This window comes from Enterococcus sp. 7F3_DIV0205, assembly GCF_002141365.2.
Lineage (GTDB): Bacteria > Bacillota > Bacilli > Lactobacillales > Enterococcaceae > Enterococcus_L > Enterococcus_L palustris.
Genome location: NZ_CP147244.1, coordinates 1,614,802 through 1,730,144, shown reverse-complemented (window position 1 = coordinate 1,730,144; position 115,343 = coordinate 1,614,802). Strand labels below are relative to the sequence as shown.

Below are 115,343 nucleotides of genomic sequence, written 5' to 3'. Positions count from 1 at the left end.
AGAAGAACTTCCTATCAAAGTGGTTGCTAATTTGCCTTACTATATTACAACGCCTATTATGATGCACTTTTTAGAATCGGATTTAGCGGTAGAGGAAATGATCGTTATGATGCAAAAAGAAGTTGCAGACCGAATCTCGGCAAAACCTGGAACCAAAGCTTACGGCTCGTTATCGATTGCTGTTCAGTATTTTATGGAAGCAAGCATTGCGTTTATTGTGCCGAAAACTGTGTTTATTCCGCAGCCAAATGTTGATTCAGCAATCATCAAATTAACAAAACGTGATAAACCAGCAGTTGAAGTAACGAATGAAAAAGAATTCTTCAAACTAACAAAAGCATCCTTCCAGTTGCGCCGTAAGACATTGTGGAACAACTTGATTCATTTTTACGGTAAAGATGAGGAAACCAAAGCTTGGTTGACTAAAAGTTTGACAGAAGCTGAGATTGAACCTTCACGTCGTGGAGAAACGTTGTCATTAATCGAGTTTGGGCGTTTAAGCAATACGTTAGAAAAAAATCGTTAAAAAAGTGGATTGAGAAAAATTGTTTAATTTTTTTCAATCTCCTTTTTTTATCAAGCATTCATAAAGAGAAGAAAAAATCATTTTCTTTTGACTTTATGTAAAATAATTGGATAGAGATATTGACTTTTTTCAAATATCAAGCATAATTATAAATAGAAAGCGCTTTCTTTCGTAAGGAGTGAGACAGTGGAAAATAAAAAAACAAGAAATGTTACGTGGATGCTTGTCGCTATATTTTTGGGATACACCTGTATTTATGTAGACAAGACGACAATTGGGATGTCACTGGTGACGATTGCAAATGATTTAGGTTTTGATCCACAGCAAAAAGGCTTGATACTCAGTGCTTTTTTTCTAGGTTATACGATTTTTCAAATTCCATTTGGTTATTTATCTAGTAAGATTGGAACAAGAAAAATGATGATCACGTCTGTTTTTCTAGTAGGAATTTTTCTGTTTTTATTTGGCTTCGGCTTTTCTTTGTTGTATTTGATTTTAATTCGATTCATGACAGGAGCCGTGGCCCATTCTGGTTATCCATCTTCTGTAAGTACCTTTATTTCACAAGAATTGCCAATAGAGAAACGAGGACCAGCACAATCGACAATGATTGCTTCTTCAGGTTTTGCAGCAATAGTAGGACCGTTATTGATTGCGCCTCTTTTACTACAGATCGGTTGGCATAAGACCTATTATTTTTTAGGGGCAGCAGTCCTTTTGGTCGCCGTTTTAATGTATTTTGTGATCCCTAAAGAATTTGGTGGAGTGAAAGAGCATTTAAAAAATAAAAAAGTTATCTCATTTAGAGAAGTACTAAAAGATCGAAATGTTTGGATTTTGATATTTGCGGCATTTTTTATAAACGCTGCGATATACGGTTTAAATGGTTGGATGGCGACTTATTTAGTTGAAGCTCATGGTCTTGCCTTAACTCAAACGGCATATGTAGCAGCAATTATTGGCTTTTTCACGATGATCGCAGCTATGTTGGGTGGCATTGTAGTGAATAAATACTTCGTTGGTAAAGAAAAAAATGTGATTTTCATAGCCACTATAGGTGGAGGAATCTTTGCTATTTTAGTCTCTGTTGTCGGAACATTTATCATGAGTATGGTGGCATTAACTTGTGCTGTGGCGTTTGCGAGCTTAGCTTTTGCTACATTGATGAGTATTCCATTAAAAATATTTCCAACAGATGAAGTGTCAGCAAAATATGCAACGATCAACGCAATCGGTGTCTCAGGTGGATTTGTTGCACCGACGATTATTGGTGCGCTGATTCAACTGTCTAATGGTGCTTTCTTTAGTTCATTCTTATTTATAGGGATTTCATTTATTGTTGCTGGAGGAATTACTTTACTAGTGAAAAAAAGTAAATGATCGTAGTTCAGAATTTTGAAAAAATGAGAAGGGTGTGAGAAAATGTGTACAGGAATTACAATTAAATCAATCAAGGGGAATAGTTACTGGGGAAGAACACAGGAATTTAATTTGTTGTTAGAGTATGATGCTGCAATTATTCCAAGAAATTATGATCTAACTGTTTCGTTAGATCACTTTTTAACACGTTATGCTGCGATGGGGGTCTCAATTTCCGGTCAGCCATTATTAGTAGACGGTGTTAACGAAAAAGGATTGATGGGCGGCTCTTTTTACTTTGGTCATTATAATCGGTATATCGAATCAGAAAAAATTCGCGCAATGGGGAAATTACCTTTAGCAGGCGCTGAATTTGTGACCTATGCGCTAACAAACTATGCTTCGGTCAAGGAATTGAAAGAGCGGGTAAATCAAGATACTGCAATAGCAATTGTTGATAATCCAGCGGGGATTCCTCAACATTATGTATTTCAAGATGAGTCTGGTGCCTCCGTTGTAGTTGAACCTTCCATCGATGGTGGCTATGAAATTTATGATAATCCTGTCGGTGTTTTTACGAACAGCCCTAAATTTGATTGGCATTTGACCAACCTTCAAAATTATGTTGGACTTAGTGATGCGATAGCACCCGATATTCAGATGGATGACCTTCATGTGATTTCAAATGGTAAAGGTTCTGGGCTAAGAGGAATTCCAGGTGATTTTACACCGCAATCTCGATTTATCCGTGCAGCGTACCTAAAGCACTTTTCAGAGCCAGTAGACGATGAACAAGCAGTGGAACAGATTTTTCATATTTTAGATAGTTTTGATATTCCCAAAGGTGTTGTGAAAGTCAGTTCAGATACAGATGTACAGTATACCCAATATACAAGTGCTTATGACAGTAAAGAAAAACAAATGTACATTCACTTGTATGAAAATCGTATGATTCAAACATTGGCTTTGACCGCCGGTAAATTAGATAATCCAGTACCTCAGTATTTTGAATTAAAGACTGAACAACAGTATTATTCAATGCCTAAAAAATGAACTATAGGCACAAAATAAAGTAGATGGAAGAGAATTACGGGAGAGACTAGTCATAGCACCGAAGGAATAAATAATCAATGGCGCAAACCATTGATCATGAAGATCTCAGGTAAAAGGACCGTAATTGGACATCACTCTGGAAAGCGGAAGCACCGAAGGAGCAACTCTTCAAGAAGAAGACGAATCTCTCAGGTTTTGTACAGAGGAACAGGCATTTTTTTAACATGCCTGTTCCTCTGTTTTTATATAGTTTATACAGCTTGGAGGTGTCATAGGTTAAGCACTAAAAATACAAAGAAGCAAAGGAGTAGAAAAGATGGATTTAAAAACACCTTTATATGACGTACATCTTGAAGCAGGCGGAAAAATGGTTTCATTTGCTGGTTACACGTTGCCTGTTCAATATAAAGATAGCGGTGTGATCAAAGAACATTTAGCTGTTCGAAATCAAGTAGGATTATTCGATGTTTCCCATATGGGTGAAGTCGTTTATGAAGGAAAAGATGCTTTAGCGAATTTGCAGTATGTATTAACAAATGATTTTAGTAATTTAGAAGTAGGTCGTGTTAGATATACCTTGATGTGTAATGAAAACGGCGGTGTGATCGATGATCTACTTGTTTATAAATGTAGTGATGAAAAATATTTATTAGTCGTCAATGCAGCGAATCGAGCAAAAGATGTTGCATGGATGAAAAAGCACTTATTTGGTGAAGTCGAATTCTCGGACCAATCGGATCAATTTGTTCAAATCGCATTGCAAGGCGCATTTGCGAAAGAAATTATTGGGAAATTAACGAAAGAAGAAGAGATACCTAAAAAATATTATAGCTTTACTGAACACGCCGATGTTGGTGGTGTGACGTGTCTTTTATCTCGAACAGGTTATACAGGAGAATTTGGTTACGAGCTATACTGCAAACCAGAAGACGGGATCAAATTATGGAATTTATTACTGGAGACGGGTCAAGAATATGGGATTATTCCTTGTGGGTTAGGCGCTCGTGATACGTTACGGTTAGAAGCAGGAATGCCGCTTTACGGTCATGAAATGACAGACGAGATCACGCCTTTTGAAACAGATTTAAGCTTTGCAGTAAAGATGAACAAAGAAGATTTCATCGGTAAAAAAGCTCTTATTGACAAAGGCGAACCTAAAATCACTCGAATCGGTCTGCAGTTAACGGATCGAGGAATCGTTCGTGAAGGAGCAGATGTGTATTTTAATGACAAGAAAATTGGTCAAACAACCTCAGGTACAATGTGTCCGTTTATTAATAAAGCATGTGCAATGGCGTTAGTGGAGAAAAATAGTGTAGAAATCAGTTCTCCTATAGAAGTTGAAGTTAGAGGGAAAAGAATTAAAGCGGAAGTTGTAACTATACCGTTTATAAAAAAATAATTGGAAAAGAAGGAGTCGTTTATTATGACAAAAGCTACGGAATTGAAATTTTCAAAATCACATGAGTGGGTACTTTTCGATGGAGATAAAGTGAAAATTGGTCTTTCTGATTATGCACAAGATCAGCTAGGCGATATCGTTTTTATTGATTTACCAGATGAAGGTGATGATGTTACGAAAGGTGAATCATTTGCAGATATCGAATCTGTTAAGGCTGTTTCAGAAGCCTATTCTCCAATCACAGCCACAGTTACGGCAGTTAACGAAGAGTTGCTAGACAGTCCTGAGCTGATCAATTCAGCGCCTTTAGAATCATGGCTGATCGAAGTGGAAGGAGTAGAAGAAATCGAAGACTTGCTAAGTGCTGAGGAATATAAAAAATTCTGCGAAGAATCTGAGGAGGCATAATGAATGGGTAACTATCTTGGCTCAACGGAACAACAACAACAAGAAATGCTGAAAACAATTGGTTTAAAAAACATGAGTGACCTCTATCAAGATATTCCTAAAGAAATGATTGTAGAAAACTTGGATATCCCCACGGGAAAATCGGAGTTTGAAGTACGGCATATCTTAGAAAATATGGGAAAGAAAAACAAAGTCTTCTCAAGTATTTTTCGTGGTGCTGGTGCTTACAATCATTATATTCCTGCTATTGTGAAGCAAATTTCAGCGAAAGAAGAATTCATGACGTCTTATACACCTTATCAACCTGAGATCAGTCAAGGGTTGTTACAGTCGATTTTTGAATATCAAACAATGATCTGTGAAATTACGGGAATGGATGCGACAAATGCTTCTGTTTACGATGGTGCAACGGCTGCTGCTGAAGCGATCAATATGTGCTTAGAAAAAAAACGTTTAACAGTCTTGATCTCAGAAACGACCAACCCAATGACGATCCAAACAGCTCTGACTTATTTTAGTTCTAGAGACATTGAATTTATCATGATTCCTGAAAAAGATGGTGTAACAGATTTATCTGTTTTAAAAGAAAAGCTAGATGATACGAGTGCTTGTTTCATTGTCCAACAGCCAAATTATTATGGCGGAATTGAGCCTGTAGAAGCAATTGCTGAAATGGTTCACGAAGCAAAAGCTAAATTTATTATGAGTGTCAATCCTGTGGCGAGTACAGTACTGAAAACAGCTGGTGAAGTCAACGCAGATATTGCTGTTGGTGATTCACAACCATTTGGGATACCGCTAGCTTTTGGCGGACCCTATATTGGGTTCATTGCCACAAAAGAAAAAATGATTCGTAAATTACCTGGGCGCATTGCAGGAGAAACAGTGGATGAAGCAGGTGATCGAGCGTTTGTTTTAACGCTGCAAGCTCGTGAACAACATATTCGCAGAGAAAAAGCAGCTTCTAATATCTGTTCAAATCAAGCACTTTGCGCGTTAACGAATGCTGTTTATATGAGTACGATGGGTGCGCGCGGCATTCAGGAAGTAGCTGAACAATGTTACAGTAAAGCTCATTATCTCTGTGACCAATTAACGCAAATCAAAGAGGTCAAAAGGAATAATGATAGTCCGTTTTTCCATGAGTTTGTGACGACTTTTCCAGTATCGAATGAAGTCGTGCTAGCTAAATTAGAAGAACACGACATTTTGGGCGGCTATCCTACAGAGCAAGGTTTATTATGGTGTGTGACAGAAATGAATACCAAAGAGCAAATAGATGAAGTAGTCGCATTGGTGAAGGAGGCGTGTGAATCATGAAATTAATTTTTGAGCGTAGCGTAGAAGGGTATTATAACGAAATGATTTCCCCGTGTGATGTCCCAACGACAAAGCTTCCAGAAGAAATGAAACGTCAAAAAGAACTCCATTTACCATCACTGCCTCAACCAGAAATCAGTCGGCATTATACAGAATTAGCCGATGCAACATTCGGCATCAATAATGGTTTTTATCCTTTAGGTTCATGCACGATGAAATACAATCCTAAAATTAATGATGAAATGGCAGCTTATCCAGCTTTTGCTAATATTCATCCTTTACAACCAGAGCATACGGTTCAGGGATCGTTAGAAGTCTTTACTACGGCAGAAATGTTGCTGAAAGAAATTACTGGAATGAATGCCATAACGTTTCAACCAGCAGCAGGAGCACATGGCGAATTTACCAGTTTACTGATGATCAAAGCGTATCACGAAAAAAATGGTCAGCCACAAAGGAACAAAATTATTGTGCCTGATTCTGCCCATGGAACAAATCCTGCCAGTGTGGCGATGACTGGGATGATCACGGTCAATATTCCATCGGATAAATATGGCTGTGTGGATATTGAAGCATTGAGGGATGCAGTTGGTGAAGATACAGCAGGTTTGATGTTGACCAACCCGAATACAGCAGGGATATTTGATAAAAATATCTTAGAAATAACAAAAATCGTTCATGATGCTGGTGGATTGAACTATTATGATGGTGCCAATTTAAATGCCATTATGGGGGTGGCCCGTCCAGGAGACATGGGCTTTGATATTATTCATTTAAACCTACACAAAACTTTTTCAACGCCCCATGGTGGTGGTGGACCAGGTTCTGGTGCAGTAGGGTGTAAATCATTATTAAAACCGTTTTTACCTAATTATTATCCAGTTAAACAAGGATCAGAAATAAGCTTTACGAAGCCTGAGTATTCGATTGGATTAGTAAAAGGGTTTTATGGTCAATTTTCAGTATTCTTGCGTGCTTTGACCTACATTTTATTTTTAGGATCAGAAGGGATTTCGTCTGCGTCTAAGAGCGCGGTATTGAATGCGAATTATATGTTGCATGAATTAAAAGATATCTTTGAAGTGCCATATGGGGACTCCTGTATGCATGAATTTGTGATTAGCTTAGACAAATTGAAGAAAGACACAGGCGTTACAGCGCTAGATATAGCCAAAGGGATTTTAGACCATAAGATGTATCCACCGACCATGTATTTCCCATTAACTGTACCAGAAGCATTAATGGTCGAACCACCTGAAACAGAGTCGAAAGAACGGATGGATGATGCGATCGCAGTTTACCGTAAGCTTTATGAAGACGCTCATAAAAATCCAGAAGCCTTTCATGAGTATCCGCTACATGCCCAAATCCATCGTGTGGATGAAGTAAGAGCTGCAAGGCACCCAATTGTTCGTTATGATTTTGAATAATCTAGGGTGTAAAGAAACGAAACGTTGTTATTTATATGTTGTCTAGCTATGCGGGCTAGTTTCTCGGAAAAAAGATAAAAATGAAATGTGATAAAGAGCATTGCGTTCATTTTACCTATTTTTCTATTGAGACTATAGGAGCCCGCTACGCTTTTAGGAAAAGGAGGAAAAGTATGCGTTATGATCTAATCATAATCGGGGCGGGGCCTGGTGGGTATGTTGCAGCAATCAAAGCTGCTCAATTGGGTATGAAAGTAGCACTTGTTGAAAGTAATCGTGTTGGTGGCACTTGTTTGAATCGAGGCTGTATTCCAACTAAAGCATTGTTACATTCAGCTGAGCTTGTTCATGAAATGAAAAATGCTGGAGAAAATGGTATTCATATTCGTGATATTCAGATTAATATGGAAGAAATCTACGCAAAGAAAACGAAAGTTGTTGATACGCTAGTTCAAGGAGTCGAAGGACTAGTTAAAGCGAATAAAATTGAGCTGCTCTTTGGAACCGCTCAAATTATCAAAGCAGGCGTAATTGAAGTAGATGGAACAACATATGAAACTGAAAAAATCATCATTGCAACTGGTTCAAAACCAGCAATTCCACCGATTCCAGGTAATGATTTGCCTGGTGTATTAACAAGTAATGAGCTTTTAGAACAATCAAATAATTATGAAAAACTGACCATTATTGGCGGTGGTGTAATCGGTGTAGAGTTTGCGATGATTTTTAATGAGCTAGGTTGTGACGTAACGATTGTTGAAACGGCGGCGACACTGTTACCTAATTTTGATCGTGAAATTTCGAAAAAGCTAGCAATGATTTTAAAAAAACAAGGAATCAAAGTCGCAACAAAATCAATCGTGACCAGCATTTCCAAAGAGCAACAATTAAAATGTACCTATACTACTAAAGGAAAAGAACATTCTGTTACAAGTGATGCCGTTTTAATTGCGACTGGACGAAAAGCAAATTTTGAAGGTTTGTTTCCACCGGATTTAAATATAAAGATAGACAATCAAAGTATTTGGGTAGATGACTCTTTTGAAACATCTATTAAAGGCATTTATGCTATCGGAGATGTAGCCAACCGAGGTACACAGCTAGCGCATGTTGCTTCCGCTCAAGGAGTAAATGCTGTTTTGGCGATGAATCAAAAAGCAATGGAATATGATTTAGAGATTATTCCTTCTTGTGTCTACACGTCACCTGAAATCGCTGCTGTGGGGATAACGGAGGAAGATGCACAAAATCAAGGAATCTCTGTGAAGGTCGGCAAATACAATATGGCTGGGAATGGAAAAACGATAATTGCGGGGAACACATTAGGCTTTATCAAAGTCATTGCAGATGAAAAGAGCGAAAAAATCATTGGAGCTCAGCTAATGTGTGATCGAGCTACAGACATGGTCAGTGAATTTACCACAGCAATCGTTAGTGGTTTGACTATCGATGAAGTGATGGCAATTGTTCATCCCCATCCAACCTATAATGAAGGAGTAGGCGAGGCATACGAAAATCTTCAAGGCTTAGGAATCCACACAATTCCTAAAAAATAACAGAAAATTGGCAAATAAACTAAAATATTTGGTACTATAATAAGAGAAGTATATTGTCCGTTTGCTTTGAAGGTATTCGTGTTTTTAACAACGCCAACAAAAGTCACTTCGCTTTAAAAAGAAAAGGAGAAAAAATAATGCTGACAGAAAAACAAACAAGGTTTGCTGATAGTTTAGAAGAAGAGTTGATTAAAATTAGAAGACATCTTCATCAGAATCCAGAGATCGGGATGGACTTACCGAATACAGTTGCTTTTGTAAAACAGAAACTTACAGAATATGGTTATGAACCTCAATCTTGTGGAGAATCAGGTATCACAGTAGTTGCTGGTAAAAAGGTTGGAAAAACATTTCTACTACGAGGAGATATGGATGCATTGCCGATTCGGGAACTGACCGATTTGCCATTTAAATCCGAAAATGGCTATATGCACGCGTGCGGTCATGATATGCACACAACCATGTTATTGGGAGCGGCTAAAGTATTAAAAGAATTTGAAGATGAATTAGACGGTCAAGTAAAATTACTCTTCCAACCAGGTGAAGAAATTCTTTCAGGTTCGAAAGTTTGTATCGAAAATCATGTATTAGAAAACCCTAAAGTCGATGCTGGTATGATGATCCATGTTTTCCCTTTTAAAGGACTTAAAGCAGGACAAATCATGCCCACACCAGCAGGAACATTTATGGCCAGTGCAGATTGGTTTGAAATCAATATCAAAGGTCGAGGTGGACATGGCTCACAACCTGAGACTTCGATCGATCCGATTAATGTAGCGGTTCATATTTATACAGCATTACAAGAGCTTTCTGCAAGAGAGATTGGTTCAGAAGAACGCTTTGTCCTGACAATCGGGGAATTCACTGGCGGTACACCAGGCGCTTCCAATATTATCCCAGAAACAACGGTGATGAAAGGAACACTACGAACATTAAAAGAAGATGTCCGCACTCAGGTCAAAGAACGAATGATAGCGATGGCTGAAAATATTGCCAAAGCATTTCGTGCTGAAGCAGAAGTAGTTTTCACGAATGGCTGCACAACGAATGTGAATGATCCCGAGTTGACTGCATTTACGAAAGAATCGTTGACAGAAACATTTGGCGCTGATCGAATCGTGTCTATTCCAACATCTACTCCACTTATGGGTAGTGAAGATTTTGGTGAAATCAGTCAGTTGATTCCAACAACGACTGTTTTATTGGTTGCATCAGAGGAAAATATCAATCTTCATAATCCAGCTATCGTGTTTGATGAATCAGTTTTAGTCGAAGGCTCGAAAGTTTACGCAGATACAGCAATATCTTGGTTAAGCCAAGCATAAAAGTAGGATAAAATGGAGGGAATAGAATGGTTAAATCGGATATCGAAATCGCTCAAGAAGCAACCATGTTGCCAATCTCAAAAATTGCAGAAAAAATTGGTTTAGAGGAAGAGCAAGTTGATTTATATGGAAAATATAAAGCAAAAATCGAAGTGGATAAAATAAAGACAAACAAAGAGGGCAAAGTCATTCTAGTTACGGCAATCACCCCAACACCTGCAGGGGAAGGGAAAACAACGACCGTTGTAGGACTAGGTGATGGTTTAAACAAAATCGGGAAAAATGCAATCATTGCTTTAAGGGAACCTTCTCTAGGTCCAGTTTTTGGTATTAAAGGAGGGGCTGCGGGCGGCGGTTATGCGCAAGTGGTTCCTATGGAAGATATTAACCTCCATTTTACTGGTGATTTCCATGCGATCGGTGCAGCAAATAATTTACTAGCGGCCATTATTGACAATCATATTTTCCAAGGGAATGAGTTAGGTATCGACAATCGCCGAATCACTTGGAAAAGAGCAGTGGATATGAATGATCGACAATTAAGACACGTCGTTGATGGTTTAGGTGCTAGAGTGAATGGTGTTCCAAGAGAAGATGGCTTTGAAATTACCGTAGCTTCAGAAATCATGGCTGTGTTGTGTTTATCCAATGATATTGAAGATTTAAAAGAGAATCTAGGCAATATTATTATTGGCTATACCTATGATAATCTGCCAGTTACTGCTAGAGAGTTAAATGCCCAAGGCGCAATGACAGCGTTATTAAAAGAGGCAATCAAGCCCAATTTAGTTCAAACGCTAGAAAATAATCCTGCTTTGATCCATGGTGGGCCGTTTGCCAATATTGCTCATGGCTGTAACAGTGTGATCGCGACGAATACCGCTAGAAAATTAGCCGATTACGTTGTAACCGAAGGGGGCTTTGGTGCTGACTTAGGAGCAGAAAAATTCATCGATATCAAATGTCGAAAATCTGGTATTCGTCCGTCAGCTGTCGTTGTTGTAGCAACTGTTCGTGCATTAAAAATGCATGGTGGTGTACCTAAAGATCAGCTTGGTACTGAAAATATTTCTGCTTTAACACAAGGGTTACCAAATCTTTTAAAACATATCGAAAATACAACGACTGTGTTTGGCTTACCAACGGTTGTGGCAATCAATAAATTTCCTACAGATACAGATGCGGAGCTTGAACTTGTGAAAAAAGAATGTCAAAAACGCAATGTAAATGTGGTTCTTTCAGATGTCTGGGCTCATGGTGGTGCTGGTGGTGAAGAGTTGGCCAGAGAAGTTGTTCGTCTAGCTGATCAGGAAAATCATTTTGAATTTGCTTATCCAGACGAACTGCCAATCAAAGAAAAAATCAGCGCAATCGTTGAGAAAGTCTATGGTGGAAATGCTGTTCGTTATGAACCGATTGCTGAAAGAGAAATTGCTAAATTAGAAAAACTTGGGTTTGGCAATTTACCGATTTGTATGGCTAAAACACAGTACTCATTTTCAGATGATCAGACAAAACTGGGTAGACCAACTGATTTTGCGATAACAATCAGTAATATCAAGATATCGGCTGGAGCAGGATTTATTGTTGCTTACACAGGAACTGTGATGACCATGCCTGGACTACCGAAGAAAGCAGCCTATGAAAAAATCGACGTTGATTCTGAAGGGAAAATTGTTGGTTTGTTCTAGGTCGAAGACAAATGTGAAATCATGGGAAGCCTTATCAGAACAACGTGATGTTTAAAAGCTACTGTTTCTCGTTGTTTATTCGGAATTAGAGAGTGAAACAAAACGATTAGTTCGTGTTGTTTCACTCTCTTTTTTGGGATAAAGGTAAATTTGGCTATTGATTTACTTTATCATTCAAATTTTTTCTCGTGTTTAAGAACCAGAGGATTGGTTAATTTATAGGTTAGAAGTAGGTGTAATAAGCAAATAGATTTCTTATTTTCCTTTTTTTTGAGCAAAAAAAGAAATAAATATTATTTATATACGTTGTATAATATATTTAAATACATTTCTTGTTTTTTCACAAAACAGGAAATGTATTTTATTTGGATTTTAAATAAATGTGTTAACAACATAATTAATTCTATTAGAGTTATTGAGAAAAATCAAGTAGATAAAGCAATAAATATCTCGTTATTATTTTCAATTTTTTTAGTAAATATTTAAATAAATGAGAAAAACAAATAGTTTTGTTGTTTTTAATAAAATAGGAAACGATGAGGCAGCGACCTCTTATTTTATAATATAGTCGATTTAATTGCTATTCGGCTAAGAGATTTAGAGGGAAGCATGAAATTGGTGGGATATTTTTTTCCGCCGTCAATTTCGCCGTCAATACATAGGAAGGATTTGATATATTTTGGCCAAAGGTGAAAATATTTATAAACGAAAAGATGGTCGTTGGGAAGGGCGCTATCCTAAGGCTAGAAAAAACGATGGTTCTATCCATTATGGTTATATCTACGGACGTTCCTATCGTGCAGTGAAAGAAAAAATGCTTGAGAAAAAAGCACAAGTAACAGCTTTTTATACAAACAGCACAAAAGAATTTCAAGGAACATTTGGCAATTGGGCTGATCTTTGGTTGACAGAAATTATGGCACATAAAATTAAAGAGAGTACTTATGCCAGTTATAGTAATAAGTTACAAATACATATTTTGCCCTATTTAGAAAAGTATCCATTGAAAAAAATTACAACACAGATGATAGATCAACTGGTCAAAAAATTGACGCAATCATTGGCGACAAGTTCAGTTCATATTATTTTTCGTATTGTTAAAAGCTGCTTTGAAGCAGCAAAAAAACGTGGATATATCTATTTAAACCCATGTGAGTACACGACTTTACCAAAGAGTACAAAACAGAAAGTATTGGCACTTACACGTGCGCAACAAAAAGCTGTAGAAGCAGAATGTGTAAAAGATGAAAAAGGGCTGCCTATCTTGTTAGCCTTAGAAACAGGCATGCGAATTGGTGAAATATGCGGGTTGAAATGGAGTGATATCAATTTTGAATCTTCTTTGCTGAGCGTTGAACGGACAAAGCAAAGAGTTTATTTGCCGAACCTTGTCGGACAACGATCAAAGCTTGTAGAAACAGTACCTAAAACAGTGAATTCTACTCGAATTATTCCATTAACAGAAAAACTTAAGAAAACATTACTCTATTGGAAAGATCAAACCTTATCTGAATATGTTGTATCAAGTGAGAATCGTTCTATTGAACCTCGAACAGTAAGTTATCGCTTTGAAAAGATCAAGAGAAAACTTGGATTGGTTCATGTTCCTTTTCACGCTTTGCGTCATACTTTTGCTACACGTTGTGTGGAATTAGGGGTCAATATTGCTGCCCTAAGTTCTTTACTGGGGCACTCATCAATCAAATTGACACTAGATACTTATACAAATTCATTTTTAGAGGAACAGCGTGCAGCAATTGCAAAATTGGCGTTAATTTAATTTTTTTAGTTTTCATTTTATGAATTTTTATATAAAAAATAAAAAACAATCGTTATTTTAATAGTGGGTTATATAGAATTAAAGCTAGCTTTACTCAGATGAGTAAGACTAGCTTTTTATTTTATCCGCCGTCAAATTAATCGTCAATTAAGAAGTTTGAATAGCAGTTTTTCAATGTTTGTTTAGGTATTTCCTGTTTTGTGAAAAAACAAGAAATGAAAAAAAACTAACTTAGTACATGTTACCTAATCTAAAAATCATGATTAAGCTTGTATCCATTTTTTAATTCCTGTTTTTTACTCTAATTATTGTCAATTTATGAGAACTGATTAGCTTAATAATACTATAAACCAGAAAAATAAAAAAATATTTCGAATACAACTATTCTTTGTTTTCAATTTTTATACCAACCATCGTTTAAAAGAAGCTAAAACATATAAGGAAGTAACTCTTGTATGGTCGGCAAGGTTTCCTTTAAATGTAGGCTGCTATAAAAAATGAAATATATACTATTATTTACTATGAAAGGAGGAGAAATGTGAAAAAAAATAAAAATACTCAAAAAATCACTTTCTCTATGATTGCGCTTATGGCTATAGTGGGAATATTCTTCTTAGGAAAAAATGTGTTAGCGCATGAAACAAGTGATGGGGAAAATGACTCAGCACAATTAACAAATAAAATTATGGATTCATTGAGCAACGATAAACTAGCGTTGTCTCCTGGAACAAGGGCCAATCTACCAGACTTTAATTGGCGATTGTTAGATACAGACAATATAGATTTGTCAACGTTTCAAAAAGTAGATGTGAATACCCCTGTTAAATTAACGGGTGGAGCTTTCTCTATTAAGCAGAGAGATTATTACATGTATTTCGGTCATCCTTCTAAAGGAGAGGTATTCAACCATGATACTGGTAAATTCGAAGGGAAAAATATCTATGCGAAAATAGATATGACAACTGATCGAACTTTAGCATTAACAGGTCCAGCTATGATTGGTGTGAAAAAAGGAACAAGTGGGAAGCAACAAGTATTTGGCTATGATTATAGTTATAATCAGGGAGGATTTGGGGCTTCTAATAGCAGCTTTGATATTGGTGTGTTAGATGATTTAACAGGAAAAATATCTGCATCAGGGCGAATGGTTGCGCCAGCAGTATCTTCCGCTGCACGTGAGTACATTACTGAGCAATATGTGAAAGAGAATGAAATTGTTTCATATGGCTATTTTCTGCAAGATATTAGAGGAAGTTATCCGCCGAAATTTGCATATTTACCAGTAAGAGTTCATGGCTATGTAGCTAATTTTAAAAAGGGTAGAATTCGTTATGATGTTAGTTTTTATAATCAACGTGGCCAACAGACAAGCTTTGCAGTGAACCACTCTTCCCATATGGATGTTGGTGGGAACCATACGTCTTCTAGGTTATTTTCATATGGGACAGGAGGGTTATATTTCAATGAACCCGATAAGACAATCGCAGATGGGATTCCAGCTCGTATTTATTTTTATACAAATATTGGTTATCCAGAAGGTAGTAATATGCCGACAGAATATCTATGGGGGAATCTAGGTACCAGCGACGCCAAAGTAGGCTACTTTAATTATATGATAGGAACTAAATTTGTTGAAAAGGCTGGAAGTCAGGATGAACCGTATCTTCCTTGGTCCAATAACTACCTACCGATGCATGAGGAATACATTTTAAAACACCCTGTTTTTATAATGAGGTGGCCAAAGATAACCGTTCCAAACGATAGCGTCGGAACCGCAACTTTAGATATGTCAATCGAAGAACCAGAACTCTTGAAACCTACTGCAGAGAAGTCATACGAAAACACGACATCACTCAATGGAGAGAACATGGTTGGAGATATTCTTGATTTTGAAGTTATAGCTTCAAATGATGGAGACATGAACCCTTGGCAACAAGTGACTTTAGAAGATAAATTACCACCAGAATTAGAACTAGATACTCGTTCACTTGTAATGGTTGATGTAAATGGAATAGAGACATCGTTACCTGCCTCTATTTATGATCCGGGCACACACACTTTTGCAATTGGCAAATATGATATTGAAGCGAAAAAATCAATGGCTATTAAGTATAAAGCAAAAATCGTGGGTGGTTCGCAAACAACGATCATCAATCGTTTTAAAGCATACAATGACAAAAACGATGAAGATGAAGCGGAACTTAGTATTCCAGTGAAAGGAGAACCCGCCAAACCAGAAGCGGCTAAAACATACACCAATAACACGTCAACGGACGGAAAAGATCGAATGGATGACAGTCTTACTTTCGAATTAAGTGCATCAAATGCAGGAGAAGCCCCTTGGCAAGAAGTGGGTTGGAAAGATGAGTATCCAGCAGAATTAGAATTAGATAAAGAGTCCTTCGTCTTAGTAGATGACAAAGGCGTAGAAAAGAAAGTTACACCTATTTTTCATGCACCACTTCCTTCATTTACAGTAAGTGATACACCACTAGAGGTACAAGCAGGGAAAAAGATAACCCTAAGATATAAAGCAAAAATCATCTCTGGTGAAGGAACGACGATTACCAATAAAGTTACAGCTTATACAGTGAGTGATTCGACCAAAAAAGCAGAGGCTCAAGTGGCGATTCCAGTATTTCCCAAAAAACCTTTGACCAAAGACCTCACTATCCACTTTGTAAATAAGGCTGGTGAAAAAATTGCGGAGCCGATTATCCGAAGTGAAACGATTGGTTCGATTGTCAAGTTGAAAGAAGAGGCAGAGACTGTCGGTTCAGCTCTTTACAATGCGATCAAAGCGGTCGAAGCGAACCAATTTAAACTCGTTGAGCGCCCCGCGAATGAAGCCTCTGTTGAAATTATTGACGGAGTCAATGAAGTGACCTATGTATTTGATGGAAAACTTCTGCTTTATTCTGCACCCAATAGAATTAATTTCAGTACCCACAAATATGATGGGAAAACCGCAAGGGTGAACGCCCCGGCATACGACCAAGATTTGGTGGTCAAAGATGGCCGTTCCGTCAAAGATAAATGGACCTTAACGGCGAAGCTAACAGCTGAAATGACCCATATAGATCCTGCTCATAAAGACAGTGTCTTAAAAAATGCGATTCGTTATGTATATGAAGGGAAAGAAATCATCTTAGACAAGGGTGCTCAGCCGATCATGGTTCATACAAATGAGGCAGAGAAAGAACTCTATAACATTAGTACCACATGGAATGGCACCAAAGCAGGCGACGGCTTCAAGTTAGAAGTTGACCCAGGCGATGTTAAAAAATTAGGCAGCTACCAAGGAGAAATTCTATGGGAACTCGCAGCGACGCCGGATCCGTAAGAGAAGGAGGAGAGATATGAAAAAAAGCTATAAACGACTATTTTTCGCTCTGTTACTTCTTGTAGGAATTGGAGCGGCGAATACCCAAAAGGCCTTGGCCGAGGGTGGCCAAGTCACGACCAACGGTGTAGTTGGTTTCTATGAAGAATCAAGTACTGAACCGACACAGTCTAGTACCAGTGAACCGTCAACGGCAACCAGTTCTTCTAAAGAGTTGCCCATTACAAAACCGAAAGGCCGCTTGCCGAGTACCGGTGAGCTCATTCAAAGTCCGTATACATGGGTGGGCGTGTTGTTGGCTATCGGAGCCTTGATCTTGTTTCGACGAGCGAAGAAAAATCGGTCAGCGAAGGAGGGGAATCAATGAGTGATTTAAAAACAATTATTCCTCTTTCCTGCTTGGCTCTCTTAGCGCTAGGCTTACCCCTTACTAGTTATGCCGAAAGCAGTGATGTAATAGGGACTGGAAACATCGAAATGACAGGGGGCATCCCGAAACAGCCGATCGATCCAGAAAACCCAGAAATCCCCGTTGATCCGGGGCCAAGCCCGTCAACAGACGGTCCATTACGCATCGATTTTGTGTCATCATTCCACTTTGGACATAATAAAATCGAGGAAAAAAACCGACAGTTTTACGCGAATGCCCAATTGTTTCACGACGGGACAACGCCCAGAGGGAGTTATATCCAAATTACGGATGAGCGTTCGGATAAAAAAGGGTGGACCTTACAAGTACGCCAAGAATATCAATTTAGAAATACGATCATTCAAGAAAAAGAAGCCCAAGAATTAAAAGGAGCGACCTTGTCTTTAGACCACGGTTGGGCCAATAGTGTCTATACGTGGGAAACCCCGCCGATCGTGACGAAAGATACCATTGAAATTTCAGAACTGGCCATGACGCAAAACATTGCGATTGCCGAAATAGGCAGTGGGAAAGGTCAATGGACGATTGAATTTGGCGCATCGGAAACGAATAAAAACCAACAAAAAAATACTCTATTTCCAAAAACAACCCCATCTGGTGATGCCATCGTAGACCCAGAATTTGAGAATCAACCAGTTTATGGAAATACCGCTATTTTCTTATCTGTTCCAGAGAGAACAGAAATCAAACCAGTGCAATATGAAACAGAATTGACCTGGATCTTGGCAGCCTTGCCAACTTAATTGGAGTTCACTTGTGCAAGCAAGTAACTATATATATAACACACATATATCTTTAGGAGGAAAACACAATGAAAACAAGAACACTATGTACCGTTGCTTTAGCAGCCATCGTTTCAGCATCACTAGCAGGAAGCGCAACAGCTTTTGCGGATGAGCACTCATTAAAAGGAAAAGGAATCATTGAAATCATTGAAGACAATGGGGACAATGAAGACATCGATCCAGAGAAACCAGGGACGATCAAGCCAGAAGATCCAAACACTGTAGATAAAAACCCAGTCTTTGGTCCAATTACGATTGACCGTGTAGCGGTGTTGAATTTTGGGCAACAAAAAGTATCGACAAAAACAGAAACATACACAGCCGCAGAAATTCCAGTAACGGAAGTGGCTCCAGATGGGACAGAAACAGCAGGAAAAGTACGTGGACCCTACGTACAATGGACAGACAAACGTGCTGGAGATGACCACACGTATTCTATCAAAGCTGAAATGACAAAACAATTTACACACACAACAAAAACAACGAAATCACTAGATAAAGCAACGATTGCTTACACAAATGGCTTATTAAATTCAACACAAGAAAATATTAACTATTGGCCAGCAGGAGAACCAACAAACTTCACATTAGGAAATGGTACAACCAATCCAGGTGCCGGCAAACAGTTGGTCTTTGATAACGCAGCGTCTACAGGAGCTGTTGGTTTAGGCACGTATTCTGCGGAATTCGGACAATCCGCTGACTTTACTGCAGCGAATATCTTACGTCCAGGTGCTTCTACTGCAGGTGTTGGTAAATCTGCTAGTTCAGTTTCCTTAAACGTACCAGCTCAAACCATTGAATTAGGCACTTACGAAGCAGATATCACATGGTCAATTGAATACACACCAGCACCTTAATTCGTGATACGAAACGAGGTGAACTACTCAGTTTAGTACTGAGGCGTACAAGCGGTTGGCAGTTTCTAACTGTCAGCCCTTGTTTATCTTATAAGTAAAGGATGAAGGTCGAATGAAATTAAAACGAACATACATGTTATTTTTGATGATGGCAATGATAAGCATCATCAGTACCAATCACTATACATATGCCAAAGAACCCTCCGCACAAGATGCACAAGGGGCAACAGGTTTTTATTATGAACTCAATTATCCAGAGAATCAGAAAGAAGAAAATGGGTACTTTGATTTGAAGATGACACCAGGACAAAAACAAGAAGTCAGCCTCTTGATGAAAAATTTAGGGGAGAAAGAGCTAACGATCGGTATCAGCTTAAACGGCACAAGAACGAACTCTAGTGGTGTGATTGAATATGGCCCTAGCCAAATTGAAAAAGATGCGTCGTTAAAATTTGATTTTGTGGATTTAGTGAACGCCCCTGAAACAGTCACCTTAGCGCCTAAAGAAGAGAAAACGGTCCCGATTACGATTACAATGCCGGAAACGTCATATGATGGGATTATTGTTGGCGGAATTCAATTAAAAACGATTGAAGGGGAGAACCAAGAAGAAAAACCCGCAAAAGAAGGGGCGAATATCGCCAATAAATATGCCTATGTCATTGCGATGGTGCTGCAAGAAACAGACAAAGAAGTCAAACCAGAACTAGCCTTGAACAAAGTAGAAGTAGGCCAATTCAATTATCGTAATACGATTTTTGTGGATGTCTCCAATACTCAGGCAGCATTTTTACGAAAATTATCAATGGAAGTCCAAATAACGCCAAAAGGCAAAGCGGAAGTGCTATACGAAACCAAGAAATCAAGCATTAATATCGCCCCCAACACCTTTTTGCATTTCCCCGTTACGATGAATGGGGAAAAGATGGTGCCAGGAACCTATACAGCGAATATCCTTGCGAAAGCTGGGGATCAAAAATGGACATGGCAGGAAGACTTCACCATTACAGACGAACAAGCAGATAAATTTAACCAAGATGATGTCGATTTAGTGCGGGAAAAAGGCGTGAATTGGCCCTTGATCATAGGGGTAGCGGTAGGAATATTTGTGCTCGTCATTGGTCTTATTGGCGGAATCCGTTTCGTGAATACCAAAAAGAAGAAAACAGAAAGAAAAAACAGAAAGAAATAGACAGAAGTAAGGTAGGGTAAAGAAATGACTGTATTGGAAATAACCATACTCGTCCTTCTAACGTTGACGATACTGAGCGGATTGCTTTTCCTTCTGTGCGTATTGATTTCTGTCAAACTAACCAAAGAAGCCAAACAACTGGCAAAAAAACGAGGAAAAGGGGCCAAACGAAAACGACAACTTGCTCGAAAACGGAAACACTTACAAGGACAAAAGAAGAAAAACAAGCGTCGAACACTCCTTTTTTTGGTCGTCACGTTTCTATTTTTTGGTGGAAGTCAATTGGTAGCCTATTATCAATCAATGAGCCTAAGTCATGAAGATGAAGAGTCCGTTGTAAAAAGTTACTTTTTATTGAATGATTTTGATGAGCAGTTGGAAAAAGCGAAAACAGAAAGTGAACGTAAGGAAAAACTAGATGGAAATATCCGCTACTTAGCGAGCGCTATTACGAGTTATGGTGCGAATCGAGCGAGTGATTTGAACACAGAAGAAGGTCAGTTGATCTTGAATCGTTACTATAAGGCGATGTTGGATCTTGGCACGAATGCGATGCGCATGACGGATGGTTTTTATGGGAATGAAGAAGTGATCGCAGGGTATCAAGAAGATATCAACCGAATACGTGGGTACCAAAAGAAAGTCTTTGAATTGTACAAAGTCGATGAAGCAGCCCTAAAAAAAGCCAAAAGCAATTCTTGAGTAGGATCGGATCATGAGCGCAAAAAAACAAACAGGTAAACCGAAGAACAAACGAGCTAGAAATAGTCAATCCATTCAGCGAACGAAGAAGAACAAGCAGGCACTAAACAAACTAGTTCGTCGTAAAAAGCGGAATAGACTGTTTATAGAAGTAATCTGTGGTATGGGCCTCCTTATTTTATTGATATATGCACAATCCTATTTCTTCTTCAGTTTAGCGAAAGTCGACAGCTACGCAATGAGTCCCACCTTGAAACTGGGGGAGTATGTCTTGATTGAAAAACAAGCCCCCATTCAGCGTCAAGCGATCGTGTTGATTAAACGCAAAAGCGCACAGAAATCAGAGTTAAGACGTGTTATTGGGTTGCCCACAGAAAAAATAGCCTATCAAAATGACCAACTGTTCATAAATGAAGAAGAACGAGCAGAACCGTTTATCGCTTTGGAAAAAAAAGCAGCGTTTGAGAATGGCTTTGTCTACACGAAAGATTTTAGTTTATATGAAGTAACTGGAGTTGAAACCATCCCAAAAGATACCTATTTTGTGATGGGAGATAACCGCTTGTATTCAACGGATAGTCGAGAGTACAGTGTGATAAAAAAAGAAGAGATTATTGGTGTGGTGAATACAAGTCGGTAATAAGAGAGGTGGAGAGGAGAATAAGATGTACAGAGTAGGAATAGTGACGTTTGGAGAAGAGAACCTGAATGACGTACAATGGCCAAACGAGTGGCAAGTGGGAGTCATTGACACACAAGAACCGTTAGAAAAAAATACGTATGATTTACTTCTTTTTTATGAACAATCGATGGAACAGATTGCGAAGATTTGCGAATATATACTGCATACAAGAAAAGTGACCAATGCCTTATTATGGGTTTGGACAACGTTAGAAAGCGAAAGTACCCGAAAAGTTTACCGAAGTTTGGGAGTCGATGGAGTAGTGACGGATCAATTGACGGTAGAAGAGTGGTTACTGACATTGACGAATCATTTAAACCGTTTTAAGACGAAAGGAACGCCCCGAGAGGAAGAGCCTTTTGTGAAAGCACCAGCAGGAGAGATCTTGCTTAACGGAAGAAATAGCACAGTAAAGATTGGGGATCAAAAAGCGATACGGTTAACCCGATTAGAATACCAAGTATTGGACTTATTATATCGAAATGCGGGACAAGTCGTAACGTACGAGGAAATCTGGGAAGAGATATGGCAACAAGACGGAGAAGAGTCTAATCTATATCGAGTCAGTAATATCATTTTTCACTTACGAAGTAAAATCGAACAAGATATCAAACAACCCAAAGTGATTAAAACAGTTCGTTCTAGAGGTTATTGGTTGGATAAAGTTTAAAAGTATAATTCTAGAAAAGTGAAAATAGTTGCTCTATAACGTTGTATGTTACATAGTAGCTATTTTTTAGAATAAAAAACCACGAAAGTGTCTTGACACATTCGTGGTTTTTCCGTAGAATGAATAGTGTCATATATGTCAAGACACATCGGAGGGCAACATGAAAAGAAATTCAGTTAGACATTTAACAATTGCAGCGTTATTGGTTGCTATGGGGATTATTATTCCTATGGTCATGCCAAGAATTACGATAGGACCTGCTTCTTTTACATTAGCGAGTCATGTTCCACTATTTTTAGCGATGTTTTTTTCGCCAGGAGTAGCGATTGCCGTTAGTTTAGGTACAGGTTTTGGTTTCTTTCTATCTGCGACACCGATTATTGCATTAAGAGCACTTTCTCATTTACTTTTTGCAGTTATAGGTGCATTTTATTTACAGAAGCATCCCACGATTGTTTTATCTAAAAATAAGTTTGCTTTGTTCAATGGTCGCTTCCAATTATTTAATTTTATGATAGGCTTAATACATTCTGCTGCTGAATTAGCTGTAGTAAGTGTTTTTTATACAATGGGAAATATGCCAGAAACGTATTATACACAAGGATATATGTACTCGATCTTTTTGTTGATGGGAATTGGCGGATTGATCCATAGTTTGATTGATTACAACATTGCTTATTTTGTAGCAAATGCATTAAGCAAACAATTTAATATTCCAATATTTAGTCAGGCTAAAAAATTGGAACAAGCAAAAGTAGACAGTCTTCCCCAAGAGGCTGAAACGCTGATATAAAAAAGATGAGTAGCGAATTTTTACGCTACTCATCTTTTTTGTGAATAGGAATTACGGTAACTTAATCACTTGCTCAGTTTCTGGATCAAAGAAGTGAGCTTTATTGATATTAAATGCTAAATCAACCATTTCTTCTGGTTTGTGGAAATCACGAGCGTCTACTTTTGAGATGAATTCTGTATCGCCTAATTTGGTATAAAGCATTGTTTCAGCTCCTAATAGTTCAGATACAACAACTTCAGAACGGACAACAGCGTCATTCATTGTATCCAAGGCAACTTGTTCACTGTGGATATCTTCTGGTCTGATCCCAAAAATAACTGATTTACCTTCATAACCTTTTTCAACTAATAATTTATTTTTCCCTTCTGGAATCATCAATTCTAATCCATGGCCGTCACGAATGACACCATTGTTCAATGTGACGTTAAAGAAGTTCATAGCTGGCGAGCCAATAAAGCCTGCGACAAATATATTGTTAGGAGTATTATATACTTCTTTAGGTGAACCGATTTGTTGGATAAACCCATCTTTCATGATAACGATTCGATCGGCCATGGTCATAGCTTCTGTTTGATCATGAGTAACATAAACCGTTGTAGTTTCTAAACGACGGTGCAATTTTGCGATTTCTGCACGCATGGCTACACGTAATTTTGCATCTAGATTAGATAGAGGTTCATCCATCAAGAATACTTTTGCATCTCGAACAATCGCTCTACCTAACGCAACACGTTGGCGCTGTCCACCAGATAAGGCTGCTGGTTTACGATGTAAATAGTCAGTTAAACCTAAGATTTCACCTGCATTTTCAACACGTTTTTTGATTTCCGCTTTATCGTATTTGCGTAATTTCAACCCAAAGGCCATATTATCAAAAACAGTCATATGAGGATATAATGCATAGTTTTGGAAAACCATTGCGATATCACGATCTTTTGGTGCCACATCATTCATTACTTTATCACCAATAGTAAGTTCACCGTCTGTAATATCTTCTAGACCTGCGATCATTCTTAGCGTTGTCGATTTACCACAACCAGAAGGGCCAACAAAAACAATAAACTCTCGGTCTGCAATCTCTAGGTTAAAATCTGTTACAGAATAATTCTCTGCATTATCATATTTTTTATAGACATGTTTTAACGCCATTTCTACCATTGTCGTCACTCTTTTCTTTATTTTGTATCTTTAGTATAAATGAAAGCGCTATACATCCTCAACGGAAGGTTGCACAAGAAAAAATCTATTTATTCGTCAAAGTGACAAACAAGCAATCATTCCTTTAACTTTATAAGGGAAGACTTTGTTATAATGAGGAAAAGAACTGAATTGAGGGATCGACGATGAAAATTGCATTGATAGCACATGATCGAAAAAAAGAATTAATGGTTAAATTAACATTGGCTTATCAACCTATACTGAAAGAACACGAATTATTTGCAACAGGAACCACTGGACTAAAGGTTTCAGAAGCAACTGGGTTACCTGTTCATCGATTTAAGTCTGGACCTTTAGGTGGGGATCAGCAAATCGGGGCAATGATTTCAGAGGATAAGTTGGATATGGTGATATTTTTACGAGATCCATTGGCGGCACAACCACACGAACCGGATGTTACGGCGTTGATTCGTTTAAGTGATGTTTATGAGATCCCTTTGGCAACCAATATTGGGACGGCAGAAATTTTATTGAGAGGATTGCAGGCTGGTTTTGCGGATTTCAGAAATGTAGTTCATGAGCTAGATAATAAGCCCTTGTCGTTTTAACTCTTTTTATTTAAACTTAGTTGCAGCAATGTGGGGAATATGCTATATTGCCTTTAGGCTTAGGCCTAAATAAAACAGAGTAGGAAATAAAGCGTTAAGTGCTGGAAGGATGGGATGTTGCCTTTCGGACGAAGAATATAGGAGAACAGTGATCTAGCTGTACGAACTAGCTTCTCAGAAAAAAGATAAAATATGATTGTGACCGAAAGCATCACATTCCTATTTCCTATTTTTCAGTCGAAGCTGAACCAGTTCGTTACACTTTTCTATGATCTAGCTACACGAACCATCTCTTTAGGAAAATAGATAAAGTATCAGTGAAACAAAAAGCGTTTCAATGCTACTTTCCTAATTTTCAAAAGAGATAACCAGTTCGTTCCGCTTTTCTATATTCGCGGTTTTGTTTTCGCATTCGCTGCATATTTTGTGTAGCAGCTCTTAGAGGAGATGCTAGAAATGAAGAAAAGAAAAATTGATACCAGAACTATTACGCTGATGAGTTTGTTGATTGCGTTAATGGTAGTTTTTACACGATTTATTTCGTTTGAGACCCAGTTTTTACGAATTAGTTTGACCTTTATTCCAGAATCACTGATGGCCATTCTTTTTGGTCCGTTCTGGACAGGGATTGGCAGTGCAGTAGCTGACACAGTCGGTATGCTGTTATTTCCTAAAGGACCTTATTTTCCTGGTTTTACATTAAATGCCTTTATTTCTGGTGCGATTTATGGGTTCTTTTATTACAAGAAGGAGTTAACATGGAAACGAGTAATCATGGCGACATTGTCCGTTACGTTGATTATTCATATGTTCTTGACGCCTTTGTGGTTAGGATTAATGTATGGTGTGAATATCTCCAATCTCGCTTGGTGGGCACCTAGAATTGTGAAGAATATCATCTTTTTCCCGATCCAAGTAGTTGCCACATATTATTTAGGAATTAAAGTTCCGTATAAACAATTTTTGAAGAAATCATTGACTAATTTAAAATAAAAAAGAGCCCTCAACTTTCCAACATCCCAAGGAAGTGTGAGGGCTTTTTGGTATTCTTTGATTTAATGAGTCACAATTGATTTTTAAATTGTGCTTCATATAATGCATGGTAAAACCCATCTTTTTTATTAATCAACTCATCATGACTGCCGATCTCGACAACAGAACCTTGTTCCATCACTAGAATTTTATCCGCATTTTTAATTGTTGAAAGTCGATGAGCAATTACGAAACTAGTACGACCGTCCATCATTTGTAAGAAGGCATCTTGAATCTTTTTTTCGGTCAGAGTATCAACTGAACTAGTTGCTTCATCTAAAATCAACATAGGCGGATCACTAATCATTGTTCTAGCTATCGTCATCAATTGTCTTTGGCCTTCGGAGATTTTGATTCCACTGGCACCAATCAAAGTATCTAACCCTTCAGGCAAACGAGTAACAAAATCAAAGATATACGCTTTTTTCATAGCAGTTTCAATTTGTTCATCTGTTGCACTAGGATTACCATAAGTCAAATTATCCCGAATCGTACTATCGAATAGCCAAGTATCTTGTAAAACCATACCAAAGCTTTTTCGTAAACTGTCTCGAGTGACTTGAGTGATTTTATGACCATCAATTGAAATTTGACCTTTATCTACCTCATAAAAACGCATCAGTAAATTGACTAGAGTTGATTTTCCAGCTCCGGTTTGTCCGACAATGGCAATTGTTTCACCAGGTAAGGCAGTTAGATTAAAGTTTTGGATCAATGGTTTTGACGGAGTATACGAGAAATCCACTTGTTCGAATGTTACTTTTCCAATAACGTCGTTTAAAACGAATGCATGCTTGCCATCAGGTTTTTCTTCAGGTTGGTTGATGATTTCAAATGTCCGATCTAATCCTGCTAAAGCGGTTTGAATTTGGGTCGTGATTCCAGATAATTCGATAAAGGGCTTAGAAAATTGACTGGAATAAATTGTGAAACTAGAAATCACCCCGATCGTGATTGCTTGATTCCCGCTTAATAACAATAAGCCACCGACAAGACCGATTGACAAGTACGCTAAATGATCGATAAAGCGAGACAGTGGATTTGTAAGTGAAGAGGAGAACTGAGCTTTTTGTCCGCGTACATACAATTCTTGATTCAAAGATTCAAAGCGTTGCTGAGAAACATTTTCTTGTTGGAACGCTTTGACTATTTTTTGATTACCAACCATTTCAGAAACAAAACCGGATATTTCGCCTACGATTTTTTGTTGAGCAGAAAAATTTTTCTGAGATGATTTTGCGACTGCCCAGTTGACTAGAAAAATGATCGGAGTGGCTATCAAAACCACTGCTGTAAGAATTGGGCTAAGTTTTAACATAAAGAAAAAGGCAATAATCACAACAGATAGTCCTGAAAATAATTGGTTAAAAACAGCAGAGCAAGCTACTGAAATATTATCCATATCGTTTGTAAAGCGGCTGACAATATTCCCGTGAGAATTTTGATCATAATAATTTAATGGCAGCCGATTTAAATGAGCGAATGCATCTTTTCGTAATTCTGCAACAGAAAGATAGGAAACCCGGTTACCTAAACGTTGAATCAACCATTGGCTGATAACTGTAATAATTAAAATTCCTGCTAAAGTACTAAGTAATCGTAATAGCATTATGAAATCAACATTTCCTTCTGCAATCATTGTATCAACGGATTTCCCCATATAATAAGTCATCAAAACCGTGGTCAGTCCACTAAGAATACCAAGAACAATTGCCGCAATCATTTCCTTAGGATATCGGAGCAAATAAGGCATGAAACGATTAAATGAATTGGTAGATATTTTTTTCGTTGTCATGAGTTACTTTCCTCCTCTTGTGAAGCCACAATTTCTCGATAGGCTTCAGAATGGCGTAATAATTCTTCATGGGTTCCTAACCCGACTTGCTTGCCACTAGCCAAAACTAAAATTTGATCGGCTTGTTGTATTGAACTGATTCGTTGAGAGATTAGAATCAATGTAGTTTCTTTTAGATCTTGACGCAAGGCAGTTCGTAAATTTAAATCTGTTTGGTAATCTAAGGCGCTCAAAGAATCATCTAAGATCAAAACATCAGGCTTATGGATCAAGGCACGCGCAATCGTCAAACGTTGTTTTTGACCGCCAGAAAAATTTTTCCCACCTTCATAGACTTGTGTATCTAAGCCCGCGCTTAACGTTTCAACAAACTCTTTGCATTGAGCGGTTTCTAATGCTTGCCAACATTCTTCATCCGTAGCGTTTTCTTTGCCCCATTGAAGATTTTCTCGAATTGTTCCTGTAAATAAAATTGCAGTTTGAGGTGTGACTGCGATTTTTTTGCGTAGTTTATCTATAGGCCAGTCACGAACATTGATTCCATCAACAAATAAGTTTCCTTCACTTGTGTCATAAAAACGGGGAATCAACTGAGTTAAAGTGCTTTTCCCACCACCAGTTGGACCCGTGATACCTAGGACAGAATTTGCTGGAATCTTCAAAGAAATATCCGTTAAAGCTAACCCCGCAGAAGGTTGATAACGAAAGGAGACGTGATCGAATAAGATTCCCTTTGTTTGCTCCTTAACAGTGATTTCTGAATTTTTTGATTGAATACTCGGAACAACAGATAGGACTTCACTAACTCTTGAAGCGGATGCTGAGGCTCGAGTAAAAATGATAACCAGATTGGACACAACGATTAAAGCTAATAGCATTTGGTTCATATAATTGATCAAAGCCAACACTTCACCTTGTTGTAATCCCCCAATCTCTACTTTGATACCGCCAAGGTAAAGCAAGGCCAGAATACCAAGATTCATCACTAAGGTAGTGGCAGGTGTAAGCAAAGCTGAAATGTTAGAAACACGAATATAAATAGAAGAAAGGTCATCCGTTACGTCATTGACATGCTTTTCTTCTGTTTTTTTTCTAGCAAAGGCTCTAATGACTCTAACACCACTCAAATTTTGACTGATTTGTCGGTTTAACAAATCCAGTTTTTCTTGAACTTTTTTATATAAAGGCACTGTCGTTTTTATAATGAAATAAAGAATAAGACAAAAAATCGGTAACATAAGAAGAAAAATCAGCCCCATTTGCACATTGATATAAAAAGCCATAATAACAGAACCAATACTTAAAAATGGTGCACGGATTACGAGGCGAATCAGCATTGCCAAAGCCAATTGCAATTGATTAATGTCATTTGTCATGCGTGTAATCAAGGTATCTGTTCCAAAACTGTTTAATTCAGCATGGGAAAGCTGATTGATTTTTTTCATCAATTGATTTCTTAATTCTGTTCCAAATCCTTGTGAAGCAATAGATGAATAATATTGACAGATCATTACACAAATCAACCCGATGATTGACATCAAAAGCATCCAACCTGCCATTTGAAGCACGTAAGACCGGTCGTTATTTCTAATTCCCTGATCAACTAAACGAGCCATAAATAAGGGTAAAACTAATTCAAAACAAGCTTCCAAAAACTTGAAAAATGGACCGAGAATAATTTGTTTGCGGTATTTCTTTGCATATGTGAGTAAACTAAACATGGGTTTCCTCCTAAATTTAAAAGCTGAGCAGGATTATTCAACGAGGCATCGTTCCCCTGATTCAGCAGCGCTCTTTTTTCTGAGAGATGATCTTATAAGATTTCCCTTCTATTGTATATCAATCTCATCTGAGAATAAAGTTGCTCGCATTAAACCACATTTATTTGATACAATAACTAGTAAATGCTATTTCTAAGGAGAAAAAATATGAATGAATTTATCAAAATTGTCTTATTATTTTTCATCTACTCATTTATTGGTTGGCTTTGGGAGACTGTTTATTGCTCAATAAAGGCAGGAAAATTTGTATATCGCGGTTTTTTGATCGGTCCTTATTGTCCGATTTATGGTTTTGGCATTTTAAGTGTTCTTTATTTCTTAGAGCCGTTAAAGCAAGATATTGTGGTTTTATACTTACTTTCAACAATTCTGGTAACTATTTTGGAGTATATTACGAGTTACGGCTTGGAAAAGCTATTTCACGCTTCCTGGTGGGACTATAAAGATGTACCATTAAATATCAATGGTCGTGTGGCATTACCTGTTTCACTTTTTTGGGGAATCGGTTGTGTCTTGATTGTACGTGTCATCCATCCAAAAGTAATGGTATTAGAAGAATTTTTATCTGAAAAATTTGGTATTGTTTTGCCAATTATTTTATTGCTTCTTATTATAAGCGATTTAATCTATACGCTCATCAATATGCAATCATTCAAAAAAGTCACAGCGCAAATCAGTATGGCAGTAGAAGAGCGTAAACATGAATTAGCGGCTACATTGAATGAAAAGCGTGATGAACTTTCAGCTAATTTTACGGAGCTAAAGCAATCTGTATCAGAAGAACTCAATGATAGAAAGCAGCTAAAAACAGCCGAGCATCTATCTTGGTTAGAAGACTTCAAAGATAGTCCAGCAATCAAAAAATTATTGACCCATATGGACTTCAATCAGAAACGTTGGGTGCGAAATTATCCTAATTTGAAGTTGAAAAAGGTGAAAAACTCTTCCGAAGTTCAAGAAATCATCAATAAAAACAAAAATAAAGCTGACTAATTACTGTTTAGTATAACAGTATGTTTTTGTGTGCTATAACGGATGTAAACGTTGATATGATTGGTTTTATTCGTAGGTTTTGGAAATGGAAAGTGATAGATGAAAGGTAGGAATGTTACAGAAAAAAGGGTGTTTTCGCTAAAACGTAACAAATTGTAACACTATTGAAATAAAATAAGCTCTATAGATTAGTATAATAGGTGGAGTTGGATTTAGTTAGGAAAGGTGTTGGATTCAGTGAAAGTAAAAAAATTGATACCATTTTTAGCTGCTATCATGCTAGTAAATGTCGCTCTTCCAATTGGTGCCGCAGCAGAGTCATTAGATGAGCTGAAGGACAAAGAAGCACAGACTGCTCAAGCGGGAGAATCACTTAGCGAAGATATCAATACAGCTTTGAATGATGTTAATGAAAAATACGCTGAAATTGAAAAACTCAAAGTAGATATTTCAAAAGCTGAAGAAACAATCAAGAACTCTGAAGCTGAAATTACAGTGACAGAACAAAGCATTGCACGCCGTAAAGAAGTTGTTGGAAATCGAATGAAAGATGTCCAACTAAGTGGGGAACAACGTACATGGCAAGTATTATTAGATGCTGAAAGTGTATCAGATTTCTTTAATAAAGCGTATGCGATGACTATTTTACAAAATGCAGAAAAAGAAAAAATAGATCGACTTTCTAAAGATAAAGAAAAATTGTCTGAACTTCAAGAAACTGTAAAGAATAAACAAGAAGAATTACAAACCAACGAATCAAAATTACAGGATGAAGCATCAGCGATGGATGAACAAGTTGTAGCTTTAAAACAGCAATTATCTGATAATCAAGCAGCATTGCAACAAATTGCTAGCCAAAAACAAACAGAAGAAAAACGCATCAGTGATGAGAAGAAAGCCGCTGCAGCTCGTAAAAAACAAGCTATTGCGGAAGAAGCTCAAAGAAAAGCTGACGCTACTGCTTCTTCAAGTTCAAGTAGCAATTCATCATCAAGTAGTGAGTCAAGTAGCAGCTCTTCAAGTTCTAGCAGTGAAGAACAACCTGTTGTTACACCACCATCACAACCAGACGAAACACCAAATCCTGGTGGAGATACTGGTAATGGAGGCGCTAATGGCCGGGTACTTTACATGCAGTCAACGGCGTATTCATGGAGAGAAGCTGGTTCTGGTTTCATCACAGCAACTGGAATTGATCTTCGTTCACAAAGTAATGTGATCGCAGTTGATCCGAGTGTGATCCCGCTAGGATCATTTGTTGAAGTAGAAGGATACGGATTTGCGGTTGCTGGAGATACTGGTGGCGCAATCAATGGCAACATCATTGATGTACATTTCCCGACAGTTGACCAATGTTTGACTTGGGGACGCAGAAATAATGTTAAAGTTACAATCCAATAAAAACGAAGACACTCATTGAGTGTCTTTTTTTGTGCTTATGGAAGCGGGAGAAAAAATCATACTATTTTCTATTTATTAAAACAAATTAAAAAAAAAGTGAATGTAATGCATTAGAATAAAATAAATGTTACACTTCAATAAAGAAAGTGAGGAATAACAATGATTCGTTTTGCAACAAAAGAAGACGGAGAGGCTATTGCTCCGTTAATTTTAGTTATTTTAAAAGATATGGAATTACCATTATTAGAAATTATTCCAGAAGAAACACTTTTGGCGGTTTTAGCCGAAGCTGTGGCAGATCCAACTTATCGTTATGGCTATAAACGAGGATTGGTTTATGAAGAAGATGGAGAAGTAGCAGGAATTGCATTTGGCTACCCAAATGAAGATGAGCCTATTATTGATGAGCCGCTAAAAAAAGTTTTACGTAAATACAATTTGGATGAAGAAATCAGAATATTCATTGATCCTGAAACCTTGCCAAATGAATGGTATTTAGATTCGATTTCTGTTAATGAAAAGCATCGTGGATCAGGGATTGGTTCTAAATTATTAGATGCTTTGCCAAAAATGGCTAAAAGAGATGGTAAAGAGATTATTGGGTTGAGTGTGGATAAAGGAAATCCTAATGCTAAAAAATTGTATAGTCGCAAAGGTTTTAAAGATGTTGCTGAGATGATGATCAGTGGTCATCTTTACGATCATATGCAGAAAAAAATCAGCGAATAATATTCGCTGATTTTTTTTAGCAAGTTCCCCAACCTATGATCGGTTTATGATGTTGATTTTTCTTCCGATTATATAACCAATAATCCAACACAGCAGCAACACAAATGCATAATGGAGCATCTTCATCGTTTGTAACCACCAAACTAAAATAATCACCAGAAAAAAGAGTGGCTTTACTCATTTCCATAATTTTATGGTTGACCTGGTAGATAGAGTAGCGATGATTTTTTATATCACCTAAAACAGTCCAATGCATATGCTGGATATAATAAAAATCAGCATTTAAATTTAGGATTTTTCTTAAAACGCCAACTTTTTCAAATCCTTTGTATAATTCAAATCGTGATCCAAAGGCAAAAGATGTTTGTCTGATACTTGCAACTAACTCACCATTCATCGTGTATAAAGAAAGTGCATCGCCACGCGTCCCCCAACGTCCAACAAGTAAGAAAATGGACTTGCCGTCTTCGTCTTTGACAAGGGTTCTAGTGACTTTACTCAATTGTTGTTCTTGTATAAAAAACTCAGACACCATATCTCACCTCTTTTCCTTATTGTTTACTAGCTTAGGTAATTATAGGTTTTCTCGAATTGCTCGTAAGATGGCTTCGCCTACTCCATTTTCCAGATTTGTCGACGTAATGTATTTGGCATGATCTTTGACCTCTAACTCAGCATTTCCCATTGCAAAACTGACATCAGCCCACTGGAGCATACTCACATCATTAAAATTATCGCCGATAGTCATGACTTCCTTTTCAGAAATCCCACGATCTTTAGCAACATGAGCGACTGCGATTCCTTTTTGGGCATTTTTATGGTTGACTTCAATATTGTTTTGAGCGGATGAAGTAACAACTAAATCTGCTAGTTCTCTGATTTTAACACTTGCTGGAGCCAATACTTTTGGTCCTTCCATGCTGAAACCAATAATTTTTAAAACTTCGATGTCATCTTGTTGAATCAATGAGCGCATATCCTCAATATAAGTGATATCTAGTAGAGATAAATGAGCTGCAGCCATTGCAATTGCTACTTTGTATGTTAAATGGGGCATTGTTGTTGCAATATGTGAAGCAAAGTTTTCGATTCTTTTTTCTTGTTTTTCAGAATAGATCCCTTTATTGGTAGACACTTCAAAATAAATGTCGTTGGCCTCTAAAATATCTAAGATGTCATTTGCAGTTTCTTTTTCAATACCAGCAGTGAAAAGAGAATTACCTGCTTTATCAAATACTTTAGCACCGTTCAAAGTAATCATGGCACACTCGATTCCAGCTTCTTCTAACGCAGGTTTAGCCTCTGCATATGCTCTTCCTGTAGCAACCATAAATTCGATACCTAGACGTTCGGCTTCTTTAATAGCAGAAACATTGTCTTTTGAAATACCCATCTTTGAATCCAGTAGTGTTCCATCCATGTCTGAAGCAATCAGTTTAATCATAAAATTTTCTACACCTCGTTTATTTATCTTATCTATAGTTTACCATGTTTTTTCCATTTCAGTGCAGAAAAAATTCTCTTGTCACTTCTTAATAAATCCGCTATGCTAAAAGTGTAAAAGAAAGTTTTCAGAATAGAAGTTTTAATTATTAATAGTTCGTAAAATATTGAATTAAGCAAATCAAAGGAGGGCGACTAATGAAGGAAATCATTCATAATAGTTGGCAGGAAGTGTTAGAAGAAGAATTTACAAAGGAGTATTATTTAAATCTAAGAAAATTTTTAAAACAGGAATATAGCGATCAAACGATATATCCAGATATGTACCATATTTATTCTGCTTTAGAGTTAACACCGTACGAAGATGTAAAAGTTGTGATATTGGGTCAAGACCCGTATCATGGGCCCAACCAAGCTCATGGATTAAGTTTTTCTGTCCAACCAGGGGTTAGAACACCACCTTCGTTAATGAACATCTATAAAGAGCTTCAAGCGGATTTAGGTTATCCGCCTGTTTCACATGGATTTTTAGAAAGTTGGGCTAAACAAGGCGTTCTCTTATTAAATACTGTTTTAACTGTTCGCAATGGTCAAGCCTATTCTCATCGGGGACAAGGCTGGGAGAATTTGACGGATGCCATCATTAAAAAGTTGAATGAACGTGATCAGCCTATTGTCTTTATTTTATGGGGCAAACCGGCCCAAGAAAAAATCAAAATGATCGATACAAACAAACATATCATTATCAAGTCTCCACATCCAAGTCCTTTAGCAGCACATCGCGGTTTTTTTGGATCAAAACCATTCTCAAAAACCAATCAAGCTTTAGAGCAATTAGGCGAAACACCAATCAACTGGCAGTTGCCTGATACAGTGTCTTAAAACAGCGAACTCTGTTATAGTGCAGAAGGGCAAGTTTGTGAATATAATATCAGAATCAACATTTTTTACACTAATACAGCTATAAATAACTGTTATTTTCTTGCGGAATGGTGTATGATTAGATTGTATAAATAATCATTGGAGGGTATATCGTGGAATTATTCGATAGCTTAAAATTTAAAGTCATTCGCCGTAACATTAAAATTGTTTTCCCAGAAGCAACAGATCCTCGTATTTTAGGAGCTGCTGCTCGCTTGAAAGCAGAAGAGTTGATGGAACCGATCTTGATCGGTAAACAAGAAGCAATTGTGGAAGCAGCACATGCTCGCGGAATTAAAGCTTCTAACTTTACGATCATCGATCCAGATAATTATGATGGATGGGAAGATATGGTTCAAGCATTTGTTGAACGCCGTAATGGAAAAGTTACAGATGAAGATGCACGTAAGATTTTAAAAGATGTAAACTACTTTGGGACAATGCTAACTTACATGGGACTAGCTGATGGTATGGTCAGTGGAGCGATCCATTCAACTGGAGATACTGTTCGTCCAGCACTACAAATCATCAAAACAAAACCAGGTGTTAGCCGTACAAGTGGTGCGATGATCATGGTTCGTGGTCGCGACCAAGAAAAATATATCTTTGCAGATTGCGCGATCAATGTAAATCCAACAGCACAAGAGTTAGCTGAGATTGCAGTCGATAGTGCAAAAACAGCGGAATTATTCGATATCGAGCCAAAAGTTGCAATGATGAGTTTTTCAACAAAAGGTTCTGCTAAAGCACCTGAAGTCGATAAAGTTGTCGAAGCAACTAAAATTGCTAAAAGTTTAGCACCTGAACTTGAAATCGACGGTGAATTACAATTTGACGCATCATATGTTGCATCAGTTGCACAATTAAAAGCACCTAATTCACCTGTAGCTGGACAAGCAACAGTCTTTGTTTTCCCTGAATTACAGTCAGGAAATATTGGCTACAAGATCGCTCAACGTTTAGGTAACTTTGAAGCAATCGGTCCAATTTTACAAGGGTTGAACAAACCAGTTTCAGATTTATCACGTGGAGCAAACGAAGAAGATATCTACAAATTATCAATCATCACTGCTGCACAAACATTAATGAGCTAATTACATTTACTGGAGAACTCGAATCAAACGTTCAGCGTTTTGTTCTAGTTCTCTAGTTTTTTTTGTCATAATTCGGTATACTACACTACATAGAAACATGAATAGTTTAGATAGGCAGGTGAAAAAATGGATATACTAATTAGTAATTCAGGTGAGACAGAAGCGATAGCTAAAATCATTGGTTCTACCGCAGAGCCTGGTGACACGATCATTCTTTCTGGTGATTTAGGTGCAGGGAAAACAACGATGACTAAAGGGATTGCTTTAGGTTTAGGAATCGACCAAATGATCAAAAGCCCTACCTATACAATTATTCGAGAGTATCAGCAAGGGCGTCTACCGTTGTATCATATGGATGTGTATCGTATTGAAGGTGCCACCGATGATTTGGGCTTAGATGAATATTTTGAAGGGGACGGCTTATCTGTTGTTGAGTGGGGAAAATTATTGGGTGAATTTTTACCGACAGACTATTTAGATATAATGATCGAAAAAGATCTAGAAAATCTGGAAAAAAGAACAATATCATTTCAAGCGATTGGATCGCAAGCACAAATGTTTTTAGAGCGTATTCAGAAAAAAATGGAGGAACATGCATGACAGAGGTTGAATTTACAATTCGGGAAGCTATTCCAGATGATGCAGCAGAGATTTTACATGCATTAAAAGTTATTGGCAGTGAGACGCCTTATCTCGTGATGGATGAAAAAGGAATGGAGATGACTCCCGTTGAGATGAGTGAGAACTTAGCAAATCTTTATGAATCATCGAACAACGTGTTGATGGTTGCCTTAGCAGATGGCAAAGTCATTGGTACGGCTTCTGTCAAAGCGTCATCAAAAAAACGTATGGAACACATTGGTGAGATCGGGATCAGTATCTTAAAAGACTTTTGGGGCTTTGGTTTAGGAAGTTTGATGATGGATGAGCTGATTTTATGGGCGAAGGAAAGCGAAGTGATTCGTCGTTTAGAATTAACGGTGCAGCATCGAAATCAGCGTGCGGTCCATGTTTATGAAAAAATGGGATTTAAAACAGAAGCGATCATGCCGCGAGGGGCGAAAACGGACAATGGTGAATTTTTAGATGTTCATTTAATGAGTATGATGATCGATTGAGATAAATAAAGTGTTGGACAGAAAAAGAATTTTGTTCAATGCTTTTTTAGTTACACTACGTTACCTAGATGTCACAAGTTACCTCTTCTTTCATCGTGTAACTACTTTTGTTTTTTCTATATATTGTTTTCTTCGTAAGCGCTATACTGAGGTCAGATAAATCGCTTAAGGAGCTGAACGAAATGTCAAAAGGAATTAAAATCGTTACGATCGGTGGAGGATCAAGTTACACACCAGAATTAGTAGAAGGATTTATTAAACGTTATGACGAATTACCTGTGCGTGAATTATGGCTAGTTGATATTGAAGCAGGAAAAGAAAAACTAGAAATCGTTGGGGCTATGGCAAAACGTATGGTCAAAGCAGCTGGTGTAGATTGTGAGGTTCATTTAACGCTAGATCGTCGTGAAGCATTGAAAGATGCTGATTTTGTTACAACGCAATTACGTGTAGGATTATTAGATGCTCGTATTTTAGATGAACGAATTCCTTTAAGCCATGGGTTGATCGGACAAGAAACGAATGGGGCCGGTGGAATTTTCAAAGCGTTAAGAACTGTTCCAGTGATTTTAGATATCGTAGAAGACATGAAAGAATTATGTCCAAATGCTTGGTTGATCAACTTTACAAATCCAGCAGGAATGGTAACAGAAGCTGTTTTACGTTATGGAAATTGGGATAAGGTTGTGGGCTTATGTAATATTCCAGTTAATGCAGTATTTGAAGAAGCAGAGTTATTAGGTGAAAATAACCGCGACTTATTCTTCCAATTTGCTGGGATCAATCACTTACATTGGCACACAATTACAGATAAAAACGGGAATGATCGTACAGATGAACTGATCAAAGTGATGTACGGTCAAGATGATGCAAAGTCAATCGTAGCCAATATCAAAGACAATAACTTGATTTGGGAACAAGTTGAAAACTTACACATGGTTCCTTGTCCATACCACAACTATTATTACTATACAGATAAAATGTTAGCTGAAGAATTAGAAGACTTTAAAAACAATGGAACACGTGCCGAAAAAGTGAAAGAAATCGAACATGAATTGTTTGAACTATATAAAGATCCAAATCTAGATTACAAACCAAAACAATTAGCAGAACGTGGCGGCGCTCGTTATAGTGATGCAGCGTGTGAAATCATCAACTCTATCCATAATGATAAACGCACAACGATGACCGTTAGCACTAGAAACAATGGGACGATCACAGATTTACCAGCTGAAAGTGCCGTAGAAGTGACGTGTACGATTACAGGAAAAGGACCAGTCCCTTACAATTTCGGTAGCTTCAAACCTCAAGAACGAGGTTTGTTGCAAGTGATGAAATCAATGGAAGAATTAACAATTGAAGCAGCAGTTACCGGTGATTACGGTACGTTGTTACAAGCATTTACAATGAATCCATTGATCACAAGTGGCGATGTAGCAAAAGAGGTAATGGATGAATTATTAGAAGCGCATAAACAATATTTACCTACATTCTTTAAAGAAAGTAACTAAACTAAAAAAGCAAGACTGCTCAATTTTATGAGTGGTCTTGCTTTTGTTTTTGCACTTCTTTTGCTAAATACTCAACGGTATAAAGTGCTGGAACTTGAGAGGTAATATCACTATCACCAATTCTTTCTGTTGAAATGTAATAAGGAATATTTACATCAGAAAGAGCCGCAATCGGTGACTTTTCACTATTTGTAATCGAAATGATCGAGCTATCATTTGTAATAAAATGATTCAGATAATTAATAATCGCTTCATTTTCACCACTGACAGAAAGAGCGATCACACAAACATTTTTCGCCATGCTTTTATTAAAAAAGTTGACTGGATGATTGATTGGATCTTCAATATGAAAGGCCATACTGAAAATAGATGAAAAGTACAACGCACCATATTCAGCAATAATATTTGATGATCCTGTCCCGATAAACAAAACAAGATCTTTCTCGGACAACAATTTCGCCGCTGCTTGAATTCGTTCTTGATAAAAAGTTTCGGTCGATCGTTGGATAAAATTAGTAAAAGATGTTTCATCTACAGCATGGGTGGTTACAGGTTCAGCCAATGATTTTCGATATAAATTCAATTTAATTTTAAATTCAGAAAATCCTTCGCAGCCAAATTTTCGGCAAAAACGCAAAATACTAGCTGTACTGCTATGGGTTTCTTTGGCCAATTCGCGAATTCTCATGTACACGACTTCATCGATATGAGAGGCAATATATTTATAAATTTCTAAATCGATGGGGCTAAGGTCAGGACTATGATCTAAAAATAACAAGTTACTCACTACTTTCCTTACTTATTTAAATCAATACTATAAACGAAGTGACGAACTGGTAGACCAGAATAATCTTTATCAAATTGTTTTACAATCGTCATGTTATTTTTTTCAGCAACTTTTTGAGAAGGACTATTGGTATCTCGGATAATCGAACAAATTTTTTCTGCATTTAATACATTTTTGGCATAAGTGATACATAATTTGCTAGCAGAGGTTGCATAACCTTGATTCCAATAACGTTTGTTGACTAAGTAACCAATTTCTAATAAGGAATCATTTTCAACTTCAGAATAAACAATACCACATTGTCCAATAAAATTATTCCTTTTTTTGTCGATGATCGCCCACAAACCAAAACCATTTTCTTGGTAGCTTTTTAAGTTCCAATTTAACCAATCTTTTACCTTTTCATCTGTGAATACTGATTCATATGCATACATTGTTTCTTCGTCTTGTAAAATCAAGCATAAATCCTCAAAATCATTGAGCGTGAATTCTCTTAAATAGAGCTGTTCATTTTCGATTATTTTTTTAGTCATTATACGTTTCTTCCTTTTTATCAAACTTCTAACTTCATATTCATGACGAATAGCAGTCCAAATTCTCCTTGGATAATTTTCTCTAAACGCTCAAAACCTGTTTTTTCATAGAGTGTTTGGGCAGCAATGTTCTTTTTGTTTACTGCAAGAATGATTTCATTAATATCTGGGAAATTTGATCGAATGTAATCGGGTAGCGCTTTTAGCACTGCTTTTGCGTAGCCATGTCCTTGATATCGCCTATCTGTAGAGAAGGTTCTGAGTAAAATAGCTTGTTCATTTGTTGTATATAAAGCAACATCTTTTTTTTCATCTAAAACAAAAAAATTTGTTAATTGTTTGTTTTCTATCCCTAAAATTGGATGGATAAAAGGGTTTGTCTGAGAAATTTGGATGGGTATTTCAGGAGTTCCTGTATAGAGTAATTGCTCATCATTTAATTGATAGTGCTGGATCATTACTGAAAAATCAGCTGTGTACCGTTGTAAGAGCATGTTTTACACATCCTTTCATACATACTATTCCCGTATCAAAATAGGAAGAACTTCTATTATTTTACCACAGTAACTGGCTAAGACTGCAAAAAATAAGGTTGAAGTGCCCAAATAGTGACAGGAAAATAAAAGGAAGTCGGGATAATACCAACAGAAATCTGGGAGTTTGCACTCATTAATTCCACGTATACTAAGTTCATCAAGTAATAATTGCTGTATAACTTCGATAATCATAGTCGCCCGAGACTTTAAATGAGAGGAGATGTCAAAGCGAAATTGAACGATGTTTTTTTGAATACTAAAACGGATGTATCGTTTGAGCAGCAAGATAAGGCAATCAAAAAACAGTTAAAAATTATCCGAAAGCTGCAAAAGCGGGTAAAAGAAGAACAACGAAGAAAAAATCAACTTGCATCTCAATTAAAGCGATCGCTTCAATTATTAGAAGAATTAAAACAGTAGCAACAGACTAAAGGAGGAAATGAACATATGACAGCATTAAGCGGAGTAGATGTAGTTTGGCGTTTTCGTTTAGCCGAAGACGAAGGAAATGAAAGTGCGTGGGGACTAGCCTACAGTACAGAAAATGGTTATTCAAAATCGAAAGAAAGTGAATCGACAGTAACGAAAGACGGTAGTGTTGTAACACCAGGAGCAACTGAAACAACAGTAACTGCTACAACGTTATACAAAATCGGTTCAACTCAAATCGATAAATTAGAAACAGCGATGGATGAAAATAAACGTGTTCAAATCTGGCGTATTAATACCAAAGAAATTGGCACGGGTAATAATGAAGGAAAGTATAAGGCAAAATATTTTGAAGGCTATTTTACTTCCTTTGAAGAAACGGATACAGCTGAAAATAAAGTGGAATATTCTTTAGAATGGGCAATCGAAGGCGCTGGAAAGAACGGTTTTGCAGCATTAGAGCTAGATACTTCCGAAGGCGGCGATTATGAGTTTAAAGACACTGTAAAAGTAGAAAAAGCGCCCTAATATTTTAAACACAAGCATATAAATTAAGAGGTTGGTTTAACTAACCTCTTTCAAACTCAGGAGGAATAAAGATGGAACTAACAATGGACGAAAAAACATTTAGCTGCAAATTCGGCTACGGTTTTTTAAAAGAAACCAACAAACGTTATTCAGTAGAACGCGGTGGAATGCAGTTGAAGTTAGGCGTTGGAGCAATTGTTTCAAATCTTCTTTTATCAGATGTCGACACGCTTTTTGAAGTACTATTGATTGCCAATATGACAGAAAAGCCTAGAATGACCGTTAAATTTTTAGAAGATTATGTTGAACAAAATGGAACAAAAAATCTGTTTGAAGAAGTGATCGATGAGTTAAAAAAGTCGGAATATACCGGGATGATGACCAGCAAAATGTTGGAAGAAGCACAAGCGTAAAAAATATAGATTTTGATGAAGTGTATGAACAGGTTCGTTTAAACTGTTTACGTTTCTTAAAAATCGAAGATTTTAATGAAATAGATCGTTTGACGATTCCAGATTATGAGGTACGTATGAAGGCCTATCAGTTAAAGCAGTTAGATCGTCAATATGAGATTCATATGCAGGCTTGGGCTACAGTTATGGCAGGACAAACACGAAAAGGTAAACCAGTTTTTAGAACTTTCGATAAATTTTTTGATTATCGCAAAGCAGAAGAGAAACTATTGGGCCGACAAAAAGGAACTTCTCCTGATAAAGAAAAACTTCGAAATTGGATTGCCAATTTTAATTCATAGGAAAGGAGGGAGAAAATGGCAGAAGAAATATTACCAACGACAAATAAACAATTTGTTAGATCTATAAAAAAATCAATGAAGGTTACCAAGGTTTTAGATCAACAAATAGTTAAGGCCACTAAGCATTTGAACAAATTTGTAAACCCGCTATCGAAAACTTCTGAACTATCAAAACCATTTCTTGTTATGAAAAAGCAGATCGAATCCCTAAATAAAGCGATTTCAGCGAACGATTTATCTGATTTTCAAACAACCCTTACAAACATCGGGGTGGCTTTTTCGGATGTAATAACTCAAAGTGCTCAGATGATTCGTTCGATGAATCAAGCAAGTAAAAGTTATAACATACTGAGTAATGCTTTTCAAGGAGAACTAAGTATTGATGACACTAGTCTAATTTCTCTGGATAGCCAAACAAAAAATTTGCTTCAAAGTTTCATCAGCTTTCAAACTCTTTTATCTAGTTTGAAAAATAAGCTAGCTTTAGATGGTTCAAATATCAAGGAATTAGTTGATATCGGAAGAAAAATAACAACAGAATTTTTTAGTATGAGCCAAAGTATAAATACTTTCAGTACAACATTTGCAAGCAGTCTACCAGTTGTTGGAAACTTCAGCCGTGCATTGAACGATACAATCGCGTCAATTGATGCATCTTTTTCAATGTTGATAGCAACGAGTGAAACATTAAATAGCGCTTTGACAAATGCTATAAAAGAACCTGAAAAACAAATAAAAAGTACAGAAAATAGTTTTCAAAAATTAAAAACAGGTCTAACAGACCTTTTTAAGCCATTAGAAAATACTTCCAGTATGGGGAATGCATTTGATGAGATAAAAGCTCGGATAAGTAATTTGGATGAAAACTTAGGAAACATAGAGCTACCAGATTTTCAAAGTTCTGTTACAGGTATAGGAAAAGCTTTTCAGACCGTTACTTCACAAAGTGGTTCGATGTTTCAAAATATGAATCGATCGATGGATCAAACAAGTCAGAATTACTCTTTGTTAAAAAAAGTATTTAAAGGGAAATTAGAAATTGATGACTCCAATTTCAACAGAATGGATGAAAGTACACAAAATTTAGTTCGACGTTTTTCAGACGCAAAAAATGGTCTGAAAGTATTTAAAGGAGAATTGAAAATTGGTGATGATGCATTTAAGGAGCTTGATAAAGCTTCACAAATATCTGTAAAAAGATTTACTGAGCTGGAGAAAAAAATAAGTGGTGTTAAGGAAATGATGAGTAACACAGGTTTTTCGATGTTAGCGAAGATTGCTCCGCCAAAATTAACAGATCCATATGCTAGCGGTGAATTAGATCCAACTGCAGCACTCAGATCTACGTTAGATTTTGGATTAGAAGATATAAAACAGAAACTTTCAAAATTCAGTATAGTAGGAACTGGGCTGTCAAAAGCAATACAAGGACCGATGAAGATTGGAACATCTGCTTTAGGTGGTATGGTGCAAGGATTAGTGTCAGTCATGGGGATTGCCATGAAAGCTATCGCACCCACTGCAATTTTAGGGGTTGCATTAGCTGGCTTGGCTTTATTAGACGGCCAAATGGGTGGCCAGATTAGTAGTATGATTGAAACTGCTACAACTAAAGGTCCTGAAATCATTAAAGGATTTGTAGATGGAATTATTACTAAATTACCAGATTTGATTAGTTCCGGTGCTCAAATAGTTGCAGGTTTAGCAGAAGCAATTTCCGTAAATCTACCTGTAATCATGCAAAGTGCAGTTGATTTGATTGGTGCTTTAGTTAATGGGGTAATTGAAAGTTTACCAACATTGATACCAGCGGCTTTAATGTTGATTGAATCCTTAGCCACAAGCTTATTAGCTGCAGCACCCCAGTTGTTATTAACGGGATTAGATTTATTAATTGCTTTAGTTGACGGAATTTTAACTAATAAGGATCAGATTATTACTACTGTAACAAATATTATTGAAGCGTTCACTACCAATATTACGAATAAATTGCCTGAAATTATTAAAAAAGGTGTTGAAGTGTTAACAAAACTTGCAGAAGGTATCGCCTCTGTATTACCAACCTTGATACCAGTTGCTTTAGAAGCAATTGCAACTTTAGTAGGAACACTCTTAGAGCAGTTGCCTACATTAATTGATGCCGCAATTAAAATTGTCGCCGCATTGTGTAAAGGGTTATGGGATAACTTACCCGATATTTTATTAGCTGCTGGCAAGTTACTATGGACATTTATTGAAGGAATCATAGGGATGTTACCAGATATTGCTACTGCGGGATTTAAAATGGCTAATGAGATAATCAAAGAAATTACAGGTGTAGATTTATTTGAAATTGGTGGAAATATAATACAAGGGCTGATAGATGGTATTGAAGCAGGTGTTAAATGGCTTTCGAAAACTTTGAGTAATATTGGCGATAGCATTCAAAATTTCTTTACTGGCAAGTTCAAAATCCACTCACCATCCCGTTGGATGCGAGATGAAATCGGAGCAATGTTGCCAGCAGGTTTAGCAATCGGTATCGAAAGAAATGCTCATGTCATCGATCAACCAATGGATAAACTAGCTTCTCAAATTATGCTTCCGAGCTTAGACAGCTTAGATCAACATTTAGAAACGGTCCAAGATATATCAGTTCAATCAAGTAGTAAACAAACGATGATCCAAACCAAACAACCAGCAACTTTCAACATCAAACTCGGCAATCAACAATTCAAAGCTTTTGTTTCAGACATTTCAGAAGCAATGGGACAAGATTCTGCTATCAATTTAGCATTTTAGAAGGAGGGAAAAAATGTATTATTTTGAAGACACAACGAAAAAAGTCCACAAAGATGATTTGATCCTTCCTTCGTCAGCTATGCTGTATGACGGCCTTTATCTTGAAAAAATGATCACAGGCTACCGTACACTAGCTGTAACTGGTAGGGAAATGTTATCTCTCAATATAGAAACGCAAGAAACACAAGTCGGTAGTATCAAACTAAATCAAAAGCTACCTGCTCGAACAATCAAAGTAAGCTATCAATTAATTGGAAAAGACGCAAAAGATGTGCAAAAAAAATACCATCAGTTGATGCGTTTACTTTATAAAGAGTCAGATGTTGAGATTCGGTTTAAAGATGAGCTGGATTACCATTATTATGGACAATATATGACCACGGATGATGTACGTGGAGATACAAACAGCATTATTGCAAGTTTTGAAATTCTTTGTGCGGATCCTAAAAAATATTCTGTATTATTAAAAACAGATGGCGCAATCACTACCTATTTGCCTTATCCAACAACTCCTGAAAAAATTGAAGTCATTATTGCAAAATTTGGTTCATTAATGATTTCAAATGGAGATAAAACGATTAAAATTACCAGCTACAATTTAAGTGCTGGTGATCGAGTCATTTTTGATTTCCTAAAAGGAAAAGTTTTTGTAAATAAGCTGGATCAAACTTTTCTACTTGATTTAGAAAGTGATTTTGAAAATTTTACGATCCAAGAAGGTCAAACTATTGGTTGTAGCAATGGATCGATGATTATTTCTTATCGGGAGGTACAGCTATGAACAAAAGTGTTTATTTTTTTGATGAGCGACAGCACTTGCTTCGGATCGTGAAAGAAAACGAGCTGATAGAAGTCATTCAGGAAAAAGAAATTACTTCAAATAAAGAAGAATTGATGAATGATACTCTAAATGTCTCCACTGTTTACGATGAAGAATTAAAACAAGCAGCGTATATGGCTGTAAAAGAGGAAGCTTCTTATTATAGCTTATACAGAATTATTTTAGACACTGAATCTGAGAACATTTTATCTTTTGTAGGAATTAGCTTTGCACCTGATGAACTTGATTCTTATGTAGTAAAAAATGTTGAAGCTAAAAACGATTCAATCAAAAATACAGTACAAAAACTTTTAACAGAAACAGAGTGGCGTTTAGGGAAAATCGATGCAAACTTACCTGTCATAACAGAAGATTTTAGTTTCCTCTCTGTGCGTGATGCATTAAAAAATATTCAAACAAAAGGCTGCGAAATTCTATTTAAATACAAAATAGATGGTATCGGTATCACAGATAAATGGCTAGAGATATATCGTGAAATTGGTGAACAAAGTAACCAGCGTTTTACTTACGGTGATAAAGCATTAAGTATCATAAAAGAACAAGATCGCAATCAAGTATATACAAGCCTGATTGGACGGGGCCGTGGTGAAGATGTCGGTGATGGAAAAGGCAAGCGTATTGAGTTTACAAATATAGAGTGGAAAAAAGCAAATGGCAAACCTTTAAATAAACCAAAGGGACAAAATTGGCTAGAATTTCCTGAAATGACAACACAATACGGCATCCCGCTAAAAAATGGCGGCATGAGAAAACGGGAAAAAGTCATCACGTTTGATGAAGAAGAAAGTCCAGAAAAATTACTTCAAAAAACATATGATTCACTCATTGAATATTCACGTCCACTCGTTCAATTTAAAACTGAAATTTTAGGTGGAGATACGATTGGAAATACTGTGACTATCCATAGGCATGACCGAAACTATCACTACGAAACTCGCATTTTCAAAGTAAAAAACGATCGTTTGACGGGCAAAGTCGAAGCAGGGTTAGGAGATAATATTTCAAAAAGCATTTCAAAAGCTACTTCGGATTTAAAAGGGAACGTCGATTCTTTGGAAGAAAAGAAAATGACTTTTTATGATTCAGAAGAAATTTCAAAGTGGCAAGATGATATTATTCGTGGAGCCAAAGGCGGTTCTATAAAGCTTATGAACGGAATCGAAACGGGAAAATCAACTAGTCGTGAACCGTATCAAATGGTATGGATGAACAAGGATTCACTTGAGACCAGTGACCATTTTCTAGTTGCCAATAGTGAAGGTATCGGTTTTATTGATGGAGATTTTAATAAAGGAAAATATAAAACTGCTTGGACGATTGACGGAAAATTTAATGCTGATTTTATTCAAGCTGGGACAATTAGAGGTCGAACAATTGAAGGTTGCGAGTTCAAGACGCTAGATGACGCATTTCAAATAAAAATTCTAAATGGAAATATTATTTTCAGCGATAAAAAGGTAAATAAAAGATTAGGTTCCATAAGTGCAACGACAAGTGATGGCAAAGTTAATGGATTTGCAGTCATTCAACAACCAGGTTTTATTTTTTCATTAAATTCTGGAAGTAAAGATAAAGAAAATACTTCTAACTATGTTATTCAAATACCAAAAGATAGCACAATGGAAGAGCCTAAGCTAAATTCACGAGCAATTTGGAATCATAATGGGGATTTGCATATTAAAGGAAAGCTATTTCTTAATGGCAAAGAAATAACCGGTAACGGCAGTGGAGGATCTGGTGGCATCGGTGGAGGAATACCACCAGAACTAACAACCGACCAAGAAAAAAATGCTTGGGGCATCTGGCAATTCTTTAAAAATAAAGGCTGGAGTGAACAATCGATTGCTGGAATGCTAGGGAATATCCAATCAGAATCGGGGATCATGCCTGATATCGACGAACTAAGTGGCGGCGGTGGTTATGGACTAACTCAATGGACACCTAAATCCAAGCTAGTTAATTGGTGTAATGAAAATGGTTTGGATCATCGAACGCTGGACTCCCAATGTCAACGAATACAATGGGAAATGGAAAATAATCAGCAATGGTTTCCAAACTATGAAAGACCAGATTTATCAAACATCTCTTTTAAAGATTTCACTAAGCTTTCGGATGTTAAATTGTCAGCAGAATATTTTATTGCATTTTACGAGCATCCTAAATATCCTAATCAGCCAGTAAGAGCACAACAAGCTCAATACTGGTATGACAAGTTAAGAAATTTGAAACCAGGAGCGTCAACGGGAGCTGCGGGACTAGCTCATTTAGACACCTTATATAAGCAACCCTTAGGAAATGGACAGTGTTATGCAGTGCCTGCAGAGTATTCTGGATTTTTAGGTGGTTGTGGTTTAGGCGCAAGTACGGGCTATCCATTAAGCCATAACATAGGAGATACAGAAGCAGCGGCGGAAATCGGTAGCGCTTATGATTGGGCTGCAGTTGGTTGGAAAGTAATTTTTAATCCGACATATGAGCAGTTAGTACCGGGTGCAATCATCAACTGGAAACGCGGTGGAAACATCGGTGGTTTTAACGTTGACTATACCTATGGTCATACAGGCGTTATTCGAGGGTTAACCCCTGGTGGTTTCCAAACCTATGAACAAAATATCGGATTAGGGCAGGTCGTTGGTAAATATGAACGCCCGTGGGTTGGATCAAGCGAGATCAGTTCGATCGTTATTCCGCCAAAATAATCAATTTTTAGAAAGGAGTGAGTAAATGTCAATCGTATATCCAATTTTTCTATCAACGACACAACCAAATGACAATATTCCAACAATTATGGTTCGTCAATTTGACGAAGGAACCCAAGTCTTGGCTGTGACAATAACAGAACATGGAAAACCAAAAGACATTTCAAATTTAACCCCTTTTTTCTGCGTCAAACAAGGACATCATATTGGACTCGGTTTATCCGAGCAAAAGGTCACTAAAATCATCGACGCAAAAAAAGGAAAATTAGAATACACATTAACAAATTACGATATGCAAAGTGTCGGAGAAAATACTGCTTACTTTAGTTTTAGAGAATTGCAGAAAGATTTAAGCTGGCGACAACAATTTTCAACACGGGATTTTGCTTATCAAGTCAAAGAAAGTATTTACGATGATGGTATCAAAGATAGTAACTATATTTGGACATTTGAGGAAATCTTACGCTATTTCACTGAATGGGTGAAAACTTGCCAGGAGATTTATGATGATTGGTATTTAGTAGCACAAGAAGAATTGCAGCGTATTATTGCAGAGTTTCAAAGTTGGATCACAACAAATCAAGAGCGATACGATCAATGGACGACAGTTCAAAGAGCAGAATTCGATCAATGGTTTGCAACGATCAAAGAAATCTTAGATGAAAATGCTGCGGGGAATCTTTTAAATTTAATTGAAGAGTTAAAACAAGCACATTTCACGTTGAAAAGTGGTGAAGCTGGAATCCTTAGAACGATCCGAGATGATAAATTTAGCTTAAATCACGGCGTAACCAAATTAGGAACAGTTACACATAAAAAAGAGGCTTCAGCTTTAGTAATAGCTGAAATTGATAGTGAAAAACAAAAGACTTTCTTCATAAGAAAGGTAGGTTCAGTTTGATGGCAAATGAAGTAGAAATAAAAAAAGTCATGGAAACGGATGAAGCGGGTGTACAACGCCAAGTTTTTCCAGAAACACACGTTAGTGCAATCCTCGGTTTGGATAAAATCGAAACAGTAGGAAGCGGTGTGACTTCGATCAATGGAAAAACGGGAGATATTACGTTGACTGCTAAAGATTTAGGCGTTGAAGGAACAGGAATATCAATAGAGAAGGTGGGAACAGTATGACAGATATCGTCGAATTAAAAAGTGATGGTGTTGTTGTTTATCCTAAAACACACGTAAATGCGGTGGAAGGTTTAACAACAATCAAAGGTGAAAAAGGAGATATAGGTCCAGCAGGTCCGCAAGGAGCAATGGGCGCAACAGGACCTCAGGGCTTAAAAGGTGCTACTGGTGCTGCGGGACCACAAGGACCAGCGGGTGTAAATGCAACAACGACAACTACCGCAACGCAAACAGTCAACGGGCTGATGAGCGCAGTAGACAAGAAAAAATTAGATACATTACCAACAATAACATTTAGTAAGGTGGGAGCAGTATAATGGCAGATATCGTACAATTAGAAGAAAAAGGGAACTTGTTATATCCGAAGACACATACAAGTGCTATTGATAATTTTGAGGAGACGGTGGTTAAAAAGACTGGTGATGAAGAAATTGCTGGGATTAAGAATTTTAAGGATGGGCTGCAGAGTAATGGCAAAACAGTAGCCACAAAATCTGATTATTTTGGACTAAGCCATACAGGTAAATGGACTTTAACTACTAATAATAATAAATTGCCCTTAGGAGGAACTCAAACAGTTAGCGCATCAAATTTCTGTACATTAAATTCATATGATGTAACTGTAAATAAGTCTACAACAGTTCTAGTTGGATATATGGCATCTGTTCATTTTGAAACTGCAGGTGGCTGGGCTGATATTAGACTGTATAAAAATGATACTTTAGTTTCGAATGTAGCTCTTTCAAGTCCTCAGGGAGTAGTTTTATCAGGATCTGGCTCAAGTATAGTAAAATTGAATACAGGAGATAAATTAAGTGTAAGAATTATTATGGATAGTAATCTGATTAATAAAGCAAATGGTAGAAACCCTAACTTAACAATCGTTGAGCTAGGCTAGAGTAAAAGGACAGCCGATTGATAACGGCTGTTTTTTTTTGGATAATCAATTGATATATAATTTAAGCTTGACCTTATCCTGATATGTATCGTAATATAGTTAGGAACCGAACTATTTAACGAGGAGGTAAATCATGGACAGAAAAATCGGTCTAAAAATCAGGATTTTAGCCAACGAACTCAATCGAAAAGCAGCAGAAATTCTAAAAGAAGACGACGGCGAGGCATCTTCAAGTATCCAAATGCGCATTCTTAATTTTATTCACCGCCGTAATAGTCAACAAATACCCGTCTATCAAAAAGATATAGAGCAAGAATTTGATATTCGCCGTTCTACTGCGACAGGTGTTCTGCAAACGATGGAGAAACGCTTATTCATTGAACGAAGTAGCTGTAAAGAAGATAATCGTTTTAAAACCATAATCTTAACTGATTTAGGGAAACAAAAAGTCAAAGAAAACATCGTCAAGCTACATAAATTTGATGCATTACTTGTTCAAGGAATTACTGAAGAGGAGCTGACAATCTTCTTTAAAGTGATGGGGAAATTATCTGAGAATAGCAAACAAATAAATAAGGAAGGTGATCTGATTACATGATAAAAAAACTAATTTCGAATATTGGTGTCTATAAAAAAGAAAGTATTATTACCCCACTTTATGTAACAGGGGAAGTGATTTTAGATATTATCATCCCTTTAGTTATGGCGATGATGATCGATAACGGTATTGAAAAAGGAAATACCAAAGCGATTTTAATGTATGGCGCGATTTTATTTATTTGTGCAATTATTGCCTTGTTTTTTGGTGCGATGTCAGGTCGATATGCGGCTGTGGCATCAGCTGGCTTTGCCAAAAATTTACGAGATCAATTGTTTGTTCGTATCCAAGGGTTTTCATTTTCAAACATTGATCGTTTTTCCACGTCAAGTTTGATCACACGAATGACAACAGACGTGACCAATGTTCAAAATGCTTATCAAATGATTATTCGGCTTTTAGTTCGCAGTCCGTTGATCATGATTTTTTCATTAGTGATGGCGTTTAGTATCAACAAGGATCTATCATTGATTTATTTAGGCGTTGTGCCCTTTCTTATGATTGGTCTTGCAGCCGTTATTTATTTTGCACATCCGAATTTTAATAAGGTTTTTCGGATCTATGACAAACTAAATAATGTTGTTCAAGAAAATCTACAAGGGATTCGGGTAGTTAAATCTTATGTAAGAGAAAAGCATGAAGACGAGAAGTTCAAAACAGTATCTAAAGACATCTACAAAACATTCGCAAAAGCACAAAGTATTGTTGCATTCAATAATCCTATTTTACAGTTTGCAGTATATACATGCATGTTACTGATTTCATGGTTAGGAGCAAAATTTGTAGTTGGTAGCACGTTGACCACTGGAGAGTTAGTCAGCATGTTTACCTACACAATGCAGATTTTGATGAGTTTAAATATGTTATCGATGGTTTTTGTCATTGTATTGATTGCACGGACTTCGGCTGAACGGATCACAGAAGTGTTATCTGAAGAAAGTGATTTAAAAAATAATGCAAATCCTCTTTTTGAAATACCGGATGGCTCTGTTCGATTTAACGATGTATGTTTTAGTTATGCGAATGATCTTGAAAAATTGGCATTGATGCATGCGAATATGGAGATAAAATCTGGCGAAGTGATTGGAATCGTTGGTGGGACAGGTAGTTCTAAGTCAACATTAGTTCAGTTGATTCCAAGATTATATGATGTGACACAAGGTTCAGTAGAAGTTGGTGGACACGATGTTCGTGAATATGATCTGAAGTCATTGCGAGATCAAGTCAGCATGGTTTTACAAAATAATGTGCTGTTCACAGGAACAATCAAAGAAAATCTGCGCTGGGGAAATGAAGATGCGACAGATGAAGACTTGATCAGAGTCTGTAAAATTGCACAAGCTGATAGCTTCATTCAAGAATTTCCTGATAAATACGATACATTGATTTCCCAAGGTGGAAATAATGTTTCTGGGGGACAAAAACAGCGTCTGTGTATTGCCCGAGCATTGTTGAAGAAACCTAAAATTTTAATTTTGGATGATTCAACAAGTGCAGTAGACACGAAAACAGACCGCTTGATCAGAGAAGGAATGAGACAAGAAATTCCTGGAACGACAACATTTATTATCGGTCAGCGTGTGTCTTCTATTGAAGATTCAGATCGAATTATTGTCATGGATAAAGGCTTGATCAATGCCATTGGAACACACGATGAATTATTAGCGAATAACCAGATTTATCAAGAAGTGTATGAATCCCAAAAGAAAGGATTTGGTGAAGAGGATGCGTGATGAACAAACAAAAGGGATTCAGAAAAATCAAGATCCTTTGAAAACATTGAAACGACTGTTTTCATATATGTTTAAAAAGTACAAGCTACAGCTCATACTGGTACTGATTCTCATATTACTTAGTACTTTTGCTAACGTTCGTGGCTCGCTCTTCCTACAAGTGGTGATCGATGATTATATTACGCCGCTACTTGGACAAGATAATCCTAATTTTTCTGGACTATTAAAGGCAATTATGACAATGGCACTGATTTATGGGGTAGGAATTATTTCAAATTTGTTGTCTAACTTAATCATGGTACGAATTAGTGAAGGGACTCAAAAAACGATTCGTGATGAGATGTTTACCCATCTCGAAACATTGCCGATTCGTTATTTTGATTCACATTCTGACGGAGATATTATGAGTCATTTTACGAATGATACGGATACTTTAAGGCAAATGATTTCTCAAAGCATTCCCAATCTAGTCATGGCTGTTGTTAGTTTTATTAGTGTGTTTATTGCAATGTTTACCATTAGTGTTCCGCTGACACTTGTTGTGATTGTTTCTGTTTCTGTGATGATTGTTACGATTCGTCTGATTGCTGGTCGTAGTAGCCAGTATTTCGGAAAACAACAACGTGATCTAGGAAGTGTGAACGGTTATATCGAAGAAATCATGCATGGACAAAAAGTGGTGAAGATTTTTAATCATGAGCCACAAACAATCAAACAATTTAAAGCTATGAATGAAGAACTGCGACAAAGCGCTACTCAAGCAAATAAGTATGCCAATAGTTTGATGCCGATCATGATGAATTTATTAAATATTCAGTATGTGCTTCTAGCAGTAGTTGGAGGAATTTTTTCAGTATATGGTGTTTCTGGTTTAACGATTGGGATGATCGCTTCTTTTCTCCAATTAAGCCGCTCATTGAATATGCCGATCAGTCAAGTGTCTCAACAAATAAATTTTGTTATCATGGCATTAGCTGGAGCTGACCGAATCTTTACTTTGATCGATGAAAAGTCAGAGGTAGATGATGGCTACGTGACGTTAGTTAATGTGAATCGACATGGAGATAAATTAGTTGAAAGTGAAACTAGAACGGGTATCTGGGCTTGGAGACATCCGCATAATGATGGTACAGTGACCTATACTGAATTAACTGGAGACGTGCGTTTTGAAGATGTGTCTTTTGGGTATACAGATAAAAACAGAGTCTTAAAGGATATCAATCTCTATGCAGAACCAGGGCAAAAAGTCGCTTTTGTTGGAGCTACAGGCGCGGGGAAAACAACGATCACTAACTTGATCAATCGTTTTTACGATATTCAAGAAGGGAAAATACGTTATGATGGAATCAACGTGAAAAAAATCAAAAAAAGTTCTTTAAGAAGATCATTAGGGATTGTTTTGCAGGATACCCATTTATTTACGGGAACGATTCGTGAGAATATTCGTTATGGAAAATTAAATGCATCGGATGAAGACGTGATCAAAGCAGCTCAGTTAGCGAATGCGGAAGACTTTATCAATAATTTACCTGAGAAATATGATACTGTGATCACAGGTGATGGTGATGGATTGTCGCAAGGGCAACGCCAATTATTATCGATTGCCCGGGCTGCAATCGCAGATCCGCCTGTCATGATCTTAGATGAAGCAACGTCAAGTATTGATACAAGAACGGAAAAACATGTACAAGCAGGGATGGATCGTTTGATGAAGGGAAGAACGGTATTTGTTATTGCCCATCGATTATCGACTATTCAAAATTCAGATGCGATCATGGTGATGGATCATGGACGAATCATCGAACGAGGGAGTCATGAGGACTTGCTTAAAGAAAAAGGAATTTATCATCAACTTTACACAGGAAAAGTAGAACTTTCATAAACATAATAAAAAAACACCAACCGTTTAACAGGTTGGTGTTTTTTGAGATACACGCTTAAAATAATACGCCAAGAGAGATTCGAACTCCCGACCGCTCGCTTAGAAGGCGAGTGCTCTATCCAGCTGAGCTATTGGCGCAAAATATTAACGCAACAGAGTTTATTATAATGAACATGGAAAACAAAGTCAATCATAAATTAGAAATAACAACAAAGTTTTTTTGAAAAGTAGTTTAAATCGCTAAATCACTAAGTTTTTATTGACTCTCACTCTTTATTTTGATATGATACTAATGTTGTAATTGTGGACTCCACAGCTACAACCGCACAGAACAAGTTTTTGTAAGCACAACAATCGTTGTCACTTGGGATGGCGAGTCTAAGTCTAGAAGAAGGAGGTGCTGTATAGCATGTACGCAATTATCAAAACTGGTGGTAAACAAGTAAAAGTTGAGGTAGGTCAAGCAATTTACGTTGAAAAATTAGACGTAGAAGCTGGCGAAAAAGTTGTTTTTGACGAAGTTATCTTAGTGGGTGGCGAATCTACGAAAGTAGGAGCTCCAACTGTCGCAGGTGCAACTGTCGAAGGAACTGTAGAAAAACACGGCAAACAAAAGAAAGTCGTGACTTTCAAATACAAACCTAAAAAACACACTCACCGCAAACAAGGTCACCGTCAACCATATACAAAAGTTGTAATCAACGCAATTAACGCATAATTCTTTTAAGTTGCATAGGAAAGAAGGCCTATCAATGATTAAAAGTTCTTTTAAACGAAATGGCGCAGGTCAAATCGTTTCATTTGAAGTCTCAGGGCATGCGGAATCAGGCCCATATGGCAGTGATATCGTTTGTGCAGCTGTTTCTGCTTTAACGATTAGCACCGTCAACGGTATTGATGCATTAGCTGGCTTTGAACCGATTGTTGAAACCAACGAAGATGAAGGTGGTTACCTTTATGTTGAAGTGATTTCAAATACCAATCAGGAACAAACCAACATAGCCCAAATTCTCTTGGAAAACCTTTTATTGGGTCTACAAGCAGTTGAGCAAGAAAATCTTGAATTTATTCAAGTCAAAACCATAAATGAAAAATAGGAGGTGCAGACTATGTTATTAAACATGAATTTACAATTATTCGCCCACAAAAAAGGTGGAGGTTCTACTTCCAACGGACGTGATTCAGAATCTAAACGCCTAGGTGCTAAAAGCGCTGATGGACAAACAGTAACTGGTGGATCAATTTTATACCGTCAACGCGGAACTAAAATTTACCCAGGTGCTAACGTAGGTATTGGCGGAGATGACACTTTATTTGCTAAAGTAGACGGCGTAGTACGTTTTGAACGTAAAGGCCGTGACAAAAAACAAGTGTCTGTTTACCCAGTAGCTCAATAATTTTTGAACTGATTTGCTCTATCTTTTATCTAAGGATAGAGCTTTTTTTGCGCCCTCAGGCACTTATTTATACTCCAATCAATATCATTAAAAAATTTTAACTTACGAGAAAAATTATTTTATGGTAGCATAAACTCTGTTATCAAAAAAAGAGGAGTGTATGTATGCCACAAAACAAAAAAGAAGGAATTTTCTTCACAACGATTGTCTGTTTTTCTATGGTGATGTCAATGAGCGCCTATAATCTTTTATTACATGGACAATTTTCATTAAGCAATTTATTTGGTGGATTGATACCAGGATTTATTGTAGCGTTTCTATTTGATGTCTTAATTGTTTCGTCACCAGCTAAAAAAATTGCTTTTGCTTTACCTATCAATAAAGAGAAAAAAATCCAGATGATCATTGCTGTTTCTAGTTGCATGGTTTTAGGAATGGTTTTTTTCATGTCGATGTATGGTGTTTTTATGCAATTTGGTTTCACAGAAAACTTCCTAAGTTATTATGTAGATGCCTTTGCTAAAAACCTTATTATGGCATTGCCGTTGCAGTTATTACTTGTGGGCCCGATCTGTAGAATGATTTTAAGCACGAGCCGACAAAGTAATTGGCTAAAAGAAACGAATGATTAAATAAATTAATAGAAGAGCTTGGATCAAAAGTGGTCATTCCTTTTTGTTTCAACCTTCTATTTTTTTTATTTAGGGGAAAGTTCATTTAAAAGAGGGTCCAGCTTTCCTAAATTGATATAAAATTGTTATAATTAGTAGAAACTTGATTAATAGGGGGCCTTCAATAATGGAAATACATGAGCGAATTGTCAGGTTGTTAAATTCAAGTACCGTATTTTTGATTTCAACAATTGATAAACGTAATTTTCCGACGGTTATTGCTGTTTCTGAACCGTTATGGAGAGAAGGGTTGTTAAAGTTGCAGTTTTATTTGGACGGTAATGGTGAGACTGTTAAAAATATCCAAAATAACCCGAATGGATCTGTTTGCTGTTATGAGGAAATTAAACATGAAAGTCTGCTTTTAAAAGGGAAGTTGACCATTGAACAAGTTGAGTCAGTAGAAGCAATCGAACCTAAATTGTCAAGCTACCAAAAAGAATTAAATCACTCAGAACCTGTACTGGTTACATTTGAAACTTGGACAGCTAGGATACATATGGATAAAAAGACGAAAGATATCATTGTTTAGTATAGAGGAAAATTTAATACAATAGGATATAAGGAGCTGGGATAATGATCGATCTCTGCTCTTTTTATTTTTTCTAGTGTACTAAATATTCTTAATCAAATGTAATTGTTCTTCGTTTTTTCTTAATAAGTATTCATTATTTATTCGAAGATTTTTATGTTTCAGTTAAGTTCTTTTGGTTATAGTTAATTATAGCAACAGACGGAGACAAATTCTGAAAGTTTATAGGAAGGGGGAATGACGATGTACGCTGTAAAAGTGTTACATGGGTATATTGGTAAAGACGGACAACGTACAAGAGATAAAACGTGTGTTCGAATCTTTCAAACTAAAAACTATGCAGAAAAATTCGCTGAAAAAATCGGCGGTCGTGTTAAGGTAATAGGATAAGTTTACAAACAAACGTGAGCGGGACATAACTTAAAGAGTCATGTCCCGCTCACGTGGAATCCAAATAAACGATGGTAGCAGAAGCAATCCCTTCTGTCCCAACCTCGTTTGTTTGTAAAGAAAATCTAAACATAAAGGTCAAATACAGCAATTTCTGGTGGAACTCTGAAACGAACTGGGATTTTTGTTGTGCCTAAACCTGTATTAACGTACAAAGTTGTGTCATTCGCTAAAGTATAAAAGCCTTCAAAATATTTTTCAGCCATGACATTTTTGATCGCAAAAAAAGGTAATCTCACTTGCCCACCATGACTATGACCAGATAAAATTAACTGAATATCGTGATCGAGTACTTCATCTGCTTTGTCAGGTTCGTGGCTTAGTAAAATAGTATAGTCACTTTGACGAGCGGCTAAGGTATCATCAATCAAAGAATTTCCTAACATTGAATCATCTAAACCGCCAATGTAGATTGATTTTTCGTTCGAAACTGGCACATTTACGCCAGAATTTTCAAGTAATTGAAAATCCGCTGCTGCTAAAATCTCAGGATAAATCCGAGCAGCGCCACCGCCATAATCATGATTGCCCCAAACGGCATATTTTCCTAAAGGAGCAGTTAGTCGACCTAATGCAGTAATGACCTCTTCTGTTGGGCCATATTCGGCATAATTATCAAATAAATCGCCAGTAAACAAAATAATATCTGGTTTTTCGTTATTGACTTTTGTTACGATTTTTTCTAAATGTGAAACAGGATATTTTTCCTGAATATGAATATCAGAAAGTTGAACGATTTTAATCGGCTTTTGTCCATCGTTGTTTCCTATAGTGTAGTTATGGGTGACAATTCTTTTCGGTTCTATAAAAAAAGCATAGAGAATCATGCCGATCATGGCTAATAAAAATAAATAAAAAAAGTAGCGTTTTTTCATTGGTAACCTCACTTTCAGCTATAACTATAACGGAAAGAAATTAAAAAAAGGTAAAATCAGGCTTGTATCATAGAAACTTTAGAATAATTTAGAGGTTGCAGGTCTTCGGTGTTTTTCGAAATCATTATTTGTTATAATAGGGACGAACCTATTTTGGAAAGAAGGATGAAAAAAATGATGGTAAGAGTTAATAAATTAAGAGAATTAATGCGAAAAAATGATCTTTCGGGATTTTTGATCACAAGTCCGTACAATTTACGCTATTTAACAAATTTTACTGGTACAACTGGGCTCGCTGTGATTACTTTAGATAAAGCTTTTTTTGTAACAGATTTTCGGTATACAGAACAAGCAGCAGAGCAAGCACAAGGCTTTGAGATTGTTCAAAATACTGGTCCAATTTATGATGAAGTAGTAGCGATTGCAGAAAAAGAACAATTAGAAAATATGGCATTTGAAGAAACCTTTGTTAGTTTTGCAGAATATAGCTTACTAGAAGAAATCACGCCATGTGACTTAATTCCAGTAGCAGGTTTGATCGAAGAGCTGCGTGAAGTTAAAGATGAAGAAGAAATTGCTATTATCGAAAAAGCCTGCAGCATTGCAGATCTTGGTTTTAAGCACATTTTAACAGTTATCAAACCGGGCATGACAGAAATTGAGATTGCGAACCAATTAGATTTTTATATGCGATCTTTAGGAGCTTCTGGTGTATCTTTTGAAACAATCGTTGCAAGTGGTGTTCGCTCCGCGATGCCTCATGGTGTGGCAAGTGAAAAAATCATCGAAAAAGGTGATTTGATCACGTTGGATTTCGGTTGTTATTATCAAGGATATGTTTCAGATATGACTAGAACTTTTGCAATCGGCGAACCGAACAGCAAATTAAAAGACATTTATCAAATCGTTTTAGAAGCACAATTAAAAGTGTTGGACGAAGCTAAACCAGGACTAACTGGGATTCAGCTTGATACGATTGCTCGTGATCACATTGCTTCTTATGGATATGGTGAAGCGTTTGGCCATAGTACAGGTCATGGAATCGGTTTAGAAATCCACGAAGGGCCAAATGTTTCCTTTAGAGCAGATAAACAATTTGTACCTGGGAATGTAATCACTGATGAACCTGGTATCTATTTAGCAGGTCTTGGCGGTGTCAGAATCGAGGATGATCTATTGATTACGAAAGAAGGAAATCGCGTCCTAACACACTCACCTAAAGAATTAATAATATTGTAAAAAATGATAAATGCTTTAGATGAGAACTATTTTCTACAGATAAACCATTTTCGCCCCATTTTCTCATAGTTTTTTTGGTAGCGAAACAAGCTAATTAATGATAAACTAAGAGAGAATGTAAACGTAGATAGGTAAATCAGTAAAAGTTTTGACAGACACGGGAAAGTTTCCTGCGCTAACGTTTGTTCTATCTAACTTTGCAGGCTCGTTCTCGGAAAAAAAACAGGACAAGCCCGCATTGCTTTTATTATAAGGAGGATTAAAATGACTGAAGAAAAAAACCTAGTGATCAATACAAAAGATTCTTTAGGCGAAATCGTTATTGCGCCGGAGGTAATTGAAGTCATTATTGGTATTGCAGCATCTAAAGTCGATGGCGTATATGGTATGCGTGGAACATTTGCTAATAATGTAACAGAGTTTCTAGGCCGTGCTGCTCACGGTAAAGGCGTTTATTTAAGAGCGGAAGAAGAAGGCTTAAAAGTTGATATTTACTGTTACTTAAACTATGGCATCTCAGTACCTAAGGTAGCTTTAGAAATGCAAGATCGAGTGAAACAGCAAGTGCTGTTTATGACAGACATCGATTTAGTGGAAGTAAATATTCATGTAGTGGCAGTAGTTCCAGAGAAACTACCTGAACCAGATTTTGATGAATTATTCCCGGAAGATGAGGGAGAAAATGAGTAAGCCAAGTTTCACTCGTCACGAGATTCGTGAAAAAGCGCTTCAAGCGTTATTTCCTTTAGACTTTAATGTTGACTTAACCAAACAAGATGCGATTTCTTATGCGTTGGAGTTAGATAACCAAGAAATCATTAGTGAAGATGGGGAAGAGTTTGTCCCAACTTACTTAGATTTATTGGTAGGCGGCGTTTGTGATCGAAAAGCAGAACTTGACGAGATCATCAAAAAACATTTAGGAAACAACTGGTCGATTTCGCGTATTGCTAAGATGGATCTGATCATTTTACGTATGGCTATTTTTGAAATGCTATATGTTGGTGATGTACCTAATACAGTTGCTTTAGATGAAGCAATTGAATTAGCTAAAAAGTATAGTGATGACCGTTCAAGAAAATTCGTAAATGGTGTTTTAGCCAATGTAATGAAAGATATTGATTCAAAGTAGAAATACTTTGAATCTTTTTTGTTGTGAATCACTACGACTGGCTCAGCCAGAGTAGATGATGAACAATACTTGGCGACCGAAGGGAGAGAAGTAACCTTACTAGTGAATCCCTACGCTGCGCTTCGATCTCATCAATTTCTAAGAGCTAAAGCTCTAAGAATTGAAGGACTACGACTGGCTCAGCCAGAGTAGATGATGAACAATACTTGGCGACCAAAGGGAGAGAAGTAACCTTACTAGTGAATCACTACGCCGCGCTTCGATCTCATCAAATTCTAAGAGCTAAAGCTCTAAGAATTGAAGGACTACGACTGGCTCAGCCAGAGTAGATGATGAACAATACTTGGCGACCGAAGGGAGAGAAGTAACCTTACTAGTGAATCCCTACGCTGCGCTTCGATCTCATCAATTTCTAAGAGCAAAAGCTCTAAGAATTGAAGGACTACGACTGGCTCAGCCAGAGTAGATGATGAACAATACTTGGCGACCAAAGGGAGAGAAGTTTTATTGCTATACAATTCAAGGAGATAAGGATTATAGAGTGTTAAGACTAGCTGAATTATGCTAAAATAAAAGAATACAAACAAAAAATGAGGAGTGATCTTAATGGGAGAGTTAATCAATGGCCGCGAACTAGCAGATAAAATGCAGGCGCAAATCAAAGAAGAAGTGCAAGAACTTGAAAAAAAAGGTATCCGTCCTGGTTTAGTTGTTTTATTAGTGGGTGAAAATCCAGCAAGTCAAACATATGTAAAAAACAAAGATTTAGCTGCGGCTAAGATTGGTATTCGCTCGAAAATAGAACGTCTGCCTGAAACGATTTCAGAAGCAGATCTTTTAGCTGTGATCGAACAATATAATCAAGATCCAGACTACCACGGAATACTAGTTCAATTACCGTTGCCAAAACACATTGATGAAGAAAAAGTATTATTGGCTGTTGATCCTAAAAAAGATGTTGATGGTTTTCACCCAATGAACATGGGACAATTATTCATTGGTGAGCCGACGATGATCCCATGTACTCCGTATGGTATTATGAAAATGTTTGAAGCGTATGATATCGATCTAGAAGGCAAACGTGCCGTTGTGATCGGTCGAAGTAATATAGTTGGAAAACCAATGGCACAGCTTTTAATGATGAAAAATGCGACAGTTACGATTGCTCACTCAAGAACTGTAGATCTACCAGCGGTTGCTAGAGAAGCAGATATTTTAGTTGTTGCAATTGGCCGTGGCCACTTTGTGACAAAAGAATTTGTTAAACCAGGTGCAGTTGTGATCGACGTTGGCATGAATCGAGATGAGAATGGCAAGTTGATCGGTGATGTGAAATTTGATGAAGTGTCACCTATTGCAAGTTTTATCACGCCGGTACCCAAAGGCGTTGGCCCAATGACGATCACGATGTTGATGTACCAAACAGTAGAGGCCGCTAAAAAACAAAAGTAAGGTGAGAAGATGGAGCAGCAATATTTAACAGTTACTGCCTTAACCAAATATTTAAAACGCAAATTTGATGCTGATCCATACTTGGAACGGGTTTATTTGACGGGAGAAATTTCTAATTTTCGTCTACGTCCGAACGCTCATCAGTATTTTAGTTTAAAAGATGATGGCGCAAAGATTTCGGCAATCATGTTTAAATCGGCTTTCCAAAAGCTTAAATTTCAACCAAAAGAAGGTATGAAAGTACTGTTGGTTGGGCGGGTGTCGTTATACGAAAGCGGAGGTTCTTACCAAATTTATGTAGAACACATGGAACCTGATGGCGTTGGTGCGTTATACCAAGCATTGGCGGAGTTACGTGAAAAACTAGGGAAAGAAGGGTTATTTGAAGGCCCTAAAAAAATATTACCGAGATATCCGAAACGGATTGCAGTTGTTACCAGCCCTAGCGGGGCGGTTATCCGCGATATCATTACAACTGTAAAACGAAGATACCCTATCGCGCAACTAGTGCTATTTCCAACGTTAGTACAAGGAGATCAGGCAGCTGATGACATTGTCCGCAATATTCAGCGTATTGAAGAATTGGGGACATTCGATACAATGATCATTGGTCGCGGTGGCGGCTCGATCGAAGATTTGTGGCCATTTAATGAAGAACGAGTTGCTAGAGCAATTTATGAAGCGAAAACGCCAGTGATTTCTTCAGTTGGACATGAGACGGATGTGACGATTGCTGATATGGTTGCCGATGTCAGAGCGGCGACACCGACCGCAGCAGCTGAATTAGCCGTCCCTGTATTGAATGAAGAGCTTTTAAAGATTCAAGAACGGCAAACGCGTTTAGAGCAAAGCTTTCTCTATCAACTACAACAAAAAAATGACCGTTATCAACGTTTGAAAAATTCTTATGTATTTAAACAGCCAAATCGCCTATATGAGGGGCAAACAATTAAATTAGATCGAATTACGCAGCGTTTGATACAATCTATGGAAACTGTTTATCACCACAAACAACGGTCCGCCCAAGAGATCATCGCGCAATTTAGACAACAAACCCCGCAAGGTCAAATCAGAGAAGGGCAGCAACAACTGAAGTTTTTGAACAAATCTCTTCATGATCGAATGGAACAATATATGAAAGATAAAGAAAAACGATTTACTTCTGCTGTTCAACAATTAGATTTGTTGAGCCCTTTAAAAATTATGGGTCGTGGGTATAGTTATACCACGAAAGAGCAACAAGTAATCAAATCAGTCAACGAACTGAAATCTAAAGACAAAATTCAAATCCATTATGTAGATGGTGTAGTAGATACGGTGATCGACAAAATATCACCTGCTGAAGAGGAGTAAAAAGATGGCCAAAGAAAAAGCAGTCGAAAAAACATTTGAAGAATCATTAACTGAGTTAGAGGAAATAGTTCAGCGTTTAGAGCGTGGAGATGTCCCCTTAGAAGAAGCCTTAGCCGCTTTTCAAGAAGGGATGGTTTTAAGCAAGCAGTGTCAAGATACGTTAGAAAAAGCTGAAAAGACACTGACAAAAGTCATGACAGAAAATAATCAAGAAGTCGCTTTTGAAGAAAGTGAGGAAAATTGATGGAAGCTTTCAATGATTTTCGTAAGCAGAGTTTGCCGCTTATTGAAAAAGAAATGGAAAATTTTATCAATGAATATACTGCAAATGACCACTTAAAAACGGCGATGTTATACTCCATTCATGCGGGAGGCAAACGATTTCGTCCACTTTTAGTATTAGCTGTGATTCGTTCCTTTAATAAAAAAGTACAGATTCATGATTACCAAGTCGCTGCAGCTTTAGAAATGATACACACATATTCGTTGATTCATGATGATCTGCCAGCAATGGATGATGACGACCTACGTCGTGGTAAAGCAACCAATCATAAAGTATTTGGTGAAGCACATGCGATTTTAGCTGGCGATGGGTTACTTACCGCCGCTTTTCAATTAATCGCTATTAGTCAAATTGAGTCGAACCAAAAAGTTTTGTTGATTCAGTTGCTGAGTAAAGCGGCAGGTACCCAAGGAATGGTTGCAGGACAGGCAGGAGATTTACAGGGAGAAGAGCGCTCATTATCCTTAAATGAGTTGGCGGATGTCCATGAAAAGAAGACGGGAGCCTTGATTGAGTTTGCGCTTTTAGCTGGTGGGATTTTAGCAGAACAACCAAAAGAAGTCGTTGACTTATTGGGTAGATTTGCGCAGCATTTAGGTTTAGCTTTTCAAATCAAAGACGATTTGCTGGATGCAACTAGTTCAGAAGAAGAATTAGGGAAGCAAGTTGGTCGAGATGAAGTTTTAAACAAGAGCACTTATCCAAGTTTACTTGGATTAGACGGCGCAAAACAAGCACTGGACGAACAATTAGAAAAAGGGCGCAGTACCCTAGAAACAATAAAACAGACAAGCTCGGAATTTCATTTGGAATTATTACTAGAATTATTAGAACAATTGCAGTTAGGATAGAAAGAAGGCACTTATGAAAAAAGAGCGCGTAGATATTTTAGCGTTTACCCAAGGATTATTTGAAACAAGAGAAAAAGCCAAACGTGCAGTGATGGCTGGACTAGTTTACAACGATAAAAATGAACGATTGGACAAGCCAGGAGAAAAAATTTTGCTTGAGACGCCTTTGCATGTAAAAGGGCAGACACTAGCCTATGTTTCTCGCGGTGGTTTGAAGTTGGAGAAAGCTCTGGAAGTTTTTGAAATTGATGTAACGGATAAAACCATGCTGGATATTGGAGCATCTACTGGAGGATTTACAGATGTTGCTCTACAAAATGGCGCTCGCTTGAGCTATGCGCTAGATGTTGGTTACAATCAATTAGCGTGGAAGATTCGTCAAGATGAACGAGTAGTTGTGATGGAACGGACGAATTTTAGATACAGTAAGCCAGAGGATTTTCAAGAAGGTATTCCAGATATTGCAACGATCGATGTCTCATTTATTTCTTTGAAATTGATTTTACCCCCGTTGCATGAAATTTTAAAAACTGGTGGTAAAGTAGTCGCTTTGATTAAACCCCAATTTGAAGCAGGTAAAGAGTTAGTCGGCAAAAAAGGGATCGTTCGTGAACCTGAGACCCATAAATTTGTTTTAAAGGATATTCTGTCTTTTGCACAAGGACATGGGTATTCAGTCAGCGGATTGGATTATTCACCTATTACTGGTGGAGAAGGAAATATCGAATTTTTAGCTTATTTAACTTCACGAGATGGCTCAGAAATTCAAGATCTTACAACAGAGATCAACACAGTTGTTGAAGCGGCTCACAAGAAATTGAAAAGCTAATTTATAAGATATATCAGTCAATAAAAGACGTAATCAGTAAGATTGAGAGAAAGCGCCCAGCGTTTTATTTCAGTCTTATTTTTTATACTTCCAAAATGAATAAAAATACGCTATGATAAAATGGAAATGAATCGATAAAAGTGTTTTTTTTCATGACGACGTATGGGTGTAGAAAAGCTGACACTACCTTAAAACTCTAGTGCTGAAAGACTAAGAGTTGCAAAATGGATCGGTAAAAGAAGGAGAAACTATTATGAGGAAAAAAGATCGGCATCGTCTGATTACTCGTTTATTAGCTGATAAAAATATCCAGAAACAAGAAGACTTTGTTACTTACCTGCAAGAAAAAGGAATAGAAGTGACACAAGCAACGATTTCTCGAGATATCAAAGAGATGAAACTGATTAAAGTACCGTCCATAGATGGTGGCTATCGTTATAGTATTCCGGCAGAAACAAAGGAAGATACGTCTGTAAAATTAGAAAAGCTAATGAAAGATGCTTTTGTTTCGGTTGATCAAATGGAAAAGCAAGTTATTTTGCGTACTATACCAGGGAACGCTGCGGCAGCATCGAATTTAATAGAGAAGCACTATAAAGAGATCGTCTTTGCAGCACTCAATGACGATGATAGTGTATTGATCATTGCTCGCACTGAAAAAGATGCTGAATTTTTAAAAAATGAATTTTTCCGCTATTTATAAAATCGAGGTGAATAAGGATGCTGCAAGAACTTTCTGTTAATAATTTTGCGATCATATCTTCTTTACAATTAGAATTTCAGATGGGAATGACTGTTCTAACTGGAGAAACCGGTGCTGGGAAATCAATTATTATTGATGCGATGGGATTATTGACGGGTGGTCGAGGATCGAGTGATTACATTCGTCAAGGCGCTTCTAAATGTACTTTGGAAGGTCTTTTCACAATGCCGAAAAATCAAGAATTAGTTAATATTCTGGAAGAATTAGGGATTGAGACAGATGAAGAATCAATTGTGATTCAGCGAGATATCTCAACCTCAGGTAAGAATGTCTGTCGAGTTAATGGCAGAATCATCAATATCGCAAATTTACGAAAAATCGGTGAATTTTTAGTAGATATCCACGGTCAGAACGAACATCAAGAATTGATGCAGAGTGAGAAACACTTAGGGATGTTGGATGATTTTGGTGGCAAAGAGCTATTTAAGATAAAAGAGCAGTATGAAGGGATTTACTCAGAATATCGCTTGATTGAAAAAAAGGTTAGAAATAGACAGAAAAATGAAAAAGAATTTGCGCAACGAATGGATATGTTGCAGTTTCAAAGTGATGAGATTGCTACAGCTGAACTTGTTTTAGGTGAAGAAGAGCAATTGATCGAAGAACGAAATAAGCTAGGGAATTTCCAAAAAATTGCGGATGCTTTAGCTGCGAGCTATGAAGCAGTCAATGGGGATGGCGACAGCAGTTTAGACAAGATTGGTTATGCGATGAATGAATTACTATCGATCGAGATGCTTGATCCAGAATATAAAGCGATATCGGAAGCCGTTCAAAATAGTTATTATCTGTTACAAGAAGCTAGTGGCGATTTATCTCGACACATCGATAGTTTAGAATTAGATGAAAACCGATTGAACGAAGTGGAAACTAGACTGGAACTTATTCGGCAGATGAAAAGAAAGTATGGCGAATCGATTGAATCTATTCTTGATTACTATCAGGAAATCACACAAGAATTAGCTGATGCTGATTTTTTGGAAGGTCGAACTGGTGAGTTAGAAACGCTATTAGTCGAAAAGAAAAATCAAGTCATTGAAAAAGGGTTGCAATTACGAGAAATCAGAAAAAAAATTGCTAAAAAACTGGAAAAAAACATCTTAAAAGAATTAAAAGAATTGTATATGGAGCGGACGGAATTTGATATCCGTTTTACAGAATTACCAGAGGAACAGTTCACAGAAGAAGGCCTGGAGCAAGTTGAATTTTATATCACAACGAATCCAGGAGAACCGTTAAAACCTCTTGTAAGAGTAGCTTCGGGTGGAGAACTATCACGTGTGATGTTGGCATTGAAAACAATTTTTTCTAAATCACAAGGAATTACTAGTATTGTTTTTGATGAAGTGGATACTGGGGTCAGTGGGCGAGTTGCACAAGCAATCGCAGATAAAATCTATCAGATTTCTGAAGATTCACAAGTGCTATGTATCACGCATCTCCCTCAAGTAGCAGCTGTGGCAGATTATCAATATTTTATCGAAAAAGAAATTATTGGTGAGCGAACAGAAACGAAAGTTAGAAGACTGAAAGAAGACGAACGAGTAGCAGAAATTGCCCGTATGCTATCAGGTAGTGAGATTACTAAGTTGACGGTCGAACATGCAAAAGAATTATTGAATATGGCTGGAAACGAACGTAGAGGCTAGCGAAAATAAAAAACTCTTTATTGAAGCATACTAAGAGAAGTAGCTGGATAAAGAGTTTTTTTGTTGATCTAAAAATTAGTCAAAAAAAGGGAGAAGCAAGGGTGTTAGACACTTAGCTTACTCCTCCATAGTTTATTTAGTTGATTATCTTAAACTCATTATAGCAGTCAGTATTGTTGAGCCGGCAATGGCGATTAGCATCAACCAAACAACGACTTTAGTGACTTTAGAAAACGTGCTTGTCTTTTTATCGTTCATTGATTATACACATCCTTATTCTTTACTTTCTCCATTCTACATCCTTTTGTTAAAATCAGCAACAAGAAATTTTACAAAAGGTTTCGTTTTTTTAGCCGTCGAATCACAAAAATACAGGTTGCGGTCGTAACGATAAAGATCCAGAAAAAGGCATCTTCTCGATTAGCGAAAGGTAATTTTACATTCATACCAAAGATCCCGCCAATAATCGTAGGGATTGTTAGAACGATCGTTAGAGAAGTTAAGATTTTCATTACATTGTTCAGGTTATTAGAAACAATTGCTGAGAAGGTATCGCTAACTTTATCAACAAGTTTGAGCTGAATTTTAGTAGTTGTTGCGGCTTGCTTTGTTTCTACCAAAATATCATGGAGTCGTGGTAGGTGAGCTCTAGGGTCTGTAAAGATCCTGGCGTTGTATAGCATATTTAGAACCTCTAAATTAGAATTTATGGCAGACTCAAAATAGACTAAACTTTTTTGAATATCCATCATTTGATATAGTTGACTATTTTCGGTTGAAACTTTTAATTCACCTTCGAGTTTATTCGTTTGTTTGATTAGTTCTTTTAAAAAACGGTTGTAACAGGTTGATATTTGCCATGATAAATATAGGATCAAAGTTTCTTGGATAGGTAAGTCACTATCGGGGACAGCTTGGGTAAAGATTTGTTTTAAGAAATCAGCTGAATTATTGATAACTGTGATCACTTTTCCATCTGTCGTTAAAATAATCGCGAATGGGAACGTATCTAGCTGCGTATACCCACTAGGACTGATTGTTGCGTGAGGATATTGAAGTAGCATCAAAGCAGGTTGTTCTAAAGTGTTTTGATGCAACCCTTCAAATCGAGAATTTTCGTTATCATCCAGTACACCTGTGATATAATCTTTAGGGAGTTTATAGGTCGTGACTAATTGGTTGATTTCTTCTTCAGTTGGTTTTTCTACAGAGAGCCAGACTGTTTCATCTGTGTCAGTTTGAGAAGGAACCAACATACCCTGTTCTATTTTTAAATAATTGATCAAAATGCCACCTCATTTTTTTAATAAAGCTACTCAATTCTATTATAATAGAGTCGGAGTGTTTTTGGGAAGGAAAGCTCTTTTTATTTGGTATTATTTAGGCACGAACTTTTAAACGAAATGAAACATCAGTGTAAAGAAAATAAAGTATAGTTAACACAATGTGTTACGAAAGGAATTGTTAGGAAATGGTGTCGTTTTCAGTCATTATGCTTTTTTGGTATGTTTTTCCAGTTATTGTCTTATTTGCGTGTAATTTTATTATCTCAACGTTTTCGTTGACAGAGCGTTTTAAGGTGAAAGCGCCGGATATTTCAATTCCATTTTTATTCATAGGACTAAATGAATTGTCAAAAGATAGTTATGGGCAATCGATTGTTCCCTACATGGTTATTTCAGTTTTACTCTTAGGGATTTGCGTAGCAGTATTTCAAGCATATTATTATGGCGAGATCTTATATGGTAGATATTTTAAGATGTTTTGGCGCTTAGTGTTTCTTTTGAGCTTAATTTTATATGCAGTACTGATTTTACTGAATATTGTTCATTACTTTTCATAAAAATTGAAATGGTGGAGGAGTGGATCCCCTCCACTTTGTCCCACCATTTTATTTTGTAATATTTTTATGAGAAATTCAACATAAAAATTAGGGATGAAAATCCTTTGAAAGTCAACTATATAGGTATTGATACCGCTTTTTTAGAAAAAGAGTGTCATCTTGAAATATTACAAACTTTTTAAATAACCATTAAAAGAAGGAAGATTTACTGTTTTTGGTGGTAGAAAGTGGCGGGATGTGGTAGACTGTTTCTATCAAGTGGAAAAGTGGGGAAAATTGGCTATGTTTATGGGTGAATTTCAACATAATATAGATGCCAAAGGCCGACTCATCGTACCTGCTAAATTTCGTGACCAATTAGGTGAGAAGTTTGTAGTGACTAGGGGAATGGATGGCTGTTTATTTGGTTATCCAATGTCCGAATGGGAACAACTAGAGGAAAAATTAAAAGAAATGCCTCTAGCTAAGAAGGATGCCCGTACATTTGTCCGCTTTTTTTACTCGGCTGCTACAGAATGTGAGATCGATAAACAAGGCAGAATCAATATCCCTGCTGCGCTTAGAACACATGGTAGTTTAGAAAAAGCCTGTGTGATCATCGGTGTTTCAAATCGAATCGAGATTTGGGATGAAGCTCGCTGGCAAGAATTTTCTACAGAAGCAGAAGAGAATTTTGATGAAATTGCAGAAACAATGATTGATTTTGGTTTTTAGAAAGAGGAGCATTATGACGGAAGATTTTCAGCACTATACTGTTTTATTAAAAGAGACAGTTGACGGCTTACATGTGAAAGAAGATGGTATTTACGTCGATTGCACATTGGGCGGCGCAGGTCATAGTGAGTATCTACTCTCGCAACTTGGCGAACAAGGACATTTATATGCGTTCGATCAAGACCAAAAAGCATTGGATTTCGCAGCACAACGATTAAAAAAATATATTGATCGAGGTATGGTGACCTTTATCAAGTCGAATTTTCGACATTTAAAACAAGAATTAGCGAATCAAGAGATTTATCATGTCGATGGTATTTTATACGACTTAGGTGTTTCTTCTCCTCAGCTAGATGAAGCTGAACGTGGATTTAGCTATCACCAAGATGCACCGTTAGATATGCGGATGGATCAAGAAGCAGAATTATCTGCTTACGATGTAGTAAATGACTACAGTTATCATGAATTAGTGAAAATTTTCTTCCGTTACGGCGAAGAAAAATTCTCCAAACAAGTTGCTAGAGAAATCGAACGAGTACGTGTTAAGGCACCGATCGAGACAACTGGGGAACTAGTCGAAATTATTAAAGCAGCAATTCCAGCGCCGGCTAGACGTAAAGGCGGACACCCAGCAAAACGGATTTTCCAAGCAATTCGAATTGCAGTCAACGATGAACTGGGTGTTGTAGAAGAATCTCTGGAACAAGCGATTTCCTTATTAAATAAAAATGGTCGTATCAGTGTGATTACTTTTCATTCACTAGAAGATCGAATTGTAAAAAGCATGTTTAAAGAATATAGTACGATGCAGGATTTACCACCTGGACTACCAGTAGTTCCAGAGGAGTTTCAACCAGAATTAAAAGTAATTACAAGAAAGCCGATTTTACCAGGTGAGACTGAATTGGCTGAGAATAATCGCTCACGAAGTGCAAAATTAAGAATTGCCGAAAAAGTTAAATTAAATTTATAAAGAAAGGGGTAACGACATGGCTGAGTTAAAAAAAGTGGAAGATTTTCAATACGATGTTCCAGTAATGGATGAACCAGTCATTGGTCCAGAAAATGAACCTAAAGTTCAACGAAATATAGACCTACCCCAATCTCCGAAAAGGAAGTTGAGAAATATCTCACTTTTAGAAAAGACTATCGGCTTTTTATTGTTAGTAGCGATTATTGGAATAGCGATTCTCACCATTCAAGTACGTACATCTATTACACAAATGACCAACCAAATTACTGAGACGCAAGCAACGATCCAAGAAAAAGAAGAAGCAGCTTTGAAATTAGAACAACAAAAAAATGAATTATCAAAAGCGGACCGCATCAAGGATGTTGCAAAAAAAGAAGGCCTTTCTGATAACATTGAAAATATAAGGAAAGTGAAATAAATGAGCATAAAAAATAAAATAAAGAATTTTGTCAAAAAGAAGAACTTAAATCCAATGAACAATCGTAAAAAAGTAGGCATTATTTTATTTGCTACGAGTATTGGATTGTTCTTTTTATTTGCCTTTAGATTAACGTATATTGTTGCTGTAGGAAAAGTTGCAGGAGTATCTTTGCCTGAAAAAACAGCGAATCTGTATCAAGGCAGTAGCGTCGTCAAAGCTAAAAGGGGTGCGATTTTGGACCGAAATGGAGTTGTGATTGCAGAAGATGCAACTTCCTATTCTGTTTACGCTATTTTGTCAGAAACCTATTTAGGTGAAGAAAATAAAAAGCTTTACGCACAGAAAAAAGATTTTGATGCATTAGCAGAAATCTTGGATAGAAACACAGAGTTGTCCAAAGATGAAGCGTTGAAATATTTGAATGGTGGCGTAAATGAAGATGGTTCAGTCAAGTTTCAAGTTGAATTTGGGATTAAAGGGAAAAATATTACATTAGAAACCAGACAAAAAATCGAAGACGAATTAAAGAAAAACAAGGTTGCAGGACTTTATTTTGAAGGACATCCAGCTAGGATTTATCCAAATGGCGTTTTTGCGTCTCATTTTATCGGCTATACTGATGCTGCTGATGCAGAGGATGATTCAAAAGGTTTAGTCGGAAAAATGGGTATAGAAAAATCATATAATGATATCTTAAAAGGACAAGACGGCAAGATTGATTATGAAAAAGATGTGTATGGAAATCCTTTACCTGGAACAGTTGCGAATGAAAAAAAAGCTGTTGATGGAAAAGATATTTACACGACGATAGATAGTCGCATACAAAGTCAGCTGGAATCATTGTTAGATCCCGTTGTTGAAGCATACAAGCCAGAAGATATGACAGCGATGCTAATGAAAGCAAAAACGGGTGAGATACTTGCTATGTCGCAACGTCCATCTTTCAATCCTGAAACAAAAGAAGGGTTAGGTAAAGATACTGTTTGGCGTAATATATTAGTGGAAGATAAATTTGAGCCAGGTTCTACTATGAAACTATTTACATCTGCAGCAGCCATGCAAGAAGGGAAATTTAATCCTAATGCAACATTTGCATATCCAGCTGGCGGTTATGTATTAGATGATCGAACAGTAAATGACCATGACTTTGGTGCAGTTGGACCTTTGACATTCAGACAAGCAATCTCTTGGTCTAGTAATGTTGGGATGCTTACGTTAGAGCAATCTATGGATCCTTCTGGTCAAGTTTGGAAAAAATATTTAGAAAAGTTTGGTTTTGGAAAATCAACAAAATCAGGATTAGCTGGTGAATCTGCTGGGGAACTTCCAGAAGATAACTGGGTCGATATAGCGATGTCATCATTTGGACAAGCGATCTCTGTAACGAATTTTCAAATGATGCAAGCTTATACAGCGATTGCCAATGATGGTTCAATGATCAAGCCGCAATATATTAGTAAGATCGTAGATAAAAATACTGGTGAAGAAAAAGTAACACAACCTGAAAAAGTGGGTCAACCAATAATAACGCCACAAGCAGCAAGTGATATTCGGACATATATGATCGATACAGTAGAAGATCCTAATTACGGTATTGCATATGATGTATATAAAGTCCCAGGCTATCATGTAGCAGCTAAAACAGGGACTGCTCAAATCACTGGAGAAAATGGTTATATGGCTGGGCTAACGGATTATACTTATTCTGTTGTAGAAATGGTGCCAGCTGATAATCCAGAGTATATTTTATATCTTACAATGAAAAAACCTCAAACTTATACAAGAGAGGCTCTTGCAAAAATTGCTAATCCATTGATGAAAGTTGTAATGGATTCAATGGATAGTGAATCAAACACAGTAGTGGAACCTGCTAAATAATGATTAAAATAGAAATGAAAAAGTAAATCAATACGAGTAGAATAATTAGGAGAGATATCATGGAGTGGACACAGATTTTTATTCCCATAGTATGTAGTTTTGCTATAACGGTGGCGGTGATGCCGATGTTTATCGGGTACTTCCAAATGAAGAAACAAGGACAAACAACGCGTGAAGATGGCCCCACTTGGCACAATGTGAAAACAGGAACGCCAACGATGGGTGGTTTAGTTTTTCTAGTTGCAAGTTTTATCACCTCATTATTAGTGGGATTATGGAAACAAGAACTCACTCCGTCTTTACTGATTATTTTATTCATCTTAGTCCTTTATGGATTATTAGGATTTTTGGATGATTTTATCAAAGTATTTAAAAAAAGAAATATGGGATTGAATTCCCGTCAGAAATTGATTGGTCAAATCATTGGCGGGTTAGTATTTTATTTTGTTTATCGTTCAGAAGGTTTGCCTGATACACTAGATTTATTTGGCGTGGTTACGTTGCCATTAGGAATTTTTTATGGCGTATTCGTCATTTTTTGGTTGGTTGGATTTTCAAATGCGGTGAATCTAACGGATGGTATTGATGGATTGGTCGCAGGATTGGGGACGATTTCGTTTGGTACATATGCAATCATTGCTTGGAAACAGCAACAATTTGATGTAGTGATTATCTGTTTAAGCGTGATTGGTGGCTTGTTAGGATTCTTTCCTTACAATAAAAAACCAGCTAAAATTTTTATGGGAGATGTCGGTTCACTTGCCCTAGGTGGTTTGTTGGCAGCAATTTCTATTATATTACGTCAAGAGTGGACATTGTTGTTGATCGGACTTGTTTATGTATGTGAAACAGCCAGTGTTATTTTGCAAGTTGCTTCATTTAAATTATTCGGTAAACGAATTTTTAAAATGTCACCGATCCATCATCATTTTGAAATGTGTGGCTGGTCTGAGTGGAAGATAGATATCATTTTCTGGCTGACTGGAGCAATTTGTTCAGCTATCACATTATGGATTATTTTTTAAAGAAGTAGGCAGGGATCTAGCGTCAAGAAGCAACTCTTAGGAAAGTAGATAATTTTGAATTGGGACTGAAAATCGTTCCATTTAAAAATTCCTAACTTTCTACAGAGTTAACCGCTTCTTTCAGCTTTTCTAACGATAAGGAGAATTTATAATGAAAAAAATTACAGATTATGAAAACAAAAAAGTCCTTGTTCTTGGACTGGCTAGAAGTGGTGTTAGTGCTGCAAAACTGTTGCATGAGCTAGGTGCGTTGGTGACAGTCAATGACTTTAAACAATTTGATCAAAACCCGGAAGCCCAAGATTTATTAACCTTGGGTATTCGTGTTGTTACAGGTGGGCATCCAATTGAGCTTTTAGATGAAGATTTTTCTTTGATTGTAAAAAATCCGGGAATCCCCTATACGAATCCTCTAGTAGAGAAAGCACTAAGTATGAATTTACCTGTTCTTACTGAAGTTGAGTTGGCTTATCAAATTGCTGAATGTCCGATTATCGGTATTACAGGAACAAATGGTAAAACAACGACCACTACAATGATTGGGCTACTTTTAAATGCTGATCGCAAAAATGGTACTGCACGTTTAGCGGGGAATATTGGCTATCCTGCCAGTGAAGTTGCTAAGGATGCTAATACAGCGGATGATATTGTTATGGAATTATCAAGTTTTCAATTGATGGGAATTCAAATGTTTCGCCCTCAAATCGCTGTTATTACTAATATTTATGAAGCACATATTGACTATCATGGTTCAAGAAAAGAATATGTAAAAGCGAAGTGGGCAATCCAAAGAAATATGCAGGAAAATGATTTTCTTGTTTTAAATTGGAACCAACAAGAACTGCAAGAATTAAGCAAAACAACGAAAGCTACAATTATTCCATTTTCAACGAAAGAAAAAGTTGCAGGTGCGTATCTTACAGATGGGGAAATTTACTACAAAGACGAATATATCATGTTAGCAACAGAATTGGGTGTTCCTGGTAACCATAATATTGAAAATGCATTAGCAGCAATCTCTGTCGCTAAATTAAAGGGCATTTCAGCAGATATTATTAGAAAAACATTGATGGTTTTTACTGGAGTACCTCATCGTACGCAATATGTGGGAGAAGTAGCAGGACGGAAGTTTTACAATGACTCAAAAGCAACCAATATACTAGCAACAGAGATGGCTCTGGGCGGTTTCGATCCTTCATCACTCATTTTATTGGCTGGTGGTTTAGATCGTGGAAATAGTTTTGATGAATTAGTCCCTTCACTAAAAGGAATAAAAGCGGTCGTTCTTTTTGGAGAAACAAAAGATAAACTGCACAAAGCGGCAGTAAAAGCAGGGGTCAAAACCATCCAATTGACAGAGAATGTCCAAACGGCTGTAAGTGATGCCTATGATTTTTCTGAAAAAAATGATACTATTCTATTATCGCCTGCTTGCGCAAGTTGGGATCAATATCCTAATTTTGAACTGCGCGGAGAGGCATTTATCCAAGCGATGCACCAGCTAAAAGACATAGAAAAGTGAGATAATTATGAAGATATTAATAACTGGCGGCGGAACAGGTGGACATATCTATCCAGCTTTAGCCTTTGTTAACTATGTAAAACAAGTCGATCCTAGTACTGAATTTATGTATGTAGGAACACAAATCGGTCTGGAAAGCCAAATTGTCCCAAAATATAATATTCCATTTAAGACGATTAAAATCCAAGGATTTCGTCGATCACTTAGTCCACAGAATATAAAAACAGTTTACCTTTTCCTAAACAGTATTGGAAAAGCTAAAAAAATTATTAAAGATTTTCAACCAGATGTTGTGATTGGAACAGGTGGTTATGTTTCCGGATCAGTTGTCTATGCGGCTAAGCAGTTGAAAATTCCAACAATTATTCATGAGCAAAATAGTATACCTGGAATGACGAATAAGTTTTTAAGTAAATATGCGACAAAAGTAGCTGTTTGTTTTCCAGATGTTGCTGAATATTTTCCTAAAGAAAAGGTCGTTTTAACAGGAAATCCACGAGCTCAAGAAGTTGTAATGATCAAAAAATCAGATGTTTTAAAAGAATATGGATTAGATCCGGAAAAGAAAACAGTGGTGATTTTTGGTGGAAGTCGGGGTGCACTGAAAATAAATCAAGCTTTTATTGAAGCATTCCCCATTTTTGAGCAAAGAAATTATCAGGTTCTTTATGCTTCTGGAGAGCGGTATTATAAAGAATTGCAAGAAACACTAAATCTTTCCGAAAAAAAATTGACAAACATAAGCATTCAGCCTTATATTGATAAAATGGCTGAGGTTCTAGCTGCAGCTGATTTAATGGTTGGTCGTGCAGGAGCAACCTCTATTGCAGAATTTACGGCATTAGGCTTGCCAGCGATTTTAATTCCAAGTCCATATGTCACAAATGATCATCAAACAAAGAATGCTCAAAGCTTAGTTAAATCAGGAGCAGTTGAAATGATTGCGGATCAAGAACTTACTGGGCTCAAATTAGCAACAGAGATCGATGCGATTTTATTGGATGAAACTCGTCATCAATCAATGGCGGAAGCTTCTAAAAAAGAAGGCATTCCAGATGCTGGTGAACGACTTTACAAAGTGGTAAAAGAAATAACGTGATAGGGGGTGTAGAAGATTAGTAAGAAAAAAGAGGACTCAGGGGGTCAAGAAGACCAAAAAGTAGATGCGACTGAACAAATAGACGAACAGAATTTGACCCCGTGGCAAAAAGAAAACTTAGAGTATTTAAAAACGCAAGGCGATCAGCCAGTATGGAATCCTTCCGTAATATCTAATGAAAATACAGAGCAAGAATCTGAGGAAGATGAAGAAGCTGAAGCAGACGACTCACATTCCGAAGAAACTGAAACAGAAGAAAAACAAAAGAAAACTTACGAATCTTTTGCAGACCGCTTACCAAAGATAAAAAAAATACGAAATAAACGATTGTATCGACGATTGACTTTGATTATTTCCGTATTTTTTATTGCAATATTGATTGTACTTTATTTTGTTTCTCCACTTAGTAAGTTAGGGAATGTCAGTGTAACAGGAAGTAAATCTGTTGATAGTGAAAAAATCATTGCCCAATCTAAACTAGAAAAAGGCAAGAGTTTATGGGAACAATTTGGCGATAGAAAGATTTATGAAGAAAAAATCAAGCGCCAAATACCGCGCGTAAAACAAGCAAGCATTTCGTTGAATGGAATCAACTCATTTAATATAAAAATTGAAGAATATAAAGTAGTTGCTTTAGAATCTGTAAATAATATTTTTCATCCTATTCTAGAAAATGGGAAAATTTTGCCAGAAGAAATGAATGCGCCTGTAAGCGGTATGCCAGTTTTCAAAAATTTTAAAGATCAGTCGATCATTAAAAGCTTAATGAATTCTTATAATAAATTGCCAGATGATTTAAAGCAAAATATATCAGAAATTCGCTATGCACCATCTAAGGCAAATAAAGAATTGATTAATCTCCACATGAAAGATGCCAACGAAGTAATCGTCAATATTTCACAATTAGAGGAGAAAATGGCGTATTATAGTAAGGTTGCAAGTCAAATGGAGAAGTCAGGAATCATCGATATGGAAGTCGGGATTTTCTCATATCCTTTTAATAATGGGGAAACTGAGGAAAGCATTGAAGAATCTTCGCAAGCGCTAGAATAAAGTTAAGAAAAATAAAAGAATAAAATAGTAGAATCTGCTTTCTAAAAAGCCTAGTTTTATGGTAAAATTGAAAGAAGTGAGTATTCATAAAAAAATATATATTTAAACGGGCGTTTTATGCCCGCTTACATATTGGAATTAATAGGAGGAGGAACCCCATTCATGGCAAAGACAGGAATGTATGTAGGCCTTGATATCGGTACAACATCAGTGAAAGTTGTAGTAGCTGAGTTTATCGAAGGTCAAATGAATATCATCGGCGTAGGAAACGCAAAATCTGATGGATTAAATCGAGGGATCATTGTCGATATCGATAAAACAGTAAATGCGATTCAAAGAGCAGTAAGACAAGCAGAAGAAAAAGCGGGAATTCAAATTAAAAGTGTGAATGTGGGGTTACCAGCAAACTTACTTGAAGTTGAAAGTTGCCAAGGAATGATCGCTGTAAGTAGTGAGTCAAAAGAAATCACTGATGAAGATGTACGAAACGTAGCATCGGCAGCACTGGTTCGTTCAACTCCTCCTGAACGTCAAATCGTAGCAATCTTGCCTCAAGAATTTACAGTAGATGGATTTGAAGGAATCAAAGATCCTAGAGGAATGATCGGCGTTCGTTTAGAAATGTTTGGAGTAGTTTTCACTGGACCCAAAACAATCATTCACAATACTAGAAAATGTGTTGAAAAAGCTGGCTTAACAGTCAATGAATTAGTTATTATGCCATTAGCATTAACTGAAACAGTTCTTTCAGATGGGGAAAAAGATTTTGGTACGATCGTTATTGATATGGGCGGCGGACAAACAACAACCTCAGTGATGCATGATAAACAATTGAAATTCACTCATGTGAACCAAGAAGGTGGCGAGTTTGTCACTAAAGATGTCTCTATTGTATTAAATACATCATTCAATAATGCTGAAGCGTTGAAGATCAATTATGGTGATGCTTATCCTGAAAGAACATCAGTCAGTGAAGAGTTTCCTGTTGATGTGATCGGTAAGTCTGAACCTGTAAAAGTTGATGAACGTTATCTTTCAGAAGTAATTGAAGCCAGAGTAGAACAAATCTTTAAAAAATCTAAAGAAGTATTAGACGAAATTGATGCTTTAGAGCTTCCAGGCGGAGTAATCTTAACTGGTGGCGGGGCAAGCCTTCCAGGTGTTGTTGATTTAGCACAAGAAATCTTTGATGCAAGCGTAAAATTATACGTACCTAATCATATGGGGTTACGTAACCCAGTATTTACAAATGTGATTAGCATTGTAGAATATTCTGCGCAGCTAAATGACATTTACCATATTGCTAAAGGTGCGATTCCAGGTGAGAAGATCAAATCATCACAGCCAATCGCAGTTCAGCAAGAGGTGCAGTACGATACTTATACAGAAACACCTCAAGATAATTACGACGATTCTGAAATACATGAATCTGGTGAAAAAGTTACTGGCAAAATCAAAGACTTCTTCTCAAACATTTTTGACTAACAATTAAAACAGGAGGAAACGATACTATGGAATTTTCTTTAGATAATAACATTAACAATGGCGCTGTCATCAAAGTTATCGGTGTAGGCGGTGGCGGCGGCAACGCTGTTAACCGTATGATCGATGAAAACGTCAAAGGCGTTGAATTCATCGCTGCAAATACAGATGTACAAGCTCTTAAAAACTCAAAAGCTGAAACAGTGATCCAACTTGGACCTAAATATACTCGTGGTTTGGGAGCAGGTTCTCAACCAGAAGTTGGTCAAAAAGCTGCAGAAGAAAGCGAACAAGTTATTTCAGACGCTTTACAAGGAGCAGATATGATTTTTATCACTGCTGGTATGGGCGGAGGAACAGGAACGGGTGCTGCTCCTGTAGTTGCTAAAATCGCCAAAGAATTAGGCGCATTAACAGTAGGTGTTGTTACAAGACCATTTAGCTTTGAAGGACCAAAACGCGGACGCTTTGCGGCAGAAGGTATTGCTCTTTTGAAAGAAAATGTTGATACATTACTGATTATTTCAAACAACCGTCTATTAGAAGTTGTTGATAAGAAGACACCAATGCTTGAAGCATTCCGTGAAGCTGACAATGTATTACGTCAAGGAGTACAAGGTATTTCAGATTTGATCACAGCTCCAGGGTATGTTAACTTGGACTTTGCTGATGTGAAGACAGTTATGGAAAACCAAGGAACTGCATTGATGGGAATCGGTGTTGCAAGCGGTGAAGACCGTGTGATCGAAGCAACTAAGAAAGCTATTTCTTCTCCATTATTAGAAACATCTATTGATGGTGCAGAACAAGTATTATTAAATATCACTGGTGGCTTAGATATGACATTATTTGAAGCACAAGACGCTTCTGATATCGTAACAAGCGCTGCAACAGGTGATGTAAATATTATTTTAGGTACTTCAATCAATGAAGATCTAGGCGATGAGATCCGTGTCACTGTTATTGCGACAGGAATCGATCCTTCTAAAAAAGATCGTAAACCTCAACGTCAAAATAGACCTACTCAAATCCAAACGGTTCAACAAGCACCAGTATTGGATATGGAACAATCAAAACCATCACAACCGCAACCTCAAGAAGAGACAAGCGCTTTTGGTGATTGGGATATCCGTCGTGAACAAAACGTACGACCTAAAGTCGAAGATACAACATTTGAAAATGTTGAGAAAAAAGATTTTGAAACATTTCATCGTGAAGAGCCATCACAAAATAATGACGATGAATTAAACACACCACCATTTTTCCGCAGAAAAAGATAGGAGCGATTTTTGATCATGCTAGTTGATAACTTAGAAAAAATAAATCAAGAAATTCAGCTAGCATGCCAAAAAGCAGAGCGATCAGAAAATGATATAACGATGATTGCCGTGACTAAATCAGTGGAAAAAGACACTGCCAAGAAGCTTGCTGAACTTGGTATTGAGAATATGGCTGAGAACCGAGTCGATAAATTATTAGAGAAAAAAATGGTACTGAAAAATTTTTCATCTATTAAGTGGCATTTGATTGGTAATTTACAGCGTAGGAAGGTAAAATCAATAATAAATGAGATAGATTATTTTCACGCTTTAGATAGTTTAAAATTAGCAGAGGAAATCCAAAAACGAGCAGAGAAGCAAATTTCCTGTTTTGTTGAGGTGAATATCACTGGTGAAGAAAGTAAACACGGATTCAAATCAGATGAAGTAATTGATTTTATTGAACAATTAGCATCATTTGATAGAATCAAAGTCGTAGGTTTGATGACTATGGCTCCGTTAAATGCTTCTGAACAAGTTCTTCACAATGTGTTTTCTCAGTTAAAAAAACTACAGTTAGCAATAAATAATCAGCATCTGTCATATGCACCATGTACAGAGCTTAGCATGGGAATGAGTAATGATTTCCCAATTGCTATTGAAGAAGGTGCAACTTTTGTACGAATCGGAACAGCAATTTTCAGAGGTGCGTAAAGGAGGGGAATCTATGTCAATTTTTAGTAAAAATGCGTTATCGAGCTTTTTTGGATTATCTGGTGAAGATGAATATGATAATTATGATGAATACGAAGAGCAAAAGGTAGTGAATCAACAGCCAAGACAGACGGTTCGACAAACACAAGCACAGGTACCACCAAGACCGACTGCAACTGAGCCTTTAACCGAAAAGCCATCTGCTCGTTATCGTTCAACAGAAACGCATCAAGATAAGAAAGAAAGCCGTCAGGAAACAGCATTTAATGAGCAAAAGGTTGTCTCCATGCGTAGTTCTAATAACTCAAATTCTAAACGTTCGCAAGATACACATAATTCAGGCAAACCAGGTAAAATTACAATAATTGAGCCACGAGTTTATTCTGAAGCGATGAATATTGCAAAACATATTATTGCAAGTGATGCTGTGTTGATTAATTTTCATTTAGTTGAAGAAAATCAAGCAAGAAGAATTGTGGACTTTCTTACAGGAACTGTTTACGCATTAGATGGAGACATTCAACGTGTAGGAGATGAAATTTTTCTTTGTACACCATCAAACATAGAAATCGATAGTGCTACTGCACAATCGTTAGCTAAGAAACAAATGTTTGATTTTTAGTTAGGAGGTAATGAGTATCGCTCTATTTATATTTCTATTATATACAGGTGTTCGAATTTATTCAGGCGTTTTAATTATATATGCATTATTATCTTGGTTTCCAGGAGCGTATGATTCTATGTTTGGCCGTTTGATTTCAAGAATTTCTGAACCTTATCTAAGCCTATTTGATCGATTAAACTTGAACATAGGTATGATTGGTTTTAATGTTATGATTGCCATCATTGTGCTGAATCTAGCTGCAAGTGGACTAGGACGAATTTTACAATCAATTATGTAATAATAAAAGAAAGGATGATTTATCTATGAACGCAAATGTGTACCAACATTTTCGAAAAGATGAGCATCCTTTTATTGATTCTGTAGGCGATTGGTTAGAACAAGTTGAAAGTCAGTATGCTCCTTACTTATCAGATTTTTTAGATCCTAGACAGGCGTATATAGTAGAAACCTTGATTCGTCAGAATAGTGATCTTTCATTTCAATTTTATGGTGGGTATGAACAAGCTGAACGAAAACGTTGCCTGATTTATCCTGATTACTATGAACCAAAGGAAGACGATTTTGAAGTTGAATTACTAGAAATCGTGTATCCTATAAAATTCTCTACATTATCACATGGCAAGGTGTTGGGTACCCTAGTCAATACAGGAATAAAGCGAGAGTATTTTGGTGATATTATTTCTGATAATGACAGGTGGCAAGTATTTGTCGCTAAAGAGATAGCTAATTTTGTAGAAACTCAGGTAGAAAAAATTGGGAAAATATCAGTAAGATTAGAAAAAAGAAAATATACAGAGATGATCCTTCCAAAAGATGACTGGACACATGAGCGGACAACAATAAGTTCGTTACGTCTGGATAATTTGATCTCTAGCGTATATAATATATCTAGACAGAGATCAAAACAATTGATTGAATCTGGAAAAGTCAAAGTGAATTGGACGGAGAATACAAGACCGGATTTCTTAGTAGATCTATTAGATATAGTATCAATTAGAGGTTTTGGACGCATCCAAATTCAAGAGTTAGAGGGGAAGACGAAAAAGGACAAGTTTCGTTTGTTACTGGGAGTTCTACGAAAATAATCCAAAGAGGTGAAGGAATATGGCATTAACTCCATTAGATATTCAAAACAAAAACTTCTCTACAAAAATGAGAGGGTACAACCAAGACGATGTCGATGATTTCTTAGATCAAGTAACGAAAGATTATGAAGATTCTCTTCAAAAAACACGTGAACTTGAAAAATCATTAAAACATGCAGAAGAAAAATTACAGTATTTCAATGAACTGAAAGATGCATTGAATCAATCAATTATTGTAGCACAAGACACTGCTGATAAAGTAAAAACTAGTGCAAATAAAGAATCAGAAGTAATCGTTACGTCTGCTGAAAACACAGCGAACGAAATGATTTCATCAGCTGAAAAACGCTCAAGTAATCTTATTACCTCTGCGGAAGAAAAAGCAAAAGAAATTCTAACAGATGCAACGGATCGTGCACGTCAACTAGCTGCTGAAACAGATGATTTGAAGAAGAAAACACGTGTCTTCCATCAACGTTTAAGTTTAATGTTAGAAGCACAATTAGAACAAGTGAAAAGCGAAGAATGGAATGAATTATTAAAACCATTCTCAAGTTACGTAAGTGATTCACATACAGTAATCAAAGAAGTTTTAGCGCAAGAACTTGACAAAAGTGATGATGTTGCGGCAGAGCCAGTTGCTGTAGTAGAGGAACCAACACTTGAACAAGCTGCGATCGATCCAAAAGCAATGCTTGATTTATTAAATAAAGATCCTAAATAATTTCGTAAATAAATAGAACAGAAAAGTCAATAACCATTCTTTTTAGCGAGTCAATGATAGTGAAAGTTTGACAGACCCTGGTATTGAAAAGATCCTCTATTTTACTCAAGTTTGAACTAAGTAAAACTTGACGAGTGATTTCGTTAACAATCAACAGAGGAAATAATTGAGTTGATCGATTATTTTAAATTTGGGTGGTAACGCGAGTACTTTCGTCCCTTGGGATGAAGGTACTTTTTTGCTGTGAACGAAGTGAGAGAAGTAACCTTACTAGTAAATCACAAAAATATCAGATGAAACATAGAGCAAGTGATTGTTTTATAAGTGTTCTATTTATCAAAAAGCTACGAATGAAAGCGAGGAAGAAAAATGAAAATGAAAGAAACGTTGCAATTGGGAAAAACAGCTTTTCCAATGCGTGGGAATTTGCCAAATCGTGAAGTAGAATGGCAAAAAGATTGGGAAGAACAAAAAATCTATGAAAAACGTCAAGAACTAAACGAAGGAAAACCAACATTTGTCCTTCATGATGGACCGCCATATGCCAATGGAAATATTCACTTGGGGCATTCATTAAATAAAATCAGTAAAGATATTATCATCCGTTCAAAATCTATGTCAGGTTTCCGTTCTCCATATGTCCCTGGTTGGGATACACATGGTCTACCAATCGAGCAAGTACTAACAAATAAAGGGATCAAAAGGAAAGAAATGACTTTAGCTGAATACCGTGAAAAATGTGAAGAGTATGCACGTTCACAAGTTGATACACAACGTGCAGATTTCAAACGTTTAGGTGTTGCTGGTGATTGGGAACATCCGTATATTACATTAGACCCTTCTTATGAAGCAGCAGAAATCCGTGTATTTGGAAAAATGGCTGAAAAAGGCTATATTTATAAAGGATTAAAACCAATTTATTGGTCTCCATCAAGTGAATCATCATTAGCAGAAGCGGAGATTGAATATAAAGATGTTAAATCAGCATCTATTTACGTTGCATTTAAAGTTGTTGACGGCAAAGGAATCCTAGATACGGATACTTCATTTGTAATCTGGACAACAACACCGTGGACACTTCCTGCAAACTTAGGAATTTCAGTGAACCCTACGTATCAATATGTTGTAGTCAAAGCATACGGTAAAAAATATGTTGTAGCCAAAGATCTTTTAGACACAGTAAAAGAAGCAATCGGTTGGGATGATGTTGAAATTCTTGAAACGATTTCTGGTAAAGATATGGAGTATATGACTGCTCAACATCCATTTTATGATCGTACATCATTAGTGATGCTAGGAGATCATGTAACCTTAGATGCTGGTACTGGTTTAGTTCATACCGCACCTGGTCATGGTGAAGATGATTACATCGTAAGCAAAAAATATAATTTAGATGTTCTTTCACCTGTGGATAATCGTGGTGTCTTTACTGATGAAGCACCTGGATTTGAAGGAGTTTTCTATGATAAAGCAAATCCAATGATCACAGCGTTATTGGATGAAAAAGATGCGCTATTAAAATTGGATTTCTTTACACATAGTTATCCACATGACTGGCGTACGAAAAAACCTGTTATTTACCGTGCAACACCGCAATGGTTTGCATCGATTGATAAATTCCGCCAAAACATCTTAGATGAAGTTGAAAAAGTTGACTGGATTCTTCCTTGGGGCAAAACACGTCTTTATAATATGATCCGTGACCGTGGTGACTGGGTAATCTCCCGTCAACGTGCGTGGGGTGTACCATTACCGATTTTCTATGCAGAAAATGGTGAAGCGATCATTACACCAGAAACAATCGAGCATGTAGCAAATTTATTTGCTGAGCATGGCTCAAATGTTTGGTTTAAACGTGAAGCGAAAGAGTTATTGCCAGAGGGCTTTACACATCCTGGTTCTCCAAATGGTGAATTTACAAAAGAAACAGACATTATGGATGTTTGGTTTGATTCTGGTTCATCTCATGAGGCTGTATTGCGTCAACGCCCAGAACTAACATTCCCAGCTGATATGTATCTAGAAGGCTCTGATCAGTATCGTGGCTGGTTTAATTCAAGTATTACGACTAGTGTAGCTATCAATGGTGTAGCGCCTTATAAAGCCGTTTTATCTCAAGGATTTACATTGGATGGCGAAGGACGTAAGATGAGTAAATCACTAGGCAATACAATTTTACCGGATAAAGTAATCAAGCAAATGGGTGCGGATATTTTACGCCTGTGGGTAAGTAGTGTAGATTATGAAGCAGATGTACGCGTATCAATGGATATCTTAAATCAAGTTTCTGAAGTATACCGCAAGATCCGTAATACAATGCGTTTCTTATTAGCGAATACGAATGATTTTGAACCGAAAGAACACACTGTTGCATATGAAGATTTACGTTCTGTGGATAAATATATGGTTGTTCGACTAAACCAAGTAATCAAAGAAATTCGTGAAAAGGGCTATGAAAAATACAATTTTATGCAGATCTATCGTTCTGTTATGAATTTCTTAACAGTTGATCTGTCTTCATTCTATTTAGATTTTGCTAAAGATGTAGTTTACATCGAAGCGGAAGATAACTACCAACGTCGTTGTATGCAAACCGTATTTTATCAAATAGCTGTTTCCTTAACAAAACTATTGACGCCAATCATCCCACATACTTCTGAGGAAATCTGGAGCTTCTTAAAAGAAGAGGAAGATTATGTTCAATTAGCTGAATTTCCAGGTTATGAAGAATTCGCAAATCAACAAGAATTATTGGATACTTGGGCAGCATTTATGGACTTTAGAGACAATGTTCTAAAAGCCTTAGAAGAAGCACGTAACTCTAAATTGATTGGTAAATCTCTAGAAGCTAAAGTAACTGTTTACCCTAATGAACAAATTCATGAGTTATTAACAGCAGTGGATGCAGATATTGCTCAATTGCTGATTGTGTCTGACTTTGAATTAGCAGCTAGAACAGCTGAAGTTCCTGAAAATGTTGAAAAATTTGATGATATGTCGATTCTTGTAGAAAAAGCAGCAGGTGAGACTTGTGATCGTTGTCGTGCGGTACGTACAGATGTTGGTGAAGATGAAAAATTACCACATTTATGCGGACGCTGTGCTACAATTGTTGAAGAAAATTACCCAGAAGCTGTAGCTGAAGGATTTGAAGAATAAGTATCGTTAAGTGAGCAAAAAAGAGTATGAAACAGATTTTTGAAGTGAGACCCAATAGTTAGACCATAACCCGACCGAAGAAATTTGGTCGGGTTTTTATGCGGTCATCCGTTCGCGATATCTAACGGGACTGCAGCCGAGTTTCGTTTTGATTCGGTGATGATTATAGTAATTAATCCACTCATTAATTGCTCGCTTCAACCCTTCAAAGCTTGTATAAATCACACCATGATACATTTCTTGCTTTAATAGACCAAAGAAATTCTCCATCGGTGAATTGTCGAGACAATTCCCTTTTCGGGACATGCTCTGGAATATTTTTTTATCCGCTAAAGGCTTTCTATAACCATTCATCTGGTAAGCCCAGCCTTGGTCAGAATGGAAAGTCCGACGGTAGGGGCAGTCTGCTGTGTGTTCTATGGCTTCTTTCTGAGCGTCAAGAACAGCCTTTGTATTTGGTTTTTCTGAGATTCGATAAGACAGAATCTCCCCGTTAAACATATCCAGGAACGGGTCTAAATAAAGCTTCTTGATAACAGGTTTTCCATTCGTATCTTGTTCATAATACTTAAATTCAGAAGTATCCGTTGTAATTTTTTGATGTGGAACCGAGGTGACAAACCGTCTGTGAATCCGATTCTTTGCCACTCGTCCAACAGTTCCTTTGTAGGAATTGTACTTACGTGATTTACGTGTAAACTTTACGCTCTTCAGCCCAAGCTTACGCATGATTCGACGAATTTTCTTTTGATTTACCCTTATTCCATGTTCGTTCAGGGCGATTTGAATCCGACGATAGCCGTAATTTCCATTGTTTTCTTCAAAAATTTCTTTAATGGTTTCCTCTAGCTTGGCATCTGGATTCTCACGATTCAATCGCTTTTGCCAATACATGTATGTCGCTTTAGGGAATTTTGTTGCTTCAAGAAGAATCGTTAATCGGAACTCTTTTCGGAGTTCGTGGATGATTCGTGCATCTCGTTCTTGAGTCGATTCGGGATATTCATCCCTAAAGCTCGGAGCTTTTTTATGAAGGCAAGTTCTGCACGAAGTAGTTCATTTTCTCGTTCCAGTTCTTGTTCACGTGTTAATGGCTTCTTTGGTGTTTGTTTCTTCTTTTTCTTAGTCATTGAAGGCCTTCCTTTCAGTTTCGGTAAGAACCCTTCAATGCCTTCACGCTGAAATAGTTGGTGCCAATGTTGGAGTAGATTTCCTGATGGCAATCCATAGTTCAATGCGACATCAAGGTAAGAGTCACCGCTAGTCAAATAATAGTGTATGACATCTTGCTTGAATTGGGAAGAGTAAGTTTGTTTGTTTTTTCGTCGGTTCAAGGCATCAAAGCCCAACTTTTCTACAATCTTCACCCATTTGTGTACTGTCGAAACAGCTGGAATACCGTATCGGCGAGCTAGAGCCACATACCCACCTTCACCCCTCCTATACGCTTCAACTACTGATTTTTTAAAGTCATAATCATATTTAGCCACTATAAAAAGCCCCCTAAGTTAGATTTTCTGGTCTAACTTAAGGGGCGCACTTCATTTGTTTCATACTCTTTTTTTTTTATAGATTATTTAAAGACTAAGCTAATGAGCTATTTTTTTGTTGCATCGGCGTTTAGATAACCGATCCAAGTTCCTTTATTGTCATAAATTGAATAGTAGAGAGCCCCAGAAAAGTGGCTGTATTTTCCTTTAACAAGATAATTTTTCTTGTAAAGGGTGTTTGTATTGCCTTTTTTTATAGAAAATTTATCGAGGTCTGCCCAAAGCGTATAGCCTTTTCTTTCAATCGTTACATTTTTATCATATTTTAGCCAAGCACCCTGAGCTCCTGAAGCAGCAGTCGCCCCATTAGCATTTAGGTAACCTCGCCATGTGCCTTTATTATCATAGAGTGAAAAATAAGTGGCACCAGAAACATGATTGTATTTTCCTTTGACTTGAAGGGTTTGTTGAAAAAGATTTGTTGAATTGCCTTTTTTGCTAGAGAATTTATTGATATCGCCCCAAAGCGTTTGTTCTTTTTTAGTCAGCGTCACATATTTATTTTCTTTTAACCACGTACCTTGAGGACCTGTTGCTAAACTAGCACCCGCAGCGTTCAAATAGCCTTTCCAATTGCCTTTTCCATCATAAAGCGAGTAGTAAACAGCACCGGAAAGATGCTGATATTTTCCTTTGACTTGGAAGGTTTGCTGAAAGAGACTCGTTGAATTGCCTTTTTTGCTAGAAAATTTATTGATGTCGCCCCAAAGTGTTTGCCCTTTTTTAGTCAGGGTAACATATTTATTTTCGTTTAGCCAAGCTCCTTGAGGACCTGTTGCACTGGTTGCGCCATTAGCATTTAGGTAACCTCGCCATGTGCCTTTATTATCATAGAGTGAGAAGTAAGTGGCACCGGAAACATGTCGATATTTCCCTTTGACTTGAAAAGTTTGCTGAAAAAGGTTCGTTGAATTGCCTTTTTTACTGGAGAATTTGTTGATATCGCCCCAAAGCGTTTGTCCTTTTTTAGTCAGCGTCACATATTTGTTCTCATTTAGCCAAATTCCTTGAGGACCAGAAGCCTTCGTTGTTGCAGAGGCGTTCAAGTATCCTTTCCATTTGCCATTATTATCATAGAGTGAATAGTAGGTAGCGCCATTCATGTGTTTATACATACCACTTACTTTAAACGTTTGATTATAAAGATTCTTTGTAGAATTGGTTGTTGAATTAAAATTAAAGTTTGACCAAATTGAATAATTCTTTTTGGTGATTGTTACGTATTGATTAGCGCTGAGCCATTTTCCTTGGGCACCATTTTCAAGATAACCAGTATAATCCATGGAAATATCAAAGGGGTGCGCTATACCAGGAATATAATATTGAGAAGACCACTGCCAAGCTGAGAATTCGTTATTCCATTTCATATTAGCAGTTGGTGTATAAGGATACTGTGCAACCCACATGTTTTTAGCACCAAATTTGCTTACAGAAAAATACCCGCTTGTAGCGTAAGATCTATTCATATAGTACATAGTATTAGAGAAACCTTTAGACTTTAGCGTGTTAACGAAAGTTGTAGTATTAGGTGTCAAATTAGCATTCAACATTTTTCCTTCTTCAATATCAATCACCATAACTGTAGACTTTGGTAACTTGAACCGATTAGCGAGTGAAACAAAATATGCAGCTTCTTTTGAGGCACTACTGCCAGTTGTATAGTGAGCATAATGATAAGCAGAAACCTTCAGACCAGCAGCCGTAGCATTATTGATCTGTTCTTGAGCATATGGGTTTATATAATAATCGCCTTCAGTGAGTTTCACAACAACTCCGTTAATACCATATGTTTTCATTTTTTTGAAATTCGCAACTGAAATTGAACTATTATGAGACGATATATCAATAAATTGAGACTTGGGTCTGTTGGCTTCGCCTGCATGAACGATATCCATTGAACTGCGGAGTAGGTTACTGCTTCGAGCTACTGGATTTAAATCTGAGCGATCAGATGGAAGATAATAGTCATCAAAATACAATTGCTCAGTCGATTCAATGGATTCACTCGATTCAGTTTCGGTAGAATCAGAACTGCTCGAATCTACTGAAACCGAGTCAACTGTGGTAGTCGTTGGCTCAGTCTCAGTAGTCAGCGTAGTTGACTCAACGAAAGTGTCTGATGTGGAAGCTTCTTCAGCGTATGACTGTGTACTCATTCCAAGTGATAGAGTGAGTAAAGTACCTAAAATTACCCCATTAAATTTTATTTTTTTCATTTTTTCCTCCAAAAATCTTAAAGTTTACCACGTTCACGGTACCAAACGTCAGGCTGCCAATCCCAAGTAAAACCATCTTGTTCTAACAACTCAAATGCTGCTTCAGGACCCATTGATCCTGCGGCATAATTAGGAAACTCAACAGAGGTTTTATCCCAAGCCTGACGAATAATATCAACAATGCGCCAAGATTGAGCAACTTCATCCCAGTGAGAGAAGTTTGTTCCGTCACCATTTAAACTATCCAATAACAATTTTTCATAGGCCTCTGGACTATTTCCAGTTGTTTCTGCGCTATGACGATAATCTAATTTCACAGGTGTAGTTGTAAAACCTTGACCAATTTCTTTTCCATTGAGTGTCATTGAGAAACCTTCTGTTGGTTGAATATAAATAGTTAAGACATTTGGAGGTAAATCGGTCTTTTCACCACATTTATCAATATCATCTTTGAAGACATTGACTGGTACTTGTTTGAAAACGATGTTGATACGTGTACCTTTTTCAGTTAGACGTTTTCCTGTGCGGATATAAAAAGGAACGCCTGACCAACGGAAGTTATCGATCAAAAATTTACCAGCAACAAAAGTTTCGGTTTGAGAATGTTCATCGACATTTGGTTCTTCTCGATAACTAACAAATTCTTGATTGTCGAGTTTACCGGATCCATATTGACCGCGAACAAAATTTTCTAAGGCTTCTTTTTCTGAATAAAGACGAATTGCTTGTAAGGCTTTTACTTTTTCTGCACGAATTTCAGCTTCTGAAAAAGCAACAGGCGGCTCCATTGCCAACAATGCTACAACTTGCAAAATATGGTTTTGAACCATATCTTTTAATGCACCACTGTGTTCATAATAACCGCCACGATCTTCAACACCAAGACTTTCTGCAAATGTAATCTGGACATTATCAATATAGCGATTATTCCATTGGGATTCAAAAATGTTATTAGCAAAGCGAATCGCAGAAATATTTTGGATCATTTCTTTTCCTAAGTAATGATCGATTCTAAAAATATCTTTCTCAGGAAAAACTGCACGAATTTCTTCATTTAGTTGATAAGCAGAAGCATAGTCAGAGCCAAAGGGCTTTTCAATAACTAAACGATCAAAGCCGTTATCTGTTAAAATTTCTTGTGATTTTAAGTGTTGAACGATCGTACCGAAAAATTGCGGAGCCATTGCTAAATAGTAAATATGATTGCCACCTAATTGATAGTCATCATTTAATGTATCAGATAATTTTTTTAAGGTATCGTAATGCTCGGAATCATTAACATTATGGGACTGATAGTAAAAGTGACTTGAAAATGTTTCTGCCTCTTCAACTGTTGGATTTAAGTCTTTGATCGTCTCACGAACGATTTCTCGGTAGTGTTCATCAGACCATTCTCTTCTTGCCGTACCAATGACTGCAAAATGCTTAGCTAATATTCCTTTACGATATAAACGGAATAAGGAAGGATAAAGTTTTCTTTTTGCTAAATCACCAGTGCCGCCAAATATAGTAAACAAAGCTATCTTTTCGTTCATTTCATTTCCCCGCTTTCTAATGTGGGCTGAACAGAAAATGTTTCTGCTCCCGCCGTTTAAATCATATTTATAGTCGATCAACGAAAATCGTACTTGCCGCTTTATAGCTGATCGCTAGTTCTTTTTTATTGTTACTAATACTGATGGGTCCTTCATATGCTGCGATTTCATCGATCGTATATTCTTCGTGAATCTGCAAGTCGATCGCTACTAAGTAATCAAGTAGTTCTTTCTCATCTAATACACGTGCAATACGGATCTTAGTGCCAATAGGATAATCGATCAAAGTTTGACGTTTTTCTTCGTGGACAGGCTGATCATCACCAGGAATAACACCGCCATGAGGACAAAATTTTGGTTGATTCAAGTACGCAGACAAACGATTTGCTAATGTTTGTGAGGTGACATGTTCTAGTACTTCTGCTTCATCGTGAACTTCATTCCATGAGTAGTTTAAATGTTCAACTAAAAATACTTCCCATAATCGATGTTTGCGAATGAGTGTACTCGCTTTTTTGAGTCCTAGCTCAGTTAGTTGGACACCTTGATAAGGTGAATGCTCAACCAGTTTTTCTTTTACTAATTTTGAAATCATCTCACTAACAGATGCCGCAGAGACATCCAGACCGGAAACGATTTGCTTATTGTTGATTTTATTTTCATCGCCACCTAATTCAAAAATCAGTTTTAGGTAGTCTTCACGATTCGGGGTCATATATTTCATCCTTTCAAAGAAGCCATCAGGATAAGTTTATCAGAAAATTGATTTTTTGACCATTTAATAATATGTTAATCTAAAAAAAAATAGAGTGTTTTTCTTTTTCAATATAAAAATGGAAACAAAACTTGAATTGATAACGTTTTCCGAAGAGTTTTATTTTAAACTTCTATGGTAAGGAAGGAAACTCTCTATAAACAAAAAACGGATTATTAAAAAAAGATTAGAATTTAAAGGGTGGTTCTGTGTGTAAATGCTATAAACCGTTATCTCTATTACATGCTGTAGTTTCCAAAGATCCTGATTTTATAGTTATCAGAAGGATGAACCCATAAAAAATATGCTTTAACTTAGTATCTTTTTTTATTTAGGAAAGAACAGGACTTTTAATGGTACTTTGTTTTATAATAAAAGTATCATTTTCGAGGAGCGAACAAGACGTGAAACAAAACCAATATATTTTATCTATAGATCAAGGAACAACGAGTTCAAGAGCAATTCTATTTAATCATGAAGGGCAGGAAATTGCCAAAGCACAAAAAGAATTTACGCAATATTTTCCAAATCCCGGCTGGGTAGAGCATGAGGCAAATGAAATTTGGAATTCTGTTCAATCTGTCATTGCAGATGTATTGATCGAGTCAAAATTGAAGCCTGCTCAAATCAAGGCAATTGGTATTACAAATCAGCGTGAAACAACCGTTGTGTGGGATAAAGATACAGGGGAACCGATTCATCGTGCCATTGTTTGGCAGTCAAAACAAACCAGTGAAATCGCAGATGAACTCAAAGAAAAGGGCTATCAAGATTTTATTCAAAAGCGGACAGGTTTGATCATTGATTCTTATTTTTCCGCAACTAAAGTAAAGTGGTTATTGGATAATGTTAAAGGAGCGAAAGAAAAGGCTGAATCTGGACAGTTATTGTTCGGTACGATTGATACGTGGTTATTATGGAGACTGACAGGTGGAAAAGTCCACAAGACGGATTACACAAATGCTAGCCGAACGATGTTGTTTAATATTCATACATTAGATTGGGATCAAGACATCTTAGATTTATTACAGGTTCCTAGAAAGATGCTACCGCAAGTTTGTTCAAATGCAGAAGTATATGGGTATACGCAAGACTATCATTTTTATGGAGAAAATATTCCGATCGCTGCGATGGCTGGTGACCAACAAGCCGCATTATTTGGTCAAGCAGCTTTTGAAAAAGGCATGGTCAAGAATACTTATGGTACAGGTGCATTTATTGTGATGAATACAGGTGAAACAGCGATCTTATCTGAAAAAGGTTTATTGACCACCATCGGCTATGGGATTGATGGAAAAGTTACTTATGCATTAGAAGGCAGTATTTTTGTGGCTGGTTCAGCTATCCAGTGGTTGCGAGATGGATTGAAATTAATTGAAAATGCTAGTGAATCAGAAGCGTTGGCTGGCCAAGTCGTTGATTCTGATGGTGTCTACGTTGTTCCCGCCTTTACTGGCTTAGGCGCTCCGTATTGGGATCAAGAAGCACGTGGTGCTGTTTTTGGAATCACCAGAGGAACAACAAGGGAGCATTTGATACGAGCAACATTAGAATCGATTGCTTATCAGAGTGCCGATGTAATCAAAACAATGGAGAATGATTCTGGTATTGAAATCAAACTGCTCAGAGCCGACGGAGGAGCATCAAAAAATGATTTGCTGATGCAATTTCAAGCAGATATCATTAATAGACCAGTTGAAGCGGCAGATTTTTCCGAGACAACTGCTTTAGGTGTAGCTTATTTAGCGGGTTTAGCAGTAGGTTTTTGGAACGATTTAGCTGAAATCAAATCATTTACTCATACTGGGAAACGATTTGAGGCAAAAATCACAGAAGAAAGACGAAACGAGCTATATGATGGATGGCAGCAGGCAGTACATGCAACGATGGCTTATAAGGAGAGAGAGTAAGGCTGATAACACAAGTATGGGGGAATGACTCATGAATTATAAACCTAAAGTTTGGCAAGAGATCAAAAGTGAGTATCAAGAAATAAAGCCCGATCACCGTTTATGTTCCCATATCCAATCCTATTGGTTTAGTTATACAGATCAGTTAAATGAACCAGCCCGGATAATTCCAGATTTATGTTCGGATTTAATTGTGCAACTGAGTCCAGAACTGGATATTTTATCGATGAATGTTTGTGGTCCAAACACGAAATTTTTTTATTCCTATGCCGATGAACCAACTATTTATTTAGGAATTCGGTACTATTTAGGTGGCATGTATTCTTTTTTCAATACATCATTCAAAGAACTAAAAAATCAATTAGTTGAACTTAGCTTAATTGAAAGAAGGATGATAAATGATTTAAAAGAGAATGTATCAGGAAAAAAATCGTTCCCAGAGTTGATCGAAAGTTTGGATCTGTATTTTCTAAAGCGTTTGAATTGCCTAGAATTTAAGCGGATTTCAGCACCAGTCCATGAGTTTATCACTAACCACTGTCGCCCGATTGGAATGGAGATTTCAGAACGAAGTTTGCAACGCTTGTTTAGAGAGGAGACGGGATTATCTCCTTATGAAGCATTTGATGTATTGCGTTTTCAAAAAGTCTATCAAGAGTTAATAGTGAACCCTCAAATAAAGCATTTAGATTTAGTTGAAAAATATGATTTTTTTGATCAAGCACATTATAGTCGGAAAATGAAAAAAATGACGGGTTTAACACCACAAGAAATTCGGCAGCATGTCGGTATTTTACAAGACAAAAATTGAGTAGCTGATTATAATAGAGTAACAAAGATGGAGGTTATTCAAATGAAATTAGATATGGTGGGAATCATTGTTGAGTCAATGGAAGAAGCAATTTTATTTTACGAACGCTTAGGATTTAAGGTTTTAGGAGAAACAACGGCTGAATACGTAGAACTTAATAATGATGGGGTAAGGATTTCATTGAACACTAAAAAAATGATTGAAGGTGTGTATGGCTATCCGCCTAACAATGAAGGTGACAAAATCGAGCTAGCGTTTCTTTGTGATTCTCCAGTAGAAATCGATCAGCTATGCGAAAAAATGAATGGCTTTGGTTACGAGATTTTTAGAGAACCCTGGCAGGCATTTTGGGGGCAATATTATGCGATCATCAAAGATCCAGATGATAATCTATTAAGTTTTTTTTGTGACGCTGTCTAGATTTACCGCTAATTCTAGGGACAGTTTTCTTTCAAAGTTTAGCGAGAGTCCGTTACATTTTTTAGTTAGGAGGAATCAGTGAATGAAGGAAAGAATTCAGTATTTAAAAGATGAAGCAAAGAAATGGCCAGGAGCAACGGTTGATTATCGGGAAGATTGGGATTGCGATTATTTTGGAATCGAAAAAAAATGTTTTTGTATGCTCGGAACAAATAAAGCTGGAGAACGAGTGATGACAGTTAAGGGTGATCCGGAAGAGAATGAATTGTTACGAGAGCAATATCCAGATGTTGTGCCAGGATATTATGCGAATAAAACCCATTGGAATTCATTTTTGTTGGAAAACTCATCATTTGAAAATGAGCAGCTTGCAGTTTTTTTAAGAAAATCCTATGAATTAGTTCTTGGCAAATTGCCTAAGAAAGTTCAAGCAAAATATAAATAAGTAATTAAAAAAAACGACAAAGTGAAACAGTTTTGAACTGACTTTGTCGTTTTTTGTTGAGAGAAATCATTCTGTGACTACAGTCAAAATAACATTGCCTTTTTTTCGTCCAGTTTCTACATAAGCATGAGCTTTGTCGGCGTCTTTTAAGGGATAACGTTTGTCGATGGCGGCTTTAAATTTTTCTTCTTCAAAGAGTTGTTTGAGCAGATACAGATCGGCTGTCAATTCTTTGACCATTCCGCGAGCTACAGAGACAAATTTGCCATTTTGGTTTGTAAGCTGTTTTGCTTTAGTTTTATTCAATTTACCAACTGCATCAAAGACAATATCGTAGGTTTCATTCAATGTTTTGAAATGATCAGAGGTGTAGTCAATAACAATATTAGCCCCTAGCGAATGTACTAAATCAAGATTTTGCTTACTACAAACCCCAGTCACATCTGCCCCAAAGTGAGCTGCAAGTTGTACAGCAGCTGTACCGACGGAACCAGAAGCACCGTAAATCAACACTTTTGTCTTAGGGGCTAGGCCAGCTTTTCTTAAAAAATGCAGTGCAGTTGTTCCGCCAAAAGATAAAGCTGCTGCTTCGTCAAATGTCGCATTTTCAGGTTTTAATGAAATAATGCCGTTTTCAGGTAGACAGATATATTCTGCATAACCGCCAAACTTCATTCCTGTCAACGCAAAGACCGCATCGCCAATTTTAAATTTTTTGACATTGGCTCCAACAGCTTCAATGGTACCCGAAAGTTCGGTTCCTAAAATTGGTTGTCTAGGTCGCTTTAAACCAAACATGATCTTCAAGATCGGTCCATATTTTTTTGCGCCTCTCACTACACAATCGCCAGAAGCCACAGTTGTCGCATGGATTCTTATCAAAATTTCGTTATCTTTGGGCACAGGTTTTGCAACTTCTTGCATCTGAAGTACATCAGGATCACCATATCCTGTACAAATGATTGCTTTCATATTTTTCCTCGTTTCTTTATATATTTACGACTATCCCTTATAGGAAAAAACCTCATCTAAAGGTTGTTCAAATACTTTAGCAATTTTAAATGCTAGTTCCAAAGAAGGAGAGTATTTTTCTTGTTCAAGTGAAATAATCGTTTGTCTTGTAACACCTACAGCATCTGCTAGAGCTTGTTGCGTCATTTCTCCATGCATAAATCGTTGTTTCCGGATCGTATTGCTGATCAAAGACTTTCCCATATTTTAATACCCTCTTTCATAATAGAAAATATATGAAGCATAAGAAATAATGTCTGAGACCAATACAGTAAAAGCTAAAATCGTAAACATTGTGGAGATTGGTTGATGGATTGCAATGGCAGCCATAGCTAAAAAGAAACCAAAAGCTAATAAGAAACAGAAATTTCGAACAGCTCTTAACTCGATCAACCGATCTCGTTCGTCAGAAATGGTTGGTGCTTTATTTTTGCTAAACATATCATTAAGCAGATTAAATACAATCAATACAATGATATTAGCGATAACTAGAATGAACAAAAGTTTTACAAAGAATCCCCCCCACAATGCAAGAAAGTCAGCCGAATGTAAACGTAGTGCATTCAAGTGATCAAAGTATAAATAAAAGAAAATGACCACATTTGAAATCAATAAAACTAGCGCTTTTTTTGATTGGTAAATCATAATATCCCTCCTAAATTAAATGTTGAAAGTACGCATTCACTTTTTTATCTTCTACAGAAAAGCTAGTTCTGAAAACAAGATAATTTTTGATTATTGACAACTTAAATGATCGAATAAGAAGAGCGGTCAAAATATATCGCTAATCTAACACTTTATAGAAACCACTCACGTATAAACGTTTATTCAAGTTGTAAAAACGTTTATACATAGATTAGCATGGAAAAAGGATCGTGTCAAAGTATTTTGACACGATCCTTTTATTTTTTTAGCTGAAACTATTCAAAGACCAGGTAATCAAAGTAATAATCCATAAATGTGCAGGATAAAATACATAGAATAAATATTTGAAGAAAGGGCTATTACTACCTTTTTCACCATTATACAAATGGATAAAAGGAATCACAGTAATAAATAAAAAGTCAGAGTTACCTTCTAATTGCACCTTGATCATCTCGAAAGAATAATTGGGTAAGCCAAGAATAGGCATTATAATTAAAGGAATCGCAAAGATAAGATAGGAGATATTTCTCTTTTTAGCATTGTCTCTGAAGAAATAACTAAGCAACATAAATGGAATAACAACAAATTCTCCTTCAGCAGGAATCAAACCTAGAAAAGTTGCTACTGTCAAAATAATTGCTAGAATATTTGCGAGTATTTTAAAGACAGACTCGTGAGCATGTTTTGCATAATCGATTAGTGCTAAAATAGTAACACCAAGAGCCAACGTTAGAAAAATATTATTGTGAATCTGATACATTGGGTTTTTAACGATCATTGTGTTAATAATAGTATTACCAGCAAACATTATTGCTGCCCAGCCATAGAGACGAAACAAATATTTTCTGCGATTTCTAGTATAATGAAGTCCTTCAACCGCCATAAAAGCAAAAAATACAGCAACACAGCGAGACAACATGTGGATTGGCGAGCTAAATTGTGGTGGTAATAGTGGGGTAAGATGATCTAGAAACATCAAGCCCATCATCATAAGTTTTAATTGATTTCCGTTCATTTCATTCTCCTAATTATATGTTTTTTTTAACTTTTTCTAGTATAAAAAAAATGAACGGATTTGGCGTGGGAAACAGCGAACAAATACCTTACAAAAATGAGAGTATAAAGTAAGAAGTATTTTTAATGGAGATATTCACTTTGACTGCGATAAAAATCAAAAATTGATTTCGCATAAATATAAGGAATAAATGTATTCTGACTAAGCATTGTTAGGTACTCTTTTTCAGTTACCCATTTCATTTCACTGACCTCTTCTTCTTGTAAATCTAATTCTTTAAGTGTGACATCTTTTGTGACAAAATAAATTTCATCCCAACCTTCTTCAAAGGAGACCGTTAAGCGACTGGGTGTGTCCTTTAAATCAACAACAATTCCTGTTTCTTCTAGTAACTCACGCTCAGCAGCTTGATACAATTCTTCTCCTTCAATAACAGCCCCACCAGCAGTATAATCCCACCAATTTGACCATACTTTTTTTGTTGATTGCCGCTTTTGGATAAGTAGTTCACCAGAGCTATTAAAAATTAACACTGAAACCACAAAGCGATAGTCATCACGGTTCATTGGGATATCACGGGAGTGGACTTTGGTTGTTTTCTGTTTTTTTGAAGTGTAAACATCCATATATTCCATTTAAAATGACCTCCTTGTATTAAGAATTCTGATTATTAAAGCCAAAGTTAATTTTTGAACGAAGTTCTCTCATTCATATATTTCCTAAAGGACTTCTAGTAATGCCCATGGCTAGATTTTCTTTTTTTGATATTTCCTTTTTTAAATAAACTAATGGGCTATCTTCAAATAACTTATCCAATTCTGTTTGTTTAGCAAAGTTTTGAGTTGAGCCGTTTAACAGTGAGTGGAACCATTCTTTTATTTCTAATGGATATAAATTGCCTGCTACAGAAGACAACCTATTGAACCCTTGGTCGATTTTTTCTTTGATACCAATCTCTCCACCAGCATAGATATAGATGGTCTTATTAATTGAAGCTCTTAAATCACGAATGCGAGTGCCATCTCCAACTTCTTTGATACCAATAATATTAGCTTCTTGAAAAATATCAATAAGTGAATCTATTGCTATATCAAATCCTGTTCTCCTGGGATTATTGTAGATAATCATTGGTTTTTTAAGAACTTGAGAAATTTGCTTTACGTAAACAATAGCTTCTTTTTGGCTTGGCAAAATATAAGGAGGAAATCCTAACAAAACGCCTGAAACTTTGTTTAAAGAGTTGATAGCTTCGGCTAAAAGTACAGTTTCTTTTTGGCGAATACTAGCTACTCCAAAGAGGATTTCCAAGCTACTATTAATTCTTGATTCTGTTTCTATGGCATTCAAAAGTGAAACCTTTTCTTGTAAAGTCAAACTATGTTGTTCTCCCGTTGAACCACAAACTAAAACTGAACCGATCCCTATATTTTGCAAGTAGAGGATATGTTCGATCGTATCATTTATGTTTAGGGTTTCATCATTGTAAAAGGCGGTAGGTACTGCGATATGATAATCATTTACTAAGTTATAGTTCATAATGCACCTTCTTTTTTTATTTAATAATAGCTTACCAAAAAAAAAGCTTCTTTTACAATCCTATTTTGCAGTGCATCTTTTTTCTACAGCAATGATGTATACTTAGATTATATGCTACTAATTAGGCAATAAATGAAATAAGAAGGAAGTGTCTATTTATGACTGGCAATTTTTGTGTGAATATAAGAAAAATTCAACTGTGATCTCGGAAGAAAAACATCAAGATAGAGTTAAACTTATCCAGCTCTTTGTAGAAAATGGTCTTATGAAAATCGGTGAAACAAGCTATCCGATTGTTTATGGTGATTTATACTTTCTAGATGCCAAACAAAGCTATTGTGTCGAAGAATTGGACGAGGAAATGATTCACAGTACAATCATGGTTTCAGCTGAACAATTAATGGCATTATCGAACATACTTGATTTTGAACTTGAATATCATAAAATTTTTGAAAAAAATGGTCATTTTCATGTTGCTTCCCCACATTATAAAGCAATCGATAAACGGTTTAAAGAAGCTTTCAGTGTATCTGAAACTGGAAAACCATTTTCAAAAGCATTATTTTTCTCTAGAGTGATCGAGTTGCTCAATTATGCTGTTGTGACAGTAGAAAAAAGAAAATAAAAAAGGCTGAGAATAGTGTTGACTCTCCCCTTACTGGAACCTATATGATAAGAATGTCTCGAGACAAATAGCTATCAAGTAAGCTGCATGGGCTAACTCTTCGGAAAAAAGATAAAAAAGGAATGAGGTAAAAAGCACCTCAGTCAATTTTCCCTATTTTTCAGACGAGTTGAACGAGCCCATTACGCTTTTATGTTATCTAGCTGCATGGGCTAGCTCTTCAGAAAAAAGATAAAAAAGGAATGAGGCAAAGAGCACCTCAGTCAATTTTTCCTATTTTTCAGATGAGTTGAACGAGCCCATTACGCTTTTAAATTAGGAGGTAATTATGTTATCAATTGGTGATTTTTCAAAGGTTTCACAAGTTTCACCTAAAACGCTTCGTTATTATGATGAAATCAATTTATTGAATCCGACTTTTACAGATGCAAATAGTGGGTATCGTTATTATGATGTCAGTCAGCTTGAAACGATTCTTTTAATCAAACGATTAAAGGAATATATGTTTTCACTGGAGGAAATCAAGCAGGTTATTGAGAGTGATCAAGATCAAGACTTACTGCAAATGACCATCATTAAGAAGAAAAAAGAAATTAGCCAAAAGATGCAAAATTACTCTCTGTTGTTGGATCGAATAGTTGAGGATCTAACTACATTAGAAAGGGGAAAAAAACTGATGTCTTATTTAAATTCAATCGAAGTCAAACTTACTGAAGTACCTGAAATGAATATTTTATATCTTAGAAAGCAAATGAACGTACAAGAATATGGAAAATATATTGGAGAGTTATTTGGTCGTCTTACAGCAGAACAGTTTACTCCGACAGGACCACCATTGACGATTTATCATAGTCCCGATTTTAATCCAGAAAGTAGTGACATGGAGTTAGCAGTACCGATTGCTGAAAAGAATGAACAAACGAGGACGTTGCCTACAAGTTTGTGCGCAACTTCGACTCATGTTGGATCATATACAGAGATGTCCTCAGTGTATAGTAAAATTTTGAAATGGATCGAGGAAAAAGGGTATAAAATGAACGGAGCGCCGTTTGAAATTTATCAAACGGACCCGAATACTACGGCTCCTGATAAAAATGTAGTTGAGATTTATTTTCCAGTGTCACTTTGAGTAATAATACTTTACAACACCCCTACAGATAATTTTATGTCGGGGTGTTGTGTTACATTTGAATCAGTCAATTAAAAAAGCTTTAAAATAAGTCTTGAAAATTATTTTAATAGCATTTACTCTATGGATGGGAACGACATTGATCAATATCCTCTCAATAAATTGAAGGAGAAGATAAAAGATGAAGATTGAAATAATACCAATTCAAAGAATTTTCTATTTAAGGAGAATCGGATGTTATGGTGAAGAGAATAAGCAATTGATGGCTACTTTAAAAGAAAAACTAAAAGAAGCCAGTTTATTTAATGAAGACACCATTATTTATGGTATTGCTTGGAGTGAGTTGAATACGCCAAAAGAAATGTGTATTTATGATGTTTGTGTTACGGTATCAGCAGAGCAAAACATTATTGAAGAGATGAAGGAAACGGTGCTTGAAGGTGGCAAGTATGCAATTTTTAAAATAAAGCATACGGAAAAAGAAATCCAACGGTTTTGGGAGAAATTTATGCAGCAAAATTTTCAAAAGGAAATTGTAATTATTGCCGATTTGAATCGTCCCATTTTAGAAAGATATACTGGAAGGCTAATTGCTGCAGGTTATTGTGAATTTTGCGTGCCGATTGAGTAGCTGAAATTGGTCACCAATGATTCCTATAGTGTAAGAGGAAGGGGGGCAATGTAAAATATTTAGTAAAAGCTATTGACTATATTTGCAATTTGTGATAAATTGTTTAGAAATAAATGAGAATAAAATGAAAGAACGATGATCAGAATAGTAGGTGAATCGATTCGCTTCAGAGAGTTTCCGGTTGCTGCAAGGAAATAGCGAGCCATCATTGAACACGCCTGTAAGTTGTTTTTCTGAAATAACAAGTTAGTTTAACGAAAATTCTTTCGTTTTCTAAATGAGTAGGAAAAATCGGAGAGTCCGTTATCACTCCATAGTTTATCTAACTAACAGAGGTTTTTACTGTGAAGTAAAAGCAAATCTGAGGTGGGACCACGTGAAAATTTCTCGTCCTCTTGGCTTATTTGCCAAGGGGACGATTTTTTTATTCCAACAATATGGATAGCTAAAATAAGGAGGGAACCGAATGAAGTGGAACCGCAATTTGCCGGCTGGAACGAAAGACAAGTTATTTCGAGAAGCCAATGGGGCGTATCAATTAGAAAAACAAGTGAATGAGATTGTGACCAAAAGAGGATATCAGCGAATCGATACACCAGTGATCGAGTTTGAAGATGTATTTTACAGTGAAGAAAAAAATGAAAAAGAATTTTACCGCTTGTTTGACAATCAAGGTCGATTGCTTGTATTACGTCCAGATATGACGATGCCGATTGGACGTGTGATTGCAACGACTGGAATTCAGCCGCCTCTTAAATTATCTTATAGCGGTAAAGTGTTTCGCTCAAACGATGATATGCTGGGAGAACGAAATGAGTTGACTCAAGCTGGAATTGAGTTGATTGGTTATTCTTCTTTAAAAGCGGAAGTCGAATGTATCACTTGTGCCGTCGAAATTTTAGAAGCACTAAAGATACCCAACTTCCATTTTGAATTAGGCCATGCACAAATTTTTCGTACCATAGTAACGTCATTAGATTTGGGTGAAGCAGAAAAATCAGAGCTTCAAATCTATTTTAATAATAAAAGTCTGACGGATCTTAAACGGTTTGTGGAGAAACATCCCAGTGAGTTAGATGAATTTATTTGCGCGATTCCAAGACTGTTCGGAGAAGCAGATGAGGTAGTACCAACTGCTAAAAAATTATTGCCCAAAGAATCACGCATCATGACCATCATTGATGAGTTAGAAAGATTAATGACTATTATTGAAGCGCATCATCGAAAGATTTCTTTAACTGTGGATTTAGGTTTAGTTGCGTTGATGGATTATTACACAGGTGTTTTATTTAGTGGGTACGCTGATTTGATACCAGATATTTTCTTACGAGGTGGACGTTACGATCATTTAGCAGAACAATTCGGACATCCGGCGATTCCTGCAGTAGGATTAGGGATTAATCTAGATACATTGGTCTCTTTGCAATATCAAATCGGCGAACTAGCTTCTTTAGATCAGCCGACAACATTGGTTCATGGTTCTTTGACACAAATAACTAAATCAGAAATACTTGTAAAAGAGCATCCTGATTACCAATTATCCTTGTTTGAAACATTGGAAGAAGCTTTGGAATATGGGGAGAAATGGCATTATCAGCAAGTCATTGAGGTAACAGAAGATAAAGTACAGGTGATAAAGGTGGGGACTAAAAATTGACACAATTGACTATTGCTTTGACGAAGGGACGCTTAGAAAAACAGACATTAGCATTATTTGAACAGGCTGGAATCGATGTTTCATTTATGCAGAACAAGCAAAGAAAGTTGATTTTTACTAGTCCAGATCAACGAATCACCTTTCTTTTAGTAAAGGCTGCTGACGTAACGACCTATGTACGTCATGGTGTTGCTGATTTAGGCATTGTAGGGAAAGATGTATTGATCGAGCATCCATTTGGTTACTATGAAATGCTGGATCTAAAGATTGGAGTATGTAAATTTTCGGTTGCGTCTACCCAAAATTATCAACCCGATGATTATAAACGAAAAAGAATTGCAACCAAATACCCAACTGTTGCTTCTGAACATTTCCGTAAAAAAGGAGAAGACGTCGAAATCATTAAGATTGAAGGATCAGTTGAAATTGCCCCTGTTTTGGGATTAGCAGATGCCATTGTTGATATTGTGGAAACCGGAACGACATTGAGAGAGAATGGCTTAGAAATTTTTGAAGATATTTGTTCGATCTCGGCTCGACTAATCGTAAATAAAGCAATGTTGAAACGTAAGCGCCAAGCAATATTCCAATTGTTTGATGCACTGCAATCTGTAATAGAAGGAGAAAAATAATATGAAATGGTTAACTGGAACGACCACAGAGGTTTTAGCGGCATTAAATGACACTGTTCAGCTGGCGCAAGAGGACAATCAACAAGTGGAAGAACAAGTCCGTCAGATCATTCAGCAAGTCATCAAAGATGGGGATCAAGCCTTAAAAACATATTCTAAAAAATTTGATCATGTTGAACTGCAAGACTTGTCTATATCAAAGGAAGCAATCGATTTAGGTTTCCAAAGAGTAGAAAAAGAAGTGATTACAGCCTTAGAAGCTGCTAAAGAAAATATTATAAGTTATCACAAAAAGCAAAAGCAATATGATTTCATGGATATGGAAAAATCAGGCGTTTTACGAGGGCAATTAGTGTTGCCGTTAGCTCGAGTAGGTGTTTATGTACCAGGAGGAACAGCTGCTTATCCTTCTTCTGTACTAATGAACGTTCTCCCAGCAAAAATCGCAGGTGTTCAAGAAGTCATCATGGTTACGCCCCCTTCCGCTGAGGGAATTTCTGACGTGATTTTAGCAGCGGCAAAAATTGCAGGTGTGGATCAAATTTTTCAAATTGGCGGAGCACAAGGCATTGCAGCGCTAGCGTACGGAACGGAGTCTGTGCCAAAAGTAGACAAAATCGTAGGTCCAGGAAATATTTATGTGGCTACGGCAAAAAAACAAGTCTTTGGTATGGTTGGGATTGATATGATTGCAGGTCCATCAGAAATAGGAATTTTAGCAGATGAAGCAGCCAATCCCACCTATATTGCCGCTGATTTGCTGTCCCAAGCAGAACATGATACGCTTGCCAGAGTGATATTAGTGACGGATTCAGTTGAGCTTGCTAAACAAGTTGAACAAGAAATCTATCTGCAATTAGAAACACTACCTCGCAAAGAAATTGCCGAAAAAGCAATTCAAAATCATGGGATGATCATTATTGCCTCATCTCTTGAAGCGATGTTCACCATCATGAATGAAATTGCGCCAGAACATTTAGAAGTACAGCTGGTGGATGCAATCAGTTATTTACATGAAATCAAAAATGCGGGGTCGATTTTTTTAGGGGAGTATGCATCAGAGCCTGTAGGAGATTATTTTTCAGGAACGAACCATGTCTTGCCGACAAGTGGCACTGCCAAATTTTATTCACCGCTAGGAGTGTATGATTTTGTGAAGTATAGCCAAGTTACTTATTATACAAAAGAAGCACTAAGAGAAGCCAAAGATGCAATTGCTCTTTTAGCTAGAAAAGAAGGATTAGAAGCACATGCTAGAGCAGTTGAATGTCGTTTTGAATAAGTTGATTAAATAGATTTTTATACTGGAGGAAAAGAAATGAGAACTGCTACTTTAACTAGAGAAACTGCAGAAACAAAAATTGAGTTAAAACTTGATTTAGATCGTCAAGAACCAGTCAGTATTCAAACAGGAGTTGGATTTTTTGATCATATGCTGATTTTATTTGCCCGTCATAGTCGGATTTCTTTAGAAGTAAAAGTCGATGGAGATTTAGAAGTAGATAGTCATCATACTGTGGAAGATGTTGGGATTGTGTTAGGGCAGTGTATCCGAGAAGCTTTAGGTGATAAGTCTGGGATCAATCGTTATGGGACTAGTTTTGTGCCGATGGATGAGTCTTTGGCAATGGCTTCCTTAGACTTAAGTGGGCGCTCGTATTTAGTTTTTGACGCAACGTTCGATAATCCAAAACTTGGTGATTTTGATACAGAATTGACAGAAGAATTTTTTCAAGCGTTTGCTTTTAATACTCAAATGAACCTTCATTTAAACATTTTACATGGGAAAAATACCCACCATAAAATAGAAGCTTTGTTTAAGGCGACAGGGAGAGCGCTAAGGGAAGCAATTACTGAAAATCCGGCCATTCAAGGGGTCAACTCCACGAAAGGAATTCTGTAAATGATTATTATCATTGATTACGATACAGGCAATACTCGCAATGTTCAAAAAGCATTAGATTATGTTGGGCTAGAAAATAAAATTTCTGCTGATCCTGATGACATTCAAAAAGCTGATGGATTGATTTTGCCAGGAGTAGGTGCGTTTTCTTTAGCAATGAAGGAGCTAGAACAACGTGGATTAGTTGAGGTGATAAAAGAGGTTGCACAAAAAGGCACACCGATTTTAGGTGTTTGCTTAGGAATGCAGTTGCTTTTAGAAGGAAGTATGGAAAATGGTTTTACAGAAGGATTAGGATTGATCGAAGGGCTTTGCGAAAAATTGCCGGACGATCCTGATTTACCTGTTCCTCATATGGGCTGGAATCAACTAATAGTGACCAATGAAACGTTATTAACAAAAGAAGTGAACGGGCAGTATGTTTATTTTGTCCATTCTTATTATGCGGATTGTGAACCTGATGTTATCGATGCTTTAGCACAATATTCCATTAAAGTTCCAGCGATGATTTCTAAGGAAAATGTATACGGCACGCAGTTTCATCCTGAAAAAAGTAGTGAAGCAGGTTTGATGATTTTAAGAGGGTTTAAGGAGGTAGTGGAACATGCACGTTATACCAGCGATTGATATTAGAGAAGGAAAAGCAGTCCGATTAGTTCAAGGTGATTTTCTACAAAAAACGATTGTGAACCATAATCCAGTGGCTCAAGCAGAAGAATTTAAAGAAGCTGGGATTCAAATGATGCATGTTGTTGATCTAGATGGTGCTTTGATGGGAAAAGCAGCGAATGCATCGTTGATCGAGCAAATGAAAAAAGCTACTGGATTGAACATTGAAGTTGGTGGCGGCATTCGCACGCTGGCTCAAATTGATGACTATGTGGCACTTGGTATCGACCGAATCATTATTGGTTCAGCAGCCTTAAGAGATCCAGAATTAGTTCAAGAAGCTGTTAAAAAATATGGGGATAAAATTGCAGTAGGAATCGATGCCAAAAACGGTAAAGTTGCTATCAGCGGTTGGTTGGATGTTAGTGAAACTGATTATCTACAAATGGCTAAAACGATGGCGAAACTAGGTGTCAAAACAATCATTTATACAGATATCTCTAAGGATGGCACTTTAACAGGGCCGACATTTGAAGATTACGCTATGTTATTAAAGGTTGTACCAGATGTGCAAATCATTGCTTCAGGTGGTGTTAGCAGTAAAGAGGATTTAATGAAGTTAGCTGAGTTAGGGCTGTATGGCGCAATCGTCGGAAAAGCCTTTTATAATGGTGATATCACTTTGGCAGATATGTTGGAGGTTGAGGCAAATGTTGACTAAACGTATTATTCCTTGCCTAGATGTAACAGATGGTCGAGTGGTCAAGGGAGTCAATTTCGTTGGGTTACAAGATGTCGGTGATCCAGTAGCCATTGCTCGAGCATACAATGAGCAAGGAGCCGATGAGCTGGTTTTCTTGGATATCACGGCTACTAGTGATGACCGTGAGACGATGATTGAAGTGGTCGAACGAACAGCGGCGGAAGTATTTATTCCTTTAACGGTTGGCGGCGGCATTCGCACTGTGTCAGATATGAAAAAAATGTTGCAAGCAGGAGCAGATAAAATTTCCCTCAATTCTGCAGCGATCCAACAACCAGAATTGATTAAAGCGGGTGCAGAAAAATTTGGGTCTCAATGTATCGTTGTGGCAATCGATGCGAAGCGAATGGAGGATTCGTGGCATGTGTTTGTCAAAGGAGGTCGTGAAGATACAGGGTTAGACGCGATAGAGTGGGCTAAAAAAGCTGTTGATCTAGGAGCAGGTGAGATTTTATTGACTAGTATGGATGCCGATGGAACCAAAGAAGGGTATGATCTTGCGCTAAATCAAGCTATTTCTACAGCTGTAAATGTTCCTGTGATTGCTTCAGGCGGCTGTGGTAGTGCGGCGGATATTGTGGACGTATTTGAACAAACCAACGTATCGGCAGCTTTGGCCGCAAGTATTTTTCATTATGGAGAGGTAAGCATTCCTGAATTAAAAGAAATACTAACGCTAAATGGAATGGAGGTTCGCAAATGAAACCAGATTTTACTAAAGGCTTGTTACCAGCAATTATAATCGAAGCAAAAACGAAAGAAGTGTTGATGCTTGCTTACATGAACGAGGAAAGCTATGAAAAAACGCTTGAAACAGGGACTACTTGGTTTTACTCACGATCTCGTCAACAATTGTGGAATAAAGGAGAAACAAGTGGTAATACCCAACAAGTGAAAAATATCGTAACAGATTGTGATCATGACACATTGCTTATTACAGTTGAACAAACAGGACCTGCTTGTCATACCGGTAAGCACAGTTGTTTTTTCAATGTGATTATCTAATAAAAGGAGGTCATAAATATGCTTGATACACTTTACCAAGAGATACTAGAACGTAAAAAAGTTCCTAAAGAAGGTTCATACACCAATTATTTATTCGACCAAGGACTAGATAAAATCCTAAAGAAAGTCGGAGAAGAAGCGACAGAGGTAATCATTGCAGCTAAAAATAATCAAGCAGAAGTAATCACCGAAACCTCTGATTTAATTTATCATATGTTAGTGCTATTAGTTGAACAAGGTGTCACTTTAGAAGAAATCAAAACGGAATTGATGAAACGAGAAGGAAAATTAAGTAAAATGAAAGAACGCAAACAAATCGATGAACTTTAAAATAACTGAAAATAAAAAGAAGCGTCCCGCATAAGCGCATTATGGGGAATCGCTTCTTTTACTGTTCTGTTGGACACTCTAAAGAATCAGTTGCTTCCAAAACATAAGTGGCATCGTCGGCTTCATCATATAAGGAAGCGGGTTTATCATTTAGACATTGAATAATTAAATGATAGCCATACTCATCTTGAGCAACTAGTCGTTTGTTTGTTAATTCAACTAGCATATAGCGTAATTCTTTACCATCAATAATAATCTGAAGATCATCTTCGATCTTCAATGTATGTTGTGTGGCTTTTTGTTTATTGACAAACCACCAACTACCTAAATAACTTTTATATAAATTAGGAATATCTGAATCAGGCTGCTGATTCGCTTGTTTCTTTTTCAAGAATAATGAGCCAGCAATACCTGTAATAAGCGATGCACCTAAAAATAATGACCAATGTTTTTTCATACTATCATTCTCCTCTAAAACAATCATAGCACGAAATTAAAAAACAAACTATTCGAAAATCTCTTCTTATAAAAAAACTTAATGAAGTCGTAATGATTGTTACATTGGAGTAGCGTTGTCGATTCAAAAACCCTTTAAACATGAGCGGTTTTGTCTGAAAAGTTTGACGATGCTTTTTCATTCAAAATATGGTATTGTTTTGAAGAAAGGGTGTTACAATGATTACATATCCAAACGTGCATATCGCACATTTTATTGATAGACCAAACCGCTTTATTGCCCAGTGCCGTTTGCAAGAAACAGGTGAAATGGTAACGGTTCACGTAAAAAATACTGGTAGATGTAAAGAACTATTTTTTCCAGAAGTGGAGGTTGCGTTATCTTATCAACCTTCACCAAAGAGAAAGACAGATTATGATTTGATTGCAGTCAAGAAAGGAACTGCTTGGTTTAATATCGATAGCCAAGTTCCTAATGCACTAGCTGCTCAAGCCATTCAAGATGGTACGATCATTTTGCCAGAATTAAAAGGGAACATCGTCTCGGTAAAAAGAGAAAAACGTTTTGCCCAGTCACAATTCGATTTATTAGTAGAGACAGATACTGGCAATAAAGCGTTTGTAGAAGTGAAAGGAATGACCTTAGAAAATCATGCCTTAGGTGCCTTTCCAGATGCTCCAACATTACGCGGCTTGAAGCATGTCACTGAGTTGATCGAAGCGATGAAAGAAGGCTATCAAAGCTATGTGTTGTTTGTTGTCCAATTTGAGAATGTAAAAGTAGCGACGATCCATACAAACATGCAGCCAGCTTTAGCGCAAATGATTGTATCAGGGCAAAAACAAGGTCTAAGTGTGATTGCTTACAATTGTTCTATCACTCCTGATACAATAGCAATAGAACATCAAGTACCATTTGATGTCGCAAAAACGTTTGAAGATCCAAATTCAGAAAGGTGAGGGTAAAGATGATTCACTTAGGTATTATTGGAACAAACTGGATTAGTCATCAATTTGTAAAGGCAGCACTGGAAACTAAGCGCTATGATTTAACAGCTGTTTATTCACGAAAGCTGGAAACTGCTCAAAAATTTGGTGAGGAATACGGCGATGTTGAGTATGCAACGGATTTAAAGACATTTTTCGGTATTGCTCATATGGATACAGTTTATATTGCGTCACCTAATTCCCTACATTTTGAACAAGCAAAACAAGGGATTTTGGCAGGAAAAAATATTATTGTGGAAAAACCAGCCTTCTCAACGCCTGCTGAAATGGAGGAGATCATTGAGCTAGCAAATCAGCAAAAAGTCTTCTTTTTTGAAGCAGCCCGCAATATTCATGAGAAAAGTTTCAAAAAAATTGGGGATTTATTACCATTAAAAAATAAAATTATTGGTGCAAACTTTACCTATATGAAATATTCTTCACGATATGACCAAGTGCTTGATGGTCAAGAACCAAATATCTTTTCGCCACATTTTTCAGGAGGCGCTATGGCAGATCTTGGTGTCTATTTAGTCTATGCTGCTGTTGGTTGGTTTGGTATGCCGAATGAAAGCCATTATTTTGCAAGAAAAATCCCAACAGATGTTGATGGGATTGGTACGGCAATTTTGAGATATGACTTATTTGATGTAACCTTGCAGACTGGAAAAAACGCAGATTCATTCTTAGACTCTGAAATTTATTTTGATGGGGGAACATTGATTTTAGATAGTGTAAATGCGATCTCTAAAGCCGAATTTCATGATCGTAATCACCAAGAACGTGATATCATTGAGCTTACAACTGAAGAAAATCCAATGATCGAAGAAGCCCATGATTTTGCCGATGTACTTGAAAATCCTAACGATCCAACTATGGGAATTCGTTATGAAGAATGGGTAGAACTATCACGTAATGTAAATAAAGTAGTAACAACATTAAGAAAAAGTGCCGGTATCGAGTTTGATGCGGACAAAGAAAACCTGTTTTAATGAGGAAAGGACTATTATGACATTTATCAAAAATTTACCAGAAGCTTGGCAAGAACATTGGCAGGCTTCTGGTTTTAGCGAGCCATCGATGATTCAAGAAAAAAGCTTCCAACCTTTGAAAGAAAAAGAAAATGTTTTGGGGATTTCTCCAACGGGATCAGGTAAAACGTTAGCGTATGTTTTACCACTTCTTTTGAATGTAGAAAAAGACCAAGGCAGTCAGCTATTGATTTTAGCGCCTTCGCAAGAATTAGCAGTGCAAATCAGTCAAGTTGTACGTGATTGGGCGACATTACTTCAATTGAAAACTCAAAGTCTGATTGGTGGAGCCAATGTTGGCCGTCAAATCGAAAAGTTAAAAAAGAAACCAGAAATTTTGGTTGGAACACCTGGGCGTGTATTGGAACTGATCAAAACAAAGAAAATCAAAAGTCATTTGCTGCAGACTGTTGTAATGGACGAAGTAGATCAGCTGTTTCACGAAAAAGAGCTGAATCTAACCAAACAAATTTTAGCTAGTGCACCAACAGAATTTCAGTTAGTCTTTTATTCGGCGACGGCTGATCGAGTAGTAGAAGAAGCCCAAAAACTAACAGATCAGCTGACAATCATTGATGTAATGGATGAAGATCAATCTGGTGGTGTTGTGAATCATTATTTTATGGCACTCTCTCCTAGAAAAAAAAGTGATTTTTTAAGAAGCTTAGCGTATACATCTGATTTTCGTGCGATGGTTTTCTTTAATCAAGTTGCTGATTTAGGTTCAGTCGAAGAAAAACTGATTTATGAAGGGTTAGCAGTAGCAGGGCTTGCTTCAGATCAAAATAAAACACTGCGTAAATTAGCGATCGATCAATTTTCTAAAAAAAGAGCAGTCATGCTTTTAACAACGGATATTGCTGCTAGAGGTTTAGACTTTGAAGCGATTCCTTTTGTTGTGAATGCTGAAGTCCCATTGTCCGAAGAAAGTTATATTCATCGGGCTGGCCGTGTTGGACGTATGGGTGCAGCAGGTTCTGTCATTACGTTTGTGAACGATGCAACCAAAAGAGATTATCAACGATTAATGAAAAAAATAGAGCTTCCTTCAAAGGAAATTTTTCTTTATGATGGCGCAATCCACCTGACTAGGAAAGAAAAAAGTTCTTCTGAAGAAAAAGCAGGAAGTCCAAATGGATCGGCAAAAAAAGAGCAGGCTGAAAAACAAGTACCAACCAAAAAGACAGCAAAGCCTAAAAACCGCCCAAAAAACAATAAAAATAAAGGGGCTAGACGGAAATCGTCTAAACCTGAGCTATAATTAATAAGTAAGAACGTCATGATTTAAGGAGGCTATCCATGAAATCTAGAAAAGACGAGATTTTAGCAGTTTTAGAATCAAAAAAACAAGGTATGACAGCGGCTGATGTCGCAAATGAGCTGGCAATCGATCGAAGCAATGCCAGCCGCTACTTAAGTGAATTGTTCAAAGAACACAAAATCATTAAAAGCGATGGCCGTCCAGTCATTTATTCAGTTGTAACCGAAGAAGACAAAGTCCATGTCGATAATTCTAGTGAAGTAACATTTGATAACTTAGTTGGAGCGCAGGATTCTTTAAAAGTCAGCATCCAACAAGCAAAAGCCGCAATTTTATATCCGCCTCGCGGCTTACATACAATTATTTTTGGTGAAACGGGAACCGGAAAATCATTGTTTGC

Annotated in this window: 119 protein-coding genes, 1 tRNA gene, 2 riboswitches and 2 other annotated features (2 of these 124 only partly in view); of the genes, 97 read left to right on the top strand and 23 right to left on the bottom strand. The window is 36.9% G+C overall.

Annotated features, from left to right (window positions below):
- The 20 genes from rsmA to A5821_RS08125 all read left to right on the top strand — a co-directional run.
- Positions 1 to 526: the 3' portion of a 16S rRNA (adenine(1518)-N(6)/adenine(1519)-N(6))-dimethyltransferase RsmA gene (gene rsmA / locus A5821_RS08220; RefSeq protein ID WP_010771172.1), read on the top strand. 356 nt of this gene lie to the left of the window's left edge; 526 of the gene's 882 nt are visible here — the last part of the coding sequence; its start codon lies off the left edge, out of view; it ends in the stop codon at positions 524 to 526.
- Between the two features lie 186 nt (positions 527 to 712).
- Complete coding sequence (locus tag A5821_RS08215; RefSeq protein ID WP_086314073.1) at positions 713 to 1,906, top strand: MFS transporter; 1,194 nt, start codon at positions 713 to 715, stop codon at positions 1,904 to 1,906.
- Between the two features lie 42 nt (positions 1,907 to 1,948).
- Positions 1,949 to 2,938: a choloylglycine hydrolase family protein gene (locus A5821_RS08210; protein WP_086314072.1), complete on the top strand. Its 990-nt coding sequence runs from the start codon at positions 1,949 to 1,951 to the stop codon at positions 2,936 to 2,938.
- A 27-nt stretch (positions 2,939 to 2,965) separates the two neighbouring features.
- A riboswitch (glycine riboswitch) is annotated at positions 2,966 to 3,069 on the top strand.
- Between the two features lie 185 nt (positions 3,070 to 3,254).
- Entirely contained in the window at positions 3,255 to 4,340 is a 1,086-nt protein-coding gene (gene gcvT, locus A5821_RS08205) for a glycine cleavage system aminomethyltransferase GcvT (protein WP_086314071.1), read from the top strand.
- A gap of 24 nt (positions 4,341 to 4,364) precedes the next feature.
- On the top strand, positions 4,365 to 4,748 hold the full coding sequence (gene gcvH / locus A5821_RS08200) for a glycine cleavage system protein GcvH (protein WP_086314070.1): 384 nt from the start codon (positions 4,365 to 4,367) through the stop codon (positions 4,746 to 4,748).
- A 3-nt stretch (positions 4,749 to 4,751) separates the two neighbouring features.
- The gene (gene gcvPA / locus A5821_RS08195; protein WP_086314069.1) at positions 4,752 to 6,068 is read left to right on the top strand and encodes an aminomethyl-transferring glycine dehydrogenase subunit GcvPA; all 1,317 of its coding nucleotides are present in this window, start codon (positions 4,752 to 4,754) and stop codon (positions 6,066 to 6,068) included.
- Complete coding sequence (gene gcvPB, locus A5821_RS08190; RefSeq protein ID WP_086314068.1) at positions 6,065 to 7,498, top strand: aminomethyl-transferring glycine dehydrogenase subunit GcvPB; 1,434 nt, start codon at positions 6,065 to 6,067, stop codon at positions 7,496 to 7,498. The genes gcvPA and gcvPB overlap by 4 nt, the downstream gene beginning before the upstream one ends.
- Positions 7,499 to 7,671: 173 nt before the next feature.
- Positions 7,672 to 9,054 carry a dihydrolipoyl dehydrogenase gene (lpdA, locus tag A5821_RS08185; protein WP_086314067.1) on the top strand — a complete coding sequence of 461 codons (1,383 nt, stop codon included), beginning with the start codon at positions 7,672 to 7,674 and terminating at the stop codon, positions 9,052 to 9,054.
- A 137-nt stretch (positions 9,055 to 9,191) separates the two neighbouring features.
- On the top strand, positions 9,192 to 10,379 hold the full coding sequence (locus A5821_RS08180; protein ID WP_086314066.1) for a M20 metallopeptidase family protein: 1,188 nt from the start codon (positions 9,192 to 9,194) through the stop codon (positions 10,377 to 10,379).
- A 26-nt stretch (positions 10,380 to 10,405) separates the two neighbouring features.
- Positions 10,406 to 12,070 carry a formate--tetrahydrofolate ligase gene (locus tag A5821_RS08175; RefSeq protein WP_086314065.1) on the top strand — a complete coding sequence of 555 codons (1,665 nt, stop codon included), beginning with the start codon at positions 10,406 to 10,408 and terminating at the stop codon, positions 12,068 to 12,070.
- A gap of 679 nt (positions 12,071 to 12,749) precedes the next feature.
- Positions 12,750 to 13,850 (top strand): tyrosine-type recombinase/integrase, encoded by a 1,101-nt coding sequence (locus A5821_RS08170; RefSeq protein ID WP_086314064.1) that lies wholly within the window; start codon positions 12,750 to 12,752, stop codon positions 13,848 to 13,850.
- Positions 13,851 to 14,388: 538 nt separating this feature from the next.
- Positions 14,389 to 17,193: an isopeptide-forming domain-containing fimbrial protein gene (locus A5821_RS08165; RefSeq protein WP_339099091.1), complete on the top strand. Its 2,805-nt coding sequence runs from the start codon at positions 14,389 to 14,391 to the stop codon at positions 17,191 to 17,193.
- 94 nt (positions 17,194 to 17,287) lie between these two features.
- On the top strand, positions 17,288 to 17,560 hold the full coding sequence (locus tag A5821_RS08160) for an LPXTG cell wall anchor domain-containing protein (RefSeq protein ID WP_170922976.1): 273 nt from the start codon (positions 17,288 to 17,290) through the stop codon (positions 17,558 to 17,560).
- Positions 17,557 to 18,366, top strand: coding sequence for a WxL domain-containing protein (locus A5821_RS08155; RefSeq protein WP_170922975.1), 810 nt, complete (start codon positions 17,557 to 17,559; stop codon positions 18,364 to 18,366). The genes A5821_RS08160 and A5821_RS08155 overlap by 4 nt, the downstream gene beginning before the upstream one ends.
- A 68-nt stretch (positions 18,367 to 18,434) precedes the next feature.
- Positions 18,435 to 19,268 (top strand): WxL domain-containing protein, encoded by an 834-nt coding sequence (locus A5821_RS08150; RefSeq protein WP_086314060.1) that lies wholly within the window; start codon positions 18,435 to 18,437, stop codon positions 19,266 to 19,268.
- Positions 19,269 to 19,380: 112 nt separating this feature from the next.
- On the top strand, positions 19,381 to 20,460 hold the full coding sequence (locus A5821_RS08145) for a DUF916 and DUF3324 domain-containing protein (RefSeq protein ID WP_086314059.1): 1,080 nt from the start codon (positions 19,381 to 19,383) through the stop codon (positions 20,458 to 20,460).
- A 24-nt stretch (positions 20,461 to 20,484) separates the two neighbouring features.
- A complete protein-coding gene (locus tag A5821_RS08140; protein ID WP_086314058.1) occupies positions 20,485 to 21,162 on the top strand; it encodes a hypothetical protein in 678 nt (225 codons plus the stop codon).
- Between the two features lie 13 nt (positions 21,163 to 21,175).
- Positions 21,176 to 21,802 (top strand): signal peptidase I, encoded by a 627-nt coding sequence (lepB, locus tag A5821_RS08135; protein WP_086314057.1) that lies wholly within the window; start codon positions 21,176 to 21,178, stop codon positions 21,800 to 21,802.
- Positions 21,803 to 21,827: 25 nt separating this feature from the next.
- Positions 21,828 to 22,514: a winged helix-turn-helix domain-containing protein gene (locus A5821_RS08130; RefSeq protein WP_339099090.1), complete on the top strand. Its 687-nt coding sequence runs from the start codon at positions 21,828 to 21,830 to the stop codon at positions 22,512 to 22,514.
- Between the two features lie 160 nt (positions 22,515 to 22,674).
- On the top strand, positions 22,675 to 23,307 hold the full coding sequence (locus A5821_RS08125) for a hypothetical protein (RefSeq protein WP_086314055.1): 633 nt from the start codon (positions 22,675 to 22,677) through the stop codon (positions 23,305 to 23,307).
- Positions 23,308 to 23,358: 51 nt separating this feature from the next.
- Here the strand turns inward: A5821_RS08125 and A5821_RS08120 are convergent, their stop codons facing one another.
- Positions 23,359 to 24,468 carry an ABC transporter ATP-binding protein gene (locus tag A5821_RS08120; protein ID WP_086314054.1) on the bottom strand — a complete coding sequence of 370 codons (1,110 nt, stop codon included), beginning with the start codon at positions 24,466 to 24,468 and terminating at the stop codon, positions 23,359 to 23,361.
- A gap of 185 nt (positions 24,469 to 24,653) precedes the next feature.
- Between A5821_RS08120 and mgsA the strand changes: the two genes are divergently transcribed.
- Together mgsA and A5821_RS08110 are read left to right on the top strand one after the other, a co-directional pair.
- Positions 24,654 to 25,076 carry a methylglyoxal synthase gene (mgsA, locus tag A5821_RS08115; protein WP_086314053.1) on the top strand — a complete coding sequence of 141 codons (423 nt, stop codon included), beginning with the start codon at positions 24,654 to 24,656 and terminating at the stop codon, positions 25,074 to 25,076.
- A 73-nt stretch (positions 25,077 to 25,149) separates the two neighbouring features.
- Positions 25,150 to 25,238: riboswitch (THF riboswitch) on the top strand.
- Positions 25,239 to 25,532: 294 nt separating this feature from the next.
- Complete coding sequence (locus tag A5821_RS08110; RefSeq protein ID WP_086314052.1) at positions 25,533 to 26,069, top strand: folate family ECF transporter S component; 537 nt, start codon at positions 25,533 to 25,535, stop codon at positions 26,067 to 26,069.
- A 70-nt stretch (positions 26,070 to 26,139) separates the two neighbouring features.
- Here the strand turns inward: A5821_RS08110 and A5821_RS08105 are convergent, their stop codons facing one another.
- The gene (locus A5821_RS08105) at positions 26,140 to 27,903 is read right to left on the bottom strand and encodes an ABC transporter ATP-binding protein (RefSeq protein WP_086314051.1); all 1,764 of its coding nucleotides are present in this window, start codon (positions 27,901 to 27,903) and stop codon (positions 26,140 to 26,142) included.
- The gene (locus tag A5821_RS08100; RefSeq protein ID WP_086314050.1) at positions 27,900 to 29,624 is read right to left on the bottom strand and encodes an ABC transporter ATP-binding protein; all 1,725 of its coding nucleotides are present in this window, start codon (positions 29,622 to 29,624) and stop codon (positions 27,900 to 27,902) included. The genes A5821_RS08105 and A5821_RS08100 overlap by 4 nt, the downstream gene beginning before the upstream one ends.
- A gap of 207 nt (positions 29,625 to 29,831) precedes the next feature.
- Here A5821_RS08100 and A5821_RS08095 point away from each other — a divergent pair, with 207 nt between their 5' ends.
- The 3 genes from A5821_RS08095 (at position 29,832) to A5821_RS08085 (ending at position 32,807) form a co-directional block, all read left to right on the top strand.
- Positions 29,832 to 30,677, top strand: coding sequence for a putative ABC transporter permease (locus tag A5821_RS08095; RefSeq protein WP_086314049.1), 846 nt, complete (start codon positions 29,832 to 29,834; stop codon positions 30,675 to 30,677).
- Between the two features lie 228 nt (positions 30,678 to 30,905).
- Positions 30,906 to 32,078, top strand: a complete 1,173-nt coding sequence (locus A5821_RS08090) for a 3D domain-containing protein (protein ID WP_086314048.1) — start codon at positions 30,906 to 30,908, stop codon at positions 32,076 to 32,078.
- Positions 32,079 to 32,237: 159 nt separating this feature from the next.
- Positions 32,238 to 32,807 (top strand): GNAT family N-acetyltransferase, encoded by a 570-nt coding sequence (locus A5821_RS08085; RefSeq protein WP_086314047.1) that lies wholly within the window; start codon positions 32,238 to 32,240, stop codon positions 32,805 to 32,807.
- A gap of 16 nt (positions 32,808 to 32,823) precedes the next feature.
- Here A5821_RS08085 and A5821_RS08080 read toward each other — a convergent pair whose 3' ends face one another.
- Positions 32,824 to 33,339, bottom strand: a complete 516-nt coding sequence (locus A5821_RS08080; RefSeq protein WP_170923006.1) for an LURP-one-related/scramblase family protein — start codon at positions 33,337 to 33,339, stop codon at positions 32,824 to 32,826.
- A gap of 42 nt (positions 33,340 to 33,381) precedes the next feature.
- Complete coding sequence (locus tag A5821_RS08075; RefSeq protein ID WP_086314045.1) at positions 33,382 to 34,251, bottom strand: Cof-type HAD-IIB family hydrolase; 870 nt, start codon at positions 34,249 to 34,251, stop codon at positions 33,382 to 33,384.
- 197 nt (positions 34,252 to 34,448) lie between these two features.
- Between A5821_RS08075 and A5821_RS08070 the strand changes: the two genes are divergently transcribed.
- The 5 genes from A5821_RS08070 (at position 34,449) to A5821_RS08050 (ending at position 38,894) form a co-directional block, all read left to right on the top strand.
- Positions 34,449 to 35,132, top strand: a complete 684-nt coding sequence (locus A5821_RS08070) for a uracil-DNA glycosylase (RefSeq protein ID WP_086314044.1) — start codon at positions 34,449 to 34,451, stop codon at positions 35,130 to 35,132.
- A gap of 152 nt (positions 35,133 to 35,284) precedes the next feature.
- Positions 35,285 to 36,265 carry a phosphate acetyltransferase gene (gene pta / locus A5821_RS08065; protein ID WP_086314043.1) on the top strand — a complete coding sequence of 327 codons (981 nt, stop codon included), beginning with the start codon at positions 35,285 to 35,287 and terminating at the stop codon, positions 36,263 to 36,265.
- Positions 36,266 to 36,391: 126 nt separating this feature from the next.
- Entirely contained in the window at positions 36,392 to 36,865 is a 474-nt protein-coding gene (tsaE, locus tag A5821_RS08060) for a tRNA (adenosine(37)-N6)-threonylcarbamoyltransferase complex ATPase subunit type 1 TsaE (protein ID WP_086314042.1), read from the top strand.
- The gene (locus A5821_RS08055; protein WP_086314041.1) at positions 36,862 to 37,383 is read left to right on the top strand and encodes a GNAT family N-acetyltransferase; all 522 of its coding nucleotides are present in this window, start codon (positions 36,862 to 36,864) and stop codon (positions 37,381 to 37,383) included. Before tsaE ends, A5821_RS08055 begins: the two co-directional genes overlap by 4 nt.
- Before the next feature lie 182 nt (positions 37,384 to 37,565).
- Complete coding sequence (locus A5821_RS08050; protein WP_086314040.1) at positions 37,566 to 38,894, top strand: 6-phospho-beta-glucosidase; 1,329 nt, start codon at positions 37,566 to 37,568, stop codon at positions 38,892 to 38,894.
- A 25-nt stretch (positions 38,895 to 38,919) separates the two neighbouring features.
- On the opposite strand, the gene A5821_RS08045 is transcribed toward A5821_RS08050, so the two are convergent.
- Genes A5821_RS08045 through A5821_RS08035 form a run of 3 tightly spaced genes read right to left on the bottom strand, consistent with a single transcriptional unit; the run spans position 38,920 to position 40,708 of the window.
- Positions 38,920 to 39,672, bottom strand: a complete 753-nt coding sequence (locus A5821_RS08045; protein ID WP_010771198.1) for a MurR/RpiR family transcriptional regulator — start codon at positions 39,670 to 39,672, stop codon at positions 38,920 to 38,922.
- A 17-nt stretch (positions 39,673 to 39,689) separates the two neighbouring features.
- The gene (locus A5821_RS08040) at positions 39,690 to 40,214 is read right to left on the bottom strand and encodes a GNAT family N-acetyltransferase (RefSeq protein WP_086314039.1); all 525 of its coding nucleotides are present in this window, start codon (positions 40,212 to 40,214) and stop codon (positions 39,690 to 39,692) included.
- A gap of 20 nt (positions 40,215 to 40,234) precedes the next feature.
- The gene (locus A5821_RS08035; protein WP_086314038.1) at positions 40,235 to 40,708 is read right to left on the bottom strand and encodes a GNAT family N-acetyltransferase; all 474 of its coding nucleotides are present in this window, start codon (positions 40,706 to 40,708) and stop codon (positions 40,235 to 40,237) included.
- 252 nt (positions 40,709 to 40,960) lie between these two features.
- Between A5821_RS08035 and A5821_RS08030 the strand changes: the two genes are divergently transcribed.
- The 14 genes from A5821_RS08030 to A5821_RS07965 all read left to right on the top strand — a co-directional run bounded on the left by A5821_RS08030 (position 40,961) and on the right by A5821_RS07965 (position 55,024).
- Complete coding sequence (locus A5821_RS08030; RefSeq protein WP_086314037.1) at positions 40,961 to 41,170, top strand: hypothetical protein; 210 nt, start codon at positions 40,961 to 40,963, stop codon at positions 41,168 to 41,170.
- Positions 41,171 to 41,197: 27 nt separating this feature from the next.
- A complete protein-coding gene (locus A5821_RS08025; RefSeq protein ID WP_086314036.1) occupies positions 41,198 to 41,707 on the top strand; it encodes a phage major tail protein, TP901-1 family in 510 nt (169 codons plus the stop codon).
- 71 nt (positions 41,708 to 41,778) lie between these two features.
- Entirely contained in the window at positions 41,779 to 42,120 is a 342-nt protein-coding gene (locus A5821_RS08020; protein WP_086314035.1) for a tail assembly chaperone, read from the top strand.
- 20 nt (positions 42,121 to 42,140) lie between these two features.
- On the top strand, positions 42,141 to 42,461 hold the full coding sequence (locus A5821_RS08015) for a hypothetical protein (protein WP_249921846.1): 321 nt from the start codon (positions 42,141 to 42,143) through the stop codon (positions 42,459 to 42,461).
- A 15-nt stretch (positions 42,462 to 42,476) separates the two neighbouring features.
- Entirely contained in the window at positions 42,477 to 45,242 is a 2,766-nt protein-coding gene (locus A5821_RS08010) for a phage tail protein (protein WP_212637415.1), read from the top strand.
- A 13-nt stretch (positions 45,243 to 45,255) separates the two neighbouring features.
- Positions 45,256 to 46,023, top strand: coding sequence for a distal tail protein Dit (locus tag A5821_RS08005; protein WP_086314034.1), 768 nt, complete (start codon positions 45,256 to 45,258; stop codon positions 46,021 to 46,023).
- Complete coding sequence (locus A5821_RS08000) at positions 46,020 to 48,782, top strand: phage tail spike protein (protein ID WP_086314033.1); 2,763 nt, start codon at positions 46,020 to 46,022, stop codon at positions 48,780 to 48,782. The genes A5821_RS08005 and A5821_RS08000 overlap by 4 nt, the downstream gene beginning before the upstream one ends.
- A gap of 25 nt (positions 48,783 to 48,807) precedes the next feature.
- Positions 48,808 to 49,683: a phage baseplate upper protein gene (locus A5821_RS07995; protein ID WP_086314032.1), complete on the top strand. Its 876-nt coding sequence runs from the start codon at positions 48,808 to 48,810 to the stop codon at positions 49,681 to 49,683.
- Positions 49,683 to 49,913, top strand: a complete 231-nt coding sequence (locus tag A5821_RS07990; RefSeq protein WP_010771210.1) for a hypothetical protein — start codon at positions 49,683 to 49,685, stop codon at positions 49,911 to 49,913. The genes A5821_RS07995 and A5821_RS07990 overlap by 1 nt, the downstream gene beginning before the upstream one ends.
- On the top strand, positions 49,910 to 50,230 hold the full coding sequence (locus A5821_RS07985; protein WP_086314031.1) for a collagen-like protein: 321 nt from the start codon (positions 49,910 to 49,912) through the stop codon (positions 50,228 to 50,230). Before A5821_RS07990 ends, A5821_RS07985 begins: the two co-directional genes overlap by 4 nt.
- On the top strand, positions 50,230 to 50,811 hold the full coding sequence (locus A5821_RS07980; protein WP_086314030.1) for a hypothetical protein: 582 nt from the start codon (positions 50,230 to 50,232) through the stop codon (positions 50,809 to 50,811). The genes A5821_RS07985 and A5821_RS07980 overlap by 1 nt, the downstream gene beginning before the upstream one ends.
- A gap of 133 nt (positions 50,812 to 50,944) precedes the next feature.
- A complete protein-coding gene (locus A5821_RS07975; protein ID WP_086314029.1) occupies positions 50,945 to 51,409 on the top strand; it encodes a MarR family winged helix-turn-helix transcriptional regulator in 465 nt (154 codons plus the stop codon).
- Complete coding sequence (locus tag A5821_RS07970; RefSeq protein WP_086314028.1) at positions 51,406 to 53,142, top strand: ABC transporter ATP-binding protein; 1,737 nt, start codon at positions 51,406 to 51,408, stop codon at positions 53,140 to 53,142. Before A5821_RS07975 ends, A5821_RS07970 begins: the two co-directional genes overlap by 4 nt.
- Positions 53,135 to 55,024 (top strand): ABC transporter ATP-binding protein, encoded by a 1,890-nt coding sequence (locus A5821_RS07965; RefSeq protein WP_086314027.1) that lies wholly within the window; start codon positions 53,135 to 53,137, stop codon positions 55,022 to 55,024. The genes A5821_RS07970 and A5821_RS07965 overlap by 8 nt, the downstream gene beginning before the upstream one ends.
- A 64-nt stretch (positions 55,025 to 55,088) precedes the next feature.
- On the opposite strand, the gene A5821_RS07960 is transcribed toward A5821_RS07965, so the two are convergent.
- A tRNA-Arg gene (locus tag A5821_RS07960) sits at positions 55,089 to 55,162 on the bottom strand.
- A gap of 172 nt (positions 55,163 to 55,334) precedes the next feature.
- Positions 55,335 to 55,414, top strand: a sequence feature (ribosomal protein L21 leader region).
- Positions 55,415 to 55,433: 19 nt separating this feature from the next.
- On the opposite strand from A5821_RS07960, the gene rplU reads away from it, so the two are divergent.
- From rplU to A5821_RS07930, 6 genes are all read left to right on the top strand, one after another.
- On the top strand, positions 55,434 to 55,742 hold the full coding sequence (gene rplU, locus A5821_RS07955; RefSeq protein WP_010762829.1) for a 50S ribosomal protein L21: 309 nt from the start codon (positions 55,434 to 55,436) through the stop codon (positions 55,740 to 55,742).
- Positions 55,743 to 55,776: 34 nt separating this feature from the next.
- Complete coding sequence (locus A5821_RS07950; RefSeq protein ID WP_086314026.1) at positions 55,777 to 56,121, top strand: ribosomal-processing cysteine protease Prp; 345 nt, start codon at positions 55,777 to 55,779, stop codon at positions 56,119 to 56,121.
- Positions 56,122 to 56,133: 12 nt separating this feature from the next.
- Positions 56,134 to 56,421, top strand: coding sequence for a 50S ribosomal protein L27 (rpmA, locus tag A5821_RS07945; protein WP_010762831.1), 288 nt, complete (start codon positions 56,134 to 56,136; stop codon positions 56,419 to 56,421).
- Positions 56,422 to 56,585: 164 nt separating this feature from the next.
- A complete protein-coding gene (locus A5821_RS07940) occupies positions 56,586 to 57,053 on the top strand; it encodes a DUF2798 domain-containing protein (protein ID WP_086314025.1) in 468 nt (155 codons plus the stop codon).
- A gap of 166 nt (positions 57,054 to 57,219) precedes the next feature.
- Positions 57,220 to 57,624 carry a pyridoxamine 5'-phosphate oxidase family protein gene (locus A5821_RS07935; protein WP_086314024.1) on the top strand — a complete coding sequence of 135 codons (405 nt, stop codon included), beginning with the start codon at positions 57,220 to 57,222 and terminating at the stop codon, positions 57,622 to 57,624.
- 243 nt (positions 57,625 to 57,867) lie between these two features.
- Positions 57,868 to 58,014: a hypothetical protein gene (locus A5821_RS07930; protein ID WP_086314023.1), complete on the top strand. Its 147-nt coding sequence runs from the start codon at positions 57,868 to 57,870 to the stop codon at positions 58,012 to 58,014.
- Between the two features lie 125 nt (positions 58,015 to 58,139).
- Here the strand turns inward: A5821_RS07930 and A5821_RS07925 are convergent, their stop codons facing one another.
- Positions 58,140 to 58,949 (bottom strand): metallophosphoesterase, encoded by an 810-nt coding sequence (locus A5821_RS07925; RefSeq protein ID WP_086314022.1) that lies wholly within the window; start codon positions 58,947 to 58,949, stop codon positions 58,140 to 58,142.
- A 174-nt stretch (positions 58,950 to 59,123) separates the two neighbouring features.
- On the opposite strand from A5821_RS07925, the gene A5821_RS07920 reads away from it, so the two are divergent.
- The 10 genes from A5821_RS07920 to recN all read left to right on the top strand — a co-directional run bounded on the left by A5821_RS07920 (position 59,124) and on the right by recN (position 68,500).
- The gene (locus A5821_RS07920; RefSeq protein WP_086314021.1) at positions 59,124 to 60,188 is read left to right on the top strand and encodes a M24 family metallopeptidase; all 1,065 of its coding nucleotides are present in this window, start codon (positions 59,124 to 59,126) and stop codon (positions 60,186 to 60,188) included.
- 264 nt (positions 60,189 to 60,452) lie between these two features.
- The gene (locus tag A5821_RS07915; protein ID WP_010771224.1) at positions 60,453 to 60,878 is read left to right on the top strand and encodes an Asp23/Gls24 family envelope stress response protein; all 426 of its coding nucleotides are present in this window, start codon (positions 60,453 to 60,455) and stop codon (positions 60,876 to 60,878) included.
- On the top strand, positions 60,871 to 61,320 hold the full coding sequence (gene nusB / locus A5821_RS07910) for a transcription antitermination factor NusB (protein WP_170922974.1): 450 nt from the start codon (positions 60,871 to 60,873) through the stop codon (positions 61,318 to 61,320). Before A5821_RS07915 ends, nusB begins: the two co-directional genes overlap by 8 nt.
- 606 nt (positions 61,321 to 61,926) lie before the next feature.
- Positions 61,927 to 62,772 carry a bifunctional methylenetetrahydrofolate dehydrogenase/methenyltetrahydrofolate cyclohydrolase gene (locus tag A5821_RS07905; protein ID WP_086314019.1) on the top strand — a complete coding sequence of 282 codons (846 nt, stop codon included), beginning with the start codon at positions 61,927 to 61,929 and terminating at the stop codon, positions 62,770 to 62,772.
- A 9-nt stretch (positions 62,773 to 62,781) separates the two neighbouring features.
- Positions 62,782 to 64,125: an exodeoxyribonuclease VII large subunit gene (gene xseA, locus A5821_RS07900; RefSeq protein ID WP_086314018.1), complete on the top strand. Its 1,344-nt coding sequence runs from the start codon at positions 62,782 to 62,784 to the stop codon at positions 64,123 to 64,125.
- A gap of 4 nt (positions 64,126 to 64,129) precedes the next feature.
- The gene (locus A5821_RS07895; RefSeq protein ID WP_086314017.1) at positions 64,130 to 64,369 is read left to right on the top strand and encodes an exodeoxyribonuclease VII small subunit; all 240 of its coding nucleotides are present in this window, start codon (positions 64,130 to 64,132) and stop codon (positions 64,367 to 64,369) included.
- Positions 64,369 to 65,259 (top strand): polyprenyl synthetase family protein, encoded by an 891-nt coding sequence (locus A5821_RS07890; RefSeq protein WP_086314016.1) that lies wholly within the window; start codon positions 64,369 to 64,371, stop codon positions 65,257 to 65,259. Before A5821_RS07895 ends, A5821_RS07890 begins: the two co-directional genes overlap by 1 nt.
- Before the next feature lie 13 nt (positions 65,260 to 65,272).
- The gene (locus A5821_RS07885) at positions 65,273 to 66,088 is read left to right on the top strand and encodes a TlyA family RNA methyltransferase (protein WP_086314015.1); all 816 of its coding nucleotides are present in this window, start codon (positions 65,273 to 65,275) and stop codon (positions 66,086 to 66,088) included.
- Between the two features lie 253 nt (positions 66,089 to 66,341).
- Positions 66,342 to 66,791: an arginine repressor gene (locus A5821_RS07880; protein WP_086314014.1), complete on the top strand. Its 450-nt coding sequence runs from the start codon at positions 66,342 to 66,344 to the stop codon at positions 66,789 to 66,791.
- Positions 66,792 to 66,808: 17 nt separating this feature from the next.
- The gene (gene recN / locus A5821_RS07875) at positions 66,809 to 68,500 is read left to right on the top strand and encodes a DNA repair protein RecN (RefSeq protein ID WP_086314013.1); all 1,692 of its coding nucleotides are present in this window, start codon (positions 66,809 to 66,811) and stop codon (positions 68,498 to 68,500) included.
- A 144-nt stretch (positions 68,501 to 68,644) separates the two neighbouring features.
- Here the strand turns inward: recN and A5821_RS07870 are convergent, their stop codons facing one another.
- Together A5821_RS07870 and A5821_RS07865 are read right to left on the bottom strand one after the other, a co-directional pair.
- On the bottom strand, positions 68,645 to 68,758 hold the full coding sequence (locus A5821_RS07870) for a DUF4044 domain-containing protein (protein WP_071868151.1): 114 nt from the start codon (positions 68,756 to 68,758) through the stop codon (positions 68,645 to 68,647).
- Positions 68,759 to 68,829: 71 nt separating this feature from the next.
- A complete protein-coding gene (locus A5821_RS07865) occupies positions 68,830 to 69,786 on the bottom strand; it encodes a magnesium transporter CorA family protein (protein ID WP_086314012.1) in 957 nt (318 codons plus the stop codon).
- A gap of 185 nt (positions 69,787 to 69,971) precedes the next feature.
- Here A5821_RS07865 and A5821_RS07860 point away from each other — a divergent pair, with 185 nt between their 5' ends.
- The 17 genes from A5821_RS07860 (at position 69,972) to ileS (ending at position 88,076) form a co-directional block, all read left to right on the top strand.
- Positions 69,972 to 70,343 (top strand): DUF3397 domain-containing protein, encoded by a 372-nt coding sequence (locus A5821_RS07860; protein ID WP_010764034.1) that lies wholly within the window; start codon positions 69,972 to 69,974, stop codon positions 70,341 to 70,343.
- A 282-nt stretch (positions 70,344 to 70,625) separates the two neighbouring features.
- The gene (gene mraZ, locus A5821_RS07855) at positions 70,626 to 71,057 is read left to right on the top strand and encodes a division/cell wall cluster transcriptional repressor MraZ (protein WP_010762855.1); all 432 of its coding nucleotides are present in this window, start codon (positions 70,626 to 70,628) and stop codon (positions 71,055 to 71,057) included.
- Between the two features lie 13 nt (positions 71,058 to 71,070).
- Positions 71,071 to 72,030 (top strand): 16S rRNA (cytosine(1402)-N(4))-methyltransferase RsmH, encoded by a 960-nt coding sequence (gene rsmH / locus A5821_RS07850; protein ID WP_170922973.1) that lies wholly within the window; start codon positions 71,071 to 71,073, stop codon positions 72,028 to 72,030.
- A 16-nt stretch (positions 72,031 to 72,046) separates the two neighbouring features.
- A complete protein-coding gene (gene ftsL / locus A5821_RS07845; protein ID WP_086314011.1) occupies positions 72,047 to 72,448 on the top strand; it encodes a cell division protein FtsL in 402 nt (133 codons plus the stop codon).
- A complete protein-coding gene (locus tag A5821_RS07840) occupies positions 72,449 to 74,329 on the top strand; it encodes a peptidoglycan D,D-transpeptidase FtsI family protein (RefSeq protein ID WP_086314010.1) in 1,881 nt (626 codons plus the stop codon).
- Positions 74,330 to 74,388: 59 nt separating this feature from the next.
- The gene (mraY, locus tag A5821_RS07835) at positions 74,389 to 75,354 is read left to right on the top strand and encodes a phospho-N-acetylmuramoyl-pentapeptide-transferase (protein WP_086314009.1); all 966 of its coding nucleotides are present in this window, start codon (positions 74,389 to 74,391) and stop codon (positions 75,352 to 75,354) included.
- A 151-nt stretch (positions 75,355 to 75,505) separates the two neighbouring features.
- Positions 75,506 to 76,876 (top strand): UDP-N-acetylmuramoyl-L-alanine--D-glutamate ligase, encoded by a 1,371-nt coding sequence (gene murD / locus A5821_RS07830; protein ID WP_086314008.1) that lies wholly within the window; start codon positions 75,506 to 75,508, stop codon positions 76,874 to 76,876.
- 7 nt (positions 76,877 to 76,883) lie between these two features.
- The gene (gene murG, locus A5821_RS07825) at positions 76,884 to 77,975 is read left to right on the top strand and encodes an undecaprenyldiphospho-muramoylpentapeptide beta-N-acetylglucosaminyltransferase (RefSeq protein ID WP_086314007.1); all 1,092 of its coding nucleotides are present in this window, start codon (positions 76,884 to 76,886) and stop codon (positions 77,973 to 77,975) included.
- A gap of 93 nt (positions 77,976 to 78,068) precedes the next feature.
- Positions 78,069 to 79,028 (top strand): cell division protein FtsQ/DivIB, encoded by a 960-nt coding sequence (locus A5821_RS07820; protein ID WP_086314006.1) that lies wholly within the window; start codon positions 78,069 to 78,071, stop codon positions 79,026 to 79,028.
- Positions 79,029 to 79,190: 162 nt separating this feature from the next.
- Positions 79,191 to 80,513, top strand: coding sequence for a cell division protein FtsA (ftsA, locus tag A5821_RS07815; RefSeq protein WP_086314005.1), 1,323 nt, complete (start codon positions 79,191 to 79,193; stop codon positions 80,511 to 80,513).
- A gap of 26 nt (positions 80,514 to 80,539) precedes the next feature.
- The gene (ftsZ, locus tag A5821_RS07810) at positions 80,540 to 81,790 is read left to right on the top strand and encodes a cell division protein FtsZ (RefSeq protein ID WP_086314004.1); all 1,251 of its coding nucleotides are present in this window, start codon (positions 80,540 to 80,542) and stop codon (positions 81,788 to 81,790) included.
- A gap of 15 nt (positions 81,791 to 81,805) precedes the next feature.
- Positions 81,806 to 82,483 (top strand): YggS family pyridoxal phosphate-dependent enzyme, encoded by a 678-nt coding sequence (locus A5821_RS07805; RefSeq protein ID WP_086314003.1) that lies wholly within the window; start codon positions 81,806 to 81,808, stop codon positions 82,481 to 82,483.
- Between the two features lie 13 nt (positions 82,484 to 82,496).
- Positions 82,497 to 83,105 (top strand): cell division protein SepF, encoded by a 609-nt coding sequence (locus A5821_RS07800; protein ID WP_086314002.1) that lies wholly within the window; start codon positions 82,497 to 82,499, stop codon positions 83,103 to 83,105.
- 10 nt (positions 83,106 to 83,115) lie between these two features.
- Complete coding sequence (locus tag A5821_RS07795) at positions 83,116 to 83,385, top strand: YggT family protein (protein WP_249921845.1); 270 nt, start codon at positions 83,116 to 83,118, stop codon at positions 83,383 to 83,385.
- A 25-nt stretch (positions 83,386 to 83,410) separates the two neighbouring features.
- Entirely contained in the window at positions 83,411 to 84,193 is a 783-nt protein-coding gene (locus tag A5821_RS07790; protein ID WP_086314001.1) for an RNA-binding protein, read from the top strand.
- A 19-nt stretch (positions 84,194 to 84,212) separates the two neighbouring features.
- Positions 84,213 to 84,917: a DivIVA domain-containing protein gene (locus tag A5821_RS07785; protein WP_086314000.1), complete on the top strand. Its 705-nt coding sequence runs from the start codon at positions 84,213 to 84,215 to the stop codon at positions 84,915 to 84,917.
- A gap of 369 nt (positions 84,918 to 85,286) precedes the next feature.
- A complete protein-coding gene (gene ileS / locus A5821_RS07780) occupies positions 85,287 to 88,076 on the top strand; it encodes an isoleucine--tRNA ligase (RefSeq protein ID WP_086313999.1) in 2,790 nt (929 codons plus the stop codon).
- A gap of 96 nt (positions 88,077 to 88,172) precedes the next feature.
- Here ileS and A5821_RS07775 read toward each other — a convergent pair.
- The 4 genes from A5821_RS07775 to A5821_RS07760 all read right to left on the bottom strand — a co-directional run bounded on the left by A5821_RS07775 (position 88,173) and on the right by A5821_RS07760 (position 94,092).
- A protein-coding gene (locus A5821_RS07775; protein ID WP_139844051.1) for an IS3 family transposase occupies positions 88,173 to 89,566 on the bottom strand; the annotation gives its coding sequence in 2 pieces (ribosomal slippage) (positions 88,173 to 89,026 and positions 89,026 to 89,566; 1,395 coding nt in all).
- Positions 89,567 to 89,673: 107 nt separating this feature from the next.
- Positions 89,674 to 91,842, bottom strand: coding sequence for a GH25 family lysozyme (locus A5821_RS07770; protein WP_086313998.1), 2,169 nt, complete (start codon positions 91,840 to 91,842; stop codon positions 89,674 to 89,676).
- Between the two features lie 17 nt (positions 91,843 to 91,859).
- Positions 91,860 to 93,377 carry a glucose-6-phosphate dehydrogenase gene (gene zwf, locus A5821_RS07765; RefSeq protein ID WP_086313997.1) on the bottom strand — a complete coding sequence of 506 codons (1,518 nt, stop codon included), beginning with the start codon at positions 93,375 to 93,377 and terminating at the stop codon, positions 91,860 to 91,862.
- Between the two features lie 67 nt (positions 93,378 to 93,444).
- Positions 93,445 to 94,092, bottom strand: coding sequence for a metal-dependent transcriptional regulator (locus A5821_RS07760; RefSeq protein WP_086313996.1), 648 nt, complete (start codon positions 94,090 to 94,092; stop codon positions 93,445 to 93,447).
- 443 nt (positions 94,093 to 94,535) lie between these two features.
- Between A5821_RS07760 and glpK the strand changes: the two genes are divergently transcribed.
- The 4 genes from glpK to A5821_RS07740 all read left to right on the top strand — a co-directional run bounded on the left by glpK (position 94,536) and on the right by A5821_RS07740 (position 97,717).
- A complete protein-coding gene (gene glpK / locus A5821_RS07755; protein ID WP_086313995.1) occupies positions 94,536 to 96,041 on the top strand; it encodes a glycerol kinase GlpK in 1,506 nt (501 codons plus the stop codon).
- Positions 96,042 to 96,072: 31 nt separating this feature from the next.
- A complete protein-coding gene (locus A5821_RS07750) occupies positions 96,073 to 96,852 on the top strand; it encodes a helix-turn-helix domain-containing protein (RefSeq protein WP_086313994.1) in 780 nt (259 codons plus the stop codon).
- A gap of 42 nt (positions 96,853 to 96,894) precedes the next feature.
- Complete coding sequence (locus A5821_RS07745) at positions 96,895 to 97,272, top strand: VOC family protein (protein WP_086313993.1); 378 nt, start codon at positions 96,895 to 96,897, stop codon at positions 97,270 to 97,272.
- An 82-nt stretch (positions 97,273 to 97,354) separates the two neighbouring features.
- Complete coding sequence (locus A5821_RS07740) at positions 97,355 to 97,717, top strand: MmcQ/YjbR family DNA-binding protein (protein WP_086313992.1); 363 nt, start codon at positions 97,355 to 97,357, stop codon at positions 97,715 to 97,717.
- A gap of 66 nt (positions 97,718 to 97,783) precedes the next feature.
- Here A5821_RS07740 and A5821_RS07735 read toward each other — a convergent pair whose 3' ends face one another.
- The 6 genes from A5821_RS07735 to A5821_RS07710 all read right to left on the bottom strand — a co-directional run bounded on the left by A5821_RS07735 (position 97,784) and on the right by A5821_RS07710 (position 101,924).
- Positions 97,784 to 98,689, bottom strand: coding sequence for an NAD(P)-dependent alcohol dehydrogenase (locus tag A5821_RS07735; RefSeq protein WP_086313991.1), 906 nt, complete (start codon positions 98,687 to 98,689; stop codon positions 97,784 to 97,786).
- A gap of 30 nt (positions 98,690 to 98,719) precedes the next feature.
- Positions 98,720 to 98,917, bottom strand: coding sequence for a helix-turn-helix transcriptional regulator (locus tag A5821_RS07730; protein ID WP_212637419.1), 198 nt, complete (start codon positions 98,915 to 98,917; stop codon positions 98,720 to 98,722).
- Positions 98,918 to 98,935: 18 nt separating this feature from the next.
- On the bottom strand, positions 98,936 to 99,373 hold the full coding sequence (locus A5821_RS07725) for a hypothetical protein (RefSeq protein ID WP_086313989.1): 438 nt from the start codon (positions 99,371 to 99,373) through the stop codon (positions 98,936 to 98,938).
- A gap of 265 nt (positions 99,374 to 99,638) precedes the next feature.
- The gene (locus A5821_RS07720; protein ID WP_086313988.1) at positions 99,639 to 100,388 is read right to left on the bottom strand and encodes a TraX family protein; all 750 of its coding nucleotides are present in this window, start codon (positions 100,386 to 100,388) and stop codon (positions 99,639 to 99,641) included.
- A gap of 122 nt (positions 100,389 to 100,510) precedes the next feature.
- Positions 100,511 to 101,023: an NUDIX hydrolase gene (locus A5821_RS07715; protein ID WP_086313987.1), complete on the bottom strand. Its 513-nt coding sequence runs from the start codon at positions 101,021 to 101,023 to the stop codon at positions 100,511 to 100,513.
- A 73-nt stretch (positions 101,024 to 101,096) separates the two neighbouring features.
- Complete coding sequence (locus A5821_RS07710; protein WP_086313986.1) at positions 101,097 to 101,924, bottom strand: dihydrodipicolinate synthase family protein; 828 nt, start codon at positions 101,922 to 101,924, stop codon at positions 101,097 to 101,099.
- A 265-nt stretch (positions 101,925 to 102,189) separates the two neighbouring features.
- On the opposite strand from A5821_RS07710, the gene A5821_RS07705 reads away from it, so the two are divergent.
- From A5821_RS07705 to hisE, 12 genes are all read left to right on the top strand, one after another.
- On the top strand, positions 102,190 to 102,549 hold the full coding sequence (locus A5821_RS07705) for a hypothetical protein (protein WP_139844050.1): 360 nt from the start codon (positions 102,190 to 102,192) through the stop codon (positions 102,547 to 102,549).
- Between the two features lie 328 nt (positions 102,550 to 102,877).
- Positions 102,878 to 103,678, top strand: coding sequence for a MerR family transcriptional regulator (locus A5821_RS07700; RefSeq protein WP_086313984.1), 801 nt, complete (start codon positions 102,878 to 102,880; stop codon positions 103,676 to 103,678).
- A gap of 181 nt (positions 103,679 to 103,859) precedes the next feature.
- Positions 103,860 to 104,309 carry a GyrI-like domain-containing protein gene (locus tag A5821_RS07695; protein WP_086313983.1) on the top strand — a complete coding sequence of 150 codons (450 nt, stop codon included), beginning with the start codon at positions 103,860 to 103,862 and terminating at the stop codon, positions 104,307 to 104,309.
- A gap of 126 nt (positions 104,310 to 104,435) precedes the next feature.
- Positions 104,436 to 104,707 (top strand) — a binding site (T-box leader).
- Positions 104,708 to 104,775: 68 nt separating this feature from the next.
- Positions 104,776 to 105,966, top strand: coding sequence for an ATP phosphoribosyltransferase regulatory subunit (gene hisZ, locus A5821_RS07690; protein ID WP_086313982.1), 1,191 nt, complete (start codon positions 104,776 to 104,778; stop codon positions 105,964 to 105,966).
- Complete coding sequence (hisG, locus tag A5821_RS07685; protein WP_086313981.1) at positions 105,963 to 106,598, top strand: ATP phosphoribosyltransferase; 636 nt, start codon at positions 105,963 to 105,965, stop codon at positions 106,596 to 106,598. The genes hisZ and hisG overlap by 4 nt, the downstream gene beginning before the upstream one ends.
- Before the next feature lies 1 nt (position 106,599).
- The gene (gene hisD, locus A5821_RS07680; protein ID WP_086313980.1) at positions 106,600 to 107,880 is read left to right on the top strand and encodes a histidinol dehydrogenase; all 1,281 of its coding nucleotides are present in this window, start codon (positions 106,600 to 106,602) and stop codon (positions 107,878 to 107,880) included.
- A 36-nt stretch (positions 107,881 to 107,916) separates the two neighbouring features.
- Positions 107,917 to 108,501, top strand: coding sequence for an imidazoleglycerol-phosphate dehydratase HisB (gene hisB, locus A5821_RS07675; protein ID WP_086313979.1), 585 nt, complete (start codon positions 107,917 to 107,919; stop codon positions 108,499 to 108,501).
- Positions 108,502 to 109,128, top strand: a complete 627-nt coding sequence (hisH, locus tag A5821_RS07670) for an imidazole glycerol phosphate synthase subunit HisH (RefSeq protein ID WP_086313978.1) — start codon at positions 108,502 to 108,504, stop codon at positions 109,126 to 109,128.
- Complete coding sequence (gene hisA, locus A5821_RS07665) at positions 109,106 to 109,831, top strand: 1-(5-phosphoribosyl)-5-[(5-phosphoribosylamino)methylideneamino]imidazole-4-carboxamide isomerase (protein WP_086313977.1); 726 nt, start codon at positions 109,106 to 109,108, stop codon at positions 109,829 to 109,831. The genes hisH and hisA overlap by 23 nt, the downstream gene beginning before the upstream one ends.
- A complete protein-coding gene (gene hisF / locus A5821_RS07660; protein ID WP_086313976.1) occupies positions 109,821 to 110,576 on the top strand; it encodes an imidazole glycerol phosphate synthase subunit HisF in 756 nt (251 codons plus the stop codon). Before hisA ends, hisF begins: the two co-directional genes overlap by 11 nt.
- Positions 110,573 to 110,878 (top strand): phosphoribosyl-AMP cyclohydrolase, encoded by a 306-nt coding sequence (gene hisI / locus A5821_RS07655; RefSeq protein ID WP_086313975.1) that lies wholly within the window; start codon positions 110,573 to 110,575, stop codon positions 110,876 to 110,878. Before hisF ends, hisI begins: the two co-directional genes overlap by 4 nt.
- Before the next feature lie 18 nt (positions 110,879 to 110,896).
- Positions 110,897 to 111,208, top strand: a complete 312-nt coding sequence (gene hisE / locus A5821_RS07650; protein ID WP_086313974.1) for a phosphoribosyl-ATP diphosphatase — start codon at positions 110,897 to 110,899, stop codon at positions 111,206 to 111,208.
- Between the two features lie 58 nt (positions 111,209 to 111,266).
- Here the strand turns inward: hisE and A5821_RS07645 are convergent, their stop codons facing one another.
- Positions 111,267 to 111,665: a DUF4828 domain-containing protein gene (locus A5821_RS07645; RefSeq protein ID WP_086313973.1), complete on the bottom strand. Its 399-nt coding sequence runs from the start codon at positions 111,663 to 111,665 to the stop codon at positions 111,267 to 111,269.
- Positions 111,666 to 111,886: 221 nt separating this feature from the next.
- Here A5821_RS07645 and sfsA point away from each other — a divergent pair, with 221 nt between their 5' ends.
- The 4 genes in view from sfsA to A5821_RS07625 are tightly spaced (at most 38 nt apart) and all read left to right on the top strand, a layout consistent with a single transcriptional unit that may run on beyond the window.
- Positions 111,887 to 112,624 carry a DNA/RNA nuclease SfsA gene (gene sfsA, locus A5821_RS07640; protein WP_170923005.1) on the top strand — a complete coding sequence of 246 codons (738 nt, stop codon included), beginning with the start codon at positions 111,887 to 111,889 and terminating at the stop codon, positions 112,622 to 112,624.
- Between the two features lie 8 nt (positions 112,625 to 112,632).
- Complete coding sequence (locus A5821_RS07635; protein WP_086313971.1) at positions 112,633 to 113,643, top strand: Gfo/Idh/MocA family protein; 1,011 nt, start codon at positions 112,633 to 112,635, stop codon at positions 113,641 to 113,643.
- Between the two features lie 16 nt (positions 113,644 to 113,659).
- Entirely contained in the window at positions 113,660 to 114,943 is a 1,284-nt protein-coding gene (locus A5821_RS07630) for a DEAD/DEAH box helicase (protein ID WP_086313970.1), read from the top strand.
- Positions 114,944 to 114,981: 38 nt separating this feature from the next.
- On the top strand, positions 114,982 to 115,343 hold the beginning of the coding sequence (locus tag A5821_RS07625; protein WP_086313969.1) for a sigma 54-interacting transcriptional regulator. 2,353 nt of this gene lie beyond the right edge of the window; only the first 362 of its 2,715 coding nucleotides appear in the window; its start codon is at positions 114,982 to 114,984; its stop codon lies off the right edge, out of view.

Bases quoted from the DNA above. Each gene is read 5' to 3' on its own strand.
- A5821_RS08210 (WP_086314072.1), top strand. From the start codon at position 1,949: ATGTGTACAGGAATTACAATTAAATCAATCAAGGGGAATAGTTACTGG.
- gcvT (WP_086314071.1), top strand. From the start codon at position 3,255: ATGGATTTAAAAACACCTTTATATGACGTACATCTTGAAGCAGGCGGA.
- gcvH (WP_086314070.1), top strand. From the start codon at position 4,365: ATGACAAAAGCTACGGAATTGAAATTTTCAAAATCACATGAGTGGGTA.
- gcvPA (WP_086314069.1), top strand. From the start codon at position 4,752: ATGGGTAACTATCTTGGCTCAACGGAACAACAACAACAAGAAATGCTG.
- gcvPB (WP_086314068.1), top strand. From the start codon at position 6,065: ATGAAATTAATTTTTGAGCGTAGCGTAGAAGGGTATTATAACGAAATG.
- lpdA (WP_086314067.1), top strand. From the start codon at position 7,672: ATGCGTTATGATCTAATCATAATCGGGGCGGGGCCTGGTGGGTATGTT.
- A5821_RS08180 (WP_086314066.1), top strand. From the start codon at position 9,192: ATGCTGACAGAAAAACAAACAAGGTTTGCTGATAGTTTAGAAGAAGAG.
- A5821_RS08175 (WP_086314065.1), top strand. From the start codon at position 10,406: ATGGTTAAATCGGATATCGAAATCGCTCAAGAAGCAACCATGTTGCCA.
- A5821_RS08155 (WP_170922975.1), top strand. From the start codon at position 17,557: ATGAGTGATTTAAAAACAATTATTCCTCTTTCCTGCTTGGCTCTCTTA.
- A5821_RS08150 (WP_086314060.1), top strand. From the start codon at position 18,435: ATGAAAACAAGAACACTATGTACCGTTGCTTTAGCAGCCATCGTTTCA.
- A5821_RS08145 (WP_086314059.1), top strand. From the start codon at position 19,381: ATGAAATTAAAACGAACATACATGTTATTTTTGATGATGGCAATGATA.
- A5821_RS08140 (WP_086314058.1), top strand. From the start codon at position 20,485: ATGACTGTATTGGAAATAACCATACTCGTCCTTCTAACGTTGACGATA.
- lepB (WP_086314057.1), top strand. From the start codon at position 21,176: ATGAGCGCAAAAAAACAAACAGGTAAACCGAAGAACAAACGAGCTAGA.
- A5821_RS08130 (WP_339099090.1), top strand. From the start codon at position 21,828: ATGTACAGAGTAGGAATAGTGACGTTTGGAGAAGAGAACCTGAATGAC.
- A5821_RS08125 (WP_086314055.1), top strand. From the start codon at position 22,675: ATGAAAAGAAATTCAGTTAGACATTTAACAATTGCAGCGTTATTGGTT.
- A5821_RS08120 (WP_086314054.1), bottom strand. From the start codon at position 24,468: ATGGTAGAAATGGCGTTAAAACATGTCTATAAAAAATATGATAATGCA.
- mgsA (WP_086314053.1), top strand. From the start codon at position 24,654: ATGAAAATTGCATTGATAGCACATGATCGAAAAAAAGAATTAATGGTT.
- A5821_RS08110 (WP_086314052.1), top strand. From the start codon at position 25,533: ATGAAGAAAAGAAAAATTGATACCAGAACTATTACGCTGATGAGTTTG.
- A5821_RS08105 (WP_086314051.1), bottom strand. From the start codon at position 27,903: ATGACAACGAAAAAAATATCTACCAATTCATTTAATCGTTTCATGCCT.
- A5821_RS08100 (WP_086314050.1), bottom strand. From the start codon at position 29,624: ATGTTTAGTTTACTCACATATGCAAAGAAATACCGCAAACAAATTATT.
- A5821_RS08095 (WP_086314049.1), top strand. From the start codon at position 29,832: ATGAATGAATTTATCAAAATTGTCTTATTATTTTTCATCTACTCATTT.
- A5821_RS08085 (WP_086314047.1), top strand. From the start codon at position 32,238: ATGATTCGTTTTGCAACAAAAGAAGACGGAGAGGCTATTGCTCCGTTA.
- A5821_RS08075 (WP_086314045.1), bottom strand. From the start codon at position 34,251: ATGATTAAACTGATTGCTTCAGACATGGATGGAACACTACTGGATTCA.
- A5821_RS08070 (WP_086314044.1), top strand. From the start codon at position 34,449: ATGAAGGAAATCATTCATAATAGTTGGCAGGAAGTGTTAGAAGAAGAA.
- tsaE (WP_086314042.1), top strand. From the start codon at position 36,392: ATGGATATACTAATTAGTAATTCAGGTGAGACAGAAGCGATAGCTAAA.
- A5821_RS08055 (WP_086314041.1), top strand. From the start codon at position 36,862: ATGACAGAGGTTGAATTTACAATTCGGGAAGCTATTCCAGATGATGCA.
- A5821_RS08050 (WP_086314040.1), top strand. From the start codon at position 37,566: ATGTCAAAAGGAATTAAAATCGTTACGATCGGTGGAGGATCAAGTTAC.
- A5821_RS08040 (WP_086314039.1), bottom strand. From the start codon at position 40,214: ATGACTAAAAAAATAATCGAAAATGAACAGCTCTATTTAAGAGAATTC.
- A5821_RS08035 (WP_086314038.1), bottom strand. From the start codon at position 40,708: ATGCTCTTACAACGGTACACAGCTGATTTTTCAGTAATGATCCAGCAC.
- A5821_RS08030 (WP_086314037.1), top strand. From the start codon at position 40,961: ATGAGAGGAGATGTCAAAGCGAAATTGAACGATGTTTTTTTGAATACT.
- A5821_RS08025 (WP_086314036.1), top strand. From the start codon at position 41,198: ATGACAGCATTAAGCGGAGTAGATGTAGTTTGGCGTTTTCGTTTAGCC.
- A5821_RS08020 (WP_086314035.1), top strand. From the start codon at position 41,779: ATGGAACTAACAATGGACGAAAAAACATTTAGCTGCAAATTCGGCTAC.
- A5821_RS08010 (WP_212637415.1), top strand. From the start codon at position 42,477: ATGGCAGAAGAAATATTACCAACGACAAATAAACAATTTGTTAGATCT.
- A5821_RS08005 (WP_086314034.1), top strand. From the start codon at position 45,256: ATGTATTATTTTGAAGACACAACGAAAAAAGTCCACAAAGATGATTTG.
- A5821_RS08000 (WP_086314033.1), top strand. From the start codon at position 46,020: ATGAACAAAAGTGTTTATTTTTTTGATGAGCGACAGCACTTGCTTCGG.
- A5821_RS07995 (WP_086314032.1), top strand. From the start codon at position 48,808: ATGTCAATCGTATATCCAATTTTTCTATCAACGACACAACCAAATGAC.
- A5821_RS07990 (WP_010771210.1), top strand. From the start codon at position 49,683: ATGGCAAATGAAGTAGAAATAAAAAAAGTCATGGAAACGGATGAAGCG.
- A5821_RS07985 (WP_086314031.1), top strand. From the start codon at position 49,910: ATGACAGATATCGTCGAATTAAAAAGTGATGGTGTTGTTGTTTATCCT.
- A5821_RS07980 (WP_086314030.1), top strand. From the start codon at position 50,230: ATGGCAGATATCGTACAATTAGAAGAAAAAGGGAACTTGTTATATCCG.
- A5821_RS07975 (WP_086314029.1), top strand. From the start codon at position 50,945: ATGGACAGAAAAATCGGTCTAAAAATCAGGATTTTAGCCAACGAACTC.
- A5821_RS07970 (WP_086314028.1), top strand. From the start codon at position 51,406: ATGATAAAAAAACTAATTTCGAATATTGGTGTCTATAAAAAAGAAAGT.
- A5821_RS07965 (WP_086314027.1), top strand. From the start codon at position 53,135: ATGCGTGATGAACAAACAAAAGGGATTCAGAAAAATCAAGATCCTTTG.
- rplU (WP_010762829.1), top strand. From the start codon at position 55,434: ATGTACGCAATTATCAAAACTGGTGGTAAACAAGTAAAAGTTGAGGTA.
- A5821_RS07950 (WP_086314026.1), top strand. From the start codon at position 55,777: ATGATTAAAAGTTCTTTTAAACGAAATGGCGCAGGTCAAATCGTTTCA.
- rpmA (WP_010762831.1), top strand. From the start codon at position 56,134: ATGTTATTAAACATGAATTTACAATTATTCGCCCACAAAAAAGGTGGA.
- A5821_RS07940 (WP_086314025.1), top strand. From the start codon at position 56,586: ATGCCACAAAACAAAAAAGAAGGAATTTTCTTCACAACGATTGTCTGT.
- A5821_RS07935 (WP_086314024.1), top strand. From the start codon at position 57,220: ATGGAAATACATGAGCGAATTGTCAGGTTGTTAAATTCAAGTACCGTA.
- A5821_RS07930 (WP_086314023.1), top strand. From the start codon at position 57,868: ATGTACGCTGTAAAAGTGTTACATGGGTATATTGGTAAAGACGGACAA.
- A5821_RS07925 (WP_086314022.1), bottom strand. From the start codon at position 58,949: ATGAAAAAACGCTACTTTTTTTATTTATTTTTATTAGCCATGATCGGC.
- A5821_RS07920 (WP_086314021.1), top strand. From the start codon at position 59,124: ATGATGGTAAGAGTTAATAAATTAAGAGAATTAATGCGAAAAAATGAT.
- A5821_RS07915 (WP_010771224.1), top strand. From the start codon at position 60,453: ATGACTGAAGAAAAAAACCTAGTGATCAATACAAAAGATTCTTTAGGC.
- nusB (WP_170922974.1), top strand. From the start codon at position 60,871: ATGAGTAAGCCAAGTTTCACTCGTCACGAGATTCGTGAAAAAGCGCTT.
- A5821_RS07905 (WP_086314019.1), top strand. From the start codon at position 61,927: ATGGGAGAGTTAATCAATGGCCGCGAACTAGCAGATAAAATGCAGGCG.
- xseA (WP_086314018.1), top strand. From the start codon at position 62,782: ATGGAGCAGCAATATTTAACAGTTACTGCCTTAACCAAATATTTAAAA.
- A5821_RS07895 (WP_086314017.1), top strand. From the start codon at position 64,130: ATGGCCAAAGAAAAAGCAGTCGAAAAAACATTTGAAGAATCATTAACT.
- A5821_RS07890 (WP_086314016.1), top strand. From the start codon at position 64,369: ATGGAAGCTTTCAATGATTTTCGTAAGCAGAGTTTGCCGCTTATTGAA.
- A5821_RS07885 (WP_086314015.1), top strand. From the start codon at position 65,273: ATGAAAAAAGAGCGCGTAGATATTTTAGCGTTTACCCAAGGATTATTT.
- A5821_RS07880 (WP_086314014.1), top strand. From the start codon at position 66,342: ATGAGGAAAAAAGATCGGCATCGTCTGATTACTCGTTTATTAGCTGAT.
- recN (WP_086314013.1), top strand. From the start codon at position 66,809: ATGCTGCAAGAACTTTCTGTTAATAATTTTGCGATCATATCTTCTTTA.
- A5821_RS07870 (WP_071868151.1), bottom strand. From the start codon at position 68,758: ATGAACGATAAAAAGACAAGCACGTTTTCTAAAGTCACTAAAGTCGTT.
- A5821_RS07860 (WP_010764034.1), top strand. From the start codon at position 69,972: ATGGTGTCGTTTTCAGTCATTATGCTTTTTTGGTATGTTTTTCCAGTT.
- mraZ (WP_010762855.1), top strand. From the start codon at position 70,626: ATGTTTATGGGTGAATTTCAACATAATATAGATGCCAAAGGCCGACTC.
- rsmH (WP_170922973.1), top strand. From the start codon at position 71,071: ATGACGGAAGATTTTCAGCACTATACTGTTTTATTAAAAGAGACAGTT.
- ftsL (WP_086314011.1), top strand. From the start codon at position 72,047: ATGGCTGAGTTAAAAAAAGTGGAAGATTTTCAATACGATGTTCCAGTA.
- A5821_RS07840 (WP_086314010.1), top strand. From the start codon at position 72,449: ATGAGCATAAAAAATAAAATAAAGAATTTTGTCAAAAAGAAGAACTTA.
- mraY (WP_086314009.1), top strand. From the start codon at position 74,389: ATGGAGTGGACACAGATTTTTATTCCCATAGTATGTAGTTTTGCTATA.
- murD (WP_086314008.1), top strand. From the start codon at position 75,506: ATGAAAAAAATTACAGATTATGAAAACAAAAAAGTCCTTGTTCTTGGA.
- murG (WP_086314007.1), top strand. From the start codon at position 76,884: ATGAAGATATTAATAACTGGCGGCGGAACAGGTGGACATATCTATCCA.
- ftsA (WP_086314005.1), top strand. From the start codon at position 79,191: ATGGCAAAGACAGGAATGTATGTAGGCCTTGATATCGGTACAACATCA.
- ftsZ (WP_086314004.1), top strand. From the start codon at position 80,540: ATGGAATTTTCTTTAGATAATAACATTAACAATGGCGCTGTCATCAAA.
- A5821_RS07805 (WP_086314003.1), top strand. From the start codon at position 81,806: ATGCTAGTTGATAACTTAGAAAAAATAAATCAAGAAATTCAGCTAGCA.
- A5821_RS07800 (WP_086314002.1), top strand. From the start codon at position 82,497: ATGTCAATTTTTAGTAAAAATGCGTTATCGAGCTTTTTTGGATTATCT.
- A5821_RS07795 (WP_249921845.1), top strand. From the start codon at position 83,116: ATGAGTATCGCTCTATTTATATTTCTATTATATACAGGTGTTCGAATT.
- A5821_RS07790 (WP_086314001.1), top strand. From the start codon at position 83,411: ATGAACGCAAATGTGTACCAACATTTTCGAAAAGATGAGCATCCTTTT.
- A5821_RS07785 (WP_086314000.1), top strand. From the start codon at position 84,213: ATGGCATTAACTCCATTAGATATTCAAAACAAAAACTTCTCTACAAAA.
- ileS (WP_086313999.1), top strand. From the start codon at position 85,287: ATGAAAATGAAAGAAACGTTGCAATTGGGAAAAACAGCTTTTCCAATG.
- A5821_RS07770 (WP_086313998.1), bottom strand. From the start codon at position 91,842: ATGAAAAAAATAAAATTTAATGGGGTAATTTTAGGTACTTTACTCACT.
- zwf (WP_086313997.1), bottom strand. From the start codon at position 93,377: ATGAACGAAAAGATAGCTTTGTTTACTATATTTGGCGGCACTGGTGAT.
- A5821_RS07760 (WP_086313996.1), bottom strand. From the start codon at position 94,092: ATGACCCCGAATCGTGAAGACTACCTAAAACTGATTTTTGAATTAGGT.
- A5821_RS07750 (WP_086313994.1), top strand. From the start codon at position 96,073: ATGAATTATAAACCTAAAGTTTGGCAAGAGATCAAAAGTGAGTATCAA.
- A5821_RS07745 (WP_086313993.1), top strand. From the start codon at position 96,895: ATGAAATTAGATATGGTGGGAATCATTGTTGAGTCAATGGAAGAAGCA.
- A5821_RS07740 (WP_086313992.1), top strand. From the start codon at position 97,355: ATGAAGGAAAGAATTCAGTATTTAAAAGATGAAGCAAAGAAATGGCCA.
- A5821_RS07735 (WP_086313991.1), bottom strand. From the start codon at position 98,689: ATGAAAGCAATCATTTGTACAGGATATGGTGATCCTGATGTACTTCAG.
- A5821_RS07725 (WP_086313989.1), bottom strand. From the start codon at position 99,373: ATGATTTACCAATCAAAAAAAGCGCTAGTTTTATTGATTTCAAATGTG.
- A5821_RS07720 (WP_086313988.1), bottom strand. From the start codon at position 100,388: ATGAACGGAAATCAATTAAAACTTATGATGATGGGCTTGATGTTTCTA.
- A5821_RS07715 (WP_086313987.1), bottom strand. From the start codon at position 101,023: ATGGAATATATGGATGTTTACACTTCAAAAAAACAGAAAACAACCAAA.
- A5821_RS07710 (WP_086313986.1), bottom strand. From the start codon at position 101,924: ATGAACTATAACTTAGTAAATGATTATCATATCGCAGTACCTACCGCC.
- A5821_RS07705 (WP_139844050.1), top strand. From the start codon at position 102,190: ATGAAAATCGGTGAAACAAGCTATCCGATTGTTTATGGTGATTTATAC.
- A5821_RS07700 (WP_086313984.1), top strand. From the start codon at position 102,878: ATGTTATCAATTGGTGATTTTTCAAAGGTTTCACAAGTTTCACCTAAA.
- A5821_RS07695 (WP_086313983.1), top strand. From the start codon at position 103,860: ATGAAGATTGAAATAATACCAATTCAAAGAATTTTCTATTTAAGGAGA.
- hisZ (WP_086313982.1), top strand. From the start codon at position 104,776: ATGAAGTGGAACCGCAATTTGCCGGCTGGAACGAAAGACAAGTTATTT.
- hisD (WP_086313980.1), top strand. From the start codon at position 106,600: ATGAAATGGTTAACTGGAACGACCACAGAGGTTTTAGCGGCATTAAAT.
- hisB (WP_086313979.1), top strand. From the start codon at position 107,917: ATGAGAACTGCTACTTTAACTAGAGAAACTGCAGAAACAAAAATTGAG.
- hisH (WP_086313978.1), top strand. From the start codon at position 108,502: ATGATTATTATCATTGATTACGATACAGGCAATACTCGCAATGTTCAA.
- hisA (WP_086313977.1), top strand. From the start codon at position 109,106: ATGCACGTTATACCAGCGATTGATATTAGAGAAGGAAAAGCAGTCCGA.
- hisF (WP_086313976.1), top strand. From the start codon at position 109,821: ATGTTGACTAAACGTATTATTCCTTGCCTAGATGTAACAGATGGTCGA.
- hisI (WP_086313975.1), top strand. From the start codon at position 110,573: ATGAAACCAGATTTTACTAAAGGCTTGTTACCAGCAATTATAATCGAA.
- hisE (WP_086313974.1), top strand. From the start codon at position 110,897: ATGCTTGATACACTTTACCAAGAGATACTAGAACGTAAAAAAGTTCCT.
- A5821_RS07645 (WP_086313973.1), bottom strand. From the start codon at position 111,665: ATGAAAAAACATTGGTCATTATTTTTAGGTGCATCGCTTATTACAGGT.
- A5821_RS07635 (WP_086313971.1), top strand. From the start codon at position 112,633: ATGATTCACTTAGGTATTATTGGAACAAACTGGATTAGTCATCAATTT.
- A5821_RS07630 (WP_086313970.1), top strand. From the start codon at position 113,660: ATGACATTTATCAAAAATTTACCAGAAGCTTGGCAAGAACATTGGCAG.